General features: G+C 45.0%; 108 protein-coding genes and 6 tRNA genes (1 of these 114 running past the window's edge). 25 read left to right on the top strand and 89 right to left on the bottom strand.

The genetic code is table 11. The features are described 5' to 3' along the window. Positions 1 to 78: 78 nt before the first annotated feature. Positions 79 to 441, top strand: coding sequence for a TraR/DksA family transcriptional regulator (locus ACN0QW_RS04820; protein WP_417429236.1), 363 nt, complete (start codon positions 79 to 81; stop codon positions 439 to 441). Positions 442 to 581: 140 nt separating this feature from the next. Here the strand turns inward: ACN0QW_RS04820 and ACN0QW_RS04815 are convergent, their stop codons facing one another. Further along, a complete protein-coding gene (locus tag ACN0QW_RS04815) occupies positions 582 to 794 on the bottom strand; it encodes a DUF3126 family protein (RefSeq protein WP_046505456.1) in 213 nt (70 codons plus the stop codon). A 142-nt stretch (positions 795 to 936) separates the two neighbouring features. On the opposite strand from ACN0QW_RS04815, the gene ACN0QW_RS04810 reads away from it, so the two are divergent. Beyond that, entirely contained in the window at positions 937 to 1,137 is a 201-nt protein-coding gene (locus tag ACN0QW_RS04810; RefSeq protein ID WP_417429234.1) for a hypothetical protein, read from the top strand. Positions 1,138 to 1,149: 12 nt separating this feature from the next. Here ACN0QW_RS04810 and ACN0QW_RS04805 read toward each other — a convergent pair whose 3' ends face one another. The 8 genes from ACN0QW_RS04805 to ssb form a co-directional block, all read right to left on the bottom strand. Further along, entirely contained in the window at positions 1,150 to 2,142 is a 993-nt protein-coding gene (locus ACN0QW_RS04805) for a M23 family metallopeptidase (protein ID WP_417429232.1), read from the bottom strand. 44 nt (positions 2,143 to 2,186) lie between these two features. Beyond that, positions 2,187 to 2,951, bottom strand: a complete 765-nt coding sequence (locus tag ACN0QW_RS04800; RefSeq protein ID WP_417429230.1) for a 5'-methylthioadenosine/adenosylhomocysteine nucleosidase — start codon at positions 2,949 to 2,951, stop codon at positions 2,187 to 2,189. A 210-nt stretch (positions 2,952 to 3,161) separates the two neighbouring features. Continuing rightward, positions 3,162 to 3,237, bottom strand: a tRNA-Lys gene (locus ACN0QW_RS04795). 39 nt (positions 3,238 to 3,276) lie between these two features. Then, positions 3,277 to 3,352: transfer RNA gene (locus ACN0QW_RS04790), tRNA-Lys, on the bottom strand. Between the two features lie 152 nt (positions 3,353 to 3,504). Beyond that, positions 3,505 to 4,023 carry a pantetheine-phosphate adenylyltransferase gene (coaD, locus tag ACN0QW_RS04785; protein ID WP_299372162.1) on the bottom strand — a complete coding sequence of 173 codons (519 nt, stop codon included), beginning with the start codon at positions 4,021 to 4,023 and terminating at the stop codon, positions 3,505 to 3,507. A 32-nt stretch (positions 4,024 to 4,055) separates the two neighbouring features. Next, positions 4,056 to 6,899 (bottom strand): DNA gyrase subunit A, encoded by a 2,844-nt coding sequence (gene gyrA, locus ACN0QW_RS04780; RefSeq protein ID WP_417429228.1) that lies wholly within the window; start codon positions 6,897 to 6,899, stop codon positions 4,056 to 4,058. Between the two features lie 258 nt (positions 6,900 to 7,157). Next, entirely contained in the window at positions 7,158 to 7,610 is a 453-nt protein-coding gene (locus ACN0QW_RS04775; protein WP_417429226.1) for a GNAT family N-acetyltransferase, read from the bottom strand. A gap of 72 nt (positions 7,611 to 7,682) precedes the next feature. Beyond that, positions 7,683 to 8,219: a single-stranded DNA-binding protein gene (gene ssb, locus ACN0QW_RS04770; protein ID WP_299372153.1), complete on the bottom strand. Its 537-nt coding sequence runs from the start codon at positions 8,217 to 8,219 to the stop codon at positions 7,683 to 7,685. A 240-nt stretch (positions 8,220 to 8,459) separates the two neighbouring features. Between ssb and uvrA the strand changes: the two genes are divergently transcribed. Next, a complete protein-coding gene (gene uvrA / locus ACN0QW_RS04765) occupies positions 8,460 to 11,300 on the top strand; it encodes an excinuclease ABC subunit UvrA (protein WP_417429223.1) in 2,841 nt (946 codons plus the stop codon). Positions 11,301 to 11,338: 38 nt separating this feature from the next. Here uvrA and ACN0QW_RS04760 read toward each other — a convergent pair whose 3' ends face one another. Beyond that, a complete protein-coding gene (locus ACN0QW_RS04760; RefSeq protein WP_417429221.1) occupies positions 11,339 to 12,259 on the bottom strand; it encodes a LysR substrate-binding domain-containing protein in 921 nt (306 codons plus the stop codon). Between the two features lie 184 nt (positions 12,260 to 12,443). Here ACN0QW_RS04760 and ACN0QW_RS04755 point away from each other — a divergent pair, with 184 nt between their 5' ends. Continuing rightward, positions 12,444 to 13,466 carry a zinc-binding alcohol dehydrogenase family protein gene (locus tag ACN0QW_RS04755; RefSeq protein ID WP_417429219.1) on the top strand — a complete coding sequence of 341 codons (1,023 nt, stop codon included), beginning with the start codon at positions 12,444 to 12,446 and terminating at the stop codon, positions 13,464 to 13,466. A gap of 133 nt (positions 13,467 to 13,599) precedes the next feature. On the opposite strand, the gene ACN0QW_RS04750 is transcribed toward ACN0QW_RS04755, so the two are convergent. Next, complete coding sequence (locus ACN0QW_RS04750) at positions 13,600 to 14,832, bottom strand: adenylate/guanylate cyclase domain-containing protein (protein ID WP_299372141.1); 1,233 nt, start codon at positions 14,830 to 14,832, stop codon at positions 13,600 to 13,602. Between the two features lie 150 nt (positions 14,833 to 14,982). Here ACN0QW_RS04750 and trmFO point away from each other — a divergent pair, with 150 nt between their 5' ends. After that, positions 14,983 to 16,344, top strand: coding sequence for a methylenetetrahydrofolate--tRNA-(uracil(54)-C(5))-methyltransferase (FADH(2)-oxidizing) TrmFO (gene trmFO, locus ACN0QW_RS04745; RefSeq protein WP_417429217.1), 1,362 nt, complete (start codon positions 14,983 to 14,985; stop codon positions 16,342 to 16,344). Positions 16,345 to 16,433: 89 nt separating this feature from the next. Here trmFO and ACN0QW_RS04740 read toward each other — a convergent pair whose 3' ends face one another. The 5 genes from ACN0QW_RS04740 to yajC form a co-directional block, all read right to left on the bottom strand. Next, complete coding sequence (locus ACN0QW_RS04740; protein ID WP_417429215.1) at positions 16,434 to 17,306, bottom strand: phytoene/squalene synthase family protein; 873 nt, start codon at positions 17,304 to 17,306, stop codon at positions 16,434 to 16,436. Positions 17,307 to 17,329: 23 nt separating this feature from the next. Continuing rightward, on the bottom strand, positions 17,330 to 17,707 hold the full coding sequence (locus tag ACN0QW_RS04735; RefSeq protein ID WP_417429213.1) for an Mth938-like domain-containing protein: 378 nt from the start codon (positions 17,705 to 17,707) through the stop codon (positions 17,330 to 17,332). A gap of 12 nt (positions 17,708 to 17,719) precedes the next feature. Then, the gene (gene secF, locus ACN0QW_RS04730) at positions 17,720 to 18,700 is read right to left on the bottom strand and encodes a protein translocase subunit SecF (protein WP_417429211.1); all 981 of its coding nucleotides are present in this window, start codon (positions 18,698 to 18,700) and stop codon (positions 17,720 to 17,722) included. Between the two features lie 15 nt (positions 18,701 to 18,715). After that, positions 18,716 to 20,284: a protein translocase subunit SecD gene (gene secD, locus ACN0QW_RS04725; protein ID WP_417429208.1), complete on the bottom strand. Its 1,569-nt coding sequence runs from the start codon at positions 20,282 to 20,284 to the stop codon at positions 18,716 to 18,718. Positions 20,285 to 20,411: 127 nt separating this feature from the next. Further along, positions 20,412 to 20,795, bottom strand: coding sequence for a preprotein translocase subunit YajC (gene yajC / locus ACN0QW_RS04720; RefSeq protein ID WP_299376157.1), 384 nt, complete (start codon positions 20,793 to 20,795; stop codon positions 20,412 to 20,414). A gap of 211 nt (positions 20,796 to 21,006) precedes the next feature. Here yajC and ACN0QW_RS04715 point away from each other — a divergent pair, with 211 nt between their 5' ends. Beyond that, the gene (locus tag ACN0QW_RS04715) at positions 21,007 to 21,879 is read left to right on the top strand and encodes an ATP-binding protein (RefSeq protein WP_417429206.1); all 873 of its coding nucleotides are present in this window, start codon (positions 21,007 to 21,009) and stop codon (positions 21,877 to 21,879) included. Positions 21,880 to 21,947: 68 nt separating this feature from the next. Here the strand turns inward: ACN0QW_RS04715 and ACN0QW_RS04710 are convergent, their stop codons facing one another. From ACN0QW_RS04710 to ACN0QW_RS04640, 15 genes are all read right to left on the bottom strand, one after another. Further along, a complete protein-coding gene (locus ACN0QW_RS04710) occupies positions 21,948 to 23,126 on the bottom strand; it encodes a peptidoglycan DD-metalloendopeptidase family protein (protein ID WP_417429204.1) in 1,179 nt (392 codons plus the stop codon). Positions 23,127 to 23,199: 73 nt separating this feature from the next. Next, positions 23,200 to 23,841 carry a protein-L-isoaspartate(D-aspartate) O-methyltransferase gene (locus tag ACN0QW_RS04705; RefSeq protein ID WP_417429202.1) on the bottom strand — a complete coding sequence of 214 codons (642 nt, stop codon included), beginning with the start codon at positions 23,839 to 23,841 and terminating at the stop codon, positions 23,200 to 23,202. Beyond that, positions 23,838 to 24,626, bottom strand: a complete 789-nt coding sequence (surE, locus tag ACN0QW_RS04700; RefSeq protein ID WP_417429200.1) for a 5'/3'-nucleotidase SurE — start codon at positions 24,624 to 24,626, stop codon at positions 23,838 to 23,840. The genes ACN0QW_RS04705 and surE overlap by 4 nt, the downstream gene beginning before the upstream one ends. Beyond that, positions 24,619 to 25,896, bottom strand: coding sequence for a serine--tRNA ligase (gene serS, locus ACN0QW_RS04695; protein WP_417429198.1), 1,278 nt, complete (start codon positions 25,894 to 25,896; stop codon positions 24,619 to 24,621). Before serS ends, surE begins: the two co-directional genes overlap by 8 nt. A 149-nt stretch (positions 25,897 to 26,045) precedes the next feature. Next, the gene (gene tatC, locus ACN0QW_RS04690; RefSeq protein WP_299376175.1) at positions 26,046 to 26,855 is read right to left on the bottom strand and encodes a twin-arginine translocase subunit TatC; all 810 of its coding nucleotides are present in this window, start codon (positions 26,853 to 26,855) and stop codon (positions 26,046 to 26,048) included. A gap of 3 nt (positions 26,856 to 26,858) precedes the next feature. Next, on the bottom strand, positions 26,859 to 27,320 hold the full coding sequence (gene tatB, locus ACN0QW_RS04685; RefSeq protein WP_417429196.1) for a Sec-independent protein translocase protein TatB: 462 nt from the start codon (positions 27,318 to 27,320) through the stop codon (positions 26,859 to 26,861). Positions 27,321 to 27,398: 78 nt separating this feature from the next. Beyond that, on the bottom strand, positions 27,399 to 27,608 hold the full coding sequence (locus ACN0QW_RS04680) for a twin-arginine translocase TatA/TatE family subunit (protein WP_046505231.1): 210 nt from the start codon (positions 27,606 to 27,608) through the stop codon (positions 27,399 to 27,401). A gap of 115 nt (positions 27,609 to 27,723) precedes the next feature. Next, on the bottom strand, positions 27,724 to 28,785 hold the full coding sequence (locus tag ACN0QW_RS04675) for an ABC transporter ATP-binding protein (RefSeq protein WP_417429193.1): 1,062 nt from the start codon (positions 28,783 to 28,785) through the stop codon (positions 27,724 to 27,726). Positions 28,786 to 28,918: 133 nt separating this feature from the next. Next, positions 28,919 to 29,611 carry an SMC-Scp complex subunit ScpB gene (scpB, locus tag ACN0QW_RS04670; RefSeq protein WP_417429191.1) on the bottom strand — a complete coding sequence of 231 codons (693 nt, stop codon included), beginning with the start codon at positions 29,609 to 29,611 and terminating at the stop codon, positions 28,919 to 28,921. 40 nt (positions 29,612 to 29,651) lie between these two features. Then, entirely contained in the window at positions 29,652 to 30,458 is an 807-nt protein-coding gene (locus ACN0QW_RS04665; protein ID WP_417429190.1) for a segregation and condensation protein A, read from the bottom strand. Between the two features lie 16 nt (positions 30,459 to 30,474). Beyond that, positions 30,475 to 31,167, bottom strand: a complete 693-nt coding sequence (locus ACN0QW_RS04660; RefSeq protein WP_299376191.1) for a site-2 protease family protein — start codon at positions 31,165 to 31,167, stop codon at positions 30,475 to 30,477. A 74-nt stretch (positions 31,168 to 31,241) separates the two neighbouring features. Beyond that, a complete protein-coding gene (gene nagZ / locus ACN0QW_RS04655) occupies positions 31,242 to 32,258 on the bottom strand; it encodes a beta-N-acetylhexosaminidase (protein WP_417429187.1) in 1,017 nt (338 codons plus the stop codon). A 17-nt stretch (positions 32,259 to 32,275) separates the two neighbouring features. Beyond that, positions 32,276 to 33,361 carry an SPOR domain-containing protein gene (locus ACN0QW_RS04650; RefSeq protein WP_417429185.1) on the bottom strand — a complete coding sequence of 362 codons (1,086 nt, stop codon included), beginning with the start codon at positions 33,359 to 33,361 and terminating at the stop codon, positions 32,276 to 32,278. After that, the gene (argS, locus tag ACN0QW_RS04645) at positions 33,361 to 35,115 is read right to left on the bottom strand and encodes an arginine--tRNA ligase (RefSeq protein WP_417429183.1); all 1,755 of its coding nucleotides are present in this window, start codon (positions 35,113 to 35,115) and stop codon (positions 33,361 to 33,363) included. The genes ACN0QW_RS04650 and argS overlap by 1 nt, the downstream gene beginning before the upstream one ends. Next, the gene (locus ACN0QW_RS04640) at positions 35,112 to 36,299 is read right to left on the bottom strand and encodes a deoxyguanosinetriphosphate triphosphohydrolase (protein WP_417429181.1); all 1,188 of its coding nucleotides are present in this window, start codon (positions 36,297 to 36,299) and stop codon (positions 35,112 to 35,114) included. Before ACN0QW_RS04640 ends, argS begins: the two co-directional genes overlap by 4 nt. Positions 36,300 to 36,514: 215 nt before the next feature. Between ACN0QW_RS04640 and ACN0QW_RS04635 the strand changes: the two genes are divergently transcribed. From ACN0QW_RS04635 to ilvD, 5 genes are all read left to right on the top strand, one after another. Continuing rightward, positions 36,515 to 39,379 (top strand): MFS transporter, encoded by a 2,865-nt coding sequence (locus ACN0QW_RS04635; RefSeq protein WP_417429179.1) that lies wholly within the window; start codon positions 36,515 to 36,517, stop codon positions 39,377 to 39,379. Positions 39,380 to 39,525: 146 nt separating this feature from the next. Continuing rightward, positions 39,526 to 39,873: an iron-sulfur cluster insertion protein ErpA gene (erpA, locus tag ACN0QW_RS04630; RefSeq protein WP_417429177.1), complete on the top strand. Its 348-nt coding sequence runs from the start codon at positions 39,526 to 39,528 to the stop codon at positions 39,871 to 39,873. A 62-nt stretch (positions 39,874 to 39,935) separates the two neighbouring features. Beyond that, the gene (xth, locus tag ACN0QW_RS04625; protein ID WP_417429175.1) at positions 39,936 to 40,721 is read left to right on the top strand and encodes an exodeoxyribonuclease III; all 786 of its coding nucleotides are present in this window, start codon (positions 39,936 to 39,938) and stop codon (positions 40,719 to 40,721) included. Between the two features lie 151 nt (positions 40,722 to 40,872). Continuing rightward, the gene (locus ACN0QW_RS04620; RefSeq protein WP_417429173.1) at positions 40,873 to 41,481 is read left to right on the top strand and encodes a rhomboid family intramembrane serine protease; all 609 of its coding nucleotides are present in this window, start codon (positions 40,873 to 40,875) and stop codon (positions 41,479 to 41,481) included. A 173-nt stretch (positions 41,482 to 41,654) separates the two neighbouring features. Beyond that, positions 41,655 to 43,505: a dihydroxy-acid dehydratase gene (gene ilvD / locus ACN0QW_RS04615; protein WP_417429171.1), complete on the top strand. Its 1,851-nt coding sequence runs from the start codon at positions 41,655 to 41,657 to the stop codon at positions 43,503 to 43,505. 89 nt (positions 43,506 to 43,594) lie between these two features. On the opposite strand, the gene ACN0QW_RS04610 is transcribed toward ilvD, so the two are convergent. The 5 genes from ACN0QW_RS04610 to ACN0QW_RS04590 form a co-directional block, all read right to left on the bottom strand. Next, the gene (locus ACN0QW_RS04610; RefSeq protein WP_417429169.1) at positions 43,595 to 44,218 is read right to left on the bottom strand and encodes a TetR/AcrR family transcriptional regulator; all 624 of its coding nucleotides are present in this window, start codon (positions 44,216 to 44,218) and stop codon (positions 43,595 to 43,597) included. Positions 44,219 to 44,394: 176 nt separating this feature from the next. Then, positions 44,395 to 47,046 carry a valine--tRNA ligase gene (locus ACN0QW_RS04605; protein WP_417429167.1) on the bottom strand — a complete coding sequence of 884 codons (2,652 nt, stop codon included), beginning with the start codon at positions 47,044 to 47,046 and terminating at the stop codon, positions 44,395 to 44,397. Positions 47,047 to 47,132: 86 nt separating this feature from the next. Continuing rightward, complete coding sequence (locus tag ACN0QW_RS04600) at positions 47,133 to 47,900, bottom strand: DUF2497 domain-containing protein (protein ID WP_417429165.1); 768 nt, start codon at positions 47,898 to 47,900, stop codon at positions 47,133 to 47,135. A gap of 105 nt (positions 47,901 to 48,005) precedes the next feature. Beyond that, the gene (locus ACN0QW_RS04595; RefSeq protein WP_417429163.1) at positions 48,006 to 49,466 is read right to left on the bottom strand and encodes a TolC family outer membrane protein; all 1,461 of its coding nucleotides are present in this window, start codon (positions 49,464 to 49,466) and stop codon (positions 48,006 to 48,008) included. A 246-nt stretch (positions 49,467 to 49,712) separates the two neighbouring features. Next, positions 49,713 to 50,384: a protein-L-isoaspartate O-methyltransferase family protein gene (locus ACN0QW_RS04590; protein ID WP_417429161.1), complete on the bottom strand. Its 672-nt coding sequence runs from the start codon at positions 50,382 to 50,384 to the stop codon at positions 49,713 to 49,715. 287 nt (positions 50,385 to 50,671) lie between these two features. Here ACN0QW_RS04590 and ACN0QW_RS04585 point away from each other — a divergent pair. The 3 genes from ACN0QW_RS04585 to ACN0QW_RS04575 all read left to right on the top strand — a co-directional run bounded on the left by ACN0QW_RS04585 (position 50,672) and on the right by ACN0QW_RS04575 (position 51,745). Then, positions 50,672 to 50,745: transfer RNA gene (locus ACN0QW_RS04585), tRNA-Cys, on the top strand. 488 nt (positions 50,746 to 51,233) lie between these two features. Next, positions 51,234 to 51,309 (top strand) — tRNA-Asn (locus tag ACN0QW_RS04580). A gap of 133 nt (positions 51,310 to 51,442) precedes the next feature. Continuing rightward, positions 51,443 to 51,745: a Rap1a/Tai family immunity protein gene (locus ACN0QW_RS04575; RefSeq protein ID WP_417429159.1), complete on the top strand. Its 303-nt coding sequence runs from the start codon at positions 51,443 to 51,445 to the stop codon at positions 51,743 to 51,745. A 160-nt stretch (positions 51,746 to 51,905) separates the two neighbouring features. Here the strand turns inward: ACN0QW_RS04575 and ACN0QW_RS04570 are convergent, their stop codons facing one another. Further along, positions 51,906 to 52,526: a hypothetical protein gene (locus tag ACN0QW_RS04570; protein ID WP_417429157.1), complete on the bottom strand. Its 621-nt coding sequence runs from the start codon at positions 52,524 to 52,526 to the stop codon at positions 51,906 to 51,908. Between the two features lie 415 nt (positions 52,527 to 52,941). Between ACN0QW_RS04570 and ACN0QW_RS04565 the strand changes: the two genes are divergently transcribed. Further along, the gene (locus tag ACN0QW_RS04565) at positions 52,942 to 53,895 is read left to right on the top strand and encodes a tetratricopeptide repeat protein (RefSeq protein ID WP_417429155.1); all 954 of its coding nucleotides are present in this window, start codon (positions 52,942 to 52,944) and stop codon (positions 53,893 to 53,895) included. 57 nt (positions 53,896 to 53,952) lie between these two features. Here the strand turns inward: ACN0QW_RS04565 and ACN0QW_RS04560 are convergent, their stop codons facing one another. Beyond that, a complete protein-coding gene (locus tag ACN0QW_RS04560; RefSeq protein ID WP_417429153.1) occupies positions 53,953 to 54,552 on the bottom strand; it encodes a hypothetical protein in 600 nt (199 codons plus the stop codon). A 192-nt stretch (positions 54,553 to 54,744) separates the two neighbouring features. On the opposite strand from ACN0QW_RS04560, the gene ACN0QW_RS04555 reads away from it, so the two are divergent. From ACN0QW_RS04555 to ACN0QW_RS04525, 7 genes are all read left to right on the top strand, one after another. Beyond that, positions 54,745 to 56,079, top strand: a complete 1,335-nt coding sequence (locus tag ACN0QW_RS04555) for a pentapeptide repeat-containing protein (protein ID WP_417429151.1) — start codon at positions 54,745 to 54,747, stop codon at positions 56,077 to 56,079. 77 nt (positions 56,080 to 56,156) lie between these two features. Continuing rightward, positions 56,157 to 56,807: an NUDIX domain-containing protein gene (locus tag ACN0QW_RS04550; RefSeq protein WP_299376245.1), complete on the top strand. Its 651-nt coding sequence runs from the start codon at positions 56,157 to 56,159 to the stop codon at positions 56,805 to 56,807. Between the two features lie 74 nt (positions 56,808 to 56,881). Beyond that, entirely contained in the window at positions 56,882 to 57,883 is a 1,002-nt protein-coding gene (locus tag ACN0QW_RS04545) for a cysteine synthase A (RefSeq protein WP_299376247.1), read from the top strand. A gap of 174 nt (positions 57,884 to 58,057) precedes the next feature. Beyond that, positions 58,058 to 58,768 carry an alanyl-tRNA editing protein gene (locus ACN0QW_RS04540; RefSeq protein WP_417429148.1) on the top strand — a complete coding sequence of 237 codons (711 nt, stop codon included), beginning with the start codon at positions 58,058 to 58,060 and terminating at the stop codon, positions 58,766 to 58,768. Positions 58,769 to 58,801: 33 nt separating this feature from the next. Next, positions 58,802 to 59,650 carry a 3-mercaptopyruvate sulfurtransferase gene (gene sseA, locus ACN0QW_RS04535; protein WP_417429146.1) on the top strand — a complete coding sequence of 283 codons (849 nt, stop codon included), beginning with the start codon at positions 58,802 to 58,804 and terminating at the stop codon, positions 59,648 to 59,650. 114 nt (positions 59,651 to 59,764) lie between these two features. Next, complete coding sequence (locus ACN0QW_RS04530; protein ID WP_417429144.1) at positions 59,765 to 61,267, top strand: MATE family efflux transporter; 1,503 nt, start codon at positions 59,765 to 59,767, stop codon at positions 61,265 to 61,267. Positions 61,268 to 61,324: 57 nt separating this feature from the next. Continuing rightward, a complete protein-coding gene (locus ACN0QW_RS04525; RefSeq protein ID WP_417429142.1) occupies positions 61,325 to 61,870 on the top strand; it encodes a GNAT family N-acetyltransferase in 546 nt (181 codons plus the stop codon). A gap of 6 nt (positions 61,871 to 61,876) precedes the next feature. On the opposite strand, the gene ACN0QW_RS04520 is transcribed toward ACN0QW_RS04525, so the two are convergent. The 48 genes from ACN0QW_RS04520 to ACN0QW_RS04285 all read right to left on the bottom strand — a co-directional run bounded on the left by ACN0QW_RS04520 (position 61,877) and on the right by ACN0QW_RS04285 (position 110,537). Next, the gene (locus ACN0QW_RS04520) at positions 61,877 to 62,875 is read right to left on the bottom strand and encodes a hypothetical protein (protein ID WP_417429140.1); all 999 of its coding nucleotides are present in this window, start codon (positions 62,873 to 62,875) and stop codon (positions 61,877 to 61,879) included. 60 nt (positions 62,876 to 62,935) lie between these two features. Then, positions 62,936 to 63,340 (bottom strand): lactoylglutathione lyase, encoded by a 405-nt coding sequence (gloA, locus tag ACN0QW_RS04515; RefSeq protein WP_299376262.1) that lies wholly within the window; start codon positions 63,338 to 63,340, stop codon positions 62,936 to 62,938. 37 nt (positions 63,341 to 63,377) lie between these two features. Beyond that, positions 63,378 to 64,556 carry a lipid-A-disaccharide synthase gene (gene lpxB, locus ACN0QW_RS04510; RefSeq protein ID WP_417429137.1) on the bottom strand — a complete coding sequence of 393 codons (1,179 nt, stop codon included), beginning with the start codon at positions 64,554 to 64,556 and terminating at the stop codon, positions 63,378 to 63,380. Next, positions 64,549 to 65,376, bottom strand: a complete 828-nt coding sequence (locus ACN0QW_RS04505) for an LpxI family protein (protein WP_299376267.1) — start codon at positions 65,374 to 65,376, stop codon at positions 64,549 to 64,551. Before ACN0QW_RS04505 ends, lpxB begins: the two co-directional genes overlap by 8 nt. Further along, positions 65,377 to 66,165, bottom strand: a complete 789-nt coding sequence (lpxA, locus tag ACN0QW_RS04500) for an acyl-ACP--UDP-N-acetylglucosamine O-acyltransferase (protein ID WP_417429662.1) — start codon at positions 66,163 to 66,165, stop codon at positions 65,377 to 65,379. Next, entirely contained in the window at positions 66,162 to 66,632 is a 471-nt protein-coding gene (gene fabZ / locus ACN0QW_RS04495; RefSeq protein WP_085900269.1) for a 3-hydroxyacyl-ACP dehydratase FabZ, read from the bottom strand. Before fabZ ends, lpxA begins: the two co-directional genes overlap by 4 nt. After that, positions 66,633 to 67,661 carry a UDP-3-O-(3-hydroxymyristoyl)glucosamine N-acyltransferase gene (gene lpxD / locus ACN0QW_RS04490; protein WP_417429135.1) on the bottom strand — a complete coding sequence of 343 codons (1,029 nt, stop codon included), beginning with the start codon at positions 67,659 to 67,661 and terminating at the stop codon, positions 66,633 to 66,635. Positions 67,662 to 67,680: 19 nt separating this feature from the next. Further along, positions 67,681 to 68,226: an OmpH family outer membrane protein gene (locus tag ACN0QW_RS04485; protein ID WP_417429133.1), complete on the bottom strand. Its 546-nt coding sequence runs from the start codon at positions 68,224 to 68,226 to the stop codon at positions 67,681 to 67,683. Positions 68,227 to 68,238: 12 nt separating this feature from the next. Beyond that, the gene (gene bamA, locus ACN0QW_RS04480) at positions 68,239 to 70,527 is read right to left on the bottom strand and encodes an outer membrane protein assembly factor BamA (protein WP_417429131.1); all 2,289 of its coding nucleotides are present in this window, start codon (positions 70,525 to 70,527) and stop codon (positions 68,239 to 68,241) included. A gap of 55 nt (positions 70,528 to 70,582) precedes the next feature. Beyond that, positions 70,583 to 71,671 carry an RIP metalloprotease RseP gene (rseP, locus tag ACN0QW_RS04475; protein WP_417429129.1) on the bottom strand — a complete coding sequence of 363 codons (1,089 nt, stop codon included), beginning with the start codon at positions 71,669 to 71,671 and terminating at the stop codon, positions 70,583 to 70,585. A 113-nt stretch (positions 71,672 to 71,784) separates the two neighbouring features. After that, positions 71,785 to 72,906, bottom strand: a complete 1,122-nt coding sequence (locus ACN0QW_RS04470) for a 1-deoxy-D-xylulose-5-phosphate reductoisomerase (RefSeq protein WP_417429660.1) — start codon at positions 72,904 to 72,906, stop codon at positions 71,785 to 71,787. Between the two features lie 80 nt (positions 72,907 to 72,986). Continuing rightward, entirely contained in the window at positions 72,987 to 73,811 is an 825-nt protein-coding gene (locus ACN0QW_RS04465; protein WP_417429127.1) for a phosphatidate cytidylyltransferase, read from the bottom strand. Continuing rightward, positions 73,774 to 74,490, bottom strand: coding sequence for an isoprenyl transferase (locus tag ACN0QW_RS04460; protein ID WP_417429125.1), 717 nt, complete (start codon positions 74,488 to 74,490; stop codon positions 73,774 to 73,776). Before ACN0QW_RS04460 ends, ACN0QW_RS04465 begins: the two co-directional genes overlap by 38 nt. Positions 74,491 to 74,516: 26 nt before the next feature. Further along, positions 74,517 to 75,038 carry a ribosome recycling factor gene (gene frr, locus ACN0QW_RS04455; protein WP_299376316.1) on the bottom strand — a complete coding sequence of 174 codons (522 nt, stop codon included), beginning with the start codon at positions 75,036 to 75,038 and terminating at the stop codon, positions 74,517 to 74,519. 53 nt (positions 75,039 to 75,091) lie between these two features. Next, the gene (gene pyrH, locus ACN0QW_RS04450; protein WP_417429123.1) at positions 75,092 to 75,808 is read right to left on the bottom strand and encodes a UMP kinase; all 717 of its coding nucleotides are present in this window, start codon (positions 75,806 to 75,808) and stop codon (positions 75,092 to 75,094) included. Positions 75,809 to 75,985: 177 nt separating this feature from the next. After that, on the bottom strand, positions 75,986 to 76,912 hold the full coding sequence (gene tsf, locus ACN0QW_RS04445) for a translation elongation factor Ts (RefSeq protein WP_417429121.1): 927 nt from the start codon (positions 76,910 to 76,912) through the stop codon (positions 75,986 to 75,988). A gap of 96 nt (positions 76,913 to 77,008) precedes the next feature. Beyond that, positions 77,009 to 77,842 carry a 30S ribosomal protein S2 gene (gene rpsB / locus ACN0QW_RS04440; protein ID WP_417429119.1) on the bottom strand — a complete coding sequence of 278 codons (834 nt, stop codon included), beginning with the start codon at positions 77,840 to 77,842 and terminating at the stop codon, positions 77,009 to 77,011. 218 nt (positions 77,843 to 78,060) lie between these two features. Further along, positions 78,061 to 81,546, bottom strand: a complete 3,486-nt coding sequence (gene dnaE, locus ACN0QW_RS04435; protein ID WP_417429117.1) for a DNA polymerase III subunit alpha — start codon at positions 81,544 to 81,546, stop codon at positions 78,061 to 78,063. Between the two features lie 189 nt (positions 81,547 to 81,735). After that, the gene (locus ACN0QW_RS04430; RefSeq protein ID WP_417429115.1) at positions 81,736 to 82,416 is read right to left on the bottom strand and encodes an ABC transporter ATP-binding protein; all 681 of its coding nucleotides are present in this window, start codon (positions 82,414 to 82,416) and stop codon (positions 81,736 to 81,738) included. Further along, positions 82,409 to 83,653: a lipoprotein-releasing ABC transporter permease subunit gene (locus ACN0QW_RS04425; protein ID WP_417429113.1), complete on the bottom strand. Its 1,245-nt coding sequence runs from the start codon at positions 83,651 to 83,653 to the stop codon at positions 82,409 to 82,411. The genes ACN0QW_RS04430 and ACN0QW_RS04425 overlap by 8 nt, the downstream gene beginning before the upstream one ends. 26 nt (positions 83,654 to 83,679) lie before the next feature. After that, positions 83,680 to 84,999, bottom strand: a complete 1,320-nt coding sequence (gene proS, locus ACN0QW_RS04420) for a proline--tRNA ligase (protein ID WP_299376306.1) — start codon at positions 84,997 to 84,999, stop codon at positions 83,680 to 83,682. Between the two features lie 173 nt (positions 85,000 to 85,172). Then, positions 85,173 to 85,562 (bottom strand): hypothetical protein, encoded by a 390-nt coding sequence (locus ACN0QW_RS04415; RefSeq protein ID WP_417429111.1) that lies wholly within the window; start codon positions 85,560 to 85,562, stop codon positions 85,173 to 85,175. Positions 85,563 to 85,740: 178 nt separating this feature from the next. Further along, a complete protein-coding gene (locus tag ACN0QW_RS04410; protein ID WP_417429109.1) occupies positions 85,741 to 85,983 on the bottom strand; it encodes a DUF1467 family protein in 243 nt (80 codons plus the stop codon). Between the two features lie 18 nt (positions 85,984 to 86,001). Beyond that, positions 86,002 to 86,406: a methylmalonyl-CoA epimerase gene (gene mce / locus ACN0QW_RS04405; protein ID WP_417429107.1), complete on the bottom strand. Its 405-nt coding sequence runs from the start codon at positions 86,404 to 86,406 to the stop codon at positions 86,002 to 86,004. Between the two features lie 13 nt (positions 86,407 to 86,419). Further along, the gene (locus ACN0QW_RS04400; RefSeq protein ID WP_417429105.1) at positions 86,420 to 88,105 is read right to left on the bottom strand and encodes a ribonuclease J; all 1,686 of its coding nucleotides are present in this window, start codon (positions 88,103 to 88,105) and stop codon (positions 86,420 to 86,422) included. A gap of 12 nt (positions 88,106 to 88,117) precedes the next feature. Continuing rightward, positions 88,118 to 88,894, bottom strand: a complete 777-nt coding sequence (locus tag ACN0QW_RS04395) for a type III pantothenate kinase (protein ID WP_417429103.1) — start codon at positions 88,892 to 88,894, stop codon at positions 88,118 to 88,120. Positions 88,895 to 88,920: 26 nt separating this feature from the next. Then, positions 88,921 to 89,688 (bottom strand): biotin--[acetyl-CoA-carboxylase] ligase, encoded by a 768-nt coding sequence (locus tag ACN0QW_RS04390; RefSeq protein WP_299379951.1) that lies wholly within the window; start codon positions 89,686 to 89,688, stop codon positions 88,921 to 88,923. Positions 89,689 to 89,692: 4 nt separating this feature from the next. Next, entirely contained in the window at positions 89,693 to 91,147 is a 1,455-nt protein-coding gene (gene nuoN, locus ACN0QW_RS04385; protein WP_417429101.1) for an NADH-quinone oxidoreductase subunit NuoN, read from the bottom strand. A 13-nt stretch (positions 91,148 to 91,160) separates the two neighbouring features. Then, the gene (locus tag ACN0QW_RS04380) at positions 91,161 to 92,687 is read right to left on the bottom strand and encodes an NADH-quinone oxidoreductase subunit M (RefSeq protein ID WP_417429099.1); all 1,527 of its coding nucleotides are present in this window, start codon (positions 92,685 to 92,687) and stop codon (positions 91,161 to 91,163) included. A 5-nt stretch (positions 92,688 to 92,692) separates the two neighbouring features. After that, a complete protein-coding gene (gene nuoL, locus ACN0QW_RS04375; RefSeq protein WP_417429097.1) occupies positions 92,693 to 94,624 on the bottom strand; it encodes an NADH-quinone oxidoreductase subunit L in 1,932 nt (643 codons plus the stop codon). Between the two features lie 7 nt (positions 94,625 to 94,631). After that, positions 94,632 to 94,943 (bottom strand): NADH-quinone oxidoreductase subunit NuoK, encoded by a 312-nt coding sequence (gene nuoK, locus ACN0QW_RS04370; protein WP_046505092.1) that lies wholly within the window; start codon positions 94,941 to 94,943, stop codon positions 94,632 to 94,634. 2 nt (positions 94,944 to 94,945) lie between these two features. Then, positions 94,946 to 95,560, bottom strand: a complete 615-nt coding sequence (locus ACN0QW_RS04365; protein WP_299373865.1) for an NADH-quinone oxidoreductase subunit J — start codon at positions 95,558 to 95,560, stop codon at positions 94,946 to 94,948. Positions 95,561 to 95,633: 73 nt separating this feature from the next. Then, positions 95,634 to 96,122: an NADH-quinone oxidoreductase subunit NuoI gene (nuoI, locus tag ACN0QW_RS04360; protein WP_299373868.1), complete on the bottom strand. Its 489-nt coding sequence runs from the start codon at positions 96,120 to 96,122 to the stop codon at positions 95,634 to 95,636. Between the two features lie 56 nt (positions 96,123 to 96,178). After that, positions 96,179 to 97,210, bottom strand: coding sequence for an NADH-quinone oxidoreductase subunit NuoH (gene nuoH / locus ACN0QW_RS04355; RefSeq protein WP_299373871.1), 1,032 nt, complete (start codon positions 97,208 to 97,210; stop codon positions 96,179 to 96,181). Further along, the gene (gene nuoG / locus ACN0QW_RS04350; protein ID WP_417429093.1) at positions 97,203 to 99,269 is read right to left on the bottom strand and encodes an NADH-quinone oxidoreductase subunit NuoG; all 2,067 of its coding nucleotides are present in this window, start codon (positions 99,267 to 99,269) and stop codon (positions 97,203 to 97,205) included. Before nuoG ends, nuoH begins: the two co-directional genes overlap by 8 nt. A 9-nt stretch (positions 99,270 to 99,278) precedes the next feature. After that, complete coding sequence (gene nuoF / locus ACN0QW_RS04345; protein WP_417429658.1) at positions 99,279 to 100,571, bottom strand: NADH-quinone oxidoreductase subunit NuoF; 1,293 nt, start codon at positions 100,569 to 100,571, stop codon at positions 99,279 to 99,281. Then, entirely contained in the window at positions 100,571 to 101,176 is a 606-nt protein-coding gene (gene nuoE / locus ACN0QW_RS04340; RefSeq protein WP_417429091.1) for an NADH-quinone oxidoreductase subunit NuoE, read from the bottom strand. The genes nuoF and nuoE overlap by 1 nt, the downstream gene beginning before the upstream one ends. After that, positions 101,173 to 102,351, bottom strand: coding sequence for an NADH-quinone oxidoreductase subunit D (locus ACN0QW_RS04335; RefSeq protein WP_299373880.1), 1,179 nt, complete (start codon positions 102,349 to 102,351; stop codon positions 101,173 to 101,175). The genes nuoE and ACN0QW_RS04335 overlap by 4 nt, the downstream gene beginning before the upstream one ends. Continuing rightward, complete coding sequence (locus ACN0QW_RS04330; RefSeq protein WP_299373884.1) at positions 102,351 to 102,971, bottom strand: NADH-quinone oxidoreductase subunit C; 621 nt, start codon at positions 102,969 to 102,971, stop codon at positions 102,351 to 102,353. The genes ACN0QW_RS04335 and ACN0QW_RS04330 overlap by 1 nt, the downstream gene beginning before the upstream one ends. Positions 102,972 to 103,006: 35 nt before the next feature. Next, positions 103,007 to 103,561, bottom strand: coding sequence for a NuoB/complex I 20 kDa subunit family protein (locus tag ACN0QW_RS04325; RefSeq protein ID WP_046505071.1), 555 nt, complete (start codon positions 103,559 to 103,561; stop codon positions 103,007 to 103,009). Next, the gene (locus tag ACN0QW_RS04320) at positions 103,552 to 103,923 is read right to left on the bottom strand and encodes an NADH-quinone oxidoreductase subunit A (RefSeq protein WP_299373890.1); all 372 of its coding nucleotides are present in this window, start codon (positions 103,921 to 103,923) and stop codon (positions 103,552 to 103,554) included. Before ACN0QW_RS04320 ends, ACN0QW_RS04325 begins: the two co-directional genes overlap by 10 nt. A gap of 271 nt (positions 103,924 to 104,194) precedes the next feature. Further along, positions 104,195 to 104,271 (bottom strand) — tRNA-Asp (locus ACN0QW_RS04315). A gap of 421 nt (positions 104,272 to 104,692) precedes the next feature. Continuing rightward, on the bottom strand, positions 104,693 to 105,916 hold the full coding sequence (nqrF, locus tag ACN0QW_RS04310) for an NADH:ubiquinone reductase (Na(+)-transporting) subunit F (RefSeq protein ID WP_299373893.1): 1,224 nt from the start codon (positions 105,914 to 105,916) through the stop codon (positions 104,693 to 104,695). A 13-nt stretch (positions 105,917 to 105,929) separates the two neighbouring features. Continuing rightward, positions 105,930 to 106,538, bottom strand: coding sequence for an NADH:ubiquinone reductase (Na(+)-transporting) subunit E (gene nqrE, locus ACN0QW_RS04305; protein ID WP_417429087.1), 609 nt, complete (start codon positions 106,536 to 106,538; stop codon positions 105,930 to 105,932). Continuing rightward, positions 106,538 to 107,191: an NADH:ubiquinone reductase (Na(+)-transporting) subunit D gene (locus ACN0QW_RS04300; protein ID WP_417429085.1), complete on the bottom strand. Its 654-nt coding sequence runs from the start codon at positions 107,189 to 107,191 to the stop codon at positions 106,538 to 106,540. Before ACN0QW_RS04300 ends, nqrE begins: the two co-directional genes overlap by 1 nt. Further along, positions 107,191 to 107,997, bottom strand: a complete 807-nt coding sequence (locus ACN0QW_RS04295; RefSeq protein ID WP_417429083.1) for a Na(+)-translocating NADH-quinone reductase subunit C — start codon at positions 107,995 to 107,997, stop codon at positions 107,191 to 107,193. Before ACN0QW_RS04295 ends, ACN0QW_RS04300 begins: the two co-directional genes overlap by 1 nt. Next, positions 107,990 to 109,189 carry an NADH:ubiquinone reductase (Na(+)-transporting) subunit B gene (locus ACN0QW_RS04290; protein ID WP_417429081.1) on the bottom strand — a complete coding sequence of 400 codons (1,200 nt, stop codon included), beginning with the start codon at positions 109,187 to 109,189 and terminating at the stop codon, positions 107,990 to 107,992. The genes ACN0QW_RS04295 and ACN0QW_RS04290 overlap by 8 nt, the downstream gene beginning before the upstream one ends. Before the next feature lie 4 nt (positions 109,190 to 109,193). Further along, positions 109,194 to 110,537: a Na(+)-translocating NADH-quinone reductase subunit A gene (locus ACN0QW_RS04285; RefSeq protein ID WP_417429079.1), complete on the bottom strand. Its 1,344-nt coding sequence runs from the start codon at positions 110,535 to 110,537 to the stop codon at positions 109,194 to 109,196. A gap of 162 nt (positions 110,538 to 110,699) precedes the next feature. Here ACN0QW_RS04285 and ACN0QW_RS04280 point away from each other — a divergent pair, with 162 nt between their 5' ends. The 3 genes from ACN0QW_RS04280 (at position 110,700) to ACN0QW_RS04270 (ending at position 112,889) form a co-directional block, all read left to right on the top strand. Continuing rightward, the gene (locus ACN0QW_RS04280) at positions 110,700 to 111,746 is read left to right on the top strand and encodes an FAD:protein FMN transferase (RefSeq protein WP_417429077.1); all 1,047 of its coding nucleotides are present in this window, start codon (positions 110,700 to 110,702) and stop codon (positions 111,744 to 111,746) included. Positions 111,747 to 111,815: 69 nt separating this feature from the next. Then, entirely contained in the window at positions 111,816 to 111,992 is a 177-nt protein-coding gene (nqrM, locus tag ACN0QW_RS04275; RefSeq protein WP_417429656.1) for a (Na+)-NQR maturation NqrM, read from the top strand. 375 nt (positions 111,993 to 112,367) lie between these two features. After that, the gene (locus ACN0QW_RS04270) at positions 112,368 to 112,889 is read left to right on the top strand and encodes a CBS domain-containing protein (protein ID WP_417429075.1); all 522 of its coding nucleotides are present in this window, start codon (positions 112,368 to 112,370) and stop codon (positions 112,887 to 112,889) included. A gap of 333 nt (positions 112,890 to 113,222) precedes the next feature. Here the strand turns inward: ACN0QW_RS04270 and ACN0QW_RS04265 are convergent. The 3 genes from ACN0QW_RS04265 to lon all read right to left on the bottom strand — a co-directional run. Then, positions 113,223 to 113,298: transfer RNA gene (locus ACN0QW_RS04265), tRNA-Val, on the bottom strand. A gap of 144 nt (positions 113,299 to 113,442) precedes the next feature. Continuing rightward, on the bottom strand, positions 113,443 to 113,718 hold the full coding sequence (locus ACN0QW_RS04260) for an HU family DNA-binding protein (protein WP_046505047.1): 276 nt from the start codon (positions 113,716 to 113,718) through the stop codon (positions 113,443 to 113,445). A 169-nt stretch (positions 113,719 to 113,887) separates the two neighbouring features. Then, positions 113,888 to 115,343, bottom strand: partial view of an endopeptidase La gene (gene lon / locus ACN0QW_RS04255; RefSeq protein WP_299373923.1) — the 3' portion only. 944 nt of this gene lie beyond the right edge of the window; 1,456 of the gene's 2,400 nt are visible here — the last part of the coding sequence; its start codon lies beyond the right edge, outside the window; its stop codon occupies positions 113,888 to 113,890.

The following is a 115,343-nucleotide window of genomic DNA, read 5'->3' as shown; positions in this document are numbered from 1 at the left end:
TTTCCAAGAAACTTCTATTTTATACTGCTGGAGCCATTTATTTGCTATGATGCCTTTAAAAGCGAATAGCGGGGCTAAATGTCTGATAAAAACATAAACATCAACCTTAAAAAGGTAGCCACTAAATTGGAAAAGCGAAAAACAGAAATTTCTGATGTTCGCACATCCAGCCAGCAATCCAGAGACGTCGTCGAACTGGATCAAAGTAAAGTCGGCAGACTATCACGAATGGACGCCTTACAATCACAGGCTATGTCTCTTGAATCTGAAAGACGCCGACAAGTGGAGCTAAATAAGATAGCGACAACTCTCACGCGGTTACAGAACGGCAACTATGGTTATTGCCTTCGTTGTGACGAGGAAATTCAAATAAAGCGCTTAGAATTAGACCCAACAGTCACGCTTTGCATTGATTGCGCGACCAAAACAGACGATTCCTGATAACCGTCAAAAATAAAATACCCGGAATCAATCGTTCATGATTAAAGCCCGGGCATCATAAAGTAGTCGCTAAATCACAATTTGAAACACTTTTAAGTCAGTGCGAAAACTCAACCTTATGCCCAAATATAATGATTATCTTATTTTGGTAAATCGTCTGCCAAAATAGCCATATTAAAAGAATAGGATAGATCATCATCTTCCTCATCTTTATATATAACGCCAATGAACTCACCACCAAGACTCACCTCGATAGAATCAGCCTTCTTAGTTTTTCTATCAAGCGCAATTGCCTCGTTCCCAAAAGTCTGACGCAAGTATTTTTCTACGCTGGTAATTTCGTTGTTATCCACGCTTCCGATCTCCGACATTAAATTTAAAGGACCTGATTAACGAAACATCAGGCGAACTAAAAGGTTTTTTTCCCTTTAAATCACCAAAAAATTCCTTATATCTATTAACACTTAGTTAATGTGTTTGTGTCAGGATGCAACTATGAATATTAATGCGACATCTTTCCAACCCACAGTTAGGTTCTCTGAACCTGCTGCTGCTATAGATATCAGCGTTGCTGAAAAGAATTCACAAGCAGCTGTGGAAACGAAGCGTCCTGTTGAAAACAGCGAAGCATCTGCTGATTCTAAACAGTTTAACGCAAATCAGGATCGCGGCCAAAACTTGGACATACAAGTTTAAGTATTTAAGGCTTTACGGTAAGACCTGTTGCTTTTGACTTGAAGCAATAACCTGCCACTTTCGATTAACAAGCCTTTCCAGTGTAATTTTTCCTGTGTATGTTCCGTTAATCCATCCAGATTTTGGACGCTTCATCCCATTATAATACATGAATGACGCCTGATTATTCTTTAGAATTGTCTGGTTTGTTATAATCTCGCCCTTTGGATCTTTAAATTTCAATGTAAGACGATCTGCAATTCTAAGTCCCCAAAGCTCCCCCCAGAATACTAGAAATTCAGGGTTCTCACTCACAGATATTCCTTTTTGTTCACTATGAAATGCCAAGAGCTTTTGTTCAGGAGGCTGACCGGCAAAACCTACATCAACAATTCCCGTGCTTTTATATTCAAAAAATTTTCCATCGGGCAAATTCCACAAAGAATTTTTCGTCGGGGTTATGCATCCAGATGGCTTTTCTCCGGTGAACGGATCTATCAGGCTCTTATTGTAGGACGTTTGAAAATGTAAATGCGGAAACTCGGTTTTCCCGCTTAAACCAACAATCCCAATAACATCACCAGCATTAACCTTATCCCCTGAAGACACCGTAACGGACCCCTTTTTCAAATGCGCGTAAGTTGTTTGCCATCCGTTCAGGTGATCTATCACAACGTTATTGCCAACCGCTTGCCGATATACAGCTCTATCACCCTTTAAAATATAATCACCGTCACTTGCATCGCTCCTTTGATGCAAAACAATGCCATCGGCAACAGCCAGAACAGGAACCCCTTTAAGGTATAGATCATAACTAAGAACCCTGAAATCGGTCCCCTTATGACGCTCGTAGCTTAACGTTCCACAGGTGTAGTCGCGATACCCTGTACCAGGACGCGCATCGACATAATTCTGAATGATACATTCCAAAGGCACAGAGCAGTCAACAGGGCTTATAAAGCGTGGAGAGTTATCCGCGTCAGCAAAAGCTCTCCCCAATGATATAAAGAATAACCCTGCAAGCACGATGCCTATGTAATATCCTATGGACTGTCCCCTATCCTTCACCCTCATAACAACCGGATAATACGTCTGAGGACTAACGCAGCACCGCCAGCGGTTTCTTCAAGGAATTTGATAAAGTCCATAGTGCTCTCTTGCCCCGCGAGATCACTCAGCGACCGTATGATAATAAAAGGCACCTTATAGTGTTCCGCCACCTGTGCTATTGCCGCCCCCTCCATCTCAACAGCAAGGCCACCTAGCTCATTACAAAGCCTGTCTCTCGCAACAGTACAGCCTATAAACTGATCGCCCGTTAAAATAGTTCCAGACGTAATGACAGGTTTACGGGCTTTCCCACCAGCAGCTTCCGCTGAGATCATTGGAAGATCGAAACCTTCTAGTTCTTGAAGCAACTTGTCGATAAGAATTGCATCCGCATCATAACCAAGTTTTTCAGTTGGCAGATGGATAGGTAGGTGTCCGGGTTGATAGGTCGTTAGCTTGTCAGACACAATCATCCCATAATCGTGCTGGATAAGCTTGGTTCCGATAATAACATCACCAACCCCAAGCTTTGGATCAACGCCACCAGCAACGCCAGAAAAGAGAACCACGCGACAATTGAATTGCTCGATAAGCAAAGTTGTCACCACCGCGGCATTAACCTTGCCCATGCCAGCTTCGACAAGCACAGTTTCAACCCCATCAAGCTTGCCCTGAAAAAATAAAAAACCTGCTATCTGCTTTTCGCTCGTTTTTTCAAAAGCTGACCCAAAGTGTTGGATTTCATTTGGTATAGCGCAAATCAGACCAAGTGGTTTCTGGGACACGTTTTTTTCCTTTTAAGCAAAGAGTATTTTTATCTGAGATACTTTATACGAGCCATCGTAACAGACTTAAGTATTTCAGTTTCCTCTAAGGTTATTATTCCCAGAGAAAGTGAACAAGGCTATTTCCAAAGAAAACGGGCAAGACAAGTTATGGTATTTGGGAAACAGAAAAACAAAACCCCGCTAAAAAGCGGGGTGTTTTGTACAGAATGGTGGGCCCTACAGGATTCGAACCTGTGACCTGCCGATTAAAAGTCGGACGCTCTACCAGCTGAGCTAAGGGCCCATTCTGTAATATAGTAAAACCAGAATAATCTGGGGAGAATGGTGGGCCCTACAGGATTCGAACCTGTGACCTGCCGATTAAAAGTCGGACGCTCTACCAGCTGAGCTAAGGGCCCATTCTCAATTGCTTTCCGACATTAAAGTGTAATGCGGTAAGCGAGGCGGAAGATAGAACCACTTATTGATTCGGTCAACAGCCTTTTTGTCTTCAACCGTAAAAAAAGGAATATTTTTAAATCAGAAGAGACGGATTGCGCTTAAAAGTAGGTTAATCCTTGGATTTACGCATAATTTCAAACTTCTCTTCCAACTTTAATTTCGTTGCAGGACTAACAAAAGAGGCGATATCTCCACCAAGATATCCAATCTCTTTAACAAATCGTGACGAAATAAACTGTTGTTTTTCAGAAGCCATCAAAAATACGGTTTCGATTTCAGCATCAAGGCGGGCATTCATTCCCGCCATTTGAAACTCATACTCGAAATCAGAAACCGCACGCAACCCCCGAAGAATGACCCCTGCACCAACTTCGCGGGCAAAATTCACCAGAAGATTGTCAAAGGGCAGCACTTCTATTTCAAACCCTTTGTCTCGTAGAGGAGCCGTATCGTGCAACACCATACTCACACGCGCTTCAGTACTGAACAACGGCCCCTTACGGTCATTGCGTGCAACGGCAATGACCAGTTTATCGACCACGCGGCACCCACGGGTAATAATATCCATGTGCCCCTTAGTTACAGGGTCAAAGGTACCGGGATAAAGCCCAACGTGTTTTTTCGTCATGCCCTAAGCTCTTCTTCGTTAGGTTGCGGGGATTACTCCCCGCTTTTATCATCACCAGATGCTTCCGGCGCGCTTTCTGCGGCATCACTTTCTACCACATCATTAGCTTCGACACCTTCTGCGCCTTCAGCTCCGTCGGCAACGGCACCCTCAAGATTTTCGTTTTCGTCATCTTCGCCCTCACCGTCATCCGCCAAGCGGGAAACAGAAACAATTTTTTCATCATCTGCGACGTTGAACAGGTTAACACCACGTGTTGAACGTCCTGCAATTCTAACGTCGTGCACAGGACAGCGAATGAGCTTTCCTGCATCTGTTACCAACATAATGTGATCCGTCTCATCAATTGGGAACACGGAAATAACAGTCGTTGTTTTACCCTTGGCTCTTGAAAGATCAAGGTTACCAATCCCTTTACCGCCACGGCTGGTCACACGGTATTCATAAGAAGACGAACGTTTACCCAAACCATCCTGAGAGATCGACAGAATGAACTGCTCTCTTTCAGCCATGCTATCAAGCTGCTCCTGAGACAGTGTCGTCTCTAGTGCTGATGGATCAAACTCGCCCTCATCCGCGTTTTCACTGCGACGCTTAGCACTTGCGTAACGAAGATATTGATCACGGGTTTCTGAATCTGCATCCATATGATTGATAATCGCCATGGAAATAACAGAATCACCCTCAGCGAGAGAAATCCCTCTCACACCTGTCGATGTACGGCCAGCAAAGACACGAACGCCATTCACAGGGAAGCGAATACATTTACCACGCGCTGTAGACAGCATGATGTCATCGTGTTCAGTACAGGTCTGCACGCCAATCAATCTGCTGTCTTCATCTTCCAGCTTCATGGCAATTTTACCATTCGCCATTACACGGGTGAAATCAGACAGTTTGTTACGACGGATACCACCTGTTGATGTCGCAAACATAACGTACATTTCTGACCAAGCTTCCTCGTTTTCAGGAAGCGGCATCATTGTAGAGATCGTCTCGCCCGGTTGCAGTGGCAACATATTAACCAGCGCTTTTCCGCGTGATGTCGGTGTCCCAGGTGGCAAACGGTAAACTTTCATCTTGTAAACCATACCACGGGAAGAGAAAAAGAGAACTGGCGTATGCGTATTACAAACAAAGATCTGTGATACAAAATCCTCGTCTCTTGTCGCCATACCAGAACGGCCCTTACCACCACGACGCTGCGCACGATAAGTACTTAGTGGAACACGTTTGATGTAGCCACTGTGACTAACAGTCACCACCATGTCTTCACGCTGGATAAGATCTTCATCGTCATACCCGAACACACCGTCCAGAATTTCCGTACGACGTGGCGTGGCATATTTGGCCTTCATTTCGATGAGTTCTTCGCGCAGGATACCAAGAAGTTTTTCGCGAGAAGCGAGTATTTCAAGATAATAACGGATTTGATCCGAAATATCTTCCAATTCCTTGGCAATCTTATCCCGCTCAAGACCGGTCAATCTCTGTAGACGTAGCTCTAGAATCGCACGCGCTTGTGCTTCAGAAAGGAAATAGTTGCCATCACCATCAACATTTCGGCCCGGCTCATCAATCAATTTAATAAGTGGTTCCACATACTTAGCAGGCCACGGACGGTCCATAAGCTGTTCGCGCGCAATCACAGGATCAGAAGCGGCACGAATGAGCTCGATCACTTCATCAATGTTCGCAACAGCAATCGCCAAACCAACCAAGAGATGCGCGCGATCACGTGCTTTATTCAGCTCAAAGATAGTACGGCGTGTAATCACTTCTTCGCGGAATGCGATAAATGCAGAAATAATTGACTTCAAATCCAGTAGCTCTGGGCGACCAGAATTTAACGCCAGCATGTTAGCCCCAAAGGACGTTTGCAGCGGGCTATAGCGATAAAGCTGATTCAGAATCACTTCCGGCTCGACATCACGACGCAGCTCAACAACGACACGAACACCGTGACGGTCACTTTCATCGCGAATATCAGTAATGCCTTCGATTGTCTTATCACGGGCAATATCCGCGATCTTTTCAAGCATTCTGGCCTTGTTTACCTGGAAAGGAACTTCGGTGACAACAATCGCCATCTTATCCTTGCGGATTTCCTGAACCTCGGCCTTACCGCGCATAACAATAGAGCCGCGTCCAGTATGATAGGCATCGCGAATTGTTGTACGCCCAAGAATAACACCACCCGTCGGAAAATCAGGTCCGGGGATAATCTCGTTCAACTGATCAATGGATAGTTCTGGATCGTCCACGAAGGCACAACAAGCATCCAAGACTTCACCGAGGTTATGCGGCGGGATGTTTGTCGCCATACCAACCGCAATACCACCAGCTCCATTGACCAAAAGGTTTGGATAACGGGCTGGGAGAACAATCGGCTCTTTCGTGGATTCATCATAGTTGTCTTGGAAATCAACCGTATCGCGATCAATATCTTCCAAAAGTGCTTCACTGGAAACGCGCTGCAGACGAGATTCCGTATAACGCATCGCCGCGGGTGGATCACCATCCATGGAACCAAAGTTACCCTGGCCATCAACCAGAGGCAGACGCATAGAGAAATCCTGCGCCATTCGAACCATAGCATCGTAAATGGCTTGGTCACCATGCGGGTGATACTGCCCCATCACGTCGCCGACGATACGGGCAGACTTACGATAAGCTCTGTTCCAGTCGTAGCCGGACTCTTTCATCGCATAGAGAATACGACGGTGTACCGGTTTAAGGCCGTCTCTGACGTCTGGAAGAGCACGCGACACGATAACGCTCATGGCGTAATCGAGGTACGATCGTTTCATTTCGTCTTCAATAGTTACCGGAAAAACATCCTGGTTATCGGATGATGTATCAGAGTTCGAAGTCACGTAATTATCCTGTTTCTGTTTAACAGAAAGGCCCTTTCAAACCGAGTACAGCACAACACTGGAACTCAACTTGTTTCAGGCTAAAAAAAAATCACATGAAATGTAACAAATTCATCGCGTAGCTACAACAAATTGTGTGTAAAAAGAGAGGGAAAAATTAAGTTCTACAGGATTGAATTTAAATAATTTTTTGATCTCAACTTTAAATCAACAAATTCTACTTTATTTTAATTTGTCAAGTCGCTAATTCACACCGTTTTATGCAGCACGTATCATGTCAACGTGCGGTATACCAGCATCATCATAAGGTTCATCAGAAACGGTGACATAACCGTGATTATTGTAGAACTTCTGTAAATGCTCCTGTGCTGAAATCTCAATCCTTTCAGCAGCATCTTGCTTCGCAATAAAGCCGTGTGCCCGCTCCATTAGCTCAACAGCGATCCCTTGCCCTCTGGCTATCTTCGCAACAGCGACCCGGCCAATCTTGAAACAGCTTTTATCTTTAGGATCTTTTAGAATACGAAGAACGCCCACAACAGCATCTTCGTCGCCATAAGCCAGCACATGCCAGGCAACGGCATCCTGCCCATCCATATCCCGATACAAAGATTTCTGCTCCAGAACAAAGACATCGGAACGAAGCTGTAAAACCTGATAAAGCTGTTCCTTAGAAAGCTGCTCGAAATGTAAAAGATCAGTTTTGATCATTACCTTTAATCCATCATAGAAATAAAAAAGCGGCCCAAAAGAGCCGCTTTAATTGACTACATTCTAATATACTTAGAATGGAATCTCGTCGTCAAGGTCATCAACCGGGGCACTGCCGCCTGTCGATCCGCCACCACCGCCAGAGGAACCACCACCGAAGCCGCCGCCATATCCGCCGCCTGAGCTACCGCTACCGCCAAAGCCACCGGCGTCACCGCCAGAAGAATCGCCAAAGCCACCGCCTCCTTGACCATCGTTACGACCATCAAGCATTGTCAGTTCACCGCGGAAATTCTGCAGAACAATCTCTGTCGTGTATTTTTCAACACCAGCGTTATCAGTCCACTTACGGGTCTGCAATTGGCCTTCCAGATAAACTTTGGAGCCTTTACGCAAGAATTTCTCGGCAACATCGACCAAACGATCGTTAAAGATAACAACGCGGTGCCATTCGGTTTTGTCCCGACGCTCACCTGAAGTACGATCTTTCCAGCTTTCTGATGTTGCTATGTTCAAATTAGCCACACGCTGCCCTGATTGCATGGAACGGATTTCCGGATCACGCCCCAAATTACCAACCAGAATCACCTTGTTAACACTACCAGCCATGGCTTCTTCCCTATGATTTACTTTAGAATCTAAAAAAATTGATCTGGAACCCTATCAGTCGGGTCGCCTAGAGCCAACGTCTAATAGAAGATGGATCTCTTTTCTGCAAGATGTTCGCATTTTATTGAAAGGTTTTAAGCAAAATATTCACCCTATTTTATAAAAAAGGATGCATTTTGTTCACTGTTCGTCCATATATATTCCAACGAGAACATTTGCAAAACATTTACAGGCGATAAAATGAGTTCAATACAGGAATCCCGCACTATTTCCGTACGTGGCGCGAGAGAACATAACCTGAAAAACGTCAGTGTTGATTTACCCAGAAACGAACTCGTTGTTATCACGGGCCTCAGTGGGTCCGGCAAATCGTCTCTCGCCTTTGATACGATCTACGCTGAAGGGCAACGACGCTATGTCGAATCCCTTTCTGCTTATGCTCGCCAGTTTCTTGAGCTCATGCAAAAGCCGGATGTGGATTCTATCGAAGGATTATCTCCTGCGATTTCAATTGAGCAAAAAACAACCTCGAAGAACCCACGCTCTACCGTTGGTACCGTTACAGAAATTTATGATTACCTGCGCCTTCTCTTTGCGCGTGTCGGTATCCCCTACTCACCTGCAACAGGGCTCCCAATTCAAAGTCAGTCCGTCAGCCAGATGGTTGATAAGGTCATGGAAATGGAAAGTGGCACTCGCCTGTACCTCCTCGCGCCAATTGTCCGAGGACGCAAAGGCGAATACCGCAAAGAACTCGCCGATCTGCAAGTCAAAGGCTTTCAGCGCGTAAAGGTTGACGGAGAGCTTTACGAAATCGGTGATGTTCCCGCACTGGACAAAAAGAGAAAACACGATATCGAAGTTGTTGTTGATCGTGTCGTAGTCAAAGGCGACATCAAAACGCGTTTGGCTGACAGTCTGGAAACAGCACTAGGCCTCGCCGATGGTATTGCCTTTGCTGAAGATGCAAAAACAGGTGAACAGACAATCTTCTCGGCCCGTTATGCTTGCCCGGTATCCGGCTTTACCATTGACGAAATTGAACCCAGATTGTTCTCTTTCAACAATCCCTTTGGTGCTTGCCCAGCCTGTGACGGATTGGGCAAAACCCTCATCTTTGACGGCGACCTGATTGTTCCAGATCAACGCGTCTCCCTTAAAGACGGTGCAATAGCCCCTTGGGCAAATTCGACTTCTAAATATTATCTGCAAACTCTCAAGAGTCTGGCAGAACATTATGGTTTCGCCCTTGATCTTGCATGGAATGAGCTGCCAGAAAAAATCAAAAACCTGCTTCTGAATGGTTCGGGTAAAGAAGTTATCGAAATGACCTATACCGATGGCAACCGGAGTTACCAGACCAAGAAACCTTTCGAGGGGATCATCCCCAATATGGAGAGGCGTTTTCGGGAAACGGACAGCGACTGGGTACGCGAAGAACTATCAAAATACCAAACGAAACAGCCGTGTCAGACATGCGATGGTCACCGCCTGAAACCCGAAGCGCTTGCCGTCAAAATTGGCAAAAAGCACGCTGGTGAAATCGCCCAGCTTTCCATTGCAGAAGCCGCAGAGTGGTTTAATAAAATCCCCAAAATACTCAGCGACAAAGAAAATGAAATCGCAGTTAGAATCCTCAAAGAAATCAATGAAAGGCTCTATTTCCTTGTAAATGTCGGTCTCGATTATCTGACACTTTCCCGTTCTTCAGCAACCCTGTCTGGTGGGGAAAGCCAACGTATTCGTCTGGCGTCACAAATTGGCTCGGGACTGACAGGCGTTCTCTACGTTCTGGATGAACCTTCTATTGGGTTGCACCAACGAGATAATGCACGGCTATTGGAAACACTGCGCCGCTTGCGGGATCTTGGTAATACCGTTGTTGTTGTCGAACATGACGAAGATGCCATTCGAACCGCAGATTATCTCGTCGATATGGGCCCGCGAGCTGGAAAACATGGTGGTCAGGTTGTTGCCTGTGGAACACCGGATGAAGTGATGGCAACGGAAGCAAGCTTAACGGCAAAATATCTAACAGGTGAAGTTTCCATCACCCTTCCGGAAAAACGCCGTAAAGGCCATAAAGGCCAAAAGATTAAAGTCCTGAACGCTAACGAAAATAACCTGCAGAATGTATCTATAGAAGTTCCTCTTGGCACTTTCACCTGTATCACAGGCGTTTCCGGTAGCGGTAAGTCAACACTGATCCTTGAGACTTTGTATAAAGCCGTTTCACGTAAGCTGCATAATGCCAAAGGGCAACCGGGCAGCCATGATTCCATCGTAGGGCTAGAGTTCATCGACAAGGTGATTGATATTGACCAGTCCCCTATTGGCCGGACACCACGATCAAACCCTGCGACTTACACTGGCGCATTCTCACCAATCAGAGACTGGTTTGCCGGATTACCCGAAGCCAAAACCCGTGGCTACAAACCCGGTCGCTTCTCTTTCAATGTAAAGGGTGGTCGTTGCGAAGCCTGTCAGGGTGACGGTGTCATCAAGATCGAAATGCACTTTCTGCCTGATGTCTATGTTGAGTGCGATGTCTGTAAGGGTAAGCGCTATAACCGAGAGACACTTGAAATTCTCTATAAAGGTAAATCCATCTCAGATGTTTTACATATGAATGTTGATGATGGATTGGAGTTCTTTAAAGCAGTTCCATCTATTCGCAATAAGTTGGAGACATTGCAACGAGTTGGACTGGGGTATGTTCAGGTTGGGCAAGCGGCCACAACGCTTTCTGGCGGGGAAGCTCAGCGTGTTAAATTGGCCAAAGAGCTTTCCAGACGAGCAACAGGGAAAACACTCTATATCCTCGATGAGCCAACAACTGGCCTTCACTTTGACGATGTAAAAAAGTTGTTGGAAGTCCTGCAGTCCCTCGTGGATCAAGGAAATACCATCCTTTGTATTGAACATAATCTTGAAGTTATCAAAATCGCCGACTGGATTATCGACATGGGACCAGAGGGCGGTGACAAAGGCGGACGCGTTGTTGCCACAGGAACACCTGAAACCGTTGCAAAGACAAAAGGCAGCTATACAGGTGAATACCTAGAACCTTACCTGAAATAAATAACTTGATGGAGACCGAAAACACCCTTTTATAATCACTATCTCACAATACCCGGTGTTTTCGCCGCTTCTCTCTTCAACCATTCAATAAACGAGCGGAGAGCACCCCGTAACGGATCGTTTATTGAATGATATACAATATAATAAGGCCAGTCAGAAACTTGCTTTTCTTTAAACGGTTCTATCAATCCACCTTTTCGAAGCTCTTCGTTAATTAAAATACTCCGACCTAACATAAAACCTTCTCCGTTAATGCAAGCTTGTATAGTTAGGTTACTATCGGTGTAAAATTGTATCGGCTGTATCTTCGTTGAAGGAATAATACCTTCTCGAGCTATCCAACTAGTCCAATTAAGATTAGTCTCATCTTTACCAAATGTATGATCGGCAAGAAGCGAGCATGCCCCAATTTCAACTAGAGATGTTTTATTTTTCTTCCAATACTCCGGACTACAAACAGGCGTTATATATTCGTCGAATAATTTCTCTGACTGACACCCTGAATACGACCCTGCACCTGATCTAATAGCTATCGTTAGTTCTTTCTTTGTGAAATCTACTAGATCAAATGAAGCTTCTACCATTACTGAATAATCAGGATAAAGCGCGGAATATATCGGTAATCTATTAATCAACCACCTTGTCGCTAAAGACGGAATTATACTGAGCTTAATTTCGTTATGATTAACTTTTTTTTGTGTGTGAAATATATTTTTTTCAAGAGTATCAAAAACTGAATTTATCTCATTTGCAAACTCAACACCTTCTCGTGTTAAAGAAGTTTTATTTGAAGTCCGTTTTAAAAATTTAACCCCCATCCAATCCTCTAGGATCGAGACTTGCTGACTTACAGCAGAAGAACTCACTTTCAACTCTAAAGCAGCCTTTGAAATACTGCCATTTCGGGCAATAGCATCAAAAGAACGTAAAGAATTTAGTGGCGGTAATTTTCTCATCATGAATGCTTATTACGCCTATAAAAATCGAATTATTTCAGTGAATAATTATGACACCAAAGATCGTAATTTATTTCTCACCAAAAGAAAATCTAACCGTGCGATTAATATTTGGTGGGGACCTTTTTTGGTTTTTATCACTTATGGTTATTTTATCTACAGATAAATCGAAATAGGTATAAAGTTCATGAAAATTATTGGCGTTCGAGAGAATTTATCAACAAGTCATAAGAATTGTTTCATTGAAAGCAAAACAAAAACAGCCTCCCCAGAAGGAAGAGATTTATTAATTAGAATTGATGCTATCTCGATTAATCCTGTTGACTGTAAACAAAGGCAGATGATCGAAGGATACCTTGAGGAGCCTCGTATTTTAGGTTGGGATGCCTGTGGTGAAGTTATCAGTGTTGGCAAAGATGTCGAGAACTTCGAGCCCGGAGATAGAGTGATATATGCGGGAGATATTACTCGACTAGGATGTTACGCGGAATTCCAACTCGTTGACGAGCAGTTGGTAGGACCAAAGCCAAAAGGCTTAACAGCAGAAGAAGCAGCTTCTTTACCCTTAACATCCCTAGCAGCTTGGGAGTCACTATTTGATAGATTAAGTTTGGATCAAGACAAAGCCAAAGGACAGGCTATCCTAATAATTGGGGGTAGTGGTGGACTAGGTTCTATGGCAATCCAATTTGCAAAACGATTATCTCAGTGTAATACGGTCATTACAACGGCATCCAGAGACACTAGCCGCGACTGGTGTTTTAAAATGGGTGCGGATCATGTTTTAGACCATTCCAAAGATCTTAAAGAACAACTAGCTGCTCTTGGTTATGCAACGGTTCCATACATTCTAAATTGTAATAATAACCTCCCCTATTGGGAAATCATGAGTGATATAATATCTCCCGAAGGTTCGATTTGCTTAGTAGCAAGCACAAAAGCAAAGTTAGATTTAGATCTCTTTATGAAGAAAAGCGTTCAAATTAACTGGGAGCTTATGTTTACAAGGTCAATTTTCTCAACGCCAACGATGTCCAAACAAGGTAACATATTACGTCGCATATCAGAATTAGTAGAAAGCGGTATAATCAGACATACTCAAACGAGCAGAGGCGGAACAATTTCAGCAACAACACTAGCCAAAGCACATCAAACTGTTGAAAGCGGTCGAATGATTGGAAAACTCACACTTACTGGCATAAACACGTGAACAATTGTGATGAAGATAACCCATAATAAAATTAAAAGTCAGGATATAATGCAGTATTAATTTTTCAGATAAACATAAGAGCTGTCCTTGTTTAGACAGTTCTTATGTCCCTTGTTTTAAGTATATTTATGAATCAATCATCTAGCGTAAAGATCTCACGTCGCTCTTCAATACCACGCAAGGTATGCTCTCCCATTGGCATGCATTTACGTCCGACGATTTCAGCAAATTCTTTGCTCATGAGGATGCGCTTACCAAGCTCTTTGGTCAGCGCTTCCAGTCTCGCAACCTCGTTAACCGCTGGCCCGACTGTTGTAAATTGCAGTCGATCAGGTAAACCAATATTGCCGAACATGACATTTCCCACATGAAGCCCGAGACCAAACGAGGCTTCGCACTTACCATTATCACAAGCACAGGCATTTAGTTCTTTGATACGCTCAAGCGCATCATATGCTGCCTTCACGGCCATCTCACCAGTTTCAGCTTGTGTTCGATCATCTGTAAAAGGAAAAATTCCCAGAACAGCATCACCAATCAACAAAAGAACATCACCGCCATTATCGATAATGGCCCCTGCCGTACTTTCAAAGTACCCGTTGAGCAGATCCAGATAGTCTTCTTCCGGCATCATATCTGCCAGTGCGGTTGAGTTCCGAAGATCGCTGTACCAGATAACGGCGTGAATTTTTTCACCGTCACCACGCTGAATTTGCCCTTTAAGAACTCGCTGTCCTGCATTACGACCAAGATATGTCGTCGAGATGTTATGGGCAATCTGCGAGGTGATAATTACCTTACAAGCAACAGCCAGACGGTTTTGTACGCGAATAAGTGATTTTATATCCGTATCACTCAGACCGGCTTTGATATCGCTCGACCAAGTTCCAAGAATGCCTCTGCCATCTGTATCACCAAGGGATTCCTGATCAAAATGGATCGCATAACACAAGACGTCTGTATAGCCATCATCACGAAGCTCTTCCATAAGCTTGAAGTCGTGGATAGCCCCTTCGCCGACCAGCCTTCTCCGAAGCAAACCAATCTCTTTACTCAGCATGAAATAGAACGGACTTCTACGCCACTCTTCCGAAGCAGAACTTTCATGTGACATGCCAACAGTTTTAACGCCGTTACCAAGCTCCCAGGTCAACCCCATGGCGCTATACAAAGGATGCAGCGTACGAAACGCAATGTATCCCCGGGCAATAGGTAATCCCGCAGATCTCAGCCTTAGGCAGCAACCTTCAAATAACTGTTCGATCGTGGTATCGCGTAGTGCTTGAGCCATAACCCAATCAACCACAGAGCCGATCAGACTGTCTTCGTCGCCACCACGTCTAACGCGATCATCTATTCGTTGCATGAAATAAAGAGCTCCGGTTTATTATGTTATTATGGATTATATGAAAGAAAATATGTTTATCTAAAACATATGGGTGCAAAGCTGCTTTTTAGTAGATATAACACAAAAAATTTTATTATTGCAGACGCAATGAATAGTAAAGAGACAATCATGAGCAAGAGTGACTTAAAAGAAATTCACGTCGTCGGTGGTGGTATGGCCGGAACGGAAGCAACCTGGCAGATTGCACAGGCTGGTATTCCGGTAATTCTTCATGAGATGCGCCCTGTTCGAAAAACAGAGGCACACCAAGGCGAAGGTCTTGCCGAATTGGTCTGTTCCAATTCATTCCGGTCTGATGATTATGAGAATAATGCCGTTGGCCTGTTGCACGAAGAAATGCGCAGAATGGACTCTCTCATTATGTCCTGTGCAGCAAAACATATGGTGCCCGCAGGCGGTGCGCTGGCTGTGGACAGAAATGATTTTTCAGATGAAGTTACCAAGCGCCTTGAAGATCATCCTCTCGTAACCATCAAACGCGAAGAAGTTTCTGCCCTTCCGCCAGAAGAGTGGGATTCTGTCATTATCGCCACAGGGCCTTTGACATCGGAAAGTATGAGCGACGTTATCGGCTCTATTACAGGCGAAGAATATCTTGCGTTTTTTGATGCGATCGCGCCGATTGTTTACAAAGATTCTATCAATTTTGACAAAGCTTGGTTCCAATCCAGATACGACAAGGTTGGCCCCGGCGGCGATGGTGCTGACTACATCAACTGCCCAATGAATAAAGAACAGTACGAAACCTTTATTCAGGCACTAATTGATAGCGACAAAACAGATTTTAAAGAGTGGGAAGAGAACACGCCCTATTTCGAAGGCTGTTTGCCAATTGAAGTCATGGCGAGCCGCGGTGTTGAGACCTTGCGCTTTGGTCCGATGAAGCCTGTTGGCCTCACCAACCCGCACAGCGAGGAAGAGCCCTATGCTGTTGTCCAGCTGCGCCAAGATAACAAACTGGGGACCATTTATAATATCGTTGGTTTCCAGACAAAGATGAAATACGGCGCGCAAATGGAAATCATCCGTGCGATTCCCGGCCTTGAAGAAGCTGAATTTGCCCGCCTCGGTGGCCTGCATCGTAATACCTTTTTGAAGTCACCTAAGTTACTTGATCATTCGCTTCGTATGAAACCAATGCCACGCCTCAGATTCGCCGGGCAGATTACTGGCGTTGAAGGCTATGTGGAATCAGCGGCATCAGGCCTCATGGCCGGGCGATTTGCTGCCGCGGAACGTTTGGGCAAAGATCTGCCTGCGCCACCAATCACCACAGCGCACGGCGCACTGATTAATCACGTCACGGGTGGTGCTGATGCCAAGACCTTTCAGCCGATGAATGTAAATTTTGGTATTTTCCCGAATATTCCCAAAGGGCCAGGTAAGAAACTTAAAAAGAAAGATCGCAAGCCGCTCTATTCCAAACGAGCCCTCGAAGATTTGAAAACCTGGCTGGATGAAAATCAATAAGACTTAAGAAAGCCAGTTAGCACTCATAAACCTGAGTTCGAATAAAGAAGGTCGCTCTCGTTAGCGGCCTTTTTGTTCAAAATCCTTTATTAATAACGGGAACAAATATTAGCCCACATCAACTTCCACGTGGCAGAAGATTTTGGACGATGAAGTGAGACATCAAAAGGATCGTAATTATTACTCTCCAGCCTTTTGATATACTGATCAGCCAAAACCCCGAGTAATAGAGGCGATTTCGCCTGTTTAGGTATTTTACCAGAAAAACTTCGCGCCATGCTCAAATGTTTTTTGACAGCTTCGGTCAGAACCTTGCTAATCTCACATAATTCTGGCGAAGATTTTAGCTCGAAAAGCGTAGAAGTATTCAATCCGTGCTGATTGATAAGATCCTGAGGCAGATAAATTCTTTTTTTTGCTGCATAAAAAGGAGTGGCCCGAATAATGCCAAGCAGCCCCCAAGCAATGCCCATGGATCGACAAACCTGTCCAAGGACTTTACTGGCCTCTTTATCCTGTTCGCATTTTTCAATCGTGATATCAGTTGCCAAACTCAAGAGCTCGGCAGAGGTTTTTCGAACGTACCTTTCCAAAGAAACAAGATTCTGTGGAACAGTATTTTCCAAGTCAAATTCTCTGGCATTAATAAATTCATCAAGCTTTTCACACTTTAACCCATGGTCTTTCACGGCTCTCGCTAAAGCCTCGACAACCAGATGTTTACGGGGTTTACCCTCGAAGATTCCTTCAATAGATTCACGCCACCATTGCAAGCGAATCATTCCTGTTAACGGCTCACTGACAACCTCTGCTGTTTTGGCTATTTCCTGATTGAAAGCATAAAGCGCAAAAAGATTTTCGCGGACGGTATCATCTTTTGCAAAAAGACACGTTAAATAACGATCATAGTCGTTCTTCTTAATGTCGTCTCCGCAAAAGGATAGGCCAGTATCATTCGACATTTGGTTTGTGCCCGCAGAAAATTTTAATCGACTGCGATTAACGCAGCAGCAACATTTCGACCTTCGGAAAGAAGCACGTTATAGGTACGACAGGCAGCACCTGTATCCATCGCATCTACAATTAAACCTTTATCCTTCAGGCTATTGCGGAAAGTGGGGGTAATGAATTCGCCTTTAGCGCCGCATCCAAGAATCAACACTTCAATCACGCTCGCCTTTTCGACAAAGGGGGTAAGTGTTTCCAAAGATACATCAGAAAAAGTTTCTACGGCCCAGCTTTCTGTTAAGTCAGGAAGCACAAGAATAGAGCCTTCATGGTAATAGTCGGATACCATGAACCGACCATTACCATACTTTTCTATGATCTGCTTTCCTTCTGGAATTTTAAGAGATATTTCCACGAAGGGTGTCTCCTAGTTGGCTTTATCATTTTCCGGGACGAACTCAATCTTCTGACCATTTTCGTCCACAAGTCCTTCTTCTTCCTCTTCTTCTGGAATAGAAGATCTGACATTCGTAGAAAAAAGTAACGGAACAGCAAGGCCTACAGAGGAATAGGTACCAATAGTAACGCCCCAAATAAGACCGAGGCTCAAACCTCTGATAACTTCGCCACCAAACGCAAACAGCGCGATAAGAGCAAGAAGGGTTGTAACAGATGTCAGGATTGTCCTGGAAAGAGTTCTGTTAATCGACATATTCAAAACGTCGATAACGTCCATCTTTTTGTAACGTCGCAATTCATCACGTACCCGGTCAAAAATAACAACCGTATCGTTGATTGAGTATCCCGCAATGGTCAAAACAGCCGCTAAAGTTGCCAGATTAAATTCGTACTGCGTCAGGGCAAAGAAACCAATTGTCGTGATGATGTCGTGTGTCAATGCCATTAAAGCTGCGACCGAGAACTGCCACTCAAATCTGAACCAGATATAAAAAGCAATACCCAACAAGGCAAAAAGCGTGGCCAATGCGCCGTCTTCTTTTAGTTCGGCACCAACCTTTGGGCCAACAAATTCGACACGACGATATTCTTCAACCGCACTGCCCAGCTCATCCTTTACCAGCTGAATAGCCTTCATCTGTTCTTTTTCATCACCATCCTGTTTTTGGATGTTGATCAGAACGTCAGTTGGCGCACCAAATTCCTGAAGGCTAATTTCTCCCAGCCCAAGTGCCCCTATTCTAGATCTGAGAGAGGATAAATCAGCAGGCTCTGATGTTCTGATTTCTATCAGAATCCCGCCCCGAAAATCCACGCCAAAATTCAATCCGCGGGTTGCTACCAACACTAAGGACAAAGCAATCATTAAGGCTGAAAAAGCCATGAAGAGCTTTCTCTTACCCATAAAGTTGATATTGAGATCTGTAGGAAGCTTTTTAATTAACGCCATGATTTCAGCCTCCTCTTATATACCAAGCGACAGCGGCCGACGACGGCGCAGCCAGACAACAATAAGCAATCGGGTAAACATAATCGCAGTGAACATAGATGTAACAATTCCAATAGTCAGTGTTACGGCAAAACCTTTAATGGGTCCCGTGCCGAACTGGAACAACAATACAGCCGCGATAAGCGTCGTAATGTTTGAATCCAAAATCGTTGCAATCGCGCGTTTATAGCCAGCATCAACCGCCATAACCGGTCCGCGGCCGTTACGTATTTCTTCACGAATACGCTCAAAAATAAGTACATTGGCATCCACAGCCATACCGATTGTCAGAACAATCCCGGCAATACCCGGCAACGTAAGTGTCGCCTGAAAAAGCGAGAGCACAGCAACAATCAGGACAAGGTTCGCAACCAGCGCAACGTTCGCCATAACGCCGAACAGTCCATAGGCTGATCCCATAAAGATCAACACAAGCACCAGACCAATGATACTCGCGATTTTACCTGCATTGACGGAATCTTCACCAAGTCCGGCACCAACTGTGCGCTCTTCAAGAATATCAAGCGGTGCAGGCAAAGCACCAGCCCTGAGAAGTACAGCAAGCTCTTCAGCAGATTGCGGGGTGAAGTTACCAGAAATAATGCCATTCCCCGTTAGAATTGGTGATCTGATAACAGGGGCTGAAATAACTTTACCATCCAAAACAATCGCGAAAGGACGATTAACATTTTCTTGTGTTACCCGGGCAAACCTTTGCGCACCAGTTGTATCAAAAGTAAACGAGATAACTGGCTGTGCATCCTGAAACGTTGCTTGCGCATCGATCAAATTTTCACCACTTACCATAACCCGTTTTTTGATAACGTAACGTTGCGGTTGCCCACTTGCCTGTGTTTCTTGCGACAGCATAATCTGTGAACCAACAGGTGCTTTACCAGAATAAGGATCTGCATTTTGGTCAACCAGATGGAATGTCAGCTTTGCTGTTTTACCAATCAGACGTTTAATTTCATCAGGGTCTTTAACGCCTGGAACCTGAATAAGAATACGGCTTTCACCTTGTCTTTGCAGACTAATCTCTTTTGTACCTGTTTCATCCAAACGCTTGCGAAGGACTTCGATCGATTGGTTGATCACTGCGATCCTGCGTTCGCGCAAAACCTGATCGCTGTATTCAGAAATAATCTTGGCACCATCGGTCGAAATCAAAAGCCCCGGGTTGTTTTCGAAGATCATCTTTCGTACACGACCAACCATTTCCTCACTCGCATCGCGAAGCGTGAAGGTGGCGGCTTTGCCTTCGACACCGAGGTTCTGGTATCCAATGCGTTCAGTACGAAGGTTTAACCTGATCCCCTCGACTAGATTGGTAAGCTGTTCTTCTTCCACAGCATCCAGATCAACTTCGAGTAAAAGATAGGAACCACCTTGTAAATCGAGTCCCAGATTAATCTGATCACTCGCGACCCAATCAGGGAAGGTTTCAAGAGTTTGTTCTTTGAACAAGTTCGGCATGGCATAAAAGATACCGAGAACAAGAACGCCAATAACTGCAAAAATTTGCCACTTGGAAAACTGAACCATAACGGGCCGTATTATCTGTTGATATATGAAATAAACCTGCTCTGGATATAGGACCAGAGCAGGTAAAAACCACCCCTAAAGATGCTTTTCTATAAACTTTCCTTAAAACGGAAAATCCAAAAAAGGCTTAATCTTTAGATTTCTTGTCTTTTTTGTCTTTGTCTTTATCGTCGTTAGCAGACTTATCAGCAGGTTCTGTCTTACTGACAACACTTGCGATTGTGCTCTGGATAACAGTGATACGAACGTTTTCAGCGATGTCCACCTGAACTTCGCCTCCGTCTTTTACTTTTGCAACGGTTCCAATAACACCACCAGCTGTGACGACTTTATCGCCACGACGGATAGCGTCAATCATCGCTTTTTGCTGTTTCATCTTCTTGCTTTGCGGGCGAATAATCAGAAAATAGAAAACCGCAAAAATCAAAACGAGTGGGAATAGTGTCGCAAACAATTCACTCGACGAACCAGCACCACCAGCTGCCTGGGCATAGGCTGTGGAAATCAACATTAATCCCTCCAAAACTAAAGAACTTGGAATCGGTTGCTAAGCAACCCCCAAAAAAAATTACCCGCGGACTATAACTGTCTGGCCCGGAAATGCAAACGAACAGAAAAACAAAGAAAACATCCCGGAATGACAGAGCATTTGACTGACTTAGGTCCGCCCGCTAGGGTTCGAAAAATGATCGACCGACAGGCTTAGCGCCGGAGTAGTATAAATGACTGATTCTAAAGACTTGTACCCTGTACTTGAACGTATTGCTTCGGCACTGGAAAAACTATCTCCACCGAAAGAAAGTGCGCCTGATCTTTCCCAGGCAGATGCCTATGTATGGCAGACCGAACCTGATGTTCTGGAAGTTGTTGAAGATGTGAATCGGGTTGATTTTGATCTTCTAAAAGGAATTGATCGGCAAAGAGAATCTCTTTTGAACAATACCCTGCGTTTTGTAGAGGGGTATCCAGCAAATAATGCGTTGTTATGGGGTGCAAGAGGTACCGGGAAAAGTTCGATTGTCAAAGCCGTTCATGACAGGGTGAATTCACTCGCGGAAGAAAATAATTTCAACAAAGTAACCCTTGTCGAAATACACCGTGAAGATATCCCGTCCCTCCCCCGACTTTTAAAGATTTTAAAAACATCAGAACGTCCTTGTATTCTTTTCTGCGATGATCTCAGCTTTGACACTCAGGACGATACATACAAATCACTTAAGGCTGTTCTGGAAGGCGGTATTGAAGGTCGCCCAAAGAATGTGCTTTTCTATGCAACATCAAATCGTCGACATCTCATGGCCCGTGACATGATTGAAAACGAACGGTCATCAGCCATCCATACCTCAGAGGCAACAGAAGAAAACGTCAGCCTGTCCGATCGTTTTGGCTTGTGGCTTGGTTTCCATAATTGTGATCAGGACACCTTCTTTGCCATGATCGAAGGCTACGTAGAAAAGTACGGCATAAAAATAGATCGCGATGCTTTACATGCCGAAGCACGTGAATGGTCTGTTACCCGGGGATCCCGCTCTGGTCGTGTCGCTTGGCAGTTTATACAGGACCTTGCCGGAAGAATGTCCATCAAAATTCCATAGGAATGATCCCCATATACATGATACAATACGCTTTTAGTTCTAGCATGAAGTAAATCACAGAAACAGATTTAGTTCGTTAGCAGCTTGTTGGGATTAACAGCTTCAGAGCCTTTGCGAATTTCAAAGTGAAGCTGAGGTTTGGAAACATTTCCTGTACTGCCAACTCTGGCAATATCCTGTCCCCTCTTTACTCGTTGGCCGCGTCCAACGAGTAATTGATCGGTATGGGCATATGCTGTTACCCATCCATCTGAATGCTTGATCAACAGCATCTGTCCAAAGCCCTTTAGCTCACTTCCCGCATAAACGACCACACCATTTTCAGCAGCCTTCACAGGCGTTCCCCGCCCCGCAGCAATATTGATACCATCGTTGTGAATACCGCCCTCTTTAGGGCCAAAAGATGAAATTACTTTGCCCTTAACTGGCCGCAAGAAATTACTGAATGACCGCGGTAACGGCTTGGGAACCGGGCCGGTGAAATTTTTAGGACTGGCGGGAATAGCGCTTCGAACAGGTGTTTTAGCTGAGGTCTTCGGAACTGCCGCCGTAATATTTGGTCTATTGGTCGAAGGTGAAACACTTGCTGAACGTACCACATTATTTTGCCGTAATGCAGGAAGGTTCAAACGCTGCCCCACATACAGAGAATAAGGTGGATTGATTTTGTTAATCTTCACCAATGCTGTGGTTTCAACACCATACCGACGTGATATGCTGTAAAGCGTATCCCCGGCAATCACAACATGCTCTTTCGAAACCGGCAGCTTAATAGCCTGCCCGACCAATAGCTTATAAGGCGGGGACAAACGGTTCAGAATAATAAGTTCACGAATAGAAACCCGGCGTTTACGAGATATAGAATAGACCGTATCACCACGGTTTACAGTGTATTGAGTGGTAGAAATTTCTGTCTGATTATTTACAAGTTGCGAAGTCGCTCTCGCTTGTTTTTGGATCACAGTCGTTGAACTGCTTTGCCTTAGCTGCCTTCTCGGGTTTCTTTTGGGCAGAGGAATATTTTTAGGTAACAACGCCGGAATTGAAACACCTGCAACACGACCAGTCGTATGCCCCGCTGTTGAAGGACGCGACGGCGGTGTTGGCTTTCGCTTTGGCAAAATAGACGGTGGATAACTATAAACCGTCTGAGTTGGTGTTGATTTTTGTGTCGTTGTCGGAAAGGACGACGGATTGATCGTGCACCCGTACAGCCCTGCGCTTAACAGTACAAAACCTAGTTTCAAATTTGGTAAGCAGGTCCGATTAAACATCAAATTAGTTACGAGCGTATTCCTGTACTACAACCACCAAAGCCAATTAGCTGCCTTTTGGCATCCCGTGAACAAGAGGCACAAACCGTACCTCGCCAAGGTTCTCATGATCAAACCCGTTTTCTGTCCGCGTAATCCTGATCAATTCCTGATTATTACCTTGTGACCCCAACGGTAAAACCAGAATACCACCTATTGCCAGTTGCTCAAGCAGAGCTTCGGGAATTTCCTTTGGTGCAGCTGTGATAATTATGCGTTCGAACGGTGCTTGTTCTTTCCACCCCTTGTAACCATCTCCCAACTTTGTGGTCACATTGTGAAGACGAAGGTTTGTAAAACGTTCTTCTGCCTCCCCCAATAGCTCACGATAGCGTTCGATCGTATAAACACGCCGACATAAACGTGACAAAATGGAAGCTTGATATCCAGATCCTGTACCAACCTCGAGAATCTTCATTCTTTTCGTTACGGAAAGAGCCTGTGTCATCATGGCGACGACTTGTGGTTGGCTCAGCGTTTGCCCTCTACCAATTGGAAGAGCCATATTTTCATAGGACTGATCCTGAAAAGGCCCGGGGACAAAAGCTTCTCTTGGAATACGCTCAATCGCGGAAAGGACGCCGGTATCAGAAATACCACCGCGTCTCAATTCCATAATAAGTCTAATTTTGCGGGCTTCAAGACTCATGGGAACAGAGTTTCCATCTTTGACAACAGACCTTTATCTGTCAGATCGTATTTCAAAGGCGTAACTGTAATATACCCCTCAGCAATCGCTGTCAGATCCGCATTCGGAATAGATGTGTGGTGACTGACAAACTGACCAACCCACAAATAAGGCCGGCCACTGGGGTCATTTCCTTCGACAACGGTTGTTCCCTCGTCCCGATGCCCTTGAGCACAAACCTTGATGCCTTTGACTTTATCAGCAGGAATTCCCGGGAAGTTCACATTGAATAGCAGGTTTCCGGGCTCATCCCACGTTGCAAGCCTCGTAATAACTTCAGGCGCAAACTTGGTAACGGTATCCCAATAAAAAAGACTTTCATCCTTATCATCCGGCCTTAGACTAAGAGCAACGGACCGGGCGCCGAGAATGGCCCCCTCCATTGCCGCAGCCACCGTGCCGGAATAGATAACATCTTCACCCAGATTTGCCCCGACGTTCACCCCAGACAATACGATATCGGGAACCTTATCAGCCATTAGATACTTCATAGCCATCAGAACACAATCTGTTGGCGTGCCATCAATAGAGTAACGCTTGTCATCAAGCTTGCGTTCCCGCAAAGGACGTCTCAAAGTAAGAGAATGACTACTGGCCGACTGTTCGGATTCTGGTGCGACAACCCAGACGTCATCGGATAATTGGCGAGATATTTCTTCTAAAACAGATAATCCTTTGGCGTGGATACCGTCATCGTTTGATAACAGTATCCGCGCATTTGTAAGGCTCTGTATCGTCTTAGTCATTCAAGAGGATACTTTCTTTGCCCCCCATGTATGGTCTAAGAACCTCGGGTACAATAACGGAGCCATCAGCTTGCTGATAGTTTTCCATAACGGCAATGAGACAGCGCCCAACTGCAACACCAGAGCCATTCAAAGTGTGTACAAAAGCAGGTTTCTTCGTTTCAGTAGATCTGAAACGCCCGTTCATACGACGCGCCTGGAAATCACCACAGGTAGAACAGCTAGAAATTTCACGGTATGCATCCTGACCGGGCAACCAAACTTCGATATCATAAGTCTTACGCGCACCAAAGCCCATGTCACCTGTGCAAAGAACCACAACGCGATAATGCAGCCCCAGTTTCTTCAACACATCTTCCGCGCAACTTGTCATACGCTCGAGCTCATCATCGGATTTATCCGGGTGAACAACAGAAACCATTTCCACCTTATCAAACTGATGTTGTCGCAGCATACCCCGGGTATCACGCCCGGCAGAGCCAGCCTCGGAACGGAAACAAGGCGTCAACGCAGTCATGCGCTTTGGCAACTCATCTTCCTTGAGGATTTCGCCAGCAACCGTATTCGTCAATGGCACTTCAGCTGTTGGAATAAGCCAGAAACCTTCTTCAGTCTTGAAAGAATCTTCTGCAAATTTTGGGAGCTGACCCGTACCATACATCACGTGATCACGCACAAGAACTGGTGGTATCACTTCGGTATAACCGTGTTCATCGATATGCATATCAATCATGAACTGTGACAAAGCACGGTAAAGACGGGCCACACTTCCCTTAAGAACAACAAATCGGGATCCAGAAAGCTTCGCCGCCAGCTCAAAGTCCATTTCGCCCAGCTCTTCGCCCAGCTCAAAATGCTGCTTTGCGTCAAAGCCCAGCTCAGGTTTGTCACCAACAGTGCGCAAAAGAACATTATCGTCCTCGTCTTCACCAACAGGAACATCATCGTTTGGTCGGTTGGGAATACCGGCAAGGATTGTCTTAATCTGGTTACCAAGATCAGATTCAGCAGTCTCTTTTTCAGACATACCTTCTTTGATACCCGCGACCTCTGCCATCAGATCCGATGCGTCTTCGCCATTGCGCTTGGCAATACCAATCTGTTTTGATGCTTCGTTACGGCGCGCTTGCATTTCTTGCAGCTCGGCCTGAAGTGCACGATGCTGTTTGTCCAGATCCAGAATCTGGGCAGACATTGGTTCCATATTACGGCGCTTAAGCCCTTCGTCAAAAACTTCAGGGGTGTCGCGGATCAACTTTAGGTCATACATAGGTATCTCTGTCCTTGTACTGAGAGAGACAAAATTCAATTAAAACGATATACTTATCAACAAAGTATACTCAACGCTAAGATAAGCAAAATCTCGATATCAAAGGCCTTAAAAGGGTTCGGTATCAACTGTGCAGCGAACGGACGACCTTAGTCAGGGGTTACGTCAGTCGACTCAGCTTCTTCTTCCTCGGCACGTTTGCGTTCTACCATTTTGGCCATCAGGATCGACACTTCGTAAAGAAGTACAATCGGAATAGCCAAGGCCAACTGGCTCAATGGATCTGGCGGGGTAAATATTGCAGCAACAATAAAGACACCAACAATCGCATATTTACGCTTTTCAGCCATTCCTTTGGACGATGCAATACCCACCTTAGCCAACAGCGTCATCAAAACAGGCAACTGAAAACAAAGGCCAAAAGCAAATATCAACTTCATCATAAGTGAGAAGTATTCATTAACTTTAGCTTCAAGTTCAATAGCAATTGAGCTATCAGTACCTTCAACCTGAAACGCAAGAAAGAATTCTGCGGCAAGCGGGAAGATCACAAAATAAACCAAAGCCCCACCGACAAAAAACAAAATCGGCGACGCGATCAAAAACGGTGCAAAGGCAGATTTCTCGTTTTTGTATAAACCCGGCGCAACAAACAACCAGATCTGAGACAGAAAGATTGGACAGCTGATGAAAGCCCCAAAAAAGAACGCGACTTTCACATAGGTAAAAAAGACCTCTGTCAAATCAGTAAAGATCAATCGTTGCTGACGATCACTGACCGAATTTTCGCGCATCACTTCTGCCAAAGGGGCTGCAAGATATTCAAAAAGCTGTTCAGCAAAAGCGAAACAGGCCAAAAAAGCGACCAACAGAGTGACGACACTCCATAACAATCGCTTTCTGAGTTCAATCAGATGCTCCAGTAATGGCATCTTCTGTTCTTCGGTTGTATCACTCACTACTTAGCTGCTTTTTGAAGAAGTTGTATTATCTACCTGAACTGCTTCAGATTGAACTGTCTCTGGAGCTTTCTCAGGTCCTGTTTTTGTCGAAGGTGTATCCGCAAGCGGCTTTTGAACAGAAGCAAAGGGATTATGATCTTCTTTGTCTTCTTTTGTTATCGCTTCGACACCATCTTTGACTTCTTGTGACGTCTTGGTCAGCGCCTGTGTAGGATCAATAACATCTTCAACCGTTTTACGGATTGATTCGCTATTGGCCCCCTCCAGCGCTTTTCGTGCATCCTGAAGATCAGACTCACGAATGACATCATCAACACCGGATTGGAATTCCCGGGCAAGCCCCTTTGCCTTGCGTACCCATTTAGAGACGGTACGAAGGGTATTCGGCAGCTCTTTAGGCCCCATTATCAAAAGGGTAAGAACTGCAACGACCATCATTTCCGACCAACCGATGTCGAACATTGGCTACTGCTCCTTAGGAATTACGGATCCCTGAACACACCCAAACACAAATACAAATCAATCCTGAATAAGGCTGATTTATGCTTTATCTTTGTCTTCAGAGATTGTTTTGCTTTCTTCCTGATCAGAAGCAGCCGTATCTTTATTCTCTTCTTTTAGGCCCTTTTTAAAGGCTTTAATGCCTGAACCTGCATCGCCCATAAGTTTGCTGAGCTTTCCGCCCCCACCAAAGAGAACCAAAACAACAACTAAAACAATCAGCCAATGCCAAATGCTGAACGCACCCATTACTCTCTCCTTAGAGACAATTACCTTTAATCTGTAAGGGACTATGGCAAAAAGAAAAGGCGCAAGCAACGATTCATACGTCAGAGCACCGAGTGTTTTACATGTGTTGAGTTTTTCAGTCAGGCGTCTTTGCTGAAAAGACAAAGGTCAGGCGCTTATCCAATTCGAGAACACAGTCATTTCCTGTTACCGGAATCGTGTGATTATCAAGACGAGCTTTTACATAAAGATCGCCGCCTAACCCATTGGAAACTTTAAAGTCTACTAAGTTTGATTTTCCGAGCATTCGCGATTTTAGGACACGGGCCTCAACACCAGTTCCATTCACTTTTTTGCCCAAAATAATCCCTTCATGACGCACCAGCACATCCACAGCGGTTCCATGATGAAGATCAGGAACTTCGATCTCGCCAAAAGGTGTGGCAACGTGTCCATCATAGCAAATCCCTTTAAATTCGTTCACTTCCCCAAAGAAGTGCGCAACAAAGGTATTCGCCGGATTACTGTAAAGTTCATTCGGTTGTGCAAACTGAATAATCTGCCCCTTGTTCATAATGGCAACTCGATCCCCCATATACATTGCTTCTTCCGGATCATGGGTCACCATCAAGGTGGCAATGTTATTTTCTTTAAGCACTCTCAGTGTTTCTTCGCGCACCTGATTTCTAAGCCTGACATCAAGACCAGAAAAAGGTTCGTCCAATAAAACAAGTTTGGGGCGTGGGGCAATTGCTCTGGCCAAGGCGACACGCTGTTGTTGCCCACCCGACAGGGTATGTGGGTACGCATGAAGGTAATCAGCCATACCAACTTGCGCCAACGTCTCAAGAACACGTTCTTTACGTTCCCGACCAGAAAGATACTTTAAACCAAATTCAATGTTCTTGGATACATCCAAGTGCGGGAAAAGAGCATAGTCCTGAAAAACAAGACCGACGCTTCTTTTTTCTGGCGGCAAATCGGCTTTATCATCCGCAACAATGGTTTCACCCATTGTGATTGTACCGGACTGTAAAGTTTCTAGTCCGGCCGCCAATCGCAAAATTGTCGTCTTACCACAACCAGACGGTCCTAACAGGCACACGAACTCCCCAGCATTAATCAACAGATTAACATTGTTCACAGCTGGCAGGATGCCAAAATTATGGCTAACATTCTCTAAACAGAGGGCCGACATTTAGTAACCGTCTAAATTTAATACAATCTTTGCAGCAACCTCGCAGAACTGCAGTTAAAAATCAATATCAACTGACATCATAATCCAAAATGTCGCAGTAAGTTGATTGTTTTTTTCTTTTACAGGTAATTTTTTAAACAGGAAGTAAAGTTTGTTCGCTTTCTTCATCGGCCAAATCTTCGCCAAACTCACTGCTCAGTCGATCATCATCTTCTTCTTCAGCGCCTGTTTCCAGATCAACACCATCACCGGATACCGATAGTAGATCACCATGATCGCCAAGGGCCGTAATTGCCGGTCTTGCATCAAGCAATCCAGCAACTTTCAATTCATCAAAGCCCGGAAGGTCATCCAGACTTTCTAAGGCAAAGTTATCCAAAAAAGTCTGGCTGGTCGCCCATGTTACCGGACGTCCTGGGGTTCGCCGCCGCCCCTTTGGTTTGACCCATCCAATTTCCAAAAGCGTATCCAGCGTGCCCTTGGATAAACTAACGCCGCGGATTTCTTCTATTTCTGCCCTAGTAACTGGTTGATGATATGCAATGATTGCCAACGTTTCGACACCTGCCCGCGTCAACTGTTTTGACTGGCTTTGTTCAACTCTTAACAAAGGCGCCATATCAGGTGCCGTGCGAAAAGCCCATCTGTCTTCAACTTTTATAAGATTAACACCGCGATTTTCATAATAGGATTTCAACTCCTCCAGAAGAGGATTCAAATCTCTGTCTTTCTGAAAATGTCTAGAAAGTTGTTCAATGGTTAGCGGTTCTATAGATGCAAAGAGCAACGCTTCCAAAAGTCGAAGATCATCAAAGCGTGTTTCCATCTGTTCCTCCCCTACACCTCATAAACAATCCTCATCCCCGTCACTTTTCAGCTATCCGCGTCGTGCCGTCTTTGATAAATATCGGGCCATAAATTTCATCTTGCCAGAGATCAATTTGCCCTTCCCGACACATTTCCAAACTGGCTGCAAACAAAGAAACCACTGCCGATCTCGCCAAAATACCGCGCTCTACCTTAACCGGGAGAAATCGGCTGAGATCCTGCCAGTCAGGAATAGTTCCAAGAAAAGCTGATAGCCGCTTGATCGCGTCATCCACAGAATGAAGCTCCATATGTTCTATAAGCAGGCTCTTTTCTTCGGTTCGTATCTGGCTGTTTGCATAGGACTTTAACAAATCAAAGAGCGAGACATCATAGCTTGTTTTATGAATAACTCCGGTATTTTCCGGCAACCCCCTGGCAAAGAAATCAATTCCCAGCTGCGGACGAGACATCAACGTCTTGCCTGCATCCTGCATTGCTTGCAAGCGTTGTAATTGAAATTTCAGTGCCGCTGCAAGCTCTGCCCCGCTGGGTTCTTCTTCCCCCTCAGGCTCCGGCAGAAGTAACCTTGACTTCAAATAGGCAAGCCACGCCGCCATGACCAAATAGTCTGCCGCAAGCTCCAGCCTTAATTCATGCGCCTGTTGAATAAAATCTATGTATTGATTAGCCAGCTCAAGAATTGATATCTGGGTCAGATCAACCTTCTGATCCCGCGCCAACTGCAGCAAAATATCAATAGGCCCCTCAAAGCCATCCAACTCAAGAACAAGCGGATGTAGGGCTTTTAACCCTTCTGCCTGTTCTGATCTGTCATCTTCTTCAAAGGGAAGTGTTTCTGACACTGATTTCCTTAAACAACTAGATGATGTTTAGATTAGCAATCGCTTGAAAGAAGGGAAGCATAGCATGAATGGATTTAATTATCACATAACTGATTAAATTCAGGTCCATTCCAATTTGACGACCAATCATCGGAAGGACAAAAATCAAGCCGATAAGAATAATCATGCCGTACTTTTCCAACCGGGAAAACGGAATAGCCAATGAAGTTGGCAAAAGGCCCGTCAACACACGGCCACCATCTAACGGCGGTATAGGCAGCATATTAAACACTGCCAGCATCAAATTAATCTTGATCGCATTTTCCAGATTTTGCCCGACCCAATCAGAAGCAATATCAGGCACCAGCCCAAATACGGCAAAACCGAATGCAGCAATCAGTGCAATAAGAATATTTGATGCAGGCCCAGCCAAAGCAACAAAGATCATATCTCTTTTGGGGTTGTTTAACCGACCAAAAACAACTGGTACAGGCTTAGCCCACCCCAAAACGAACGGAGAACCAATAAAGATCAGCATACTTGGAAGCAATATCGTGCCAAACGGATCGATATGTTTCGCAGGGTTCAAGCTGACGCGCCCGAGTTTTGATGCAGTATCATCTCCGAGCAGGCGCGCGGCATAGGCATGAGCCGCTTCATGGAGAGTAACTGCTAACAGCACAGGTAAAACCCAAACTGATGCACCTAAAAGAAACTCGTTAATATCCATGAAATGAAAAACCTGTGTTTTAGAAATGAAAAGCTCTGAAATTCAGAACCAATGACTTATAGCCAATAAAGTGATTATGACCAGTAAGGAGAGATTATTTCTGTAAGCTCATCGAGAACTGAATTCCACTCAATATGGTTATCTTGGCGCAGTTTCCAAGCTTTATCCAAACGTGCATCCTTCATAGTGTCAATTTCCATCAAGCCCTTGGCAACGGACAGCATTTCCTGCTGATCCCCATTACAATGCAAAGCCAAATCACACCCAGCTGACAGTGCAGCCTTTGCGCGCTCTTCATAAGTTCCCGCCATGGCTTTCATGGATAGATCGTCGGAAAGCAAAATGCCATCAAACCCGATCTCGTCACGAATAACCTGCTTAATCACCGTTGGCGATACCGTCGCAATATGTTCGGGATCAATCGTTTCGTAGATTACGTGTGCCGTCATGCCCCACGGGGCAGAATTTAACAGTTTGAAAGCTTTTATATCTTGGCTTGAAAGCTCATCCCGTGATGTATTTACCTTTGGAAGCTCTTTGTGGCTATCAACCATCGCGCGGCCGTGTCCTGGCAAGTGTTTAACCACAGGCATGATTCCACTGCGCAGGAAACCCTCGACAACCTTTGCCCCGATGGTTGCCACCTTCTCTGGCGTCGCCCCATAAGAACGATCCCCAACGATTTCATGAGCCCCAGGTATTGTCAGATCCAACACAGGCGCGCAGTCAGCCGTTACACCGAGTTCTCTGAGTTCGTAAGCAATCAAGCAAGCATTGAGATATGTCGCTCTAAGTGCTTTGTCCTCATCTTGATCAAAAATCTGTCCAAAGATTGCCGCTGGCGGTGTCTTGCGCCAATGGGGTGGACGCAATCTGGCAACACGTCCACCTTCCTGATCAATAAGAACAGGCAGATCATCATTTCCAGAAAGCGATTTCAGCTCAGAAGTAAGGTTCTTTATCTGATCAGGAGTATCACAGTTTCGGGCAAAAAGAATATAGCCATAGGGATTAATTTCCGAAAAAAATCCTTTTTCCCAATCGGTTAAGCTATGGCCTTCACACCCAAAGATAACTGAATTCAACCCCACAACCTCACTCCCGAACCTTATTTAACTTTCTTGACCAAACAATCACGTTTGGCCGCTTTCAGTTTTGAGCAAAAATCACTCGCGGATTTCTTATTTTCAAAAGGTCCTGTTTGCAGACGATAGCGAACGCCAACGCCGGAAATAGACGCTTTTTCAATAATCGGCTGCTTACTACCCAAAAGATCATTCAACTTGCGCTGCATGTTCTTCCATTCAGTCATTGCGCCACCTTTGGATTTCAAAGAAGCCAATTGCAGAACGTACTGACCAGATACCGGTTTTTGTGAAACAGTCGCCGGAGTTGTTACTTTTGGCTCAGTCTTTTTGACAGTCGTGACTGAAGATGGCTCTGGTACCACAGGGTCTGGTGCTTTCGGAGCTTCCACCTTTTTGGCCACGTCTTCCTCGAATTTAGGAGCTAAAACGGACTCAACTTCAGGCGCTTTTGGTTCAGGCGCTTTTGGTTCAGGCACTTTTGGAATCACACTTCCCTCACCTGTATTGGCAAGAAGTTGCTCTTCAACTTTGGTTGTTTCTGTTTTTTGGGCAACGGATTGCGCTGCTTTTTCAGTTGCATCTACTGCCTGTGCTTCAGCCTGACTGGTCGCGGACTGGGTCGCCGTAGAGTTACCAACCTCTGGCTCTGACGCCTTGGGCGGCTGCGGTATTTCTGGCGGAGGTAAAAGCTTTTCAACTTGTGCATTTCCGCTTGCATCGGAATCATTATTAAGAACCAGTTTATCCTGATGCGGGATAACCATCCCCCCCGGCGATTCCGGTTTGGTTTTTTCCGGTGTCGTTTCTGCCTCTATAAGAGGAATAGCATCCGGTATATTGTTACTTGGCTTGTTATCACCAAGCATAATCAAAATGCCACCGCCAACAACAGCAACAGCAATCAGGCCAAGGCCAATTGGTACAAGCTTTTTAAACAAACCAGCACCGGGATCATCATCAAAATCTAGATCGTCTTCCCAATACTCTTCATTTGAAAAATCGTCATGTATATCCTGAGCATCTTGATCTGTTGATACGCGCATGCTCTCGTTTTGACGCACTTTCTCAAAATCCTTTAGATCATCATCGGAAGAGTTTGATGACATCAGCGCATCTCCTTAGCAGGTTCAATACCAAAGACGTCCAGCCCCGAAGCAATAACAAGGGATGTCGCCTTGACCAGCGCCATCCGCGCTTGTGTCAGATCCTGATCGTCAGTCACGATGAAACGTAACCGTGCATTATCTTTCCCTTTGGTCCAAAGACCATGAAGTTCCCCCGCCAAATCATAGAGATAAAAAGCAATCCTATGTGGCTCATGTGCTTCGCCCGCACTCTCCAAAAGGCGCGGCCATTCACAAAGCCGACGGATCAGGCTTAACTCACCCTCGCTGTTTAGCTGAGGCAGATCTACTTGCTCCAGAGCTTCTATAGAAAGATCCATATCAGGAAACTCGTTCAGTGAATGTTTCAAAACTGAACAAGACCGCGCATGGGCATACTGAACGTAAAAAACAGGATTATCGCGGCTTTGTTCCACGACCTTCTCAAGGTCGAAATCAAGCGAAGCATCATTTTTCCGCGTCAGCATGATAAAGCGAACAACATCTTTGCCAACTTCGTCAATAACAGATCTTAGAGTGATAAAGTTCCCTGAACGCTTTGACATGCGGACCATTTCACCGCCACGCATAAGGTTGACCAACTGGCAGACCTTGACATCAAGGCTACCCTTTTTCTCGGTCATCGCCGTAACCGCAGCTTGCATCCGTTTAATATAGCCACCGTGATCCGCACCCCAAACGTTAATCATGGTGTTAAAGCCACGGCGATATTTGTCTAGGTGATAAGCCATATCCCCTGCAAAATAAGTCCAACTACCGTCGGACTTTTTGATTGGCCGATCAACATCATCACCGAAGTCAGTTGATTTGAAAAGTGTCTGTGGACGTGCTTCCCAATCATCAGGCTTTTTACCCTTTGGCGGTTCCAGCACGCCCGTATAAACCAAGTCGTTGGCTTCCAGAAACTTCATGACTTCATCGACGCCACCAGCTTCAACCAAAGTGCGTTCGGATGAATACACATCCATCACGACACCCAGCGCTGCAAGATCGTCACGAATAAGATTCAGAAGTTGATCAATTGCAAACTTCCGAACTTCAGAAATCCAGTCTGCTTCTTCTTTGCCCAGCCACTTATCGCCGTCTCTATCTGCCAGTGCCTTACCGACATCTTTCAAATATTCACCAGGATAAAAACCTTCAGGAATTTCACCAATATCGTCGCCCAGAGCTTCGCGGTATCTTAGATAAGCAGAGTTTGCCAGAACATTAACCTGATTACCCGCATCATTGATGTAGTACTCTTTGCAAACGTCATAACCGACCTTGGCAAGAAGTGCAGCAAGTGCATCACCAACAACGGCACCACGAGCATGACCAACGGTTAGAGGACCTGTCGGGTTTGCTGAAACGTATTCAACATTAACCTTTTCACCCTGCCCCATATCAGAATCACCATATGATGTTCCTGCTTTGAGGATCGTCCCAACCTGTTCGAACCAGAATTTTTCATCCAGACGTAAATTAATAAAGCCCGGCCCCGCAATCTCTACCGATTTGATAACATCCAGATTTTCAAGACGTGACGCTAAAAGGCTCGCAAGGTCACGTGGCTTCATCCCCGCAACTTTGGAGAGAACCATGGCAGCATTGGTCGCAGCATCACCATGGGAAGAATCACGAGGAGGTTCCGCAGCAACGCGGCTGAAATCCAGACCAGTTGGAATTTCTCCTGCAGCAGCCATATCTTCTAATTGCGCGACAACTTTACTTCTTAAGTCTTTAAAAACGTTCATTTTATCTCAAAATCCAGATTAAAAATCTGTCTATGTTGTTCAAAAGCGTATCGGTCGGTCATACCAGCGATATAGTCTGCGATCAATCTTGCGCTACGCTTTGTTAGTTTAGTACCAGCTTCAAGACGCCAATAGTCAGGAAGCTCTTCTGGGTGCTCTGAATAATGCGAAAAGAGGTTTCTCACAACCTGCTTTACACGTTTACGCATTTCTTTGACTTTTTCATGGCGATACATGTGTTCAAATAAAAATGCTCTTAGTTGTTTTTCCACCTCACGAAACTGATCCGAAAAAGCAACCATTGCCCTATTTTGACAGCGAATATCAAAAGCGGTCTTCGGGTTTGCTTTCCTTATCCTTGTTTGCGTCTCAGACAAAACATCATTGATCATATAGTCAACCAGACGGCGTACAGCTTCGTGGACAAGGCTTTCAGTTTCAAGGTTAGGATATTTCTTCAATACCTGTCGGAATGTATCACCAACCACAGGAATGGGCAAAAGGTCATCAACAGTAAAAAGCCCCGCCCTGATACCATCATCTATATCGTGATTATTATAGGCAATGTCATCGGCAATAGCCGCAACCTGCGCCTCAAGGCTTGCAAAGGAAGACAGCTCCAGATCCCGCGCGTTCTTGCAATACTTTGACATGGATTCTGGTACATACTCTTCCCGGCTGTTCGGCCCCTCAATAGGGCCGTTGTGCTTTGCCAACCCCTCAAGGGTTTCCCAAGTCAGGTTCAGCCCGTTGAAATCTGCATAACGCCGTTCCAGCTGTGTCACAATCCGGAAAGTCTGTTCATTGTGATCGAAACCGCCAAAGGGTTCCATCACATCATGCATGGCATCTTCACCAGCATGCCCAAAAGGAGTGTGCCCAAGATCGTGAGCAAGAGCAATTCCCTCGGCAAGATCTTCATTTACACCAAGCGTTCGACTTAATGACCGAGCAATCTGTGCGACTTCAAGGGAATGCGTCAGGCGTGTCCGAAAATGATCCCCCTCGTGATAGACAAAGACTTGCGTTTTATATTGCAGCCGACGGAACGCAACAGAATGTATAATACGATCTCGATCTCTCTGAAAACAAGTTCTCGTATTGCTCTCAGGCTCTTTCAGCAAGCGCCCTCGACTGCTTTCCGGAGACGATGCATATAATTTTTTCGAATCGTTTTGCGTCATAGCCAAAGACTAACCCTAAGAGAGACTTAGTAAAGTAAAATGAGTTCATGAATATTCATTGACCAAGCTTGCTCATTTCAAACAGATACCCAAAGCTTTAAACACACGATTTACAACTATAAAAAACATCTCTTTTATAATATTTCTATTACTGGATGATCCGTCCTGATACAGTTCCCCGATAACATAAAAAAAATCCTGGGGGGGGCAGTGCTTTGTATCTTTTATGGCGGTGCTGGGGTGCTTTTGTAGCACTCTTAATTACAATATTATCTGTTCTTACAGTACTATCCATTCTGCAGCATAACTCTGTATTATCCAACCTTGTGCAACAACGAATAGCCGTTGTTGTCGAATCAGTAGACGATGCTCTGTCTAAAAATATTGGAAATGACCCTTCTGTTTCAAATATCCCAAATGCGCGACAGATATTGACCCAAGCAAAGGCGCTTGACCCTGACATCAACGCAATCCACATTTTGAACGCAAGTGGTAAAATCGTTCACTCAACGGACAGAACACAACCATTAAATCTCACACAGAACGAAATTAACCTGAAGAGAACGAGTAAAAATGAGACATGGAATAAAGAAAACGATAAACATTTTTTTAGTTACAAAAAAATAACCAATACAAGCGGCCAATTAATTGGAGCTGTCGCAGCAAATTATCCTAAAACTAGCTATAATAACACCGTCGCAAATTTTACCTTCATCGTGATAATTACAGCTCTAATTTTACTTCTACTATTTTCAGGGATTGGATTTATTGTTCTCAGGCTCCGACTTTCAGAAGCTGTAAAATCGGGTAATTTGCTTAAACAATGGTACAAAGCCCGGTCGGATGTTCCGACAGTTTATCAGATCCCAGAAGGCGCAACAAAAGAACAAGTTAACCCGCAATTTATGGATCTTCTAGAGCATCTGAACGCCGCAGATAAAAATTATGACCAAATTGATTCTCAATTAAAAAAATGGGAATCAGAATGCCAAAACGATCGCGATCCTACCCTCGAAGTATTACCTCAGAAAATTGTGATGAGCCCTCTTTTAGATATACGTTTGGGTATTGCTTACCAACGAAAGGTATATACTTGGATTATCGGCTTGATTATCACTGCCACACTGTCTTTAGGCTTTGTCACATACACTTCTGTCAATGCCTCTCTCAAACCAGAAATGGTAAAGCGAACCGACCTTATTTCGCAAATAGCAACAAACAACATTCAACAGAATGTCACCGCTGGAAATCCCATAGAAAGCATAAATAACCTTGAGGACGATTTAAACAACACCCTCACCCATTTCCCCGAGATATCCTTTTTGGGTGTTGCGACAGGAAAATTTATTTTCACTGCTGGTGATTGGCAAAATCCATTTTATTCAACGACACAAGACGCACGTAAACTCCCTATCTACCCTATAATTTCGGATAAAGAGAACGTTGGATACATTATCATTCGACCAGATGTAAATTATATCGCCAAGCAATTTCGTGAAGTTGCATTGGACCTAACTGTCATCGTTCTTGTTGTCTTGCTTTTTGCTTACGAGGTCATTGTACTCGTAATGACGATGTCACTGAGCTCGCCCCTAAACAGACTTAAGCAGCTATCAGAAATGCAAGCCAACGGTGATTATTCCAGTGTTATTATTCCCCGACGCGGAAACTTTACAGAATACTTAATTACCCGACTATCAAACAGGACGCATAGTATTCATAAAAGATATCGAGCTTTGGCAGCATATCTAAAAACCACAAAAGCTAAGGGTTTCTTTCAAGAAGAACTGACCTCTATGGCTGAGAAATTTAAACTACCAACCAAAGGACCTTTGACACTAACTTATCCCTATAAAAACGATATTCGGCTTGCTCTCTTTTTATTCGCTGCCGCAGATGAACTCGCATTATCTTTCTTCCCCTTGTTCACCAGAGCAGCAGAAAATCCTTTAACATGGATTGATCCGGCTATTGTCATTTCCTTGCCAATTGCTGGATATCTGATTGCTTATCTTTTTGCTGCTCCTTTTGCCCGGTCGCTAACAGGTAAATGGGGGCACAAGAAAATGATCCTCGGGGCTCTGATTTTTATTTTCCTGTCAAACTTTGGGATGTTTTTTGCCACCAATGTATTGGAAATCATTTTTTGGCGATCTTTGGGGGGCATTGGATACGCCTTTGCCGTACTTGCTTGTCAGGATTATGTAATTGACTACGAACCCCGTGGTGAAAGAACCAAATCACTTGGTCAGTTCTCAGCTGCCCTTTTTGCCGGAATTTTTGCAGGTACAGCTTTGGGGGGCGTTCTTGCAGATCGATTTGGAACATCCATCGCTTTTATGTTCAGTGCTTTTCTTGTTGTTATATCCGCCATATTGCTTACCCGGATGATCCCCCCAGGGTTAAATACGAAAACAAAAGAAGAAGCTCCTCTGCGGTTCAAGTCCATAGCAGCATCCCTTAAAAATCCTCGTTTTTTTGCCGTGTGTATGGGGCTTGCTGTTCCACAAAGCCTTATGGACCAGGTTTTTATATCCTATCTCTTTTCATTACAGCTTGACGCGCTTGATGCCTCAACTGCAGATATAGCCCGACTTTTAATGGTTTACTTCTTTATGATAATGCTTTCGGGTACTTTATTAGGCTGGCTTACCAACAGTAAAATCAGTGAAAGCTCTATTGCCGTGACAGGCTCCCTGATCACGGTTGCAGGCCTCATACTCACAGCATTTATGCCTTCGCAATGGACTATGTTAATCGCAGCTGCAAGCACCGGGTTCGGCCATGGTCTGCTTCGAGGTCCACAGGTTGAGCTTACGATGAAATTGGCAGAAGGAGAGCTAAAGCACTTGGGGTCAAATTCTGTCCTTGGCGCTCTACGTTTATTTGAAAGATGTGGTAGTATTCTTGGTCTATTGATAATTGCTGCAATCGCAGGATATTGGGGATTACCAACTGCCATCTCATCAATAGGGGTTATCATTTTAGGAGGCTTAGTGATTTTCGTTGTTTATTACATCGGCACTAATTTCATTAATTTATTAAACAAAAGAAAACTGTCTTCGGAATATGAATCTTAAAAAATGAATAGATTTAGGTGTAACGATAACCTATCTATATAGTCAGATTAACAACTAGCCATCAGTATACTGCTTTTATAGATACAGAATTTCTAGTTTTCTGGATCGTAAACATTAATTGTAGGCTTACAGGTTATGAGTAGAATATGACAACAGATGATCAAACTCCATATATCTCATTATCAAGCAGTGCCGCAAAGCGGGTGGCTTTGCTGGCAGAACAAGAAGGTAAGCCGGACTTAATGTTGCGAATAACAGTCTCTGGCGGCGGTTGTTCAGGTTTCCAGTATGGCTTCTCTTTTGACAGTTCTGTTAATGAAGACGATAAAACATTCCAAAAGGACGGCACCAAAGCCGTGATCGACGACATGTCTTTGGACCTTCTAAACGGTTCCGAGATCGATTTTGTCGAAGACCTGATGGGCGCGTCTTTTCGTATAACAAATCCGAATGCGACTGCTTCTTGCGGTTGCGGGACTTCTTTTGCCATCTAATAGTGAGGCGCAACCATGCGCCCGCTTCCTAATTTCAAATCTCTAGTGTGAGCCTTACTCCAATGGTCAAGATCGCGACTTGGAATGTCAATTCCATCAACAAACGACTTCCAAATGTTCTCGATTGGATTAAAACGGCTTCTCCTGATGTCCTTCTGCTACAAGAATTAAAAACTGTCGCAGAGAAGTTCCCCTATCTGGAATTTGAAGAACTTGGGTACCACGTAGAAGTTGTTGGTCAAAAAAGCTATAACGGCGTTGCGCTGATATCCAAAGAACCTATTACTGATGTCATCAGGGAATTACCTGGAGACCTTGAAGATGATCACGCCAGATACGTCGAAGGAACCACCTTTGGCATAAGGGTTGCCTCTATCTATCTGCCCAACGGCAATAACAACAGTAATCTGACGGATGAAATCAAATTTCCCTATAAATTAAAGTGGATGGACCGTCTTAACGCCCACGCCCAAAAACTATTAAAAACGGAACAACCCATTGTTCTTGCCGGGGATTACAACCTGATCCCAACAGACGATGACGTCTTTTCCCCAAAACGCTTTGAGGGCAGCGCGCACACCCATCCAAGTTCAAGAGATCGCTTTCGGGTGATGGAAAACCTCGGTTACACAGAAGCATGGCGCGCACTCAATAAAGAAGCACATGTTTATAGCTATTGGGATTATCAACGCAGTGCTTTTGATCATAACAACGGCATCCGTATAGATTTGATGATGCTGTCACCACAAGCCGCAGATATTCTAACGAGTTGCTGCATAGATAAAGAACCCCGTGGAAAAGAATCACCATCGGACCATACACCTGTGATGTGCGAACTATCTGCCTGACCCTAGGCTAATGACTTAGGCTAGCAATATGTTCTTTCCCCTATTTGATAACCTACCAAGACTCCTTATCCACAAACCATGGGTTACCATAGCCACCATTTTTTCTTGCTGCCTTGTTTATCTTATTCAAGCTATATCACCAGAACCATTTATGGCGCGAATGATATATGCCTTGGGCCTTATCCCCGACGTATTACTTGGAAACGCCCAACGCCCACAGTCTATTGATTGGGTCTCCCCCATATTCACTCTGGTTACCTATAATTTTCTGCATGGCGGCTTTATGCATCTTGCGGGTAACATGGTTTATCTTTGGGTATTTGGTGACAACATAGAAGACGCAATGGGACACCGACGATTTTTTGCCTTTTTTATCTGTTGCGGCATCATTGCTGGCATTGGACAAACCGTTATTACGGGAACATCTCAAACACCTATTGTCGGTGCAAGTGGAGCTGTCTCTGGTATTCTCGGGGCTTACTTGCTGCAATACCCGAAAGCAAAGGTTCTCATTCCGATTTTTATGGTCCCGATCTTCGTACGTGCTTACCTGTTACTTATTTTTTGGATTGGCTTTCAAATTTTCTCAGCCTTTTTACCAGACCAATCCGGTGTAGCCTGGTGGGCACATATAATTGGATTTTTTGGCGGCATGGCCATATTTCCGTTTTTCCGACACAGAACCTTGCCATTGCTTTGCCCAGATGAACTTCCGCGCGGTATAAAAATACGCAATAAATCCAAATTTCACCGAGGATAAGTCAAGGGCCAGTATAATACTCCTAAAACAAGCCCTCGCCTCTCCTAGTTTCCCTTAGATTTGGTAACTTTTTTATTCTTTTGCGAAATAACCATGGACGTGAGCCCATGGATTACCTAATTATCTTACAAGAAACTTAATTTAAGACACGACCTAACGTTAGGATTATTACTGTGCCTGAGTATCGTTCAAGAACCTCCACCCATGGCAGAAACATGGCAGGTGCCCGCGGCCTATGGCGCGCGACTGGTATGAAAGATGATGATTTCGGAAAACCAATCATTGCCATTGCCAACTCATTCACACAGTTTGTCCCCGGCCATGTTCACCTGAAAGATCTAGGCGGACTGGTTGCCGATGAAATCGAAAAATCAGGCGGTGTTGCAAAAGAGTTCAATACCATTGCTGTAGATGATGGCATCGCTATGGGACACGACGGCATGCTTTATAGCCTGCCCTCACGCGAAGTCATTGCTGATGCCGTTGAATACATGTGTAACGCGCACTGTGCTGACGCTGTCGTTTGTATTTCCAACTGTGATAAAATCACCCCGGGTATGCTCATGGCTGCAATGCGCCTGAACATTCCTGCAATATTTATTTCCGGTGGCCCAATGGAAGCCGGAAAAATCGTTCTGGATGGAAAAGAACGTAAACTAGATCTCGTTGATGCCATGGTTGATGCCGCGGATCCAAACGTCAGTGACGAAGATGTTGCTGCGATTGAAAGATCCGCTTGTCCAACTTGTGGTTCTTGTTCTGGAATGTTTACAGCGAATTCCATGAACTGCCTGAGTGAAGCCATGGGCCTTTCTCTTCCTGGTAACGGCTCCTTACTTGCAACCCATAAGAAACGTGGTGAACTATTCAGAGAAGCCGGTCGTCGTATTGTCGAGCTCGCAAAACGTTACTATCAAGAAGGTGATGAGAGCGTGACACCACGTGGTATAGCGAACTTTGAAACATATCAGAACGCTATGGTCCTCGACATTGCCATGGGTGGTTCAACAAATACAATCCTTCACATCCTTGCGATGGCAAAAGAAGGTGGTGTCGAGTTCACCATGTCTGACATTGATGCCCTTTCAAGAAAAGTACCTCAGTTGGCCAAAGTCGCGCCATCCACAACCAAGTACCATATGGAAGACGTCCACCGTGCTGGCGGTATTATGGGGCTTTTGGCTGAACTTGATCGCTGCGGACTAATTCATCGCGATCGCCCGACAGTTCACGAAAAAACACTCGGTGATGCGATTGATAAATGGGACATCATGACCACTGATGATCCCGAGGTGAAAAAGTTCTATTCTGCGGCACCCGGTGGCGTACGAACCACGGAAGCCTTCAGTCAAGATCGCTATTACTCATCCCTAGATGATGACCGTGCCAATGGCTGTATCCACAGTGGTGAGAATGCATTTAGCCAAGAAGGTGGTCTTGCTGTTCTGTTTGGAAACATTGCCTTGGACGGTTGCGTCGTTAAAACAGCTGGTGTCGATGATTCGATCCTGAAATTCACAGGAAGCGCACGCATTTTCGAATCCCAGGATGCAGCAGTAGCTGGCGTACTCAGCGGTGAAGTTGTCGCTGGTGATGTTGTTGTTATTCGTTACGAAGGCCCCAAAGGCGGCCCTGGTATGCAGGAAATGCTCTACCCGACCAGTTACCTGAAATCCATGGGACTAGGTAAAGCCTGTGCGCTTTTAACCGACGGGCGTTTCTCTGGCGGTACATCTGGTCTATCAATTGGTCACGCATCTCCTGAAGCAGCACAAGGTGGCGCAATCGGTCTTGTTGAGGCAGGTGATGCGATAGAAATTGATATTCCGAACCGGACAATTAACGTACTAGTCAGTGATGAAGAACTCGACATGCGCCGTAAAGCCATGGATGCCAAAGGCAAGGATGGCTGGAAGCCTGTGAAACCACGCGACCGCAAAGTAAGTTCAGCCCTTAAAGCCTACGCTCATTTCACAACATCGGCCGACAAAGGTGCTTATCGCGATGTTGATCAATACGACTGATAAGTAAACATCTATTGTTAAGTAAAAAAGGCCGTAGAGTTAATCAAAACTCTGCGGCCTTTTATTTACTTCAAGGAACGTTTTCTTAGTTACCGAAATGCAAGAGAAATCATTTCCAGTAAGAAGTCCCTGCCCTTTTTATAAAGAACCTCTTGATCATTTCCTTTTGCATTTGCCAAAGGCGTCACCAGAGCTCTTTCAAAGTGGAAAATTAACGTTCCATGCTCCTGAAGCTCATATTCCGAAAGATATGCTCCTTGATTAGCCATCAGCTTGGCTAATCGTTTCGACAGAAGAATACTATGATCAAGATCCAATTGCCTTAGATCTTCATTCATCCCCATGGCTTTCAGCAATCTGTCTCTGACAATTAAATCTGTTTTGACCTGATTGAGAGCATCAAATATTTTACTAAAAAGCTTACGCCATCCCATCTGCTTGGATTGTTTCATTTCCATGCGATCAAAAACGTCATCCATTTCACTCAACCATCTTTGATAAAGGGCAAAGATAATGGCTTCTTTGTTTGGAAAGAACTGATAGAGCGTTGCGATATTAACGTCGGCAAGTTCAGAAATACGGCGCGTGGTCAGCTTGTCCACACTGCTCGTCGTCAACAATGTTGATGCAGCAAGCAATATTCTCTCAACACGCTGCTTAGATCTTTGCTGGGCTGGCAACCGCCGCCGGACTAATGTAAGGCTTGGAGTCATCTCGTAAATCTTTGGTTATCATTTTTTATAAGAATACAAAGATCAGAGATAATTTTATATACGTAAATAAACGTATAATGTCCTAAAACAGCACTTTAGCACTGCCATTCAAACACAAGAAAGCCGCCTGAATAAGCGGCTTTCTTATAAATTTATCAAAATAATAAATATTGCTTTTAGAGGTCGGCAATCCGCACCAGCGCTTCATCCAGTTTTGTTTTCACTGACATGAACTCCTCCCGACGGGCTTTCTTTTCCTCAACAACTTGTTCAGGTGCTCGGGAAACGAAATTTTCGTTCGAGAGTTGCTTGTCAATTTTCGCAATCTCTTCGAGCGTTTTTTCCATTTCTTTATTCAGACGAGCTGTTTCCTGCTCAACGTCAATAATGCCTTCCAGCGGTAGCGCGAAAGTCGCATCATCAAGAACAATCTGAATCGCTCCTTGCGGCAGATCTTCGTCTGTAAAATCAACAGAGGAAAGACCAGCGAGCCACTTCACAACATCTTTGTACTGATCAATCTTAGCCTTGACTGCATCAGAACCGTCTTTGAGCAAAAGCGGTGCCTTTAGTTTTGGCGGCGTGTTGAGTTCCGCACGTGTAGCCCGGATATCAGAGATAAGCTTGATAACCCAATCCATCTCTTTATCAACATCAGCATCCGTATGGCGTCCGTCAAACTTTGGCCAAGACGAAGAAATAAGCGGTGTCGCCCCTTCATTGCCAAGATTTTCCCAAAGTTCCTCGGTAATATACGGCATAATCGGATGTAACAGATGAAGTGTCTGTGCTAAAACCCATGCAATAGTTGCCTTGGTTTCTTTAGTCGTTGCTTCATTCCCCGCAGCCAATACAGGCTTCGTGAATTCTACATACCAGTCACAGTATTCATTCCAGAAGAAACGATAAAGCGCGTTGGCGGCATCGTTAAAACGGTAATCATCCAGTGCTTTGTCAACGGCCCCAGTCGCAGCAGCAACACGCCCGACGATCCACTTATTAATCGGCTCGTTACAGCTCAGCGGATCAAAACCCGGATCGTAAACAGCACCATTCATCTGGCTATAGATCGATGCATTCCAGAGCTTGGTTCCAAAGTTGCGATAGCCTTCAACACGGGATGATGCCAGTTTGATATCACGACCAGGTGCCGCCATCGCCGCAAGAGTAAACCTTAACGCATCACAACTATATTCAGAAATAACTTCCAGAGGGTCAATAACATTACCCTTGGACTTGGACATCTTTTGTCCGTTTTCGTCGCGCACAAGTGCGTGGATATAAACGGTCTTAAACGGCACCTCTTTCATAAAGTGCATGCCCATCATCATCATTCTGGCAACCCAGAAGAAGATAATGTCAAAACCAGTCACCAACACATCACCGGGATAATAGCGCTCAAGCTCTTTCGTTGTTTCTGGCCATCCAATAGTAGAGAAAGGCCAAAGAGCAGATGAGAACCAAGTATCCAGAACATCTGGATCCCGGGTCAGTTCAACTTCTTTGCCAAATTTCGCCAAGGCAGCTGCTTTGGCTTCTTCTTCTGTCTCTTCGACAAAAATTTCACCGTCAGGACCGTACCATGCCGGAATTTGGTGGCCCCACCACAATTGACGGGACACACACCATGGTTGGATATTACGCATCCAATCATAGTAGGTGTTTTCCCATTGTTTAGGAACAATTTCAGTCTTACCAGTTTCAACAGCTTCCAAAGCCGGTTTGGCAAGTGTCGCGGCATCAACATACCATTGATCAGTAAGCCATGGTTCAATTGGAACGTTTGATCTGTCGCCATAAGGAACAGAGTTCAGGTGATCATCAATCTTGTCGAGAAGCCCAAGTTCTTCGAATCTTGCAACAATTTTCTTACGCGCAACAAAACGATCCAGTCCTTGATAAGCATCCGGCGCATTTTCATTGATGTGCGCGAATTTATCAAAAATATTGATCATTTCCAGGTTACAACGACGACCAACTTCAAAGTCGTTAAAATCGTGCGCAGGGGTAATCTTTACCGCACCAGACCCTGTTTCAGGGTCAGCATATTCATCCGCAACAATCGGGATCAAGCGACCAACAATCGGCAACTTCACCTTCTTGCCGATCAGGTCTTTGTAACGATCATCGTCGGGATGCACTGCAACACCGGTATCACCCAGCATTGTTTCCGGGCGGGTGGTGGCAACAACAATGTATTTACCGTCTTCGCCATCAATCGGATAACGGAAATGCCAAAGCTTACCATTACTTTCTTTTTGAACAACTTCTAGATCAGAAATCGCGGTCAGAAGCTTTGGATCCCAGTTTACAAGACGTTTGTCTTTATAGATCAAACCTTCTTTATGAAGCTGAACAAAAACCTTGCGAACAGCTTCTGAAAGCCCTTCGTCCATTGTAAAGCGTTCACGCGGCCAATCAGCAGAAGCACCGAGATGACGTAGCTGCTTAACAATTGCTCCGCCAGACTCTTCTTTCCACTCCCAAACAGAATTCAGGAATTTTTCGCGGCCAAGATCGTGTCTGGAAATTCCCTTTTCAGCCAACTGACGTTCAACAACCATCTGGGTTGCGATACCTGCGTGGTCAGTTCCTGGTTGCCAGAGAACATCATGCCCCTTCATGCGCTTATACCGAACAAGGACGTCTTGCAGGGTAAAAGTCAAAGCATGACCCATGTGGAGATTCCCCGTGACGTTCGGTGGGGGCATCATAATGGTATAAGGGTCAGACGGGGAATTAGGATCTGCGGAGAAAGCTCCGGATTTTTCCCAACGCTCGTAATGCTTTGCCTCAACTTTTTCAGGGCAATAGGTTTTGTCCAGCATTACTGGGTTCCTCTTAACTAAATATTCTATGTGAAATAATGCTAGCATTTGCTAGCAGTTTCGGAAGAAAAAAGAAAGTCCGAGCCTTATAAATCTTCGGCCCGGCGCACCATCTTTTTAATTTCCTCGCGGACAATCCGCTCAACCATCGGGCCTAAGCGGACATCAAGCCATGCTTTAAGCTCGGGAACGAGTGCTTCGCGAACGATATCTTCTAGGGTTTTTCCTGTACCAATGGCTAACGAACGCTGCACAACAGCAGCACGCGCTATTTCAGATAGTGCCGAAGACGTTGAATCCTGAGTTTCTTCCTGAAGGATACTATCAGCATCAGGCGCATCAAGATCGATATCGTTATCAATATCAGAATTTTCAGGTTCATCTACGGGAGTTTCAGATAATGCAGCAACTTCGACCTCGTCTTCAACTTCATCAAAAGAAATATCGCCGATATCATCATCTTCTAAAGACTCTAGATCAGATTCCATCTCAGGTTCGTCAGCTGGGGCTTCAACTTCAATCTCGTCATCTTCAGGATCACCTTCTTCGGGCTCACCCATTGATGCTCTAAAGTCTTCTTCAATCGAATCTTCATCAGAAGCCGCTTCTAAAGGGTCCTCTTCCATATCAGATCCCTCAGGGACAGACTCTTCGTCCTCAGAAACTTCATCGGTTAGCTCGAGAACATCATCCTCTTCTGCTTCAGGTTCTTCTGCCGCAGGCTCTTGTGCCTGAGCTTCATCCCCTTCAGCTTTGGCTCCATCACCTTCTGGATCGTCCTCAGAAATAATCCGGCGAATTGATGCCAGAATTTCTTCCATTGATGGTTCACCCTGGGCTTCTTGATCACTCATTGAAATGCTGTCCCACCGCTTCCTTAACTGCGAACACTACCTGTTACCAATACAATTTCGGTAATATACGTTAGATATTATTGAAAAAGAAGGGCTTTTGCACGCCTATTTTTCAATACCCAACCCAAACCACTTATCTCTCACGTTATTATAGCCTTCTGCCGGATCAAAGACATTAACAGGCAAACCAATATACTGTGCTGTCATTTGCCCCATAGAGCTCAAAACCTGATAAGTAGCAACAACTTCATCTCGTTGTGCTCTGACAAGGTTAACCTGTGCATCCAGAAGTTCCTGTTCAGCATCAAGTACATCCAACACCGTTCTTTCACCAACTTCTTCTTCCTGGCGCACACCGTCCAAGGCAATTTCAGCAGCATTAACAGAAGACGTAAAGGATTTGATCTGTGCCTGAGAACTAATCAGATTTTCCCAAGATGATACGCCTTGCTGCTCAACCGCACGCATCTGCTCAACAATTTGGATTCTACGCTGATTTGCAGTTTGCTTAGCCTGACGCACCCGACTACTAACCAACCCCTGTTGATAAATAGGCACAACCAACTGCGCCAAAATTTCACCGGATGTGCTATCAATATCCTCACCAGATGTTTCGTCAGAACGACTGACCCGTCCGACCAATGACAGGTCCGGGTATAGTTCGCCTGTTATCTCTCTGACCTGATTCTGGGACGCAAGTTCATTGTATTTGGCAGCAAGAAGAGCTGGATTATTTTCTCGTGCTACACCTAAAAGTTCATCTTCACTTACGGGCAAAACAGCGAAAGGATTAGGTCGCGCCAGTGCTTCATCAGGATACTCGCCGACCACCTCTCCAAACACGGCCTTTGAAGAATTTAACGTTCCTTCCGAAGCAATACGCTGAGCTGTAGAGGTCGAATATCTGGATTCTGCTTGTGCAACATCCGTTCTAGTTAACTCACCAACATCAAAACGATCACGTGTTGCTTCAAACTGTCTTGCCAGAACTCTTTCATTGTTAATGTTAAGATCTAGAATAGCTTGATCTCGCCAGACATCTGCATAGGCGGTTACTGCCCGCAACAGAACATCCTGTTCAACTGATGTGACTGATGCGCGTTCTGCTAGAACCAGGTTTTCTGCTTGCTCTGTTGCCGCCTGAGTACGCCCCCCCTGATAGAGAGATTGCGTTACCTGTAATGTCGCATTCAATGGCTGCGTTGTATCAGTAGAATCTCCGGTTGGGGTGTCAGTATCAGTTCTACGGACGCCAGCAGAAGACGTAATTCGGACATCAGGTCGCCAAGCAGATAGCGCTTGAGGAACACCTTCGTTAACAGATTTCAAGCCTGTTTGCGCACTAGACAGTGATGGATTGGTCTCATAGGCCTTAATCAAAGACTCATTCAGTGTTTGAGCCATGACATCGCCAGCCATAAAGCCACCGGAAATACCAGTGTAAACTGCTAAACTAACAATGGCACATCGACTTAAAAGCGCTTTTTTTGTGTTTCCGATAGATTTAATCATCACGTTGTCCAAAATTAATCCAATGCCAAACTTAATCTGATAACGGCCCCGCATTGCGCGGATACCTATATAATGAAATGAAACCGTATATGTGGTTTATATCTGTGTCTTTTAAAGAGCATACAAAAAGTTATTAAACAGGTCACAGGCTATTTACAACTTTTTGTACATATAAAAACTGGCGCAAACTGCGCCAGCCTTCATACAAGCTTTAACGTACTACCTTAGTGCGATCTGCCGTCAGTATCTATGACCCAGTATTTAAAGTCGGATACATACTTGGTAGAGCATAAAAAACTATTAAAATGAAAATGCTTCTTTGGCTTCAAAGCCGGGTAACAAAGGCGTATTTGCATCAAATATCACACGACCGGAACAGTTCCCTGCATGCTTTTCGATCAAAGTTGCATGCCCCAGCGTCTGTTTGTCTCTGGCATTTACGTCCTGGACAACTGCAATCAAACGTCCCTTCTCAGCCAATTGTTCTAGTAGGGGATCTGGAACTTCAGAAACGGCTCCACCAAAAACAATTAAGTCATAGGGGGCTTGTTTCGGATAACCTTCGGTCAATTCGGCCTTAACAGCAACGGCATTTTCCGTACCGTGTGATGTGAAGCGTTCATTCATAGAATCAACCAACTCATCCGTATCTTCGATTGCCACAACAACACTGACAACTTTGGATAAGACAGATGCGGTGTAACCAGTCCCAGCACCAACAACCAGCGCCGTATCATTTTCCTTGGGGTCAATAGATTGTAGCATGCGCGCAAGAACCATTGGCTCCATCAAATAGCGGCCATGGTCCAACGCCAAGTCTTCATCTACATAGGCAATAGCTTTTGAAGCTTCCGGTACGTATTCTTCCCGTGCCACATTTTCAAACGCAGACAACACACCGTCATGCGTCACTTTGTTCGTGCGCAACTGGCAATTAATCATATTCATGCGGGCTTGTTCAAAGTTGTTCATCGTTAGAAACGCCGATTATTTGTAAAAATTTTGTGGGATAATAACCAAGTGACCCCAACCTTTCCAGATAAAGTATCCGTTTTTATTATTTTTATCTAGTTAACAAAGGTTCTAACAGGGCCTCATCCCAATAATCCCCCCTTACCTCTACTTTTTTACGCCTAGATTACATTGCCAACAGTCCCCCAATACATAAATGGAATTGGAATCGAGATTGATCTCTTGACCTTAGCGACAACCACTACTATACACTGCGGCACTGCCAACGAATGAGTATTCGTCAGGATGGCCCGGTGGCAGAGTGGTGATGCAGAGGACTGCAAATCCTTGTACGTCGGTTCGATTCCGGCCCGGGCCTCCAAATTATTCATCTCTATGATGTTTCTCAATATTCAAAAATTATCAAAATATATGCACTCGACTAGCTGTGTGTTCTTTTTATTCTATGTATTCTGAATGATAAAAAGTCAGCCCATGTCCCCGCATTCGATCACCAGTATCGGATATCATCGGTGACGAATCACCAACGGCGGGCCAATATCATCACCGTTTGATCAGGATCTGATGACCAAACAGATTCTCTTTAAATCAAAAACCCATATCAAATTTCTTATCAGATATAGCACTAAATACCTCGGCCTTTGACCTTCGTCCTTTTGGTTAAAAGCCAGAAACTAAGGATAAGAATCTATTTTTTACCTCTGGCAAATCCAACGAAGTCATAAGCACCCCAAGCCTTTGATTTAAAAGGAACAAAAAAAATTAAAAAAAATGCATAAAAGTTATTGCCAGCATGTAATACCACTGTTATAACCCAACCCGTCGCCAACGAGGCGGCACAAACATTGATCCGCGATAGCTCAGTTGGTAGAGCAGGTGACTGTTAATCACCCTGTCGCAGGTTCGAGTCCTGCTCGCGGAGCCATTACAAAAACCCTAAACTGTTGAATATCAACGGCTTAGGGTTTTTTGTTGCCCTCGCCTGTAACAACTAAGCTTATTGGACTTTTACTAAAACAATACTCTGGAAAAAATTTGAACCTATAGAGAATTATATAATGAAGTATTGTATAACCTTTATTTTTGTTTTTATCAGCGGCTCTGCTTTTTCGACTGAAATCAAGACTGGAAATCAACTCTATCAAGCCTGTAATGCAGAGCAAAAAAGGTGTGATACTCTCATGCGAGCAGTTTATGATACTCTTGAATATAGAGAGTTAATGTGCCCACCCGGCAACATCACAAACAAAGAAGTTAAAGATATTATTGTCCAAGAACTTCAAGAAAACCCACAAACCCGGCATAAGCCATCAATTGACCTAATTGTGTATTGGCTCCTAAAACTCTGGTCTTGCAAATAGATATAACGGGGTGAGAGAAAAGTATCCCTGGCCTTTATCTTAAGTAAGCTCACAATCTTCCCCAGATAAAAAAGAGGCAGAAAGACAATAACAGATCTTTCTCCCTCTCGTTGTATTAAGGCCCTGAAGGGCCTTATCATCGTAAAAAGAACCGAGCTTTCTACTTCACGGCTGTAATTTTATCGTTAATTGCGTATAAGACACATTCATTATTAGAGGATTTGGCCTTACATATTTCAAGCGCAGTTAACTTCAATTTATTATAAGGGGCCACTTCCTGAGATCTGGCCCGCGCTGTTGTTCCATCTTTGCTGATTGCAAAAGCAAGGTTAACGTCATCATTCTTGATGCTAACCAAGTCGAGATATCTGCCGAATGCAGTTTTTTGCCCAGAAGTAATTTCAAAGTTTTTAGGATCGTAAAGATCTACCTTGATTTCCGCTTCGGGTTTCGTCTTTTTTTCCCAAACAATTTCACCACCAAGATCATAAACCTTACAGGGCTTACCATTTGAATACTTTTCACATTGCTTAATAGCTTTAGGCATAGATTGTAGTCTCGTACCGCGACATTGAATGTCAGGGCAATAGTACCATCCCCAGCTGGTACTCCCGTCTTCAGTTACAGCAAAAACTCGCGGGTTAGATCTTAAATATTTTTCATATGATTTTTGCGCACTGGAGCTCAACGTAATTGGTCCGGAGCCAACCAAAGACGATGTCGTCGCCCCCTTACATCCCACAGTAAAAAGTACTAAACATAATACGACTAGTCGTGTCACAGGCAAATCTCCCCAATTAGAATTAAATTTTTCAAGTTCAGATAATTCATGAACCTATAAATTGTTTCTCCCTTTATACATTACTATTAGACAAAACAACCTAAAAGAGAAAATAATTCCATTCGACCTCTATTACGGACAAAACCTTATTACGCCCTATTCTCTTGTTTACTTCTGAACGGTGCAATTAAACTTCTTAACATCCAAGTTTTTCGACCAGAATATAGTGATAATCTCTGTAATCATTCAGCGTATCATTTGGGATAAATTTCCCATTACCAAAATTCTTGAAAGGTTAAATAAATCAAATTTTACACTGATTACGATAGATTCAATTTTGCATTTTACCCTTAGAGTTATATAAAGATAAAAAAATATTAACTATAATTTCAGGCTAATGATCCGCGATAGACCTATGGTATTCAAACTATTCAGAACCACAGCGTTGGCTTTTTCCATGGCGATTAACATCGCCCCAACAGTAGCTTTTGCTGATGGTATTCTTTTCGCCAGAACAGCACAGGAAGCACAGGATAATGGCAATCTGGAACTCGCTATAGAATATTACACGCAGGCTTTGAATGAAGGTGATCTGTCAAAAAAACATCAAGCTTATGTCCTAAACAACCGCGGCACTCTTTTTCAGGACCTGAACCTACCTATCGAAGCAGAACAAGATTTTATTCAGTCTATAGAACGCTTACCAACCTATGGGGATGCTTACTTTAACCTAACCTCTCTCTACCTCGTTCAAAACAAAAATGACGAAGCTCTATCTTGGTTAAACAAAGCTCTGATTGAAATCCCCGAGGACGCTGAGCTTTTGTTGAAAAGAGGCGCTCTCTACCGAGAACAAAACGAAATTGAAGCCGCTCTTCAGGATGTATCTCAAGCCGTATTGATAAAGCCTGAGCTGGGGAAAATTTTAATCAACGAGAGTAACGTCTATCTCGGCACCTATATAGATTATGCGACAATAGATCATTTTATTACTATTTTATCAGAAGAACCGCCGTCGTTAGATGCCTACATTAAACGCGCGAAGGCCTACCTCAGCACAGGCTTTCTTGAGCAAGCTTTGGCAGATGCCGAATACGTTATAGAGTTAGAGCCAAAATCGTTTGATGCTTACCAAGCAAAAGCAATTATTCTCTTTTCACAAGGGGCATACGATAAGGCCATTCGCGCTTTTGATCTTGCCCTACATTACGCCCCGAATAATCCTGAAATTTTTTATAACCGGGGGCGCCTATACAAAAGTCTCGGCGATAACAATAACGCCTCTTTTGACTTTCAAATGGCTTACAGCATCAACAGGCAGGAAAAAAAGTACCGGAGAGAGCTAAAAGAGCTTGGTCTCGTTAAATAGTCTGCTCGCGATTAGAAGTTTGTACGATAAATTGAATTAACCCGTCAGAAAAATTAATCAGCGGCTATTATTTTGATCGAAAAGTTTGGCGATACGCCTTTGTTGGGTGACACTAAGTGATGGCCAGATTTTATCCATATTTTCTTTAGCTTCTTTAGCCCCCGCCAAATATGCCCGTCCGTACCAAATATAAGCAGCTTCGTTCGGATCCAGCTCTTTTTTAGTTTTTGGCATCATGCCCTGAACATACATCCAAGCCAATAATTCCATTGCTTCTTTATCACCTGAATTGGCCTGTTTACTAATCGTAATCAAGTCCTGTTTGTATAGTTTTCCGCCCTGAACATTTCTCGCAGCACCGACTCTATTTTCCAGTACCTTTGCGGCCTTCAGCATTCTTTCAGCTTCAGCCTTTTTATTACCTTCCAACGTGTCACGTTGGTTCGTGTATGATTTCTCGATATCAATCTCTTCTGGCAGGTCAGAGCACCAGTTAGGTGGTGTGTAATCTGCACCACATTGATCCCAATTCTCTAGCTGTGATGCTTTTTCCCATTTTTTTGAGCCTGATTTTTCAGATGCATTAACATCCCCAGAATACGCCAAGAACAAAAGCGCGAGGGACAATAATTTTATAAAATGGGCACGAATTTTCATCACGTATAACATCGTTATTAATTCTATCAGAACCAAAGCTAAGATATTGTAAACGAGAAACAGTTTATACCCAAGCAGTCGCAGAACACAAAAAAACAATAAGTTTTCGTCTTGGTTCTATGGTACTTCTTGATTAAGGGTACTCCCAGATTTCCTGATCTTTAGCGTCAGGTCCGCAATATGGAAGCTTGAATGAAAGAAGATAATGATCACAAACTTGATCGTGTAAACCAGATTTGGGTAGACGAAGCGGCTGTTTCTCATCGTAACTATCTGGACGGACGCGTCGGCGGAGCGCGATTATTCCTTTCTTTTAAAGATGCGAGAAAACTTAACTTTTCCAATCTTCAGCTAGACACAGCTGAAATGGTCGGTGCCGATTTGGTCAATACAGATTTCACCAAAACCAAAATGGAACGGGTCAACCTTTTTGGCGCCGACTTATCCGACGCGGTTATGAGAGAATGCTCACTACGAAAAAGTGACCTACGCGGTGTTTGCCTTGAGAATGCCGACCTAGAAAACGCGACACTATCCGGAGCAGATATTCGAAATGGCTTTATACTTATCAGAAAACCAGATGGTACCTATGTTCCGGTAAAACATGACGAAGCGTCTAATTTTGATGGTATTAACCTGAAAGATGCTGATCTTAGTGATGCCAAGCTTGGCCGAGTCATAGGCCGCAGAACAAACTTGACCAATGTAAATTTCAAGAATGCAGATCTGTCCGGGGCGGTAATGGCGAATTCTGACGTCAGTGGGTCCATCTTTACAGGTGCAGATTTAACCGATGCAGATTTTAGCGGCTGCGTATTCCATGGCGCAAACTTAAGCGGCGCCCTATTGAATAACACCAATATGGAAGGTGCTGACCTAACCGCTGCCCATTTCAGTAACAGCGACATGACCTACGCCAATACTCATCAGGCCAGTCTGCCCAGAAGCATCGACGATCTTGATCGATCAATACGGGATATCCTCGAAGATCATCTTGTGTGGATCAATTCTCTTGGTCGAAAAGGAAAGCAAGCAATTTTAACCGAGTATGACCTTCAAGCCAACGATCTGGCAGGCATCAATCTTCAGGCTGCAGAGCTTTCCTTAAGTAATCTGTCCAACTGTACTTTCCTAGCCAGTCGCCTCAATATGGCCAATATGTCTGGCGTTATGGCTCTGAACTCTGACTTTAGTGATGCAGATCTTCGTGGCGTGAAATTGGAAAAAGCAAATCTGACCGGAGCAAGCCTTCGACACTGCCGCCTCTCCCCCATGATGATCTTAGGTACGCAAGGCAACTCTGTATCTGCAAACCTTAAAAACTGCTGTCTTGATCAAACAGACCTTGAGAGCGCGAACCTGCGTTATGCAAATTTAACTGGTGCCCGGGTTCGCTTTGCCAATCTCGCCAACGCTGATCTTTCAAATGCTAAATGTGTCGATGTTGACTTTACTGGGGCAGATTTGCGAAGTGCGAACCTTGAAAATGCCGACTTACGTGGGTGCAAAGGCTTAATACTGGAATAAACACACTTGCTTTTTGTACTATAATCTAAACCACATTTTCTATTGTAATTTACAATCAAGGCCCCTAATTTCTCATCATGGATAAAACAGCGTATAAAATCGGCGAATTGAACGAATCTGGCCAAGTGGAAGTTATTGAGAAAGCGACCTCATTTAAAGGTTATTTCCAAGTTGACACCTACCGCTTTCGTCACTCTCTATTCAAAGGGGGCCTCTCTCAGGAAGTTCAGCGGGAAATTTTTGAACGCGGTCACGCAGCTGCGGTGCTTCCCTTTGATCATAAATCAGGCGAAATTATTCTGATCGAGCAGTTTCGTCCCGGTGCCTTTGCAGCTTCTCAGGCCCCGTGGCTTTTAGAGGTTGTAGCTGGAATTATCGAAGAGAATGAAAACCCGGAAGAATTAAGTCACCGTGAAGCCATGGAAGAAGCCGGTTGCACATTAGGACGCTTGAAAAAAATCGGAACCTTTCTAATGACACCCGGGGGAAGCTCGGAAACGATTACTTTATTTTGTGGTGAAATTCTGGATCACAAGAAACAAGATTCTTATGGGCTAGACCATGAAGGTGAAGACATACGCACACATACAATGAAAGCCGAACAAGGTTTTAGGCTTATGTCTGAAGGAAAAATTACCAATGCGATTACAGCAATAGCACTTCAATGGTTGGAATTAAATCAGACAGCGCTTACATCTGTATGGTCTAATGAAACGAATAATGGCTAACCTCTAAAAAATACCTACCCGCTGAATTAAGCAACAGAAAATACGAATTCAACTTATACCTACGGACGACAAAAATGGATATTCGCGACGGATTTATTGACAGCATTGGCAACACGCCTCTTATTCGCCTAAAACGGGCGTCAGAGGAAACAGGTTGTGAAATCCTTGGAAAAGCCGAGTTCCTGAACCCTGGCGGATCAATCAAGGACAGAGCAGCATGGGCAATTGTTAAAGATGCCGAAGAAAAAGGCATCCTAAAGCCCGGCGGCGTTATTGTCGAAGGCACAGCCGGGAATACCGGTATTGGCCTAGCTCTTGTCGCACGTGCGCGTGGGTACCGTTGCGCCATTGTTATTCCGGAAACGCAGTCACAAGAGAAAAAAGATATGTTGCGCCTCTGCGGTGCGGAACTCTACGAAGTACCTGCGGCGCCCTACAAAGACCCGAACAACTACGTTCATTACTCGCAAAGACTGGCACAGGAACTTGCTGGACAGGAACCAAACGGTGTTATCTGGGCGAATCAGTTTGATAATGTTGCCAACCGTCAGGGGCATATTGAAACCACTGCCCAAGAAATCTGGAAACAAACCGACGGCAAAGTCGATGGCTATGTCAGTGCAGTTGGTACCGGTGGAACACTAGCCGGGGTTTCAATGGGACTGAAAGAGCACAACAAAAACATTCAAATCGCCTTGGCTGACCCTCATGGTGCGGCGCTCTATAGCTATTACAAACATGGCGAGCTGAAATCAGAAGGATCTTCCATTACCGAAGGCATCGGTCAAGGACGTATCACTGCCAACCTGAAAGGTGCTGTGATTGACGAGGCATTCCGTATTAGTGATGAAACAGCGATTCCTTTGGTATTCAACCTCTTTGAGGAAGAAGCACTCTGCCTTGGTGGCTCCAGCGGTGTAAACATTGCTGGCGCAATCGAACTCGCCAAGAAAATGGGCCCGGGCCACACCATCGTCACCATGCTTTGTGATGCTGGAACGCGTTACACCAGCAAGCTATATAACCCAGAATTCCTGAAAGAACGCGGCCTCCCCGTACCAAAATGGGTTGCCTAAAACTCTCAAGATCAACAAATTTCCACCATTAAAGGCCGCTCATTGAGCGGCCTTTAATGTATCAGGACAATATTTTTAATAATTTACTCGCTAAAAACTACACCTTGGCTTAAGCGCATGATAACTTTGTGCGAAATAAAAAAGACAACCTGCCGAATTCCTTCGAGGTACCCAATGGACTTACTGTTTTATAAAGATGCTTATCAAAAATCCTGCGACGCAACTGTAACCTATTCTGAAAAGGGTCAAGTCCGCCTGGATCAAACGTTATTTTATCCAACAGGCGGTGGACAACCCGGAGACAGCGGTTGGTTAGAGCTTTCTGACGGCACAAAAAGTAAAATTATCGAAGCCAAAAAAGGTACAAATCACGAAGATGTTATATTGCACCTTGAAGAAGGTGCCAATGCTCCACAAGCTGGTGATAAGGTAACTGCCTGTTTGGATTGGGAGCGCCGTTATGCTCACATGAAAATCCATTCCTGTCTGCACCTGCTGTGTGCCTCTGTCATCGGTGACGTGACTGGCGGCCAGATCAGTGACGTTAAAGGTCGCTTGGATTTTAACTTGCCCGACACGGCAATTGACAAAGCCGCACTTGAAGAGAAAATCAATCAACTTATTTCAGAGAACCACCCGATAACGCAGGACTGGATTTCAGATGAAGAACTGGATAACAATCCGTCTATGGTTCGGACGATGTCCGTCAAACCACCGCGTGGATCAGGCAAAATACGCTTGGTGAAAATTGGTAAAGATGTTGACCTGCAACCCTGTGGCGGAACACATGTAAAATCAACGGGTGAAATTGGCCTAATCAAAATTGGCAAGGTTGAAAACAAAGGCAAACAGAACCGCCGTATCAGCCTGACATTTGCATCATAATACAGAAAAAATACTGCCTTGGGGGACACTACCTTGTCTGAAAAATTTAATTCTGTCGTATCAACACAGTGGCTCGCAGACCATCTAGATGCCCCAGACGTCAGGGTTGTTGATGGCACTTATTATCTGCCTAATGAAAACAAAGATGCACGCGCTCTATACGAAGAAGCGCATATTCATAACGCGGTTTTCTTTGATATCGACGAAATTTCCGACAACGAAAATCCCCTCCCCCATATGATCCCAAGCGATATCAAGTTCGCATCCAAAGTGAGAAAATTAGGTCTTGGGGACGGTAATAGAATTGTTGTGTACGATCAGCGTGGTCTATTTTCAGCTGCGCGTGTCTGGTGGATGTTTCGACTATTTGGGCACAAGGATGTCGCAGTATTGGACGGTGGTCTTCCGAAATGGCGATCAGAGCATCGTCCCGTAGATGATGACACCGTTCACCCCGGTGAACGACACTTTACCCCCCGTTTCAACAGTTTTCTTATTCGCGACAAAGAACAACTTCTTCGCAATATTGAAACCGGAAAAGAACAGGTTCTAGATGCAAGAGCAAGTGGACGGTTTAAAGGGGAAGTGCCTGAACCGCGCGCGGGTATTCGCTCGGGCCATATTCCTGATTCGTACAATCTTCCCTTCACAAATCTCTTTAAAGAAGACGGCACCTTAAAAGAAACTCAAGAAATTAAAAGCGCATTTGAGGAAGCAGGAATTGATTACAGCAAGCCTGTCGTTACATCTTGTGGCTCCGGCGTTACTGCGGCGGTATTGAGCCTTGGCTTAGAGCTGACGGGACATAAAAAAACATCGTTATACGATGGATCTTGGTCCGAATGGGGACAGGAAGGTAACACACCTGTTGTAACCGAATAACTCATTAATTATTGAGATACCTATTGCTTATTGTTGTTTTTAGAGCTTCCGTACCATTAATTTGAGTACGCCAAGAGCTGGACTATAAAATCAGTATTAGAATAAAACTATAAGATGAAACCAATCACCGAAAAAAAACAATCCGGTTCTGAAAAACAACAAACGATTAATGCCCGCTTTGTAACAGGAAGCATTCTTCGGCATGTGATCAATATGACGGCAACCACCTCTGTCGGTTTGATGTCGATCTTTTTTGTTGAACTGGTTGATATGTATTTTATCAGTCTGCTGGGGGAAGAATCTCTGGCGGCTGCAATTGGGTTTTCCGGTGCGATTACATTCTTCATTTTCTCAATAAGTATTGGACTGTCGATAGGATTAGCAGCTGTCGTCGCCAGAGTTATCGGGGCTGGTCAGGGTGACCAAGCAAAAAGAGTTATCTTTAACGGCCTGCTCACCTCTTTCGTTATGATGTCCTTAATTGCAGTTCCCGTTTATCTCTATACCGAACAGCTTTTATCCCTCGTTGGAGCCGAAGGGAAAACACTGGAATTCGCAGTAAAGTATATGAAGATCACAGTGATATCTTTGCCGATCATTTCCATTGGTATGTCGATGGGAGCAGTACTACGTGCTGTGGGAGCAGCTAAGGCATCCATGATATCAACGGTGCTGGCTGGCCTAGTTAATATCATACTTGATCCACTCTTCATTTTTACGCTGGATTTTCATATCGAAGGTGCGGCCTATGCAACCTTGGTTGCCCGCTTGACCATGGCAATCGTAGCCGCATGGGTACTTGCACGCCAGCTGGGTTTATCTGTGTTCAAGTTTCAGGGCGGATTAAATCGCGATATCTCTTCAATTTCGAAGATAGCAGTTCCAGCAGCTCTAACTAGCTTGGCGACCCCTTTTGCCAATTCTTATGTCACAACATCTGTTGCAGAATTTGGTGCCGATGCGGTTGCCGGCTTGGCGATCATCGGACGTATAACGCCCTTTGCTTTTGGCGCCGTTTTTGCCTTGTCAGCCGCCATTGGTCCGATTGTTGGTCAAAATATTGGTGCCGTTCAAACCCAACGTGTTAAATCAGCACTTAACAGCTCGCTTCTGGTTATATTTGTCGTCGTTTGTGTAACATCACTCATAATGACACTTTTTGCAGATACAATCGCAACAATCTTTAATGCCTCTGGCCTCAGCGCAGAACTTGTTGTCTTCTTCTGTGTTTTTACCTCGTGGAGTTTTATCTTTAGCGGCGCCCAGTTCATAGCAAATGCAGCCTTTAACAACATGAATAGAGCAACATGGTCGACATTTGCCAACTGGGCGAAAGCAACAGTAGGTACAGTTCCTTTTATTTGGCTTGGTGGTGAATGGGCCGGAGCAAAAGGTATTGTCGCGGGACAGGCTATCGGATCTGTACTTTTTGGCTTCATCACGATTATCGTGGCCTATAAAATAGTGAGTTCTCCAATTAAAAATCCAAACAAACAAGATGACAGAACACGTTATTTCGGGGCATGGTTACCTGCTATATTACCTCAGTTCGGTTGGCAGAGATTCATGGAAGAAAGGTGGAATGCGGACCAGCGTGATAAAAATAACGGTGACTAACTTTTAGCAATTCTGCCAAAACAACCTAGAGAATTGATCAAGAGAAAGATTAAGAGCATGACCACCGCTCCTCAAATTGAAGTAACAATCTCTTTTCTCGAAATGTTAGAAAGACCTCACAATCTAAATTTGCATTCACCACAAGGGGAAAAAACATCCCTTATCCGTGCTTATAAACCAACTCTGTCCTTTTATCGTTACCTGTACAACACGATAGGGGAACCTTGGTTATGGTGGGAAAGACGTACGCTGTCTGACGATGAATTATTGCAAATAATTCAGGATGAAAATGTAGAGATCTACGTTCTTTATTATGACGGTGTTCCCGCAGGATATGCGGAACTTGATAGACGCACCCCCAAAGAGATTGACCTCGCCTACATGGGGCTAATACCCGACTTTATTGGCCAAAAACTTGGTCCCTATCTATTGTCATCAGTCATTGATATTGTCTGGTCATACGAACCTAAACGTTTAACAGTCAATACCTGTAGCCTTGATCACCCCAGAGCACTCAGCGTATATCAGAAGCATGGATTTAATATCTACGATAGAAACATCAAAATAATTGATGACCCAAAATTTAACGACACAGCACAATAAAGGCATTCAGTTAATAACCAAAAACCCGCCATTAGCTACCAATTTGTTTGGCCCTCTTTCGAGTGTTATAGTGCCATTAACAAAATGACGTTCATAGATTTCCTGGTAGTTACCGTATCTCTGTAAAACCCGATAAGACCAATTTGTATCAAGTCCGAGTTCTGTCCCAAGGGAACCTTTGACACCCAGTAACTTTTGAATTTCGGGATTGATCGTTGTTGAAGCTATATAATCAACATTTTGAGAATTTATATCCCAACGCTCGCTTTCCAATAATGTATGTGCATAAAATTGCACGATAGTTTTCCAGTCCTCATCTCGAGATGAAACAATCATCCCTAAGCTATTATTTGAAGACGAAGAACTCAAAACGAACGGATCAGGAAAGATCCCGGATATTTTTTGTAAAAAAATAGATTGCTCGACCCTAGGCAGTGCCACGGCTCTGCATCCATGACTTTTCACAGCTTTAAATAGTTCGCCTTCAGACTTATAACTCACAACCCCAAAGCTAACCTGATGTTTTTGACTGAATATCGCTAGGCTCGTTTTATCAATCCATTCAAGTGAGCAAATTTTCTTGCCATTGAGATCATCAACTCGATAGCCTTTGAATAGAATAGCAACATCAAGATTATTGAGGAAAAGCGTTGCTATGTTTTGATGATGCTCCTGATGCGATAAGCGCCGACTATCTGCCAATGCAATAACATCAACTTTTCCTTCAGCCAGGTTTCGGCCAGCATTGCTTTCGTTCAACGTAATTAATTTTACAGCACTTGGATCTGGAAACAGAGCTAATGCAAGACCGCGACACAGCTCTCTCCCCATATCATCTATTGGTGATTTGGAAAGAAAAGTCGTTTTGACAACGCCACACCGAAGATATCCCCGGTCCTCGACCCTGTCGCGAACTTCACCTGCATTTGAATAACTGAAGAGGCCAATGTACCCAATAACGACAAGTAAAGGATACCAGATATATTGGGTAATATTTTGTTTCATGAAATCAGCGTTCAGCAACTCATAAATAGTTCAATAAATAACACCCAATATATCACAAACTTATTTTTTCTCGATAAGTTCGATTTTATAGCCGTCTGGGTCTTCAATAAAAGCAATTACAGTAGAGCCGTGTGCCATCGGACCAGGCTTTCGAGGAATATTGACACCTTCTTTTTCAAGTAACTCACAGGTTTTGTATATGTCAGGCACACCGAGCGCTAAATGACCAAATCCGTTCCCAAGATCGTAGGCATCAGTTTGATCCCAATTATGGGTGAGTTCAATAACAGTATTATTGTCTTCATCACCATACCCCAGAAAGGCTAAGGTAAACTTTCCGGAAGGGTAATCGTTTTTTCGCAGAAGCTTCATACCAAGATGACGAGAGTAAAAATCAATAGATTTTTCAAGATCCAAAACTCTGATCATCGTATGTAAAAACCGAAAGGAGGTATTTTCTGACATATTTTTTCCTTAGATATACAAGTATTTTGGTAAAAAATTAATGCTTAGCTTCCGCAATAACGGATAAAATTGTCTTTGCAGCTTTTGTACTCGGCATATCGTCCCCGGCTTTTAACTTCACAATCGCCTCTCGATAGCCATTGATCTGTTCTTCTCTTTTTTCTTTATTGTGAAAGAGAGAAGAGATCTGCTTTACCAGATCAGGAGCATTGCACTTTTCCTGTATTAATTCTGGTTGAACTTCCCGGTCCAACAGAATATTGGCAAGACTTGCGTATTTTATCTTCACAAGAAATTTTGCCAGAAAAGCCGTAACCGGAGACACTTTGTAAGCAACGACTGTTGGAACATGGTCGACTGCCAGCTCCAAAGCAACCGTCCCCGAAGCAGCCAAAGCAACATCTGAACATTTAAATGCTTTATGTTTGCCCGTTACGCCTTCGATAACACGAACAGGTGTTGGCCAATTATCGGCTAAATCATCAATAGCAGAACGAACATTTTTCACTGTGGGAATAACACACTGTAAATTCGGTAGGGTTTTCACCAATTCCGCAACAGCCTCTTTAAAGACAGGCCCAAGCCTTGCAACTTCACCCCGGCGGCTACCGGGTAATACAGTAAGGATTGGGGCCGTAGCATCAAGTGAAAGCTCTTTACAGATTCCAACTCTATCCAACACAGCCATCAGCTCACCTTCAAGAACAGGATGACCGACAAACGTTGTCGCCAAGCCATGCTTCTCAAAATACGGAGGCTCAAAAGGAAGGAGAGTCAGCAAATGATCAAGATATTTTGAAATCTTCTCAGCTCGTTTAGGCTTCCATGCCCATACCGACGGCGCGACATAATGAATAAGAGGTATCGATGTCTCTTTAAGGCCCTTGCTTACTTTTAAGCTAAAGCCCGGCGCATCAATTGTGATAAGGGCTGATGGTTTTGTTTCGAGAACATGTTCTTTGGTTTGTTTTATACGTCTTAAGATATTGGGGATGTGGGGCAACACTTCGGCCAACCCCATAACAGATATCTCTGTAATAGGAAAAAGGCTTTCCAAGCCTTCAGCGGCCATACGTTCACCACCAATACCCATAAATCTTATGTTACCCTGCGTTTCGTCCTTTAATGCGGCCATGAGGCGTGCGCCCAGCTGATCACCCGAAGGTTCACCGGCGATGATATAAAGTAAAGGAACGTTGTTTTTGGGCTCAGTCATAATCAGCAGGTTCAATTCCTATAAGAAAGAGCCCTGCCTCATTGGCAAGTTGAACGACAGCATCTCGGTCAACAACCAAGGCACCACCAGCTTCAATCGCTATCCCCCTTAGTCCAGCTTTAACGGCTCTTTTTACAGTTTCCACGCCAATCGTTGGTAAATCAGCTCGTCGTTCCTGCTGTGGTTTTTTTAGCTTAACCAAAACACCACCAGCAGCGTCACGTTTCAGGTCGGCACAACGATCGATAAGTGCATCAGTGCCCTCAATAGCTTCCACCCCAAGGACAAGTCCTTGTTGTACGACAACCGACTGTCCAACATCAGCTAAGCCCATCAAGCGACCAACTTCAACGCCGCGCTTGATATCTGCGTAAGCTTGATCGTCAGGGGTATGTTTCCCATAAGTCTCTTTAGTTGCTAAAAGATCATGCAAAATATCATCGACCCCAATAAGGTTAAAACCTTCAGCTTCGAGGGCAGAAACAACCGATTTTAGCAACCCATCATCCCCAAGGCTCTTTGCGCCTATCTTTGCAAAGAATTGCAAGGCACGCCAGTCAGGACGAAGCTCTGCCATTGAGGGTCTTTTGACAGGCCCAATCATGACTAGATCTGTTACTTGTTCTTTTCTTAATGTAGAGAGGATTTCACCCGCAGCGCCCAATCTCGACCAAAAGTGATTTATGCCCGTGATTGTTTCGTTATCTGTTTGCCCTTTAAAGGCAACGACAAAGAAATCTCGTCCGGTCTCTTGGCATAATTTAATCAAACGCCGGGGAAGTTCTCCTCCCCCGGCTAAAATTCCAAGCTTGCCGGACATTTATTTCGGTTGGCAAATAGCACGCGAAGAGTCTGTGCCAATAAAGTCCAGAACTTCTTTCGCAGTAGGATTATCAGAATAGGTTTTCTTCGCGTTTTCAAGGCGTTCAGAAAGCGTTCCTTCATCAGAGAAAAGCATTTTGAAAACGGATTGTAAGCTGGAAATATCATCACGTGGCACACCATGGCGTTTCATGCCAACAAGATTAAGCCCGCTCAATCTTGCGCGTTCCCCCATAACCATACCAAAGGGAATGACATCATTTTCAACACCAGACATCCCGCCAATCATGGCATTACGTCCAATCCGAACGAACTGATGTACAGCTGAAAGTCCGCCGATTATGGCATAATCATCAACTTCAACATGACCGCCCAATGTCGCGTTATTCACAAGAATAACATTATTACCAAGAATACAATCATGGGCTATGTGAGCAGACATCATCAGAAGGCAGTTATCACCTACTCTCGTAACTAGTCCGCCACCCGTTGTTCCGGGGTTAATTGTTACGTGTTCACGAATACGATTATTCTTGCCAATAACAAGCTCTGACTTTTCACCATCAAACTTTAAATCTTGTGGTTGATGCCCAATCGAAGCAAACGGGAAAATAACGGTTCCCTCGCCGATAGAAGTATTTCCTGCAATAACAACATGGCTATGTAAAACAACATTTGCATCCAGTTTTACGTTTGAACCAACAATACAATAAGGTCCGATTTCAGCTGTTTCATGAACTGTCGCACCATCTTCAATGATCGCGGTGGAATGAATAGTCACAATCAGTCGTCCATAATCATTGCGGCAAATTTGGCTTCGGCGACAAGCTTTCCATCAACCATTGCTTTACCCTCAAACTTCCAAACAGCGCCACGGCTACGTGTTTTCGTAACATGAATTTTTAGTTGGTCCCCAGGTGTAACTGGCTTACGGAAACGGGCTTCGTCAACCGTCATGAAATAGACCAATTTACCCGCTGCTTCGCCATCTAGGGTCTCAACAACAAGTACTGCCGCCGTTTGCGCCATGGCTTCAACTATCAAGACCCCGGGCATAATCGGTTGTCTAGGGAAATGTCCCTCGAAGAAAGGCTCATTAATAGTTACATTCTTTAGGCCTACAGCACCTTCGTCTTTGATAATATTATCAACACGATCAATGAGTAGGAAAGGGTAACGATGGGGAATCATTTCCTTGATTTCAAGGATGCCTACAGAGCGTCCCTCTCCCGTTGTTACAGCTTCTTCACTCATTTAACTACCTTTCTTCGTATTCAACTGTTTTTTCCACATTGCAACCAAACGGAAAAAATCTTTAATCGGCATAGCAGGAGTACCGGCAACGGTCTGTCCAGCTTCTACATCTTTGATAACAGCAGCACGTCCGGCAATTTGAACACCTGTTCCCATCGTAATATGGCCGCTAACACCCGATTGCGCCCCCATCACCACATAATCACCAAGAACACTACTACCAGCAATGCCCGACTGAGCAACAACTACGCACTGCTTACCCATTTGAACGTTGTGGCCAATTTGTACAAGGTTATCGATTTTTGTCCCATCACCAATAATAGTATCAGGACCGGCGCCTCTATCAATCGTAGAGTTCGCACCAATCTCTACATTATTACCGACAATAACCCGCCCTAATTGAGGAACATCAACATACCCATCAGGTTCCATTGCAAACCCAAATCCACGGTTGCCTATACGGACCCCAGAATGAATCTGACAATTGTTCCCGATAAAAGCATATTCAACAGTCGCATTTGCGCCAACACTCGTATTTTCGCCAATTTTGCAACCGTCGTGGATAACGACGTTAGGTGCGAGATAACACCCACTTTTAATCTCGACATTTTCTCCAATAGCCACACCAGCAGAAATAACACAGTTATCGCCTACAGAAGCTGTCTTTGCGATGACGGCTGTCGAATGAATAGAACCAGATACAACTTTATTATCGGAATAAAATTTCTGGGCAATCAGAGCATACGATTTATACGGCTTATCAGTCAGTATCAGCGATGTTCCCGTCGGAGTTTTTCCCGCAAACTTTTTTTCCAGAATGCAAACACCTGCTGACGTATCAGCCAAGGCAGAAACGTATTTCTTGTTATCCAAAAAACTAATTTCTGTTTTACCCGCGTCCTCTAAAGCTCCGACGTCTGTAACGAGAAAATTCGGGTCTGAACCTTCAGAAAGCTCCCCCCCGACATAGTCGCAGAGTTCTTGTAGAGAAAAAGGACCCGCATTATGAAAAAACCGAGAATCAGCCATGATATCAGGTGCTCAAATACTATTTTAATGTCAACGCAGGTAACGAAGCATTCAGCTTTTGGATAACTTCATCTGTTACATCAAGGCTACTCTGGGAATAAACTAAAGACGTCTTTGCCAAAATCAAATCTAATTTTCTTGCATCGACGATCTGATTAATAACGACATCAAGGTGTTTTTTGATTTCATTCAATCCAGAGTTTCTTAATTGAGTAAGGCTCTTGTTCCGTTCTTTAGCTTCACTACGAATCATTGCAGCTTGCTTATCCAAATCGGCTTTCTGTTGTGCAAATACTTCAGGCGCAAGAATAGATTTTTGCCTAACCAACTCCTGATGTTTGCTCAATAAACCTTGTTCTTTTTGACGAAACTCTTGTTGGAACTGATTCTTGCGTCCCACAACAGTTTGATTAACTTGCTGCATCGCCTTTGAAGATTGAAATACTTTTTTAGTATCAACAACCGCAATTTTAAGAGCTAAATCTTGGGCAGTCGCACCAGATTTCACCGCAAATATTCCACCAAAGACAGCGACAACAACAAAAAGAGTGGCAATTTTTTTCATATAAATCATTACTTAAAAACTAGTCCCAAAGCTAAAGCTAAATATTTCAGTTTCGTCATAATCTTCTTTTAATGCGGCAAAACCAAGATCCATTGCCAAGGGCCCAAAAGGTGAAGACCACGTCAGGCCAGTACCAAAGCTAACCCTCGGGTTTGAAGAGTCATCAACACCTGAATCATTGCCATCAATGTTCCATGTTGCCCCAAAGTCAGAGAAAACACGCCCCTTGACACCAAATTCTTCAGGTAAGCCAAGCGGGAAAGTTAACTCAACACTACCGTTATAGAAATGTTTCCCACCAAGGGCATCATCACTGCCTTTATCTCGAGGCCCAACGCCACCAGATTTAAAGCCACGAAGTTTATCACCACCAAGGAAGAACCTATCAACGATACGCGTATCTTCGTCTAAGCCGATAATATTACCAACCTCTGCACGAGATTTTAAAATCAAATCTTCTGAGAATGAATAATAGTTGGTTCCACCTAATGTGACCTTCAAGTGCTGTACATCACCACCAAGGCCTGCAAGCTCATTTTCAAAGGTAAGAAGATAACCATCTGTCGGCGAAATCCGAGAGTCTAGTTTGTCATAGGTCAAAGTTGAAGATACAGCTGATTTAATCGAAGTACCTTCTTGCTCTTTAACAAGTTGAGCAGCATCAGAATCAATATTCTCAATCTCAATATGCTCAAAACGATACCGCAAGACCTGGCGTAATTCTTCAGACAAATCATAACCAATACGAAGCGCAGCCCCTGTCTTCTTTTCGTCGAAAGCAAGACTGTCTTCTTCCCGGGTAATCCTGAATATATCAAAGCCCGCTGCAATTTCTTTATCCAAGAAATAAGGTTCTGTAAAACTGATATCGGCTTCAGAACCAGATCCTGCCAAGGCAATATTAAATCTTAAATCCTGTCCTTTTCCTAAGAGGTTTCGTTCCCGAATACCAATAGATCCAAGCGGGCCAGAGGAAGATGAGAAACCAGCACCAAAAGTCAATTCACCGGTTGATTGTTCTTCGACATCAACTTTAATAACCGTTCGATCTGGCGTGCTACCAGGCTCATTATTTACTTCCACAGACTGGAAGAAACCAAGCCTTTGTATCCGAGATCTAGACCTTCTAAGTTTCGAGCTATTAAAAGCGTCCCCTTCTACAAGGCGGAACTCTCTACGAATTACCTTATCAAGCGTACGGCTGTTTCCTTCGATATCGATACGTTCGACATATACTTTCGAGCCTTCAGAAATACTAAAGACAAGGTCGATGACTTTATTTTCAGTATCTTTTTCCGGCAAAGGTCTCACATCGACAAAAGCATACCCCAAATCCCCGACTGCATCGGTGAGGTTATCAACGGTCTTATCGATAAGATCTGCATTATACCATTCATTTTCTTCCGGAAGAATTTGGTCTTCAACTGTTGCAGGATCAAAATCCTTTAACCCACTCTCAACATCAATAACTCCGAACTTATAACGTTCGCCTTCATTAATCGTGAAGGTAACGACAAAAGACTCTCTGTTCGATGTTAACTCAGCAATGACTGACTGAACCTCAAAGTCGGCATAGCCTTCTTTCAGATAAAACCGTCTCAACAATTCTCTATCAAAGGTCAAACGATCGGGGTCGTAAGTATCGCTATCCGTCAGAAAGTTCCAAAAAACAGTTTCAGATGTAGAGACAATGCCTTGCAATTTTCCATCAGAAAACTCTCTGTTTCCGATAAAATTAACCGTCGTAACATAGCTTCGGTCACCTTCGGCAACCTCAAATACCAAATCAACTCTGTTCTGCGGTAACTGTATAACTTTTGGTTCAACCGTAGCAGCAAAGCGTCCTGAGCGGCGGTAAAGTTCTAATATTTTTTGCGCATCGGCTTGTGCTTTTGTACGGGTAAAAACAACTCTTTCTCTCAAGGTTGTTTCTGCAGAAAGGATCTCATCATCAAGACGTTGATTACCTTCAAAGGCAATTCTGTTAATAATCGGATTTTCGACAACAACAACAATCAGATCACCACCCTGACGCTTCAAAGAAACATCCGCGAAAAGACCTGTTGCAAAGATACTTTTCAAGGATCGATTCAAAAGAACGGGGTCAAAGGTATCACCTGGGTTCACTTCCATATAGGAGCGAACGGATTCAGGCTCAATTCGTTGTGTTCCCTCGACAACAATATTGTCAATGGTACCGCCAGACATAAGAGCCTGAGCAAAAACTTTCTGACTATTTCCAGCTTCTAAAACTAGAAATAGCCCCCCAATTAATAGCGAAAAAAGCGTCTTACGAAACACATTTACCCCCGGGTAACCCGCATGAACTTGATTTCACAAGCAGATTTAGAACGATTTATATAATCCATAAATCGTTCCAGGTCACAAATAACATTAAGCTCAATACCAGAGCCAGTCCAATTCTGAAACAATATTCTTGAGCTCGTTCATTTAACGGCTTACCAGAAACGGCCTCAATCATATAAAAAAGCAAATGCCCACCATCAAGCATAGGGACAGGCAATAGATTTAAAAGCCCCAGATTGATAGACAGCATTGCCATCAAACCAATATAATACTCTAACCCAGCTTCGGCAGCCATACCAGACATCTTGGCTATTTGAATAGGTCCACCAAGTTCCTCCACAGAACGGTGCCCAGTAAACATTTGTCCAATAGCTTTGAAGGTGCCGATAGAGACGTCATAAGTCTCAACGACAGCTGCGCTAACTGCAGATATAAAGCCATGCGTTTTTACCGATGATTGGTCGCTCTGGATACCAATTAACCATCGTTTGGCTTTACGGCCATTATGATCTGTATAAAGATCAACCTTTGGCTGAACAGTCAGATAAACTAGTTCACTATCTCTCTCGACAACAACATCAATCGGATCTCCGGACCCTAATTGCACAAGACGTTGAAGTTGCTCAAAACGATCTATTTCTGTACCAGCAGCTTCTATAATCTTGTCATTCGTTTGAAAACCGGCAGCCTCTGCCGCACTGTTCTCCATAATTTGGGTAACAATAGCAGCTGAATAAGGCTGTCCGACGAAACTGTACAGTCCAGTTAAAAGAACAATAGCCAGAATAAAGTTAGCAATCGGTCCAGCAGCGACAATAGCAGCGCGCTGACCTAATGATTTCCCTTTGAAAGTTGTTGCAAGTTCTTCCGGGGATAAGTCTGAATTTTCAGCCGATGTTGAGCTGCTAACATCTGCATCTCCAAACATCTTCACATAACCGCCCAGCGGAATAATGCTGAATTTCCAGCGCGTTTGATTCTTATCGTAAAACCCAAATAACTCAGGACCAAAGCCAACGGAAAAAACATCAACCTTTACACCATTCTTTCGCGCGACCCAGTAATGTCCGAGTTCATGAAAGAAAACCAGAATGGTTAGAAGCACTAAAAATGCGAGAAGTGGTGTAATAAATCCCATTAGATAAATCTTATAACCATTGTTATTATAATCATATTACTCAAGAAGGACGGCATATTAGCCCTTTGCTCCCCTATTCAAAAGCTTTTTTGCAGAACAAATAAGTTAAAACTTCAATTTATTTGTGCCCTGCTCCAATTCCGAACTTCCACGTCCACCATTTTCACCGTTTCAAGCGAATTAATGTCTATCCCATCAAAAATACAAACTGCTTTTTCGACAAGTTCAGATATTCCCAAAAAGGACATCCTTTTCTGTAAAAATGCTTCGACCGCAATCTCGTTCGCAGCATTAAACACAATCGTTTTATGATTCCGAAGGGCTTCTCTGGCAATTTCGAGGGCAGGAAATTTATCGTGATCCGGTGTTTCAAAAGTCAGTTTGGAAATTTCCGCTAAATCAAGTTGCTTAACAGGGGTTTTCATTCTTTCAGGCCAAGCAAGTGCACAAGCTATGGGGGTTCTCATATCAGGGTCCCCCAACTGAGCAAGTACGGACCCATCAATATAGCTCACGGTTGAATGAATAATTGATTGCGGATGAATTAAAACCTTTATCTGCTTCTCAGACAGGCCAAACAAATAGGCCGCCTCGATTAGCTCTAGCCCTTTGTTCATCATTGTCGCAGAATCAATCGAAATCTTCGCCCCCATATCCCAATTGGGATGAGCAAGTGCTTGTTGAGGCGTAACAGTCTCCATTTCCTGCTTTGAAAAACATCGAAATGGCCCGCCGGATGCGGTCAAAGTAATATGGTCGATACCAAGTTTATTCTCAAAATCGAACACTTGAAAGATCGCGTTATGCTCTGAATCCACAGGAAGGAGGGTTGCGTTATTTTTACGGACCTCCTCAACCATTAGATCCCCTGCACAAACAAGCGCTTCTTTGTTTGCCAGAAGAATGGTTGCGCCGCGCTTAATAGCAATTAAAGTCGGCGCCAGTCCAGCAAAACCAACAATAGCAGCCATAACTTGATCCGCAGGACGTGCAGCTGCTTCCAACAGAGCTTCTTCACCCGCAGCAACTTTGATGTTTTTTCCTGATAAGGCATTTTTCAGATCATTGTAAGCCTTCTTGTCAGCGACGACAGCCATTTTGGCATTAAGCTCAATAGCCTGCTGTGCGAGCAAATCAACATTCTTATTTGCGGTTAAAGCCTCAACATCAAACAATTCTGGGGATCGCTTTAACAAATCAACGGTGCTGGTGCCAACTGACCCCGTAGAGCCCATGACAGTTATAGATTTCTTCACTACAGCACCTTTACCTTACAACGGTTTGAGTTTGATGTACGTCCATAAATACGGTTGTATTAATACACAAGATGAATAAGAAAAACTAATAAAGAACAAGCCAAAAGTCCGTCCACTCGATCAAATAAACCACCATGACCGGGGATAAGATTACTGGAATCTTTGGCATCGAATTTACGCTTAATGTGCGACTCAAAAAAATCACCCATTTGAGAAACAACAGCCAAGCCAGCCCCGAAAAAACCCTGAAGGATCGGGTTGAAAAGCTCTGTCGCGATAGCAAAACCAAAACTGATGGCAGCGGCAGCAATCATCCCGCCAATTAAACCCGCCCACGTTTTCTTCGGACTAATACTTGGCGCTATCTTTGGGCCGCCGATCGATTTTCCTGAAAAATAAGCCCCGATATCTGTAGACCAAACAACCAGCAATATCCAAAGAACAATTTCAAATCCATTATCAGAGCCATTGCGAAGCCACAATAAGGAATAGGTTGTAACAGAAACGTATCCCAACCCTAAAGTTAACCAAAAAGCCTGAGGAAAATCCCGTTCAATAAACTTTGTATAGGCAAAAATTAGAACAGTGCATAGTAACAACACTGGAATGAAAAGCTCTTCAAACCCCAATGCCCCCAACACCAGTAACGTTGTTACACTGGCGACAAGCAACCACCCAGGAACTTTGATGTGACGACGTCCTGTCAACATTGCCCATTCCCAAGAAAGAATGAGTGCGCAGAGAACAATCAATCCATCGCTATAAGGTGAGCCGAAATAAACAGCGGCAAGAACTGGCGGACCAAGAACAATTGAAGAAAGCGACCGAATTAAAAGGTCGCTCTTTTTAGGCTGTTTCGGCTGCGGATCCATAACGTCGCTCACGTTTTTGGTACTCCTCAATAGCCGAAATCAAATCTTGTTCAGAAAAGTCGGGCCAATATTTTTCAATAAAAACCATCTCGCTATAGGCAAGTTGCCAAAGCAGGAAGTTACTTATACGCATTTCCCCACTGGTACGTATAAGAAGATCTGGATCCGGAATATCCGAAGTATAAAGCTCTTGTTCAAAACAAGACTCTGTTATTTCGTCGCTTTTCAGATCGCCACGTTTAACTTTTAGAGCAATATTTTTAGTTGCTTCAACAATCTCTTGTCGACCGCCATAGCTCAAAGCCATAACAACCGTCATCTTTGTATTATCACGCGTTTGTTGTTCAGCGTCTTCAATCAAACGAACAATATCCGTTGCAAGTTTAGAACGGTCTCCAATGACCTTTAGACGAATACCAGCTTTATGGAATGTTGCCAGTTCACTTTGTAGATACCTGCGCAACAATCCCATAATATCATTGATTTCACTTTCAGGACGATTCCAGTTCTCTGATGAGAAGCTGTAAAAGGTCATGTAAGGAATACCAATTTTTATTGCAGACTTAAGCAACTCGCGCAAAGCTTCGGCACCTTTACGATGCCCAAATGCCCGGGGCAAATGTCTCGCATTTGCCCACCGACCATTCCCATCCATTATGACGGCAATATGCTTTGGTATTCCTGTGGTCATCGCTAAATCAGAACAATCATGCAGTCTTAAACCTGCATGATTTCCTCTTCTTTTTGCGCAGTTGCGTCATCAATCTTCTTGATATGAGCATCTGTTATTTTCTGAATTTCATCGCCCCAGCTATGCATTTCATCCTGAGAGATTTCACCGTCTTTTTCCATCTTCTTCAGGGCTTCCATACCATCACGGCGAACATTACGAACAGCAACTTTGCCTTGCTCAGAATACTTACCAGCAATTTTAGTCAGCTCTTTACGACGTTCTTCGGAAAGCGGTGGAATAGGAACACGAACCAATTGGCCATCTGGGGATGGATTTAAACCAAGTCCAGATTCTCTAATCGCCTTTTCAACAGCACCAACCATTGATTTGTCCCACACCTGAACCGCAAGCATCCGAGATTCGGGCACGGTCACGGTTCCAACCTGAGTAAGAGGCATAGAGGCGCCATAGGCATCAACCATGATAGGATCAAGTAGCGCAATAGATGCACGTCCTGTCCGTAACCCGGTAAATTCCTTATTCAGTGATTCAAGCGCACCATCCATACGACGTGATAAATCTTTAATGAGGGCATCTTGCGACACAGCCTATCCCCTTCTTATTTAATAATAGTAAAACAACCTTCACCGCCAACGGCTTTGGCGAAAGAACCTGTTTCATAGATAGAAAACACAATAATCGGTATATTATTTTCCCGCGTCAGTGCAATAGCAGAATGATCCATCACACCTAAATCATCCGTAAAGACACGCTTATAAGAAAGACTTTCAAAGCGTTCTGCAGTTGGATCTTTTACAGGATCAGCAGAGTAGACGCCATCAACTTTTGTACCTTTCAGCAATACTTCACATCCCATTTCCGAGGCGCGCAGAGCAGCAGCCGTATCGGTCGTGAAATAAGGATTACCCGTACCAGCACCAAAAATAACGACCCGCCCTTTGTCCAGATGGCGTTCTGCGCGTCTACGAATATAAGGCTCGGCAACAGTATCCATAGGGATAGCGGTTTGAACACGGGTTTCAACCCCAACCTGTTCCAAAGCATTCTGCATTGCCAGCGAGTTCATCACAGTTGCAAGCATGCCCATATAATCAGCAGTTGAACGCTCCATACCGGCAGCAGCGCCGGAAAGCCCGCGGAAGATATTACCCCCACCAACGACAACACAGACCTCTACGCCCATCGCGACGACTTCTTTAATATCTAGCGCAATCTGGTTTACTGTCTCAGGATCAAGCCCGAACTGGCCATTCCCCATAAGCGCTTCACCAGAAAGCTTTAAAAGAACACGTTTATATTTGGGTGCGTCTGTCACAGAGATCTCCTTTGTCCACTGCGATACCAAATCATCCTGTTATCCGAACACTCTTCTAGCGTAAAAATGTGCTCGAAAAAAGACAATCCTAGTGGAAGCGAGTGATTTTGAATACAAAAATGGCCCCGACCTCTCTCCCCACAGGAAGAACAGATCGCGGCCAAATTCGTGATTTACTTAGTTACCGAGTGTCGCAGCAACTTCAGCAGCAAAGTCTTCTTCTTTTTTCTCAATGCCTTCACCAAGCTGGAAACGAACGAAACCAGTTAGCTTTACAGGAGCACCAAGTTCTTTAGCAAAAAGCTCAACAGCTTTACCGACAGAATTTTCACCATCGATAACATAACCCTGCTCTAGCAAGCATACTTCTTCGTAATACTTGCGAAGACGGCCAACGAGCATTTTCTCGATGATTTCTTCTGGTTTACCAGAAGCACGTGCCTGATCAGAAAGAACCTCTTTCTCACGCTCAAGAGCAGTAACGTCAACAGAGTCACGATCAAGCGCCTGCGGGTTAGCAGCAGCAACATGCATTGCAACCTGCTTACCGAAAGCTTCAAGCTTAGCCGCATCACCAGATGATTCAAGAGCAACCAACACACCAATTTTACCAAGACCAGGAGCTGTCTGATTGTGGATGTAAGAAGCAACAACACCTTCACTAACCTCCAAAGAAGCAGTGCGACGTAGGCTCATGTTTTCGCCGATAGTTGCGATGTTTTTAGTCAACACGTCAGCAACAGTACCCTCACCACCTGGGTAATCAGAATTTGCAAGTGCCTCAACATCACCACCAACAGTCAGAGCCTGCTGAGCAACAGCTTTAACGAAAGACTGGAACTGTTCGTTACGAGAAACAAAGTCTGTTTCTGCGTTAACTTCAACAACAGCACCTTTGGCACCGTCGGTAGAAACAGCAACAAGACCTTCTGAAGCGACACGACCTGCTTTTTTAGCAGCGGCAGCAAGGCCTTTTTTACGAAGCCAATCAACGGCTCCTTCTAAGTTACCATCAGTTTCGGCAAGGGCTTTTTTACAATCCATCATGCCGGCACCGGACTGATCCCGGAGTTCTTTAACCAGAGCAGCAGTAATCTGGGCCATTTTCTATCTCTTTTCAGAAATTAAATATCAACATAGACACAAGTACGAGAACGGCGGCATACGAGCCGCCGTTCCAATCGTTCATTTGCGAACAGCTTAAGCTTCAGCAGCAGCGGCTTCGGCAGGAGCTTTCTCTTCAGAAGCAGCTTCAACGGCTGGCGCTTCTTCAGCAACGGCAGCTTCAGGTAGCTGCTCGGCAGGTGCTTCTTCAGAAGCACCGATATCTGCACCAGAAGCAGTCAACTCTTGCTGAAGACCATCGATAACCGCATCGGCAAAGAGGTCACAGTAAAGGCTGATCGCACGGATAGCATCATCGTTACCAGGAATTGGGAACGTGATGTCAGCAGGATCAGAGTTTGAATCAAGGATACCAACAACAGGAATTTTTAGTTTCGCTGCTTCAGCAATTGCAAGGTGTTCCTTGTTTGTGTCGATAACAACGATCACATCAGGAATACCACCCATTTCCTTAATTCCACCAAGAGCGCGCTCTAGCTTATCGCGCTGACGTGTAAGATTAAGAAGTTCTTTTTTAGTCAGGCCACCCTGATCGTTGTCAAGACGCTCATCAAGCTCTTTCAGACGACGGATAGAGTTAGAAACTGTTTTCCAGTTCGTGAGCATTCCGCCCAACCAACGGTGGTTAACATAGTACTGACCACAGCGTTTTGCTGCTTCAGCCATTTTCTCACTTGCCTGACGTTTTGTTCCAACGAACAGAACGCGACCGCCACCGGCAACAACTTCACGTGTGAAAGCAAGACCTTTGTGGAGCATTGGTACGCTCTGCTCAAGATCAAGAATGTGGATGCCGTTACGTGCACCAAAAATGTACTGAGACATTTTCGGGTTCCAACGACGAGTTGTGTGACCGAAGTGAACACCAGCTTCTAGAAGCTGACGCATTGTAAATGTAGGAAGCGCCATAGAATAAACCTTTTCTCTTCCGGTTAAACTTCCGCAAGCCGTAATCGCTATCCAAGATAGAGACACCAGAAACGACGAACAAACTGTTCTCGTTAGACCTACGTGTTGTTTTAGTGATGTTGCGGGTGATACTCTTCTAGAGCAAAGGATGCAAGTCTTTTCTCACCCACAAATGCATTCATCATAATTATATCATCAAAAGCATCATATATCAGGTATTAAACCTCTTCCAAATCGATACCTTCGATTGCCTTGATTGCCTGACGGATAGAAGGCGAAACAGTATAGCCTTTTGATAGCTCCAATTCCAGTTCCTGACCATCTTTCAGACCCAAAACAACCGAAATACGCCCTCGTCCCTTTACAGCATGATTATCCAGTATCGTTTTTAATGGCTCCAAGGGCTTATCAGAGTTTATATATAGCTTAAGGCCCGTGTCTGTTAACGATGCTGCATCATCAAGAGGCGTAACCGCCTGAAGAAGAAACCGGGGTTCGTCATCATCCGGCTTAACTTCTCCCGTAAGGGTCGCTAAAATGGGGACTTTACTCTCTAGGGTTTCACGACTGGCCAAAAGTACATTAGAGAAGACCATGGCCTCTATCGTACCATGCGCATCAGAAATCTGTACAAAGGCAAATTTAGAGCCCTTTTTGGAAATTCGTTCCTGTTTACCGACAACAATCGCACCAATTTTAAGGGGACCACCCTGGCCTTTGTATTTCTTGGTTTGTTCGATAGCCTCGGCAATATTAATGGCTCGCAAGCGTTTTAAAATCTGGGTATAGGTATCAATCGGATGCGCAGAAAGATAAAAACCAATCGCGTCAAATTCGTGTTTTAGCTTTTCCAGTTCAGGCCAATCCGGCACCTTCGGCAAAGCCAAGTCAATCATGGTTGTATTATCATCACCGCCAAAAAGATTAACTTGATCACTCTCTCTTTCTTGCGCTGCTGCGGAAATATTTCGAACAATATTTTCCGCGCCCAAGAAAACCTGTTGTCTATTGGGTGACAGGCTATCAAATGCCCCAGCCTTAGAGAGGTTTTCTACCAAGCGTTTATTGATGGTTTTCGAATCAACCCGTCCGACCAAATCAGTCAGATCCTTGAAAGGACCATTTTCATTTCGTTCGTTCGTTATGTTCTCAATAGCCTGTTCACCAACATTTTTAACTGCTGCCATCGCATAGCGAACCGCCTTATTACCGTCGTCCATGGTTTCAACCATAAACTCGGCATAGGACTTGTTGATATCCGGTACCAACAAGGGAATCTCAAGGCGCGACAGTTCTTGCCTGAAAATATTCAGCTTATCAGTATTTGAGATATCATAGGTCATAGTCGCCGCCATGAACTCAACAGGATAATTCGCTTTTAGATAAGCTGTATGATAGGCAACCAGTGCATAGGCCGCGGCGTGACTTTTGTTAAAACCATAACCCGCAAATTTATTGACCTGATCAAAGATCTCATCGGCCTTCGTGGCTTTAACGTCGTTTTTGACGGCCCCCTCAACAAAGATCTTTCGTTGCGCATCCATCTCCGCCTGAATTTTTTTACCCATGGCACGGCGCAACAAATCCGCACCGCCCAATGAGTATCCTGAAAGCTGCTGCGCGATCTGCATCACCTGTTCCTGATAGATCATAATCCCATAAGTTTCTTTCAAGATATCCTCGATCAAGGGATGCATATAATCAGGCGTTTCCTCACCTTTTTTTCGAAGAATATAGCTCGGAATATTTTCCATGGGACCAGGTCGATAAAGCGCCACGACCGCGATGATATCCTCGAACCTATCAGGTTTCATTCGTTTGAGAACATCGCGCATACCAGTGGATTCCAGCTGGAATACACCAACCGTATCTCCACGCCCAAGTAACTCAAAGGAAGCCTTATCGTCCAACGGCACTTCACTGAGATTAATCTGTATGCCCGAAGACCGGATAAACTCGCAAGCGCGCTCCAAAACAGTCAAGGTTTTCAAACCAAGAAAATCGAATTTTACCAAACCAGCTTGTTCAACAAACTTCATATTGAACTGTGTTACTGGCATATCTGAACGTGGATCTCGGTAAAGCGGTACCAGCTGGTCAAGTGGCCGATCCCCAATCACAACCCCCGCGGCATGGGTCGACGCATGGCGGTAAAGGCCTTCAATCTTTTGGGCAATGTTCAAAAGATTATCGACGGCTTCATCGGTACGGGCCATCTCTCTAAGTTGAGGCTCTTGCGCAATCGCCTCTGGCAAAGATGTTGGTTTGGCCGGATTATTCGGCACAAGCTTACTCAAACGGTCCACTTGTGGATATGGCATTTGCAAAACACGACCAACGTCACGGAGTGCTGCTCTCGCCTGCAACTTACCAAAAGTGATAATCTGCGCAACCTTATCCCGCCCGTACTTATCCTGTACGTAGGTAATCACCTTGTCGCGTTTGTCCTGACAGAAATCCACATCAAAGTCAGGCATAGATACACGTTCCGGGTTCAAGAACCTTTCGAAAAGCAAGCCCCAACGCAAAGGATCAAGATCGGTAATTGTTAAAACCCAGGCCACTACAGATCCCGCACCTGATCCACGCCCGGGACCAACCGGAATATTTTGTTCCTTTGCCCACATAATAAAATCGGCAACAATAAGGAAGTAACCGGGGAAGCCCATCTGTTCGATGATCCCCAACTCATACTCAAGCCGCTCTCGATAAGGCTTAGCCACCTCTTCACGCTCAGCGTCATCCATATCAGCCGTAAAGACGTGTTTTTCCAGACGGCCTTCCAGCCCGACCTCTGACTGATGGCGTAATTCTTCGGTTTCGGATCGGCCATCCCCCGTGTCAAACGGTGGCAGGATCGGCGCAATTGGTTCTACAAACCAGGAACAACGTTGCGCAATGACCAGAGTATTCTCAATAGCCTCTGGTATATCCGCGAAAAGCCGCTTCATTTCATCAGCAGATTTGAATCGATGCTCAGGCGTCAGGCGGCGACGCTCACTTTGAGAAACGTAAGCCCCTTCCGCAATACAAATCAGAGCATCATGCGGCAGATACATATCATCAGCGGCAAAAAAGGCCTCGTTTGTCGCAACCAGCGGAACACAATGTTTATAAGCCAGATCAATCAAACGATCTTCAATTGCTTGCTCTTCAGCTAACCCGTGGCGCATCAGCTCTACATAAAAACGGTCCTGAAAAATGCCCGCCAATTGCGTAAAAATAGCCCCTGCATCAGCAGTTCTATTTTCCAATAACAAACGCCCAACAGCCCCTTTCGGGCCTGCACTCAAGGCGATTAAACCTTCATTACTACGCTCAAGATCGGCAAGAGTCACCTGTGGTGTCAGTCCTGTTTCTGTCTCCATAAAGGCATGAGAAATCAGGTGCATCAAGTTCATGTAGCCCTTTTGGTTTTGGGCAATGAGAACCAATTGATCAGGCTCGGGAACAATCGCACCTGTCCGTTTATCAGCATCGGGACGCGCAACCATTAACTGCGTCCCCATAATTGGCTGAACACCTGCACCTTTGGCTGTCAATGAAAATTCAAGCGCCCCGAACATGTTACTACTGTCGGTAATTGCAGCAGCCGGCATATCATGCTTCTTGCACAACTCGACAAGTTCTTTAGCCTTAATAGCGCCTTCAGACAGGGAATAAGCGGTATGAACCCGAAGATGAACAAAGTCGGCATACGCCATAAGAAAACTCTCAAATCAAATAAAACTGTAACCTCAATATTTCAGGATCAGCTATACTCCAGATAGCTTGGAAAAGGCAAAATAAAAACCCGACACCAACAGGCATCGAGTTTCTATACCCGCAAACAATTTCACATTAAAAGCAACAGACTAAGTCTTATTTCTAATCTGAATTATTAAGAAATTAATTTAGCGAACTTTACCATTCTCAAAATGAAGAACCCGATCCATACGTCCGGCCAATTCATGATTATGCGTTGCGATCAAGGCTGTAAGCCCCACAGAACGAACAAGCTTTAGCAACAGCTCAAAAACTCTGTTAGCCGTTTCTGGATCAAGATTACCCGTTGGCTCATCAGCCAGCAGAACAGATGGTGCATTTGCGAGTGCCCGCGCGATTGCTACACGCTGTTGCTCACCACCCGACAATTCCGCAGGACGGTGAGAAATACGCTCGGCAAGTCCGACCGTATCCAGAAGCTCACTGGCCCGTTTATGAGCTTTTTTATGAGACAGTCCGGTGATCATCTGTGGCAGGATAACATTTTCCACCGCAGAAAATTCAGGGAGCAAATGATGGTACTGATAAACAAAGCCAATCGTATCGCGACGGAGCGATGTTCTGTTTTTATCATTCAGAGAAGCTGATGGCGTTCCATTAACCAGAATGTCACCACTATCAGGTTTTTCGAGAAGCCCCGCACTGTGTAAAAGCGTTGATTTACCAGCACCGGAAGGGCCTATCAATGCAACCAGTTCACCTGGTCTGATATCAAAGCTGACATCATTAAGAACATGAAGTTCTTTCGCCCCTTGCTCATAGGTTTTATTAACACCAACGAGGGATAGACCTTTCATTTCCTTACTCATAGCGGATTGCCTCCACAGGATCTAAACGCGCAGCACGCCACGCAGGAAAAATCGGGGCGAGGAATGAAAAGAATAAGGCCATACCCACGACCTGAAGTACTTCGGATGTCTCTACGACTGCTGGTAACTTGGAAAGGAAATAAATCTCGGCATCAAAAAGATTGGTTCCGGACAAACCTTCTAGCCATTGCCGAATTGTTTCGATGTTTTCTGCAAAGGACAGACCAAGTACAAATCCAGCCAAGGTACCGATAACACCAATAGATGCTCCACTAAGGAAGAAAACCCTGAGGATCATTCCCCGCGTTGCCCCCATCGTTCGCAGGATTGCGATATCACGCCCCTTGTCCTTAACCAGCATGATCTGGCCCGAAACGATATTGAAAACAGCAACAAGGATAATAAGCGACAGGATCAAGAACATAACATTGCGTTCAACCTGAATAGCATTAAAGAAGCTGGCGTTACTTTGCTGCCAATCTCGCGTAACGATCCCTGTGCCTATTGTGTTGTGTATATCCCGACGCACCACATTCGTCAGATCTGGGTTATCAACAAAAACCTCAATCGTATTTACCATTTCTGGTAACTCAAAGAAGATCTGCGCAGCATCAAGCGTCATGTATATAAAACTGCTGTCATATTCATACATCCCGATGTCAAAAAGCGCGGCAATAGTATAGGCTTTAAGACGTGGAATAGAACCGAATACAGTTACTGAACTGTTCGGTGACACCAAGGTGATTTTATCACCGACACCAAGACGTAAACTTCTCGCCAAACGCTCGCCGATTACAACATTATCACCAGTAAAATCATTCAGCGACCCAGCTACAATTTTTTCCGCAATCAACTTACGTGCTTTTAGGTCTTTTGGTGCCATGCCACGGACCAAACCGCCCGTAGCTGTACCGCTGGCCGTGACCATGACTTGCCCTTGCACCTGTGGCGTTGCACTTGTCACACTGGATAGGGCGCTTATCCGTTCAGCGATCGTTTCGTAATCGACTAAATCACCCTGAACCCCGACCACAGCCAAATGACCATTAACCCCCAGTATCCGGCCAAGAAGCTCCTGACGGAACCCGTTCATGACGGACATCACAATAATCAAAGTCGCAACACCCAAGGCAATACCAACAAGGGAAAAGCCTGCAATGACGGAAATAAACCCTTCTTTACGACGGGAACGGAGGTAGCGTAAGGCCACCATGCGCTCAAAAGCACCAAAAACCATCAACTATCTCTCTTCCCGTCTAAATCCTAAAGGCCTAATTTAGAAAGCGCAGCTTCCAATGTTAGCTCTTCTTTCTCACCAGTCTTACGATTTTTCAACTCAACTACGCCATTTTTAAGGCCACGTGGTCCGATAACCATCTGCCAAGGCAAACCGATCAGGTCCATGTCTTTGAATTTGGCGCCAGCAGAGGTATCACGATCATCATAAAGGCAATCGACACCAGCTGCATTGAACTTTTGGTAAAGATCATCACAAGCCTTGGCACAGGCTTCATCCTTGGCTTTCAGATTGATCAACCCAACTTGGTAAGGCGCCACGGCTTCCGGCCAGATAATACCGTTTTCATCATGGCTGGCCTCTATGATCGCACCCAAAAGACGCGAAACACCAATACCGTAAGACCCCATAAAAACAGGAACGTTTTCACCTTCACTGTTAAGAACATAAGCGCCCATTGGCTCAGAGTATTTTGTGCCGAAATGGAAGATATGTCCGACCTCAATACCACGGCACTGCATTCTCTTATCTTCAGGAACTGATCCTTCGAAATCTTCTTTGACATACATTTCATCGGTTGCCGCGTAGATACTGGTCCAATCATCAACAATCGGCTGTAGATCACCACTGTAATCGACATCAGAAGAAGGAGATGCCTTTTCCAAAAAGTCAGAATGACAGAACACTTCGGACTCACCTGTATCGGCAAGGATGATAAACTCATGGCTGAGGTCACCACCAATTGGCCCTGTGTCAGCAGCCATTGGAATGGCCCGTAGTCCCAAACGCTCAAAGGTACGCAGGTAGGAAACAAACATACGGTTGTACGCAGCTTTGGATGCTTCAAAATCAATATCGAAAGAATAAGCATCTTTCATAAAGAACTCACGACCACGCATCACACCAAACCGCGGACGAACTTCATCGCGGAATTTCCATTGGATATGATATAGATTTTTCGGCAAATCTTTGTAGCTTTTGACGGCATTGGCAAAGATCTCTGTGACCATCTCTTCATTGGTTGGTCCATAAAGCATATCCCGACCGTGACGATCTTCGATACGTAGCATTTCTTTGCCGTAATCATCATAACGGCCAGACTTACGCCACAAATCAGCAGGCTGGATGGTCGGCATCAGGATTTCCTGCGCCCCTGCCCGATTTTGTTCTTCGCGGATAATCTGCTCGACCTTACGGAGGACTTTCAAGCCCATCGGTAACCAAGAATAAATTCCAGATGTAGCCTGACGGATCATGCCCGCACGCAGCATATAACGGTGAGAGACAATCTGTGCCTCGGTTGGGTTTTCCTTCAGTGTTGGAAGGAAATAAGCAGAAAGGCGCATCTGGATATCCTGGAATGCTATGAGATCAATAATAAATAAGGAACAATTCAGTTATAGGACTGAAAAGTATGCGGTCATATATATGGGATGAAATGGCACTTGTCCATGACAGAAAAACAAGCTTTTCCTAAGAAATTTTAGCCCGTTTAAGATATCAGGCGATAACCACGAAACTACTCACGGTCTAATATTTCCTGACACTTCCGGGATAATTCTCTCTGTTCTTCACTTTGAAGCCGCTGGCCATTGAAAAAAGCTTCGCCATTTTTGTGTACTTCAACAACACCGATCTCCGCATCTGCTTCAAAATTGGCTTTGTTAGCGGGAATATTATAGCGCTCGAACATATCAACAGTTATCGGAATTCGAATGATTTCGGGAAGAACGATTGGCTGTGCATTCAAATCCGCCGGGACAACTTTTTTCCCTCTTTTACTTACGCCGGGCGTATAGGCAACATCATCGTTTGGATGGTGTAACAGCAAACGATGACAATCGTCTTCCTCAATCGTTATTACGCCATCTTCCAATGAACTTACTTCCGCGTACGCGGTTGGTGCCAAGATAAGCGCACAAATAGATGCCGACGCGAATGAACGAAAATTTTTAATCAGATAAAAACAATGATAACAATGCATTATCACACCATATTAAGAAGATGAGTCAAAAAAACGGCCTGCTGGTAATAGTATCAACAGGCCGTTTATAAATCTATAATGCTTTATCTATTACTCATTACAATTAATAGGCTAACTCACCAATTGTGATCAATTGATTAGTAATAACGTAATAAACAACGCCCCACAAAACAGCTGCGATGGCACTCGTGATAAGGGCCTTACGCAGAAGCATCGGATTTTTCGGGGCTGAGGGTTCATGACCAACTTCAGGATTTTCTTCGGCTCGAACACCAAAGGGAAGCGCCATAAAAAATATCAACCACCAAATAATAACGTAAACAAGAATACCCGTAACCCAGTTCATCTTTAATTCTCTCTCAACCTAAGCCTGTTCCAGCTCAACAAGGGTTCCACAAAAATCTTTTGGATGCAGGAAAAGGACTGGTTTGTTATGCGCCCCTATTTTAGGTTCGCCGTCCCCAAGCACCCTAGCGCCTTCTGCTTTAAGCTTATCCCGAGCGACAATAATATCATCAACTTCATAACAGATATGATGAATACCACCTGCGGGATTCTTTTCCAGAAAATTGCCGATTGGCGAATTTTCACCCAAGGGATAAAGAAATTCTATTTTGGTATTGGGAAGATTGACAAAGACGACTGTTACACCGTGATCAGGTTGATCAACCGCTTCAGTCACTTCCGCTCCCAACACATCACGATACTGAGCTATCGCTGCATTCAAATCGGGAACAGCAATCGCAACATGATTTAAACGACCAATCATTGTTAAACCTCTTTTAATCCAGATAAGAAGCCAAACGGATAATATGTACATCCGTTACAGGCTTCTTGTCATAAATTTTGCTAAAATGACGACGCACAGCGCGAATAGCAACTTCGCGAATAATACTGTCATTTTTCATTTCAGATTTTTTCAGTGTGCCAAAGATATCTTTCAGATAATCGATTGCGTCTTCAAAGTCCTCAAACTCTTCATCAAGATCAAGAATTCCCTGAACGGTCAATTGAGGCGTATCAGCCAGCATGTTTGCTTCATTGATAACCAGAGAAACAACCGCCGATCCGTTATACATCATTTTCTGACGCGCTTTGATAATCGGGCTATCAATTGGAATAAGGCGACGATCTTCTATTGCGAGAAGCCCGGAATCTATTTCTTTAATCTTTTCTGCCTTACCAGGTGCCAGACGGATAAGATGACCATTCTTTGCCACGATCTGGGTTTTCACACCACATTCAGCAGCTAGTTTTGCATGGGCACGTAGATGCCGCGCTTCACCATGAACAGGCACAGAGACTTTGGGCTGCACCCACTCATAAAGTTTGCGAACTTCTTCTTTCCCCGGATGCCCGGATACATGAACATGTTCGTCCCGATCAGTAATCACACGCACACCCAGCTCAGACAGGTTATTTTGCAGCCTGAAAATTGATGTCTCATTTCCTGGAATGATTCTGGACGAGAAGATAATCGTATCGTCCTCTTCCAAATACACATGCTTGAACCCGTCCTTTGACAAGCGTGACAAGGCAGACCGTGGTTCCCCCTGGCTCCCCGTACAAAGAACAAGAACCTCGCCCTTGGGCATATAGGAAAATTCATCCTCGGAAAGTAAAGGAGCGACTGTTTTGAGATAGCCATTCTCACGAGCCGCCGCATATATTCTGTGCATTGAACGCCCAAGAAGAACAACCCGACGGCCGCAAATCTCTGCCGCTTTCATAACGGATTCAACTCTTGCGACGTTACTTGCAAAACACGTCACCGCAACACGGCCTGTGCATTTTGCGATTACATCAATAAGCCCATTACGAACAGATGCTTCAGACCCGGATTCACTGGTAGACATCACATTGGTTGAATCACTGATCATTGCCAGAATATCTTCATCGGCCAAAGCCTGAAGACGCTTCTTGTCATAATGCGGGCCAACCAAAGGCTCAGGATCAAATTTCCAATCCCCGGAATGAAAAACCGTGCCACATGCAGTTCTAATCAGCAAAGAAGCTGGTTCCGGAATAGAGTGGGTCATAGAAATCAACTCGATTTCAAATGGTCCCGCCGTAAAAGTACCCGCAACCGGAATAACAGTGATCTCGGCTTCGTCCTCAATACCTGCTTCAACCAACTTGGAATAGACCATAGACTTGGTGAAAGGCGTACAATAAATCGGACAACGCAATTCAGACCATAAATGAGGGACAGCACCGATGTGATCTTCGTGCGCATGGGTCAAAACCAATCCGACGAGGTTCTCTCTCTGCTCTTCAATAAAGGTCGGGTCCGGCATGATAACATCAATACCCGGATACCTTGCCCCATCAGCAAAAGAAATCCCTAAATCCACCATCAACCACTTACCATTATGGCCATAGAGGTTCAGGTTCATCCCAATTTCGCCTGTACCACCAAGAGGCAGGAACAAGAGCTCGTCTTTCTTAGCGACAACCGCTTTACGCATTTCTTACCTAACTTAAGTCTTTTGACTATTTAATTCATAGATGGCAATCAAGCCACGAAGAGTTACATCTTTATCAATATGATCAATGACATCTGTCGCCGTATCAAACAACTGCGCCAAACCACCGGTCGCAATAACCTTCATTGGCCTACCATACTCGGCGCGGATGCGTTGTACCATGCCCTCAACCATAGATATATAGCCCCAGAAGATCCCGGATTCTATCGCAGGAACGGTTCCCTTACCTATCACCTGTGAAGGCGCTTTAATATCTATCCGGGGTAGTTTTGCAGACCCCATATAAAGCGCTTCGATAGACAGGTTAACACCCGGCGCGATGACTCCACCTTCATAAGCGCCATCAGCGCCAACAATGTCAAAGGTCGTGGCGGTTCCAAAATCGATCAAAATCAGATCGCCACCATAGCGTTGATACCCAGCCACAGCATTAACGAGACGGTCAGCACCCGCTTGTTCCGGCTGATCAATATTTACTTTCAATCCCAGATCAATTTTCCCCACCTCGACCATCAATGGAGTACAGGAAAAATAGCTCTGGCATAGAGTTTTCAGGTTATAGTTTGACGCAGGGACAACATTGGCAAGGATGGCGCCCGTTATATCTTTTGGCTCCAAGCCTTTCAACACCATAAGCTGCGTTAACCAGACGGCATATTCATCAGCCGTTTTTTTACTGTCACTGGTCGCGCGCCAATAGCCCTTTTGGTCATGCCCGTCGTAAACGGCAAAAACCACATTTGTATTACCTGAATCAATAACAAGCAGCATTATCTGTCTCGGTGTCTATCTCGGTTTCAAGAAGCAAAGAAGACGTCCCCTGCGGTAACCAACCGCTGTTTGCCATTTTCCAGATCTAAATCCAGTGCACCATCTTTGTCGATGGTGACAAAGCGGCCGGAAAGTGTTTCGCCGGGAAGCCTGACGTAAATTTTTTCACCTAAACCATGTGCCTGATCCAGCCAAGCTGACCGCACACTATCGAAGCCCTCTTTCTTCCATAGTTTGTATCTGGCGTCAAAACTATTGATAAAGCTTTCCAACAATTTATCGGCTCCGATATCATCTGACAGCCCCTGTTCACGCAAACTGGTTGCAGGATAACGAGCATCATCCGGATAGTGAACAAGGTTAACCCCTACCCCCATAATCAAATAATCAAGATTACCTGAACGGTCCGCTTTACTCTCAAGCAGGACACCTGACACTTTTTTACCAGAAAGCAAAACATCATTAGGCCACTTCAAGCCAGACACAAGCTTACGATCCAGTTGACGTATGGCATCGGACAGGGCCAAAGATGCAACAAAGCTTAGGTTAGCGGCTTCAGCAATAGATTTCTCAGGGCGCAAAAGTGTCGAAAAATAAAGATTTCCGACAGGACTAACCCATGTTCGCCCTTGCCTTCCCCGTCCCGCAGATTGACGAAGGGCCCAGACGATTGTTCCGTCTTGGGCCCCCTGTTCAGCAAGAAGACGAACCTCATCATTTGTACTACCTACTTCTTCTTTACAGATCACTGCAAAAGAAGATGGAATGACAAGGGATGAGGTTCCCTCTTTCATATCTTTACCCGGCAAAAAGAGCCGAAGCAGCAATCGCTGCACCATCCATAATTGGTGATGAAAACAGAATAAAGAACACGACAAAAGCAGTTGTTACCGTCAATACCAATGTCATTTCAGCACCAATAGGTTTGTCGAAAGATCCACTTGGCTCATCAAAGTACATAACTTTAATAATGCGGAGGTAATAGAACGCTCCGATTACAGAAGTCAAAATACCGATCACAGCCAATGTTGTCAGCCCCGCATCAACAGCAGCAGCAAAAACCACGTACTTTGCAAAGAAACCAGCGAGTGGCGGAATACCAGCCATTGAGAACATGAATATTGTCAAGGCCAGCGCCATCGCCGGGCTTGTTTTACTCAAGCCTTTGAGATCATCAATCTCTTCGACCATGGTGCCTTTCTGGCGCATGCTAAGAATACACGCAAAGGTTCCCATGTTCATGAAGATGTAAATGGTCATGTAAATGACAAGACCTTCAACACCCGCCTGTGTGCCAGCGGCTAACCCAACCAACGCATAACCAATGTTACCGATAGAACTATAAGCCATCAGACGTTTGATATTAGTTTGCTTGATCGCAGCAAGAGAACCCAAGATCATGGATGCAAGTGCCACGAACACAATGATCTGTTGCCATTCCGCGACCAATGATCCAAATGGATCACTTAGCAATCTGGCAAAGAGTGCAATGGCAGCAACCTTTGGCGCAGAGGCAAAAAAGGCTGTCACAGGGGTTGGGGCACCTTCGTATACATCCGGTGTCCACATATGGAATGGTACTGCAGAAATTTTGAACGCGATAGCAGCACAAACAAAAACTAGCCCGACAACAAGACCAACTTGTGGAGACTGATCACCAGCAGCAAGGCCAGAAATAACAGTTCCCAGCGTGTCAAAGTCTGTGGTTCCAGTAAATCCATAGATCATGGAACAACCGTATAACAACATCCCCGAAGACAAGGCACCGAGCACAAAGTACTTCAAGCCAGCTTCTGAAGAACGCAGATTCTCACGGCGAATGGCTGCAATGACATAAAGTGCCAAGCTTTGAAGTTCCAGACCGACATATAATGACATCAAGTCATTTGACGAGATCATCATCATCATGCCGAGCGTCGCCAAGACCATCAGCACAGGAATTTCAAACCTTGCCATGCCTTCACGTTCAACGAAGCGCTGGGTCATCAAAATACCAAAGCCAGATGCCGTCAAAGCAACAAGCTTCATATAGTTCGCATAGGCATCAACAACAAAGAGGCCACCGAATGCTAAACCTTGTTTTTGACCGCCAAAGAAGATCAGGCCGAAAGCGACAGCAATGACAGCAACCGACAAAGCCGAAACAAAACCAGCTGTTTTATTTCCTGCATAAGCTCCGTAAAGCAGCAGCACCGTTGCAGAACATGCCAGGAAAATCTCGGGCAATGCCATTGATAGATCTGTTGTGATCATCTTGATAGCCCCTCTATTGACCAAAGACCTGCGCAAACATCGGCGCGGCGTTCGAGGCTGCGATTGCAGTCTCATAGTTAGTGACAAGATTACTTACTGATGCAGACATGATATCCAGAAAGCTCGGCGGATAAATCCCCATCCAGAGTGTAAGAATGATTAAAGGTGCAAAGACAGCTTTTTCTCTCCAGTTGAGATCCAGAAGCGCTTTCACATCATCTTTTTCCAGTTTCCCGAAGATAACCTTGCGATAAAGGTAAAGCATGTAGGCTGCGCCCAAAACCATACCTGTTGCAGCAAGTGCAGCAACCCATGTGTTTGCTTTAAACGCCCCGACCAAAACAAGGAATTCGCCAACAAAACCACCTGTTCCTGGCAAGCCGACTGACGCAAGCATAAAGACCATGAACATCAGGGCATAGACAGGCATCCTGTCCACAACGCCACCATACGCCGCAATCATACGTGTATGCATACGGTCATAGATAACGCCAACACAAAGGAAGAGTGCCGCAGAAACAACACCATGTGACAGCATCTGATAGATTGCGCCTTCGATACCTTGTTGGTTCGCGGCAAAGATACCGATTGTCACATAGCCCATATGTGCAACAGAAGAATAAGCAATCAGCTTTTTCATATCTTCCTGCGCCAAAGCAACAAGTGATGTATAGATCACCGCGACAATAGAAAGCGTATAAACCAAAGGTGTAAAGTATACAGAGGCTTCAGGCATCATTGGTAGCGAGAAACGCAGGAAGCCATAAGCCCCCATTTTCAACAGAACACCGGCAAGAATAACAGATCCAGCCGTTGGGGCTTCTACGTGTGCGTCTGGCAACCATGTATGAACGGGCCACATCGGCACTTTAACCGCAAAGGAAGCAAAGAAAGCTATCCAAAGCCACTTCTGCATTTCAGACGGAAAAGTGGTTGTCATCAACGCCGTGATATCCGTTGTTCCTGCGAATGAATACATTGCCAGAATGGCAACCAGCATCAATACAGATCCTGCAAGTGTATAAAGGAACAGTTTGAAAGCCGCATAAACACGACGCGCACCGCCCCAAACACCGATAATCAAGAACATCGGGATCAACACACCTTCGAAGAAGATATAGAAGACAACAATATCAAGCGCACAGAACATGCCGATCATCATGGTTTCAAGAATAAGGAAAGAAACCATGTATTCCTTCACACGCTTGTTCACAGCACCCCATGAAGAGATAATGCAAATTGGCGTCAGAAGTGTAGAAAGCAGAACAAACAGAACAGAGATACCATCGACACCCATCCGGTAGGACAGACCAAGCGAAGGCATCCATTCAACTTCTTCCACAAACTGGAACTCGGCAGTTCCGCGTTCAAATCCAGTCCAGAGAAGAAGAGAAACCGCAAACGTCACCCCGGATACCCAAAGGGCAACCCAGCGAGAATTTTTAGCAACGGCCTCTTCATTATCCCCTCGGATAAGAAGAATGATAAGCGCACCCAACAAAGGGGCAAAGGTCACAATTGAGAGAATATGATCTTGCATAGCCCTTAACCTGCGTTGGAAACGATATACCAAGTAATCAGGGCAACGACCCCGATTAACATGGCAAATGCGTAATGATAGACATATCCGCTTTGCAGACGGCTCGCTTTACCCGCAAGAATGCGTGTAAGAGAACTCACCCCATCTGGTCCGTAAGCATCAATTACAGCACCATCCCCGGATTTCCAGAGGAAGCGGCCAATCTTGACGGCAGGACGTACAAAGAGAAAGTCATAGAGTTCATCAAACATCCATTTTCTGTAAACAAAAGTATGGATTGGTTTGATGATAGACACGAAAGTGGCCGGAAGGCTTGGCACGAACATATAGAAGACATATGCCAGAACAATCCCGCTGATCGCCGCAATTAATGGTACAAGCTTCACCCATGTCGGAACATGGTGTGCCGCTTCAACCGTATCATTTGCAGCTAGAACCAGAAGTGAATCACCCCAAAATTCTGCTTTAAGATCACCCACGAAATAGTTGTATCCCAACCACCCAGCAAAGAGAGCACCAACACCCAGAACAAGTAATGGGATCATCATCACCATTGGTGATTCGTGAACGCCCTTCATAGTGTGTTCATCCGCACGCGGATTACCATGGAAGGTCATGATCAACAGACGCCAGGAATAGAATGCCGTCATAAAGGCAGCAGCTGTCCCCGCCCAAAAGGCAAACATACCCTGTGTGGAATGATCAGCATAAGCAGCTTCAAGGATAAGATCTTTCGAGAAATATCCAGAAAGCGGTGGAATACCAGCCAAGGCAATTGATCCGATCCACATAAGAAGATAAGTCGCTGGAATCATTTTCCAGATACCGCCCATCTTACGCATATCCTGTTCGTGATGCATCGCATGGATCACAGAACCTGCACCTAAGAACAACAGCGCTTTAAAGAAAGCGTGTGTCATCAGGTGGAAAATAGCACCACCATAAGCAGATACGCCGATTGCAAAAAACATATAGCCAAGCTGTGAACAGGTTGAATAGGCAATCACCCGCTTGATATCAAACTGGGTCAGACCGATCGTCGCCGCAAAGAAGGCCGTTGCGGCACCAACGTAAGTAACAACTTCCAACGCAGCAGGTGCATATTCAAACACAGGCGAGAAACGACAAAGCATGAAGATACCCGCGGTCACCATTGTCGCCGCATGAATAAGTGCAGAAACAGGCGTCGGGCCTTCCATCGCATCTGGCAGCCATGTGTGCAGACCAAGTTGAGCTGATTTGCCCATTGCACCAACAAAGAGCAACAGGCAGATAATTGTCAGGGCATGTCCTTCATAGCCAAGGAATGTGAACTGAGCTGTCGACAGTCCCTCAGCCTGAGGGAAGATTTCAGCAAAGTTAACCGACCCAAAGAGAACAAAAACACCCATGATGCCGAGAGCAAAACCAATATCAGCAACACGGTTGACCAGAAACGCTTTCATCGCTGCCGAACAAGCCGACGCCTTTTCATACCAGAAACCAATCAGCAGGTATGACGCCAGACCGACACCTTCCCAACCAAAGAACATCTGAACAAGGTTATCAGAGGTAACCAGCATCAGCATGAAAAAGGTGAAAAGTGACAGATACGAGAAGAAACGCGTAATTGACTTGTCTTCGGACATGTAACCGATTGAATAGAGATGCACCATTGAAGAGACAACAGTTACAACAATCAGCATTACGGCTGTAAGTGTATCAATTTTCAACGCCCAGGATAGTTGAAAATCACCCGAATTAATCCAAGTAAACAAATGTGTTGTCCGCGCGTTTCCATCAATGGCGACATCAAAGAAAACAATGAATGATAAAACAGCTGATACAAGTAGTAACCCGGTGGTTAGTACTTGGGCTCCGCGATCGCCGATCCACTTGCCAAACAGGCCAGCAATAAATGAACCTAACAGAGGGAGAAAGACTATAAAGTTTTCCATCGTCGGATTAGCCTTTCATCATGTTGATATCTTCAACCGCGATTGACCCGCGATTACGGAAGTAGATAACCAGGATCGCCAGACCAATCGCCGCCTCAGCAGCAGCAACAGTCAAAATAAAGACGGCGAAGACCTGACCAACCAGATCACCCATATGGGTAGAGAAAGCCACAAAGTTGATGTTCACGGCCAAGAGCATAAGTTCAATCGACATCATAATAACAATGACGTTCTTTCTGTTCAGAAAGATACCGAAGATACCTAGGGTAAACAGAACAGCCGCGACAACTAGGTAATGGGCTAGACCAATTTCTAACATGGTTAGATTCCACTCCCGCTGGATACTTTTTTGATTTCAACGGACTCTTCACGACTACGGTTGATTTGATCAGAAATAACCTGTTTACGAACACCGTCACGTTGACGGAGCGTCAGAACAATTGCTCCGACCATCGCAACCAATAAGATCAAACCACAAGCTTGGAAGAGGTATGCGTATTTAGTGTAAAGCACCTGCCCCAAAGCCCGTGTGTTATGAACAGTGTCCATATCGGGAATTGGCACAGCCGCCGTAGCCACAACATCAGGTGCTGTGAATGATGAAGACAGGATCACGACAAGTTCCAAAAAGAGAACCAGACCGATAGAACCACCAATTAGCAAATATTGCTTAAAGCCCTGTCGTGCACGCTCGATATTGATATCAAGCATCATAACAACAAAGAGGAAGAGAACTGCCACAGCCCCGACATAGACGACCACGAGGATCATCGCGAGGAATTCAGCCCCCATCAGCACAAAAAGACCAGCCGCATTAAAGAAGCAGAGGATAAGGAACAGAACCGAATGAACCGGGTTCTTGGAAGAAATCACCATAACTGCCGAAGCAATGGCAACTGCTGCAAATAGATAGAAGACGAGCGCCTGAACGATCATTTGGCTACCCTTTCTTTATAGGCCTGGTGTTGGCATATGATTTTTTTCATAAACACTTTTTTATTCCAAGCTTTTAGCGGTAAGGAGTATCCAACGCGATATTCTGCGCAATTTCGGTTTCCCAACGGTCGCCATTCGCAAGCAGCTTGTCTTTATCATAGAAAAGCTCTTCACGTGTCTCAGTCGCAAACTCAAAATTTGGTCCCTCGACAATTGCGTCCACCGGGCAAGCCTCTTGGCAAAATCCGCAATAGATACACTTCGTCATATCAATGTCATAGCGTGTTGTACGGCGACTGCCGTCATCACGCGGCTCAGCTTCGATTGTAATCGCCTGTGCTGGGCAAATAGCTTCACACAGTTTACAGGCGATACAACGCTCTTCCCCATTCGGGTAGCGGCGCAAAGCGTGCTCTCCGCGAAAACGAGGGCTAATTGGCCCTTTTTCGTATGGGTAGTTAAGGGTGACCTTTGGCTTAAAGAAGTATTTAAGCGTCAAGGCCATTCCGGAAAGCAGTTCGGTCAAAAGAAGACTGCGGACTGGGTTTTTCATAAAAGCCATCGTCCTCTATCTCTCCATATTTCTTTTTATTATTTTCTTTTCCATTACCAGATCTCCTATTGAGCCACTGGTAACAGGTCAAAACCAACCAGTACCCCAGCCGTCAGAAATACCCATAACAAGGAAAACGGCAGGAAGACTTTCCATCCCAAACGCATCAGTTGGTCATAACGGAAGCGCGGGAATGTGGCACGAACCCATAGGAAACAGAAAAGAACCATTGCAATCTTCAATGAGAACCAAACAGGCCCAGGTATCCAGTTCAACGGCGCAATATCCAAAGGCGGCAACCAACCACCAAGGAAAAGAATTGTAGCCATTGCACTCATCAGGATCATGTTTGCGTATTCCCCAAGGAAGAATAACGCAAAGCTCATGGAAGAATACTCAACCATGAAACCAGCCACGATTTCTGATTCACCTTCGGGTAAATCGAATGGTGAGCGATTTGTTTCAGCTAGAATGGAAATGAAGAAGATCACAAACATAGGCAACAACGGGAACGCATACCAGTTCAAAAGGCCATAATTCCCTTTTTGCGCCATCACGATATCTGACAGGTTCAATGATCCTACGCACAAAAGAACTGTAACAATCACCAAGCCCATGGAAACTTCGTAAGACACCATCTGGGCCGCGGAACGAAGTGCACCGATGAAAGGATACTTCGAGTTAGAAGCCCACCCCGCCATGATCACGCCATAAACTCCCAATGACGAGATCGCGAAAAGATAGAGGATACCAACGTTAATATCACTAACAACCAGACCTTCGCCAAAAGGAATAACGGCCCAAGCTACAAGACTAAGAATAAAGGTTAGCATTGGTGCCATAATGAAGATGATCTTGTTCGATCCCGAAGGAAGAATGGTTTCCTTCATCATCAACTTGACCGCATCCGCAAAAGGTTGCAATGCACCAAAAGGCCCAACAACGTTTGGTCCTTTGCGAAGTTGCATCGCACCGATAACTTTACGTTCCGCCAGCGTAAGATAGGCCACCGCGATCAGCAAAGGACCGACAATTACCATAATTTGCGCAACGATCATGATCGTTGGCAGAGCGTATCCTTCCCAGAATTCAACCATTTGTTCCAGTAGCTCCCTGCTCTTTATCCAGTACAAATTGCTCTGTACAGGCAGACATCGTTTCAGATGAACGGCTGATCGGATCAGTCATATAGAAATTCTTGATGTTACTTGTGAATGGATCAGAAGATAACTTTTCCTTGCTCTTCGCAACATCACCCAAGCCAGTTGTTGAGACCTGATCAATTGCAGCAAAGACAGGATTAACGTCGATCATTCTTTGACGCAGTTGCCCAAGGTTATCATAAGGCAGTGCCTCACCAACCTGTTCTGACAATGCGCGAAGAATAGTCCAATCTTCTCTGGCTTCACCCGGAGGGAACGTCGCAAGACGCCCCAACTGAACGCGGCCTTCTGTATTCACATAGGTGCCGTTTTTCTCGGTATAAGCCGCACCCGGTAAAATCACATCTGCAGCCGAAGCGCCTGCATCCCCATGGTGCCCTTGATAGATCACAAAAGCATTTTTCAGCTTGGAAGTATCAATCTCGTCTGCACCTAACAGATAAACAGCTTTGATCGATCCCTTTTCAGCACCGTCAAGAATACCAGCAACATCGACACCATTTTTGCCCGGAACCAAGCCTAGATCCAGGCCAGCAACACGAGAAGCTGCCGTATGAAGAACATTGAAACCGTTCCAGTCATTCTGAACAAAACCGTATTTATCAGCAATTGCCTTTGCTTCAGCAAGAACAGCCGCACCGTCATCGCGGGTCAACGCGCCCATACCAACAATAATCATTGGCTTCTTGGCGTCCTTCAGCACATCAGCAAAAGGGCTTTTACCAGATGTAACTTCTTTCAAAGTGTCCGGGCCTGCGCCTAAATACTCATATTCATAAGTCAGATCGGCGGCTTCACCGATCATACCTACTTTAAAGCCACCTTCCAGGAAGCGTTTGCGCAATCTTGCGTTAATGAGTGCGGCTTCCCAACGTGGATTTGTTCCGACAAGAAGAACAGCGTCGGCTTCTTCAATACCAGCGATAGAGCTGTTAAAGAGATAGGTTGAACGATCATCAGCGCTCAACTTGGCACCGTCCTGACGACAGTCGATATTTTCAGACCTCAGATTAGCCATGAAGTCTTTCAGAGCCACCATGGATTCTGCATCGTTCAGATCGCCCGAAATCGCCGCAATTTCATTCCCTTTAAGAGAAGATAGTTTCCCTTTGATTGCGGCAAAAGCTTCATCCCAAGATGCCGCTTTCAACTTGCCATCAACACGGACATAGGGGCGATCAATACGCTGACGGCTCAACCCATCTGTAATGTAACGGGTTTTATCAGTGATCCACTCTTCGTTCACATCTTCATGGATACGCGGAAGAACACGAAGAACTTCACGGCCGCGCACATCAATACGAATGTTCGACCCGACAGCGTCCATCACATCAATGGAGTTTACCTTTTTCAATTCCCAAGGACGGGCATTGAATGCATAAGGTTTGGACGTCAGCGCGCCGACAGGGCAAACATCAACCAAATTACCGGACAGTTCAGTATTAACAGCCTTTTCCAAAGTCGTGATCTCAACATGACCACCACGATTTAAAAGGCCAACTTCTTCAATACCAGCAACCTCAGTCGAAAAACGCACGCAACGTGTACATTGAATACAGCGGGTCATGATCGTCTTGATCAATGGCCCCATGTATTTTTCAGTAACCGCACGTTTGCTTTCTTTGTAACGTCCGTGATCAAGACCAAAGGCCATGGCCTGATCCTGAAGATCACACTCACCACCCTGATCGCAGATAGGGCAATCAAGCGGGTGATTGATCAAAAGGAATTCCATCACCCCTTTACGGGCTTTTTGAACAACCTCGGTATCTGTCTTGATCACCATGCCTTCGCCAACCGGCATTGCACAAGATGCAATCGGTTTCGGGGCACGTTCCATTTCGACCAGACACATCCGGCAATTACCGGCGACGGAAAGACGTTCGTGGTAACAGAAACGTGGAATTTCTGCCCCCGCAAGTTCGCATGCCTGAAGAACTGTCAGGCCGTCTGCGACTTCAATCTCTTTACCGTCAATCGTCAACTTTGGCATCAGTCTCTCCTACTCCGCTGCCTGGCGCGATTGCTTGTATTCGTTAATTCGGCGCTCTAATTCCGGACGGAAATTCCGGATCAAGCCCTGAATTGGCCAAGCTGCAGCATCACCAAGCGCACAAATTGTGTGACCTTCAACCTGCTTTGTAACATCCCAAAGCATATCGATTTCTTCAACATCAGCTTCGCCGCGAACCATGCGCTGCATAAGACGGAACATCCATCCAGTTCCTTCGCGGCATGGCGTACACTGGCCACAGCTTTCGTGTTGATAGAAATGTGAAAGTCGGCAGATAGCTTCGACAACATCGGTGGACTTGTCCATCACAATAACCGCCGCTGTTCCCAAACCAGATCCCGCTTCGCGTAGTGCATCGAAATCCATGGTCATGGTATCACACACATGCTTTGGCAGCATCGGAACGGATGATCCACCCGGAATTACTGCAAGCAGATTATCCCAACCGCCACGAACACCACCCGCATGCTTTTCAATAAGCTCACGCAGAGGAATACTCATAGCTTCCTCGACGTTACACGGCTTGTTTACATGACCAGAGATAGAGAAAATCTTTGTCCCGGTGTTATTTTCGCGGCCAAACTGTTTCCACCAATCAGGTCCTCTGCGCAAGATGGTCGGCGACACCGCAACTGTTTCCACATTGGTCACAGTTGTTGGACATCCATACAGACCACAGGCCGCAGGGAATGGCGGCTTCAGACGAGGTTGGCCTTTTTTACCTTCCAAACTCTCCAGAAGGGCGGTTTCCTCACCACAGATATAGGCACCAGCACCACGGTGAACGTGGACATCAAATGCCCAGCCAGAACCGCAAGCATCATCACCCAGTAATCCATCAGCTCTTGCCTGCTCGATGGCAGCTTCCAAGCGCGTGGATTCTAGATAATACTCACCACGAATATAGATGTAAGCCGTATGAGCGCCCATTGCGAAACCAGCAATCAGGCAACCTTCGATAAGCGTATGTGGATCATTGCGCATGATCTCACGGTCTTTACAGGACCCCGGCTCTGACTCATCGGCATTAACAACCAGATAACTTGGACGGCTTGGATCTTCTTTCGGCATGAATGACCATTTAATGCCAGCCGGGAAACCCGCACCGCCACGACCACGCAGGCCAGAGTCTTTCATACGATTGACGATCTCTTCACGACCGAGAGCAACCAGATCTTTAGTGTCTATCCAGATGCCGCGTTTCTTCGCGCCTTCAAGACCCCAATCGTCCTGTCCGTAAAGATTTTGGAAAATACGATCTTTATCACCTAAAAGTGGCATCATTCACTCCCTTTTAGGGTTGTACGCTCACCCTCTGGCGCAGATGTAAGACGGCCAATTTGTGATCCGATTGGCACATCTTTGCCTGCGCGAAGCTCTTCGACAATTTCCATCATGCGTTCAGGGGAAAGATCTTCGTAATACCAATCGTTGATCTGAACCATTGGCGCATTACAACACGCGCCCATACATTCAACTTCAACAACCGAGAAAAGACCATCTTCACTGACATCACCAACCTTACTAACGCCAATTTTATCCATTGCCGCTTTCAGAATGTTGTCTGATCCGTTTAACCAGCACGGTGTTGTCCGGCAAACCTGGATAAAGTACTTGCCAACAGGTTTAAGGTTAAACATCGTGTAAAAGGTTGCAACCTCGTGTGCACGAATTGGCGCAATTTCGAGATATTCAGCAACATATTCAATTGCTTCGGGCGGTAGCCAGCCGTCGTTCTGTTTTTGCGCGATATAGAATAGACTAATGATCGCGCTGGCCTGACGGCCTTCAGGGTACTTGGCAACAATCTTTTCTGCTTCACGAAGGTTTTCTTCGGTAAACTTAAAGTCGCCTGTTTTGGCTTTTGGAAAACTACTGGTTTTCATCGGTCAACCTCGCCGAAGACGATATCCATTGAACCCAGAATAGCAACACTATCAGCCAACATGTGCCCTCGGCACATATAATCCATGGCAGCTAGGTGCGCAAATCCCGGTGCTTTGATTTTACAGCGGTACGGTTTGTTTGATCCGTCAGCGACAAGATAAACACCGAACTCCCCCTTAGGAGCTTCGACCGCAATGTAAGTTTCACCGGCAGGAACGTGGAAACCTTCTGTATAAAGTTTGAAGTGATGGATCAACGCTTCCATAGAGCGCTTCATGTCATCACGACGCGGAGGGGTAACTTTGTGATTTGGTGCAAGGACAGGCCCTTCGGGCATTTTCTCGATGCACTGCTTCATAATATGCAAGGACTGGCGCATCTCTTCGACACGAACAAGATATCTGTCGAAACAATCACCGTTCTTCCCAACTGGAATATCAAAATCCAGTTCGTCATAACAGTCGTAAGGCTGTGATTTACGAAGATCCCATGCGATACCGGAACCACGGATCATGGGACCAGAAAGCCCCCAATCCATCGCTTCGTCAAAGTTCATGACACCGATATCAACGGTCCTTTGACGGAAAATTCTGTTTTCAGTCAGCAAACCTTCGAGATCGTCAATAAAGGACGGGAAATTCTCGCAAAATTCTGAAATATCAGACAGTAATCCGGCAGGAAGGTCCTGATGGACACCACCCGGACGGAAGTAAGCAGCGTGTAATCTGGCACCACAAGCACGCTCGTAGAATTCCATCAAGATTTCACGTTGTTCAAAGCCCCAAAGGATTGGTGTCATAGCACCAACATCAATCGCAAAGGTCGTGATATTCAAAAGATGATTTAGAATACGGCCAATTTCACAATAGAGAACACGGATATACTGACCACGCTTTGGTACTTCGATATCAAGCATCTTTTCAACAGCAAGAGCAAAAACATGTTCCTGGTTCATCGGCGCGACATAATCAAGGCGGTCAAAATAAGGAATTGCCTGTAAATAGGTCTTATATTCAATAAGCTTCTCTGTTCCGCGGTGTAGCAAACCAATATGCGGGTCTGCCCGCTCAATGATCTCGCCGTCCATTTCCATAACAAGACGAAGAACACCATGCGCAGCCGGATGCTGAGGACCAAAGTTCAGCGTAAGCGGCTTAATCGTAGCTTCAGCCATTAAGCAGCCCCCTCTTCATTTTCCTGTTCGGCCTTTTCATCCCCTGGCAGGTTCACAATACCTTCCCACGGGCTGGAGAAATCGAAGTTCCGGAATTCCTGTGTCAATTTCACAGGTTCATACACAACACGCTTTTGTGTCTCGTCATACCTGACTTCTACATAGCCTGTAAGCGGGAAGTCTTTGCGTAGCGGATGCCCTTCGAAACCGTAATCGGTCAGTATACGACGAAGATCCGGATGGTTGGCAAAGAAAATGCCGTACATATCCCATACTTCACGTTCGTACCAGATCGCAGAACTGAAAAGCCCTGTCACGGATTCAACTGGCGTTTCATCGCTTGTTGAAAACTTGATCTTGATACGCTGATTATGGGTAAGAGATAGAAGACAGTAAACGATTTCAAAACGCTCTTCTCTGGCCGGGTAATCGACCGCAGTCAATTCCACCAGCTGCCTGAATTGACAGTTTTGATTGTCTCTTAGGAACTTTATAACCTGAAGGAGGGTATCTGACTTTGCCCAGATGACAAGTTCGTCATTTATAAGCTCAGTTCCAGTTACCGCCTCTCCCAAGGTAGTGGCGATAAAATCGCCCAAGTCCAGTAAAGCCTGATTCATATGGTTCACCAGTATTTAGGAATGCCCGAGATAGGCTACCTGCGGAATTTCGCGGTTCGTTTGATTTTCTTTTGAAGCTGTAGAATACCATAAATAAGCGCCTCAGCCGTCGGCGGGCACCCAGGAACATAGATATCTACAGGAACAACTCTGTCACAGCCACGAACAACAGAATAAGAATAGTGATAATAGCCGCCGCCATTTGCACAAGACCCCATTGAGATAACCCAACGAGGTTCTGGCATCTGATCATAAACCTTACGCAAGGCCGGCGCCATTTTGTTGGTAAGTGTACCAGCAACAATCATCACATCTGACTGACGAGGCGACGGGCGGAAAACCATACCAAAACGGTCCATGTCATAACGGCTACACGCCGCGTGCATCATTTCCACCGCGCAACAAGCTAAACCAAAAGTCATCGGCCACAAAGACCCAGACTGTGCCCAACCTGTAAGTTGATCCATACGCGCCAACACAAAGCCACGTTCAGCGAGTTCTTCGCCAACGTTTTGCAGAACAAGATCTTGCTCCGGACCTGGCGGCAGCGGTGCCCCTTGCTTGAGAGCTGGATTAGAGATTACTCCCATTCCAATGCCCCTTTCTTCCATTCGTATGCAAAGCCAATCGTCAAAATGACCAAAAAGACCACCATCGACCAGAAACCAAAGAGACCGATATCACCCAGTGATACGGCCCAAGGGAACAGGAAGGCGACTTCAAGGTCGAAAATAATGAAGAGGATTGCCACTAGGTAGAAGCGCACATCAAAACGGCCACGCGCGTCATCAAACGCTTCGAAGCCACACTCATAAGTACTGATTTTCTCTGAATCAGGGTGCTGTTTAGCCATGATAACAGAAGCCAGCATCATTGCGATAGCCAGACCCACTGCAATTCCGAGAAAGATCAGAATTGGCAGGTATTCCGCCAACATCCCATCTAAGCCCATCTCTCCATACAATCTGCACGAGGGTTACCGCGCAAATCACCTTTCATGTCGAATATGACAAGAGGCCTTTATGGCCCTATTTTTTAAGTATGTATTAAATATCGCCCAAAGGCGACATAAGCAAACATAGAATCGCCACAATCCAGAAAAAATCGTATTATCCCAGTAGTGGAATCAAGTATTAACCGAAGAACTCAAGAAAACACATTCCGTTCTACAGGATAAACATTTGCAATGTCTTAAGGGATATAAGGAGTATCATAAAAAATGATGGCGAGGATGACGAGACTTGAACTCGCGACCTCTGGCGTGACAGGCCAGCGCTCTAACCAACTGAGCTACACCCCCACATAACCATCCCTGCGGACGAGGGTTTATTTAGTGTAGTACCCTCCCCCTGTCAAGCGACGGAATAGATTTTTGACAGTTTTTTTTTAGTTTTTTGAATAAAGCCTAAAATAAGAAGAAAATCCTTTAGCATCAATGATCTAACGAATCGATTTAAGAGCGGTAATAGTTGAAAAACTTGCCCTCTCTTCCCCACATAAAAATATAGAATCGCGTTCAATTTTGTAGAGATTCTAAGAGAAAGTCTTTTCATACAAACCTTGAGTCCATTTTTTATATCAGAAAAAGAAACCAATAAGAAAATTACATATAGATTAACGACATCGACGCCCCATGAACGCCACGCCTATAAAATATTTAACAAAACAACCACATAAAAAAAATGGCCAGAGCATCACTCTGGCCATTTTCAGTTTCGATGTTAGCCACCAAAATCATCTAACATAATATCTTCTCGGTCGACTCCAAGTTCAAGGAGCATGTTAATTACCGAGGAATTCATGATCGGCGGACCGCACATATAATATTCACAATCTTCTGGTGCCGCATGGTTCTTAAGATACTCATCATAAAGCACGTTATGAATAAAGCCCGTGTAACCATCCCAATCATCTTCAGGCAAGGCATCAGATAGCGCCACATGCCAAGTAAAGTTAGGAAACTCGGCAGCCAACTGATCAAAGTCTTCTACAAAGAACATTTCTCGTTTTGACCGTGCACCGTACCAGAATGTGATCTTACGATCCTTATTCTTTAGACGCTTAAGCTGGTCAAAAATGTGACTGCGCATCGGTGCCATACCAGCACCGCCACCGATAAAGACCATTTCCTTATCAGTATCACGAGCAAAAAATTCACCGAACGGACCAGAGATCGTCACCTTGTCCCCTGGCTTCAGATTGAAAATATAAGAAGACATCTGTCCCGGAGGAATACCTTGTGTACCGGGTGGCGGCGATGCCACACGGACATTAAGCATAATCATTCCACGTTCTTCCGGGTAGTTCGCCATGGAATAAGCACGCTCAACAGGCTCGGCAACAGTCGATTCGAATTGCCAAAGATTGAACTTGTCCCAATCTTCCCGGTATTCTTCTTCAACGTCGAAATCTTTATATGTCAGTTTATGTGCCGGCGCTTCGATCTGAATGTATCCACCAGCGCGGAAATTCACATCCTCGCCTTCGGGCAAATCAAGAATCAATGACTTAATAAAGGTCGCCACGTTCTCGTTAGAACGAACCGTACATTCCCATTTCTTAACACCAAAGACCTCTTCAGGAACTTCGATTTCCATATCCTGCTTAACTGCAACTTGGCAGGATAGGCGATCCCCGCAAGAGGCCTCTCGTTTAGTGATGTGGCCTTCTTCGGTCGGCAGAATAGAGCCTCCGCCTGAGAAAATTTTCACCCGGCATTGCGCGCAGGTACCACCACCACCACAAGCAGAAGGCACAAAAAGCTTCTGTTCAGCCAATGTTTGCAACAACTTTCCACCAGCCGGAACCGAAATTGTTTTCTCACCGTTAATAGTGATATCAACGTTTCCGGTAGAAACCAGTTTAGAGCGTGCAGCAAGAATAATCGTGACAAGCGCCAGAACGATCAGTGTAAAAAGCAGGATGCCTAATCCAAATGTGATCAATTGAGCCTCCCCTTTACAATTTCACGCCACTAAAGGACATGAAGGCCATCGCCATAAGGCCGGCAGTGATGAAGGTAATACCTAGGCCCTGAAGACCGTCAGGTATATCCGAATACTTTAATTTTTCGCGAACACCAGCCATCGCCGTGATTGCCAAAGCCCAACCAAAACCGGAAGAAATGCCGTAGGTCGTTGCCTCTGCAAAATTATAGTCGCGCTCGACCATAAAGAGCGAGCCCCCAAGAATAGCGCAGTTCACTGTAATCAACGGCAAGAAAACGCCCAAAGCGTTGTAAAGCGGTGGGAAATATTTATCCAAAACCATTTCAAGTATCTGAACCAACGCCGCAATAACGCCGATGTAAGAAATCAGACCAAGAAAGGTCAGATCGACATTATCAAACCCGGCCCAGGAAAGAGCCCCAGGCGCCAGAAGGTAAGTCAGGATCAGATTATTTGCAGGCACAGTAATAGCCTGAACAACCATCACAGAAATACCGAGGCCGATAGCAGTCGCGATCTTTTTCGACACAGCAATAAAGGTGCACATGCCCAGGAAAAATGAAAGCGCCAGATTTTCAACGAAAACCGCCTTTACGGCTAAAGAGATCAGCTCTTCCATTAGTGTTCCTCAACCACTTGAATTTTATAATCACGCTCTTCAACTTGCTCTGGTTTCCAAGTACGGAACGCCCAGATAAGCAGACCAATGACAAAGAAAGCTGAAGGAGGCAGTAGCAAAAGACCGTTCGGTACATACCAACCACCGTTATTCACAGTCTCAAGTATCGTCACCCCAAAAAGCGAGCCAGAACCGAAAAGCTCGCGGATCACCCCCACAAGCATCAAAATTAATCCGTAACCCAAACCATTACCAATTCCATCAATGAAAGATGCAATCGGCGGATTTTTCATCGCAAAGGCTTCTGCGCGCCCCATCACAATACAGTTGGTGATAATCAAACCGACAAAGACAGAAAGCGTTTTGGAAATCTCGAAAGCATAGGCCTTGAGAACCTGATCAACGACAATCACAAGTGACGCGATAATCACCATCTGTACAATAATCCGGATAGAACCAGGGATCTGATTTCGGATCATCGAAATAAACATCGATGCGAATGCTGTAACCGCTGTTACAGCAAGGGCCATCACAAAAGCCACCTGCAAAGAAGATGTTACCGCCAGCGCTGAACAGATACCAAGAACCTGTAGCGTAATCGGATTGTTATCGACCATCGGGTCGAGAATAAGTTCTTTAGGAGTCTGCGCCATTAGATTTCTCCCGCTTTAACTGATTCTAGGAAAGGAGCATATCCCGCCTTACCCATCCAGAAACGTACCAGATTATCTACGCCATTAGACGTCAGTGTTGCACCGGCCAAAGCGTCGACATGGAATTCCTGACCAGCAGGCGGTGCCGTTTTAGCAACTGTAATCTGTAGCACGTCATTCTCATCATAAAGCTTTTTACCACGCCATAGTGATTTCCAGCGCGGATTGTCAACTTCTGCACCAAGGCCCGGCGTTTCAGCATGACTGTAGAACTGTAATCCAAAAATATCATTGGCGTTTTCTTCAACAGCAATGAACCCATAAAGCGTCGACCAAAGTCCATACCCATGTAGAGGTAAGATCACCTTGTCGAGACTGCCATCTTCATTACGAAGGAGGTACACAGTCACAAACTTGGCTTGCCGACCAATCGACGCCGGATCATCTGTCAATTCAACAGACAGTTCAGGGTCATCTGCCGCAGCGCGATCATCGAACGTACTTGCGTCGAATTGATCCGTAAATTCACCTGTTGCAAGCTCTAGCACATGTGGTTCGAAAACCTTGAACGACTCTGTCACATCTGTGCCAGGACTATAAAGCCCAGCCACCTGCAGAATGTTGATCTGCTTGTCTTTAAGCTTGTTGATTTCCTGCACAGGTCTCAACGACACCGCAACAGCAGACACAATCATCGAAGCCACAAGACAAAGCGTTACTGCTACAACTACCGTTTTACCCACTGAATCAGGGGGCGTATCAAGAAAACGGCGTAACAATCCAGGTTTTTTATTTTCGTCAGGCATTACGCTTTGCCCTCCGCTTAATATTGGCTTGTACCACAAAATAATCGATCAGTGGCGCAAAGACGTTTCCGAATAAAATGGCAAGCATCATTCCCTCGGGGAAAGCCGGATTAATTACCCGGATCATGACCACCATAAAACCAATCAATGCGCCATAGATATAACGCCCAACGTTGGTGTGGCAGGCAGAAACAGGTTCCGTAACCATAAAGGCAAGACCAAAAGCAAAACCACCCGTTACAAGATGCCAATACCACGGCATTGCAAACATCGGGTTACTGTCAGACCCAACCCAATTGAGAAGCAAAGAAAAGCCGATCATACCGCCCAAACAACCAACGACAAGACGCCAATTGGCAATCTTGGTAATCAGCAAAAAGCTCAACCCAATTAAACAAGCCAATGTAGAGGTTTCGCCAATAGATCCCTGGATCGTACCAACAAAGGCGCTTGTCCAATCAATCCCACGAGCAGCAAGTTCCGAGAACCCTTCAGAAGCGCTGACAGAAAGGGCCGTCGCGCCAGAGAAACCGTCAACAGGCGTCCAAATAGTTTCGCCCGACATTTGTGCCGGATACGCAAAATAAAGGAAAGCACGTCCGGTAAGCGCGGGGTTAAGAAAGTTCTTACCAGTTCCGCCAAATACCTCTTTACCGATAACAACGCCAAAAGAAATACCTAGAGCAACCTGCCACAAAGGGGCACTTGGTGGTAAAATCAACGCATAAAGCATTGAAGTAACTAGAAAACCTTCGTTAACTTCGTGACCACGCACCGTCGCAAAGATGACTTCCCAAATACCGCCAACAACAAGTGTTACGATATAAATTGGAAGGAAATAAAGCAGACCATGTAAGAAATTGGCTATGGGGTTATTAGGGTCAAAACCAACCCCTAATAAATCAAGAAGCCATACCCGCCAACCAGACGAATTATGGACTTCCATTGCCGCATTCGTCTGAAAACCGACATTATACAGCCCGATCAGAATACAAGGGATCGTCGCAATGACCACATAGGTCATGATGCGTTTCATATCCACATAAGATCTTGCATGCGGAGCGACTTTCGTCACCGTTTTTGGCGTGTAGAGAAAGCTCTCAACCATTTCATAGATGGGGAAGAACTTCTCGTATTTACCACCGTTGGTGAAATGAGGCTCTATACGATCGAAAAAGTTGCGAATACCCACGAGATCAGCCCTCCTTTTCGATCTTGTTAAGGCAGTCGCGTAGCGCCGTGCCATATTCATATTTGGCTGGGCAAGCAAAGCCCACTACGCCAAGATCTTCTTCGTCCAATTCCAGTGCACCGAGTGCCTGTGCCTGATCGGTGTCCATCACTAAAAGCGCTCGCAAGAGCTGAGTTGGCAAATAGTCCTGCGGCATAAGCCCTTCAAAAGTACCAAGCGGCACCATAGCTCTACGACCACCATTGAGGTTTGACGTCAAAGCATAAAGCTTCTTAGAGAAAGCAGATCCCAATACTGGTTGTACTGAATATTTCGACGGCATTGGGAGAATCCAACCCATCGTGATCTGTTTTTGGTCTTCTTCGATCAATGTAATCTGACGTGCGTAGCGGCCAAGGTATCCATCTTCGCCCTCGCCCATGCGTCCACTAAGAATTGAACCAGAAATCATACGGACCGATACATCACTAGGAATATCTTGAACAACCAGATCTACCATCGATGCACCAGCAATCGTGCGAACCAAACGAGGATTAGCGCAAAGAGGACCAGACAATGCAACAACACGGCTTGCATCATAACACCCAGTTGAAATCAACTTGCCGATCGAAATGACATCCGAATAGCCTATTGTCCAAACAGCTTGATCACCTTTTGGTGGCTCAAGAAAATGTATATGTGTTCCAGCCAAGCCAGCAGGATGAGGCCCTGAAAAACTTGCAACAGTTACGGCTGAAATGTCTGAACCTGGAATATCAACATCTGGCGCTTGGCAAAGATAGGTTTTACCCTCTGTAAGCAGCGTAATCGCTTCAAGTCCCTTGCGAAAATTCTCCGCTTCATCAGCAATGATCTCTGCAGGATCAGCTGAGAGTGGCTCTGAATCCATTGCCGTCACAAAAATGGCTGACGGTCTACTGTCCGGCACAGGAACCTTAGAATAAGGTCTCGTGCGAAACGACGTCCAAAGTCCAGCAGTACAAAGACGCTCAACCAAACCTTCCGCGGTAGAGACATCACCCACGCTAGAAAAATCAATCGGTTCAGCAGCCGTCTCGTCAATGTCAATTACGACACTGATCAAGACACGTCGTGCGCCTCGATTGATAGCTCTAATCCGACCAGAAACTGGTGACGTGATTAGAACTTCAGGTGTGTCTTTATGGGATAGAATAGGGGTTCCTGCCGCAACGACATCCCCTTCCTGAACCGTAAGGCGCGGTTTCAGGCCAATATAGTCCGCGCCTAATATAGCAACGGAGCCAACTGTAGCAGGATCTTTGATTCCAGGCTCGGGTGCCCCCAGCACAGGAACATCAAGACCTTTTCGTAACGAGAATTTCGGCACGTTTATGCAGTCCTGTAAAAATTTTTAGCTCTTATGCGACAATTATGCGGCCTCTTAAAGTACTTTTTTGGGCACAAAGACTTAATTTTTTGTTGAATCTGCTATAAAACTCGCCCATAAGCCAATGAAACTAGCTTTTATATTAGCACGGAGGCCTTAATAGTGCCGGATAATTTCCTCATTTCGCGCCGTAATTTCATGATCATGCCTGCTTGCCTCGCTGCATTGAGTGCTTGCAAATTAGGATCTTCATCATCGGTGTTAAAAGTCGCCGGTCTCACCATGGGCACCAACTACTCTATAGTAGCAGTCGATCACACACAGGCTTTATCAGAAGATCAGCTACGTAAAGATATTGATTCAGCTTTGTTGCAAGTAAACACGCAGCTATCAAACTGGGACCCAGCATCTGAAATCTCACGTTTCAATGCCTCGACCTCAACCGACTCGGTTACTGTTTCACCTGCACTTGCGGAGGTTATGAATGCTGCCAATGCCGTTCACACCGCAAGCGACGGGCAGTTTGATGTTACTCTCGGTCCATTGATTGATCTGTGGGGCTTTGGTTCAGTAGGCAACACAACACAGACACCGACAGCAGAAGCAATTGAGACTGCACTTAGTGCGTCAGGTCAAAGCCGGACCTTACGTGTTTCTGATCAATCGCTTCAGAAACAAACACCTGAAACAGAAATTTATCTCTCTGCTATTGGCAAAGGTTATGGCGTTGATGTAATTGCCCGTAAGCTTGAGAGCCACGGCATCAAAGACTTTATGGTAGAGATTGGTGGCGACCTTTACACTGCGGGCCTCAATCCAGATGGTGCACCATGGCAAATCGGTATTGAGACACCAGATGCACATGACCGTACAATGCAAGAAGTTGTGGGCCTTTCAAACCTTGGCATGGCCACATCCGGTGACTACCGAAATTATTTCGAACAAGACGGTGTGCGTTATTCACACATCATCGACGCTCAAACTGGTCGCCCTATTACTCACACAACTGCGTCTGTAACAGTACTAACAGAAAATGCGATGCTGGCTGATGCTTGGGCAACTGCCATGCTTGTTCTTGGTAAAGAGCGCGGTCTGGAAATTGCAAATAATCTTGATATGGCCGTATTGTTCATTGAACGTGATAGCAATGCTACCCATACTAAGTTTATCACAACGCCAAGCACGCGCTTTAGCGACATGCAAGCTTAGAGATTGGATAACTAACCAGTGGCAACCTTCTTACTAGCATTCGGCATCTTAGCCCTACTCGTCCTAGGCATGGCCATTGGTGTTATTATGCAGGGCAAGACGATTAAGGGCAGCTGTGGTGGTTTAAACGCCATCAGTGGCGCTGATCATTGCTTGGTCTGCAATAAAGAAGTCGATCCAAACAGTCCTCTTCGAGACAGACTAAGTTGCCCGCGCGCACGAGAAAAACAGAATCAACCGAGCTAGATAACGAACAGACTTCCTCGTCAAAAAAATCCTCTCTAATTATCTGATTAGAGAGGATTTTTTTTATCTATTTTCTTGTAATAAAAAAATCTGGGTAATCTACTTACTAAGATCCTGTTGTGAGAGGCACAAATCCTAATATCAATAGGCAACTTGCTGCAACAAGGCCGGAAATCCACAGTTGCCAAGTCGGCCCTTCGGCTTTCCACACTCGGCGATATTTATAGCCAGCCATACAGGCGATTACGAAAATTAACGTCGCGCTCCAAGGGGCAAGAGTTATCGTGATCAAAAAGCAAGACTTCCCTAAGTAAATGATTTGTCTTATAGTTATTAAGCACAGACCATAATGACAATCAAGTCAGGATGCTTCTTATGCCTACAACCTACCAAGCACCAAGAAAAAGTGATAACCAGCAAAAAAAAACAGTTAGTCAGTCGGCTCAATCTAATTTTGCTGCCGGAACAGCCACAGTGCAAAATATTATCTCCAACAAAGGCGATGCTATTTTTTCGATTAACCCTCAAGATACTCTCGGAAAAGCAGTCGATCTGCTCAGCGAAAAACGGATCGGGGCCTTGGTTGTCTCTGACTCTGATGGCACTTTACTCGGGATTCTCTCAGAGCGTGATATAGTCCGGAAACTCGCAGAAACACCCGGGCGCACCCTGCCCCATAAAGTCGAACAAGTTATGACCTGCGAAGTAGAAGTATGCACTCGGGACGAAGCACTTGTATCCGTCCTCCGCCGCATGACAGATGGTCGCTTTCGACACATGCCAGTGTTAGAGAACCAAAAACTGTTTGGTGTCGTCACGATCGGTGATGTCGTGAACTATCGACTTAATGAACTAGAGTACGAGACCCTACAGCTAAAACAGCTGGTTGTTGGTTAAAGAGCGCTCGTCGAGAGGTTAAAACGTCACCGTCAGGAGAGCGCTTTATCATGATGATGTCTCTCTCCTCGAGCTACTTTCAATCCATCACCTTCACAGCAAGCCTGACGAACGTTTATTGTATTGATTGCAACTGGAAGCGCGCTCTCTTAATAGAACGATCAATCATAATGGAATGCCAGAATGAAATGCCGAAATGAAATGATCGTGTAAAAGCTTACAACGAACTTCTAGAACAGCTTTTGGCATTCGACATCGAAGGCGCAAGACATTGATTTATAAATGTAAAAACGGCGCTTCAATTATTTGAAGCGCCGTTTTAATTAAGACGTCTGGTGGGCGATGACAGGCTCGAACTGCCGACCCTCTCGGTGTAAACGAGATGCTCTACCAACTGAGCTAATCGCCCACCAGACGTCTCGTCTGATGAAGGAGCTTTTAAGGTGATTCGCGTTCCTTGGCAAGGGTAAAATTACACAAAATTGACAATAAACAAAAAAAAACCGGCTAGCTGATCGCTAACCGGTTTTTCATAAACAACTACAAACAGTTATTACTTGTTTACAGCGTCTTTCAAGCCTTTACCGGCTTTAAATTTAGGCTGCTTAGAAGCAGGAATCTGGATAACCTCACCAGTACGTGGGTTACGACCCTGAGAAGCAGCACGTGCTGCTACACTGAAAGTACCAAAACCAACGAGACGAACTTCGTCACCGCCAGTTAGAGCATCTGTTACAGCTTCGAATACACCGTCGATTGCTTTACCTGCATCGGCCTTAGATAGACCTGTTTTATCAGCTACAGCTGCGACCAAATCATTTTTATTCATGGTTGACCCCCCCTCTAATTATACGGGTAAGATTGAAAAAAAGTGTCTAACGACTTCTTGATTGTGGGGCAATTGTAGATCGCTAATGGCAGCGACGTCAATGCAAGAAACGTCCGAATCCCAAGGGTTTTGGTCGCATTTTATCTATCTTGCCCCACAAAAAGCACAACTAGTGCGTAATTACCCCTTCACGATCGCCTTCATGATGCTTTTCCGCATCACTTCCTTCGTTCCAATCCTCTATTGGCGTCAGATTCTCTGAAAGCGCCGCTTTAAGGACCTCATCGACCGTAGAACAAGGAATTACCTTGAGTCCCTGAAGAACATTATCAGGAATATCAGCTAAATCTTTCTCATTTTCCTGTGGGATAATGACCGTTTTGATATTTCCACGAAGCGCAGCCATCATTTTTTCTTTCAAACCGCCAATTGGCAGCACACGACCACGCAATGTTACCTCACCAGTCATTGCAACATCATGTCGAATCGGTGTTCCTGTCAAAACAGAGACGATCGACGTCACCATCGCCACACCAGCCGAAGGCCCATCTTTAGGAGTCGCCCCCTCTGGAACGTGTACGTGGATGTCTTTCTTATCGAATAGAGACGGCTTGATGCCAAATTCCAGACTACGACTCTTCACAAAATATTCTGCAGCCTGGATAGATTCTTTCATCACATCGCCAAGTTTACCCGTCGCAGAAACTTTACCCTTACCTGCAACAGTCACAGATTCGATGGTCAGGAGTTCACCACCAACTTCTGTCCAGGCAAGACCGGTAACAACACCGACAAGATCTTTCTGTTCAGCTTCACCGTAACGATAACGTTGAATACCAGCAAAATCACCAAGGTTATCAACGGTCACATGAACTGCATCCGTTGTACCCATCTCGATTTCTTTAACAGCCTTACGCAACAGCTTCGCAACTTCACGCTCCAGACTACGAACCCCTGCTTCTCGAGTGTAATGCTGTATCAATTTGCGAAGCGCTTCATCATCAATAGACCACTCTTCTTTTTTGATACCATGATCTTTTAACTGCTTTGGCAACAAATGTCGGATCGCAATCTGCAGCTTCTCGTCTTCGGTATAACCCGGGATTCGAATAATTTCCATACGATCCAACAACGGCTGTGGCATACGCAAAGAGTTTGCTGTCGTGACAAACATCACATCAGAAAGATCGTAATCAACTTCGAGGTAGTGATCGTTAAAAGTATTGTTTTGTTCCGGATCCAACACTTCCAACAACGCCGAAGAAGGATCGCCACGCCAATCATTGCCCAGCTTATCAATCTCATCTAACAGGAATAACGGGTTAGACGATTTAGCCTTCTTCATTCCCTGAATAACCTTACCCGGCATAGACCCGATATAGGTTCTGCGATGACCACGTACTTCGGATTCATCACGTACACCGCCCAAGCTCATACGTACAAAATTACGTCCTGTTGCCCGCGCAATCGATTTACCCAAAGATGTTTTACCAACTCCAGGAGGGCCAACAAGACAAAGGATTGGACCTTTGACTTTACGCATCCGCTGCTGAACAGCCAAATATTCCAAAATACGTTCTTTGACCTTCTCAAGACCGAAATGCTCTTCATCTAGAACTTTTCCA

It is taken from the genome of Kiloniella sp., from assembly GCF_048259265.1.
In the GTDB taxonomy this organism is placed as follows: domain Bacteria; phylum Pseudomonadota; class Alphaproteobacteria; order Kiloniellales; family Kiloniellaceae; genus Kiloniella.
This window is presented reverse-complemented; position numbering and strand designations above follow the sequence as displayed.

Bases quoted from the DNA above. Each gene is read 5' to 3' on its own strand.
- ACN0QW_RS04820 (WP_417429236.1), top strand. From the start codon at position 79: ATGTCTGATAAAAACATAAACATCAACCTTAAAAAGGTAGCCACTAAA.
- ACN0QW_RS04810 (WP_417429234.1), top strand. From the start codon at position 937: ATGAATATTAATGCGACATCTTTCCAACCCACAGTTAGGTTCTCTGAA.
- coaD (WP_299372162.1), bottom strand. From the start codon at position 4,023: ATGACGAAAAAACACGTTGGGCTTTATCCCGGTACCTTTGACCCTGTA.
- ACN0QW_RS04775 (WP_417429226.1), bottom strand. From the start codon at position 7,610: ATGATCAAAACTGATCTTTTACATTTCGAGCAGCTTTCTAAGGAACAG.
- ssb (WP_299372153.1), bottom strand. From the start codon at position 8,219: ATGGCTGGTAGTGTTAACAAGGTGATTCTGGTTGGTAATTTGGGGCGT.
- uvrA (WP_417429223.1), top strand. From the start codon at position 8,460: ATGAGTTCAATACAGGAATCCCGCACTATTTCCGTACGTGGCGCGAGA.
- ACN0QW_RS04760 (WP_417429221.1), bottom strand. From the start codon at position 12,259: ATGATGAGAAAATTACCGCCACTAAATTCTTTACGTTCTTTTGATGCT.
- ACN0QW_RS04755 (WP_417429219.1), top strand. From the start codon at position 12,444: ATGAAAATTATTGGCGTTCGAGAGAATTTATCAACAAGTCATAAGAAT.
- ACN0QW_RS04750 (WP_299372141.1), bottom strand. From the start codon at position 14,832: ATGCAACGAATAGATGATCGCGTTAGACGTGGTGGCGACGAAGACAGT.
- trmFO (WP_417429217.1), top strand. From the start codon at position 14,983: ATGAGCAAGAGTGACTTAAAAGAAATTCACGTCGTCGGTGGTGGTATG.
- ACN0QW_RS04740 (WP_417429215.1), bottom strand. From the start codon at position 17,306: ATGTCGAATGATACTGGCCTATCCTTTTGCGGAGACGACATTAAGAAG.
- secF (WP_417429211.1), bottom strand. From the start codon at position 18,700: ATGGCGTTAATTAAAAAGCTTCCTACAGATCTCAATATCAACTTTATG.
- secD (WP_417429208.1), bottom strand. From the start codon at position 20,284: ATGGTTCAGTTTTCCAAGTGGCAAATTTTTGCAGTTATTGGCGTTCTT.
- yajC (WP_299376157.1), bottom strand. From the start codon at position 20,795: ATGTTGATTTCCACAGCCTATGCCCAGGCAGCTGGTGGTGCTGGTTCG.
- ACN0QW_RS04715 (WP_417429206.1), top strand. From the start codon at position 21,007: ATGACTGATTCTAAAGACTTGTACCCTGTACTTGAACGTATTGCTTCG.
- ACN0QW_RS04705 (WP_417429202.1), bottom strand. From the start codon at position 23,841: ATGAGTCTTGAAGCCCGCAAAATTAGACTTATTATGGAATTGAGACGC.
- surE (WP_417429200.1), bottom strand. From the start codon at position 24,626: ATGACTAAGACGATACAGAGCCTTACAAATGCGCGGATACTGTTATCA.
- serS (WP_417429198.1), bottom strand. From the start codon at position 25,896: ATGTATGACCTAAAGTTGATCCGCGACACCCCTGAAGTTTTTGACGAA.
- tatB (WP_417429196.1), bottom strand. From the start codon at position 27,320: ATGTTCGACATCGGTTGGTCGGAAATGATGGTCGTTGCAGTTCTTACC.
- ACN0QW_RS04680 (WP_046505231.1), bottom strand. From the start codon at position 27,608: ATGGGTGCGTTCAGCATTTGGCATTGGCTGATTGTTTTAGTTGTTGTT.
- ACN0QW_RS04675 (WP_417429193.1), bottom strand. From the start codon at position 28,785: ATGTCGGCCCTCTGTTTAGAGAATGTTAGCCATAATTTTGGCATCCTG.
- scpB (WP_417429191.1), bottom strand. From the start codon at position 29,611: ATGGAAACACGCTTTGATGATCTTCGACTTTTGGAAGCGTTGCTCTTT.
- ACN0QW_RS04660 (WP_299376191.1), bottom strand. From the start codon at position 31,167: ATGGATATTAACGAGTTTCTTTTAGGTGCATCAGTTTGGGTTTTACCT.
- ACN0QW_RS04650 (WP_417429185.1), bottom strand. From the start codon at position 33,361: ATGTCATCAAACTCTTCCGATGATGATCTAAAGGATTTTGAGAAAGTG.
- argS (WP_417429183.1), bottom strand. From the start codon at position 35,115: ATGAACGTTTTTAAAGACTTAAGAAGTAAAGTTGTCGCGCAATTAGAA.
- ACN0QW_RS04640 (WP_417429181.1), bottom strand. From the start codon at position 36,299: ATGACGCAAAACGATTCGAAAAAATTATATGCATCGTCTCCGGAAAGC.
- erpA (WP_417429177.1), top strand. From the start codon at position 39,526: ATGACAACAGATGATCAAACTCCATATATCTCATTATCAAGCAGTGCC.
- xth (WP_417429175.1), top strand. From the start codon at position 39,936: ATGGTCAAGATCGCGACTTGGAATGTCAATTCCATCAACAAACGACTT.
- ACN0QW_RS04620 (WP_417429173.1), top strand. From the start codon at position 40,873: ATGGCGCGAATGATATATGCCTTGGGCCTTATCCCCGACGTATTACTT.
- ACN0QW_RS04610 (WP_417429169.1), bottom strand. From the start codon at position 44,218: ATGACTCCAAGCCTTACATTAGTCCGGCGGCGGTTGCCAGCCCAGCAA.
- ACN0QW_RS04605 (WP_417429167.1), bottom strand. From the start codon at position 47,046: ATGCTGGACAAAACCTATTGCCCTGAAAAAGTTGAGGCAAAGCATTAC.
- ACN0QW_RS04600 (WP_417429165.1), bottom strand. From the start codon at position 47,900: ATGAGTGATCAAGAAGCCCAGGGTGAACCATCAATGGAAGAAATTCTG.
- ACN0QW_RS04595 (WP_417429163.1), bottom strand. From the start codon at position 49,466: ATGCGGGGCCGTTATCAGATTAAGTTTGGCATTGGATTAATTTTGGAC.
- ACN0QW_RS04590 (WP_417429161.1), bottom strand. From the start codon at position 50,384: ATGAACAACTTTGAACAAGCCCGCATGAATATGATTAATTGCCAGTTG.
- ACN0QW_RS04575 (WP_417429159.1), top strand. From the start codon at position 51,443: ATGAAGTATTGTATAACCTTTATTTTTGTTTTTATCAGCGGCTCTGCT.
- ACN0QW_RS04565 (WP_417429155.1), top strand. From the start codon at position 52,942: ATGGTATTCAAACTATTCAGAACCACAGCGTTGGCTTTTTCCATGGCG.
- ACN0QW_RS04560 (WP_417429153.1), bottom strand. From the start codon at position 54,552: ATGAAAATTCGTGCCCATTTTATAAAATTATTGTCCCTCGCGCTTTTG.
- ACN0QW_RS04555 (WP_417429151.1), top strand. From the start codon at position 54,745: ATGAAAGAAGATAATGATCACAAACTTGATCGTGTAAACCAGATTTGG.
- ACN0QW_RS04550 (WP_299376245.1), top strand. From the start codon at position 56,157: ATGGATAAAACAGCGTATAAAATCGGCGAATTGAACGAATCTGGCCAA.
- ACN0QW_RS04545 (WP_299376247.1), top strand. From the start codon at position 56,882: ATGGATATTCGCGACGGATTTATTGACAGCATTGGCAACACGCCTCTT.
- ACN0QW_RS04540 (WP_417429148.1), top strand. From the start codon at position 58,058: ATGGACTTACTGTTTTATAAAGATGCTTATCAAAAATCCTGCGACGCA.
- ACN0QW_RS04530 (WP_417429144.1), top strand. From the start codon at position 59,765: ATGAAACCAATCACCGAAAAAAAACAATCCGGTTCTGAAAAACAACAA.
- ACN0QW_RS04525 (WP_417429142.1), top strand. From the start codon at position 61,325: ATGACCACCGCTCCTCAAATTGAAGTAACAATCTCTTTTCTCGAAATG.
- ACN0QW_RS04520 (WP_417429140.1), bottom strand. From the start codon at position 62,875: ATGAAACAAAATATTACCCAATATATCTGGTATCCTTTACTTGTCGTT.
- gloA (WP_299376262.1), bottom strand. From the start codon at position 63,340: ATGTCAGAAAATACCTCCTTTCGGTTTTTACATACGATGATCAGAGTT.
- lpxB (WP_417429137.1), bottom strand. From the start codon at position 64,556: ATGACTGAGCCCAAAAACAACGTTCCTTTACTTTATATCATCGCCGGT.
- ACN0QW_RS04505 (WP_299376267.1), bottom strand. From the start codon at position 65,376: ATGTCCGGCAAGCTTGGAATTTTAGCCGGGGGAGGAGAACTTCCCCGG.
- fabZ (WP_085900269.1), bottom strand. From the start codon at position 66,632: ATGAGTGAAGAAGCTGTAACAACGGGAGAGGGACGCTCTGTAGGCATC.
- lpxD (WP_417429135.1), bottom strand. From the start codon at position 67,661: ATGGCTGATTCTCGGTTTTTTCATAATGCGGGTCCTTTTTCTCTACAA.
- ACN0QW_RS04485 (WP_417429133.1), bottom strand. From the start codon at position 68,226: ATGAAAAAAATTGCCACTCTTTTTGTTGTTGTCGCTGTCTTTGGTGGA.
- rseP (WP_417429129.1), bottom strand. From the start codon at position 71,671: ATGGGATTTATTACACCACTTCTCGCATTTTTAGTGCTTCTAACCATT.
- ACN0QW_RS04470 (WP_417429660.1), bottom strand. From the start codon at position 72,906: ATGGGCTCTACGGGGTCAGTTGGCACCAGCACCGTTGATTTGTTAAAG.
- ACN0QW_RS04460 (WP_417429125.1), bottom strand. From the start codon at position 74,490: ATGACCACAGGAATACCAAAGCATATTGCCGTCATAATGGATGGGAAT.
- frr (WP_299376316.1), bottom strand. From the start codon at position 75,038: ATGGATGGTGCGCTTGAATCACTGAATAAGGAATTTACCGGGTTACGG.
- tsf (WP_417429121.1), bottom strand. From the start codon at position 76,912: ATGGCCCAGATTACTGCTGCTCTGGTTAAAGAACTCCGGGATCAGTCC.
- rpsB (WP_417429119.1), bottom strand. From the start codon at position 77,842: ATGGCGCTTCCTACATTTACAATGCGTCAGCTTCTAGAAGCTGGTGTT.
- dnaE (WP_417429117.1), bottom strand. From the start codon at position 81,546: ATGGCGTATGCCGACTTTGTTCATCTTCGGGTTCATACCGCTTATTCC.
- ACN0QW_RS04430 (WP_417429115.1), bottom strand. From the start codon at position 82,416: ATGAGTAAGGAAATGAAAGGTCTATCCCTCGTTGGTGTTAATAAAACC.
- ACN0QW_RS04425 (WP_417429113.1), bottom strand. From the start codon at position 83,653: ATGGTTTTTGGTGCTTTTGAGCGCATGGTGGCCTTACGCTACCTCCGT.
- proS (WP_299376306.1), bottom strand. From the start codon at position 84,999: ATGCGCCTTTCTGCTTATTTCCTTCCAACACTGAAGGAAAACCCAACC.
- ACN0QW_RS04410 (WP_417429109.1), bottom strand. From the start codon at position 85,983: ATGAACTGGGTTACGGGTATTCTTGTTTACGTTATTATTTGGTGGTTG.
- mce (WP_417429107.1), bottom strand. From the start codon at position 86,406: ATGATTGGTCGTTTAAATCATGTTGCGATTGCTGTTCCCGATTTGAAT.
- ACN0QW_RS04400 (WP_417429105.1), bottom strand. From the start codon at position 88,105: ATGCGTAAAGCGGTTGTCGCTAAGAAAGACGAGCTCTTGTTCCTGCCT.
- ACN0QW_RS04395 (WP_417429103.1), bottom strand. From the start codon at position 88,894: ATGCTGCTTGTTATTGATTCAGGTAATACAAATGTGGTTTTTGCCGTT.
- ACN0QW_RS04390 (WP_299379951.1), bottom strand. From the start codon at position 89,688: ATGAAAGAGGGAACCTCATCCCTTGTCATTCCATCTTCTTTTGCAGTG.
- nuoN (WP_417429101.1), bottom strand. From the start codon at position 91,147: ATGATCACAACAGATCTATCAATGGCATTGCCCGAGATTTTCCTGGCA.
- ACN0QW_RS04380 (WP_417429099.1), bottom strand. From the start codon at position 92,687: ATGCAAGATCATATTCTCTCAATTGTGACCTTTGCCCCTTTGTTGGGT.
- nuoL (WP_417429097.1), bottom strand. From the start codon at position 94,624: ATGGAAAACTTTATAGTCTTTCTCCCTCTGTTAGGTTCATTTATTGCT.
- nuoK (WP_046505092.1), bottom strand. From the start codon at position 94,943: ATGTTAGAAATTGGTCTAGCCCATTACCTAGTTGTCGCGGCTGTTCTG.
- ACN0QW_RS04365 (WP_299373865.1), bottom strand. From the start codon at position 95,560: ATGATCGTTCAGGCGCTCGTCTTCTATCTATTTGCAGCAGTTGCCATT.
- nuoI (WP_299373868.1), bottom strand. From the start codon at position 96,122: ATGGCTTTTATGAAAAACCCAGTCCGCAGTCTTCTTTTGACCGAACTG.
- nuoH (WP_299373871.1), bottom strand. From the start codon at position 97,210: ATGGTTGAATTCTGGGAAGGATACGCTCTGCCAACGATCATGATCGTT.
- nuoG (WP_417429093.1), bottom strand. From the start codon at position 99,269: ATGCCAAAGTTGACGATTGACGGTAAAGAGATTGAAGTCGCAGACGGC.
- nuoF (WP_417429658.1), bottom strand. From the start codon at position 100,571: ATGCCACTTTTAGGTGATAAAGATCGTATTTTCCAAAATCTTTACGGA.
- nuoE (WP_417429091.1), bottom strand. From the start codon at position 101,176: ATGAAAACCAGTAGTTTTCCAAAAGCCAAAACAGGCGACTTTAAGTTT.
- ACN0QW_RS04335 (WP_299373880.1), bottom strand. From the start codon at position 102,351: ATGGCTGAAGCTACGATTAAGCCGCTTACGCTGAACTTTGGTCCTCAG.
- ACN0QW_RS04330 (WP_299373884.1), bottom strand. From the start codon at position 102,971: ATGAATCAGGCTTTACTGGACTTGGGCGATTTTATCGCCACTACCTTG.
- ACN0QW_RS04325 (WP_046505071.1), bottom strand. From the start codon at position 103,561: ATGGGAGTAATCTCTAATCCAGCTCTCAAGCAAGGGGCACCGCTGCCG.
- ACN0QW_RS04320 (WP_299373890.1), bottom strand. From the start codon at position 103,923: ATGGGCTTAGATGGGATGTTGGCGGAATACCTGCCAATTCTGATCTTT.
- nqrE (WP_417429087.1), bottom strand. From the start codon at position 106,538: ATGGAAGAGCTGATCTCTTTAGCCGTAAAGGCGGTTTTCGTTGAAAAT.
- ACN0QW_RS04300 (WP_417429085.1), bottom strand. From the start codon at position 107,191: ATGGCGCAGACTCCTAAAGAACTTATTCTCGACCCGATGGTCGATAAC.
- ACN0QW_RS04295 (WP_417429083.1), bottom strand. From the start codon at position 107,997: ATGCCTGACGAAAATAAAAAACCTGGATTGTTACGCCGTTTTCTTGAT.
- nqrM (WP_417429656.1), top strand. From the start codon at position 111,816: ATGGCCATTGGTGTTATTATGCAGGGCAAGACGATTAAGGGCAGCTGT.
- ACN0QW_RS04270 (WP_417429075.1), top strand. From the start codon at position 112,368: ATGCCTACAACCTACCAAGCACCAAGAAAAAGTGATAACCAGCAAAAA.
- ACN0QW_RS04260 (WP_046505047.1), bottom strand. From the start codon at position 113,718: ATGAATAAAAATGATTTGGTCGCAGCTGTAGCTGATAAAACAGGTCTA.